The 115,343-nt window shown below is 70.3% G+C and carries 93 protein-coding genes, 3 tRNA genes and 3 pseudogenes (2 of these 99 only partly in view); 48 read left to right on the top strand and 51 right to left on the bottom strand.

Features of this window, described 5'->3' with window-relative positions:
• The 5 genes from clpX to ACFYO0_RS06660 all read right to left on the bottom strand — a co-directional run.
• Nucleotides 1–339 carry the start of an ATP-dependent Clp protease ATP-binding subunit ClpX gene (clpX, locus tag ACFYO0_RS06680; RefSeq protein WP_386353086.1) on the bottom strand. The gene continues 948 nt to the left of window position 1, outside the view, so 339 of the gene's 1,287 nt are visible here — the first part of the coding sequence; it begins with the start codon at nucleotides 337–339; its stop codon lies beyond the left edge, outside the window.
• A gap of 170 nt (nucleotides 340–509) precedes the next feature.
• The gene (locus ACFYO0_RS06675; protein ID WP_033328039.1) at nucleotides 510–1,190 is read right to left on the bottom strand and encodes an ATP-dependent Clp protease proteolytic subunit; all 681 of its coding nucleotides are present in this window, start codon (nucleotides 1,188–1,190) and stop codon (nucleotides 510–512) included.
• Between the two features lie 111 nt (nucleotides 1,191–1,301).
• Nucleotides 1,302–1,910 (bottom strand): ATP-dependent Clp protease proteolytic subunit, encoded by a 609-nt coding sequence (locus ACFYO0_RS06670; protein WP_386353524.1) that lies wholly within the window; start codon nucleotides 1,908–1,910, stop codon nucleotides 1,302–1,304.
• Nucleotides 1,911–2,262: 352 nt separating this feature from the next.
• A complete protein-coding gene (gene tig / locus ACFYO0_RS06665; RefSeq protein ID WP_388671669.1) occupies nucleotides 2,263–3,672 on the bottom strand; it encodes a trigger factor in 1,410 nt (469 codons plus the stop codon).
• A 244-nt stretch (nucleotides 3,673–3,916) separates the two neighbouring features.
• Nucleotides 3,917–3,993: transfer RNA gene (locus ACFYO0_RS06660), tRNA-Pro, on the bottom strand.
• Nucleotides 3,994–4,145: 152 nt separating this feature from the next.
• On the opposite strand from ACFYO0_RS06660, the gene ACFYO0_RS06655 reads away from it, so the two are divergent.
• Nucleotides 4,146–4,219, top strand: a tRNA-Gly gene (locus tag ACFYO0_RS06655).
• A gap of 529 nt (nucleotides 4,220–4,748) precedes the next feature.
• On the opposite strand, the gene ACFYO0_RS06650 is transcribed toward ACFYO0_RS06655, so the two are convergent.
• Nucleotides 4,749–4,943, bottom strand: coding sequence for a hypothetical protein (locus ACFYO0_RS06650; RefSeq protein WP_033328032.1), 195 nt, complete (start codon nucleotides 4,941–4,943; stop codon nucleotides 4,749–4,751).
• Nucleotides 4,944–5,684: 741 nt separating this feature from the next.
• Between ACFYO0_RS06650 and ACFYO0_RS06645 the strand changes: the two genes are divergently transcribed.
• Entirely contained in the window at nucleotides 5,685–6,785 is a 1,101-nt protein-coding gene (locus tag ACFYO0_RS06645) for an acyltransferase family protein (RefSeq protein WP_388671665.1), read from the top strand.
• A 9-nt stretch (nucleotides 6,786–6,794) separates the two neighbouring features.
• On the opposite strand, the gene ACFYO0_RS06640 is transcribed toward ACFYO0_RS06645, so the two are convergent.
• Nucleotides 6,795–7,250 carry an HD domain-containing protein gene (locus ACFYO0_RS06640; protein ID WP_388671662.1) on the bottom strand — a complete coding sequence of 152 codons (456 nt, stop codon included), beginning with the start codon at nucleotides 7,248–7,250 and terminating at the stop codon, nucleotides 6,795–6,797.
• Between the two features lie 104 nt (nucleotides 7,251–7,354).
• Here ACFYO0_RS06640 and ACFYO0_RS06635 point away from each other — a divergent pair.
• A pseudogene (locus ACFYO0_RS06635) lies at nucleotides 7,355–7,627 on the top strand (cation:proton antiporter); the annotation flags it as partial.
• Between the two features lie 39 nt (nucleotides 7,628–7,666).
• Here the strand turns inward: ACFYO0_RS06635 and ACFYO0_RS06630 are convergent.
• Nucleotides 7,667–8,845 (bottom strand): PP2C family protein-serine/threonine phosphatase, encoded by a 1,179-nt coding sequence (locus tag ACFYO0_RS06630; protein WP_388671659.1) that lies wholly within the window; start codon nucleotides 8,843–8,845, stop codon nucleotides 7,667–7,669.
• A 181-nt stretch (nucleotides 8,846–9,026) separates the two neighbouring features.
• Between ACFYO0_RS06630 and ACFYO0_RS06625 the strand changes: the two genes are divergently transcribed.
• A complete protein-coding gene (locus ACFYO0_RS06625) occupies nucleotides 9,027–10,262 on the top strand; it encodes a GNAT family N-acetyltransferase (RefSeq protein WP_388671656.1) in 1,236 nt (411 codons plus the stop codon).
• 17 nt (nucleotides 10,263–10,279) lie between these two features.
• On the opposite strand, the gene ACFYO0_RS06620 is transcribed toward ACFYO0_RS06625, so the two are convergent.
• The 3 genes from ACFYO0_RS06620 to ACFYO0_RS06610 form a co-directional block, all read right to left on the bottom strand.
• Nucleotides 10,280–11,089, bottom strand: coding sequence for an Fpg/Nei family DNA glycosylase (locus ACFYO0_RS06620; RefSeq protein ID WP_388671653.1), 810 nt, complete (start codon nucleotides 11,087–11,089; stop codon nucleotides 10,280–10,282).
• Nucleotides 11,090–11,423: 334 nt separating this feature from the next.
• The gene (locus ACFYO0_RS06615; protein WP_388671650.1) at nucleotides 11,424–11,909 is read right to left on the bottom strand and encodes a ribose-5-phosphate isomerase; all 486 of its coding nucleotides are present in this window, start codon (nucleotides 11,907–11,909) and stop codon (nucleotides 11,424–11,426) included.
• Between the two features lie 203 nt (nucleotides 11,910–12,112).
• Nucleotides 12,113–12,688 (bottom strand): biotin transporter BioY, encoded by a 576-nt coding sequence (locus ACFYO0_RS06610; RefSeq protein ID WP_388671647.1) that lies wholly within the window; start codon nucleotides 12,686–12,688, stop codon nucleotides 12,113–12,115.
• A gap of 653 nt (nucleotides 12,689–13,341) precedes the next feature.
• Between ACFYO0_RS06610 and ACFYO0_RS06605 the strand changes: the two are divergent.
• A pseudogene (locus ACFYO0_RS06605) lies at nucleotides 13,342–13,596 on the top strand (Fe-Mn family superoxide dismutase); the annotation flags it as partial.
• Nucleotides 13,597–13,724: 128 nt separating this feature from the next.
• Here ACFYO0_RS06605 and ACFYO0_RS06600 read toward each other — a convergent pair.
• On the bottom strand, nucleotides 13,725–15,383 hold the full coding sequence (locus ACFYO0_RS06600; RefSeq protein ID WP_388671644.1) for a methyltransferase domain-containing protein: 1,659 nt from the start codon (nucleotides 15,381–15,383) through the stop codon (nucleotides 13,725–13,727).
• Nucleotides 15,384–15,659: 276 nt separating this feature from the next.
• Between ACFYO0_RS06600 and ACFYO0_RS06595 the strand changes: the two genes are divergently transcribed.
• Genes ACFYO0_RS06595 through ACFYO0_RS06585 form a run of 3 tightly spaced genes read left to right on the top strand, consistent with a single transcriptional unit; the run spans nucleotide 15,660 to nucleotide 19,761 of the window.
• Complete coding sequence (locus tag ACFYO0_RS06595) at nucleotides 15,660–17,873, top strand: MMPL family transporter (protein WP_388671641.1); 2,214 nt, start codon at nucleotides 15,660–15,662, stop codon at nucleotides 17,871–17,873.
• 5 nt (nucleotides 17,874–17,878) lie between these two features.
• Nucleotides 17,879–19,120, top strand: coding sequence for a sensor histidine kinase (locus ACFYO0_RS06590; protein WP_388671638.1), 1,242 nt, complete (start codon nucleotides 17,879–17,881; stop codon nucleotides 19,118–19,120).
• Nucleotides 19,117–19,761 carry a response regulator gene (locus ACFYO0_RS06585; RefSeq protein WP_388671635.1) on the top strand — a complete coding sequence of 215 codons (645 nt, stop codon included), beginning with the start codon at nucleotides 19,117–19,119 and terminating at the stop codon, nucleotides 19,759–19,761. Before ACFYO0_RS06590 ends, ACFYO0_RS06585 begins: the two co-directional genes overlap by 4 nt.
• A gap of 217 nt (nucleotides 19,762–19,978) precedes the next feature.
• On the opposite strand, the gene ACFYO0_RS06580 is transcribed toward ACFYO0_RS06585, so the two are convergent.
• Nucleotides 19,979–20,641 carry a DsbA family protein gene (locus ACFYO0_RS06580; RefSeq protein WP_388671632.1) on the bottom strand — a complete coding sequence of 221 codons (663 nt, stop codon included), beginning with the start codon at nucleotides 20,639–20,641 and terminating at the stop codon, nucleotides 19,979–19,981.
• Between the two features lie 160 nt (nucleotides 20,642–20,801).
• Between ACFYO0_RS06580 and pepN (ACFYO0_RS06575) the strand changes: the two genes are divergently transcribed.
• On the top strand, nucleotides 20,802–23,393 hold the full coding sequence (pepN, locus tag ACFYO0_RS06575) for an aminopeptidase N (protein WP_388671629.1): 2,592 nt from the start codon (nucleotides 20,802–20,804) through the stop codon (nucleotides 23,391–23,393).
• A gap of 130 nt (nucleotides 23,394–23,523) precedes the next feature.
• Here pepN (ACFYO0_RS06575) and ACFYO0_RS06570 read toward each other — a convergent pair whose 3' ends face one another.
• A complete protein-coding gene (locus ACFYO0_RS06570; protein ID WP_388671626.1) occupies nucleotides 23,524–26,283 on the bottom strand; it encodes an AAA family ATPase in 2,760 nt (919 codons plus the stop codon).
• Nucleotides 26,284–26,671: 388 nt separating this feature from the next.
• Between ACFYO0_RS06570 and ACFYO0_RS06565 the strand changes: the two genes are divergently transcribed.
• Nucleotides 26,672–27,421, top strand: coding sequence for an SDR family NAD(P)-dependent oxidoreductase (locus ACFYO0_RS06565; protein ID WP_388671623.1), 750 nt, complete (start codon nucleotides 26,672–26,674; stop codon nucleotides 27,419–27,421).
• A gap of 54 nt (nucleotides 27,422–27,475) precedes the next feature.
• On the opposite strand, the gene ACFYO0_RS06560 is transcribed toward ACFYO0_RS06565, so the two are convergent.
• Complete coding sequence (locus tag ACFYO0_RS06560; RefSeq protein WP_388671620.1) at nucleotides 27,476–28,552, bottom strand: hypothetical protein; 1,077 nt, start codon at nucleotides 28,550–28,552, stop codon at nucleotides 27,476–27,478.
• Between the two features lie 387 nt (nucleotides 28,553–28,939).
• Here ACFYO0_RS06560 and ACFYO0_RS06555 point away from each other — a divergent pair, with 387 nt between their 5' ends.
• Nucleotides 28,940–29,998, top strand: coding sequence for a hypothetical protein (locus tag ACFYO0_RS06555; protein WP_388671617.1), 1,059 nt, complete (start codon nucleotides 28,940–28,942; stop codon nucleotides 29,996–29,998).
• A gap of 126 nt (nucleotides 29,999–30,124) precedes the next feature.
• Here ACFYO0_RS06555 and ACFYO0_RS06550 read toward each other — a convergent pair whose 3' ends face one another.
• The 6 genes from ACFYO0_RS06550 to ACFYO0_RS06525 form a co-directional block, all read right to left on the bottom strand.
• A complete protein-coding gene (locus ACFYO0_RS06550; protein WP_388671614.1) occupies nucleotides 30,125–30,667 on the bottom strand; it encodes an MOSC domain-containing protein in 543 nt (180 codons plus the stop codon).
• Nucleotides 30,668–30,713: 46 nt separating this feature from the next.
• Nucleotides 30,714–31,880 (bottom strand): serine hydrolase domain-containing protein, encoded by a 1,167-nt coding sequence (locus tag ACFYO0_RS06545; protein WP_388671611.1) that lies wholly within the window; start codon nucleotides 31,878–31,880, stop codon nucleotides 30,714–30,716.
• Between the two features lie 132 nt (nucleotides 31,881–32,012).
• Nucleotides 32,013–33,773: a TIGR03767 family metallophosphoesterase gene (locus ACFYO0_RS06540; RefSeq protein ID WP_388671608.1), complete on the bottom strand. Its 1,761-nt coding sequence runs from the start codon at nucleotides 33,771–33,773 to the stop codon at nucleotides 32,013–32,015.
• A 232-nt stretch (nucleotides 33,774–34,005) separates the two neighbouring features.
• Nucleotides 34,006–34,473 (bottom strand): NUDIX hydrolase, encoded by a 468-nt coding sequence (locus ACFYO0_RS06535; protein WP_388671605.1) that lies wholly within the window; start codon nucleotides 34,471–34,473, stop codon nucleotides 34,006–34,008.
• A gap of 9 nt (nucleotides 34,474–34,482) precedes the next feature.
• The gene (locus ACFYO0_RS06530; RefSeq protein ID WP_388671602.1) at nucleotides 34,483–35,385 is read right to left on the bottom strand and encodes a pyridoxamine 5'-phosphate oxidase family protein; all 903 of its coding nucleotides are present in this window, start codon (nucleotides 35,383–35,385) and stop codon (nucleotides 34,483–34,485) included.
• Nucleotides 35,386–35,399: 14 nt separating this feature from the next.
• Nucleotides 35,400–35,855 (bottom strand): VOC family protein, encoded by a 456-nt coding sequence (locus ACFYO0_RS06525; protein WP_388671600.1) that lies wholly within the window; start codon nucleotides 35,853–35,855, stop codon nucleotides 35,400–35,402.
• Nucleotides 35,856–35,985: 130 nt separating this feature from the next.
• Here ACFYO0_RS06525 and ACFYO0_RS06520 point away from each other — a divergent pair, with 130 nt between their 5' ends.
• Nucleotides 35,986–36,531 (top strand): CGNR zinc finger domain-containing protein, encoded by a 546-nt coding sequence (locus tag ACFYO0_RS06520; RefSeq protein WP_388671597.1) that lies wholly within the window; start codon nucleotides 35,986–35,988, stop codon nucleotides 36,529–36,531.
• Nucleotides 36,532–36,798: 267 nt separating this feature from the next.
• Nucleotides 36,799–40,125, top strand: coding sequence for a S8 family serine peptidase (locus tag ACFYO0_RS06515; protein ID WP_388671595.1), 3,327 nt, complete (start codon nucleotides 36,799–36,801; stop codon nucleotides 40,123–40,125).
• 84 nt (nucleotides 40,126–40,209) lie between these two features.
• Here ACFYO0_RS06515 and ACFYO0_RS06510 read toward each other — a convergent pair whose 3' ends face one another.
• Both ACFYO0_RS06510 and ACFYO0_RS06505 read right to left on the bottom strand, forming a co-directional pair.
• The gene (locus ACFYO0_RS06510; protein WP_388671593.1) at nucleotides 40,210–41,010 is read right to left on the bottom strand and encodes a hypothetical protein; all 801 of its coding nucleotides are present in this window, start codon (nucleotides 41,008–41,010) and stop codon (nucleotides 40,210–40,212) included.
• Nucleotide 41,011: 1 nt separating this feature from the next.
• Nucleotides 41,012–41,572: an RNA polymerase sigma factor gene (locus ACFYO0_RS06505; protein WP_388671591.1), complete on the bottom strand. Its 561-nt coding sequence runs from the start codon at nucleotides 41,570–41,572 to the stop codon at nucleotides 41,012–41,014.
• Between the two features lie 193 nt (nucleotides 41,573–41,765).
• Between ACFYO0_RS06505 and ACFYO0_RS06500 the strand changes: the two genes are divergently transcribed.
• Complete coding sequence (locus ACFYO0_RS06500; protein ID WP_386353002.1) at nucleotides 41,766–42,782, top strand: aspartate-semialdehyde dehydrogenase; 1,017 nt, start codon at nucleotides 41,766–41,768, stop codon at nucleotides 42,780–42,782.
• Between the two features lie 67 nt (nucleotides 42,783–42,849).
• Here the strand turns inward: ACFYO0_RS06500 and ACFYO0_RS06495 are convergent, their stop codons facing one another.
• Complete coding sequence (locus tag ACFYO0_RS06495; protein ID WP_388671588.1) at nucleotides 42,850–43,071, bottom strand: helix-turn-helix domain-containing protein; 222 nt, start codon at nucleotides 43,069–43,071, stop codon at nucleotides 42,850–42,852.
• Nucleotides 43,072–43,388: 317 nt separating this feature from the next.
• Between ACFYO0_RS06495 and pepN (ACFYO0_RS06490) the strand changes: the two genes are divergently transcribed.
• Nucleotides 43,389–45,986, top strand: coding sequence for an aminopeptidase N (gene pepN, locus ACFYO0_RS06490; RefSeq protein ID WP_388671585.1), 2,598 nt, complete (start codon nucleotides 43,389–43,391; stop codon nucleotides 45,984–45,986).
• A 45-nt stretch (nucleotides 45,987–46,031) separates the two neighbouring features.
• Here the strand turns inward: pepN (ACFYO0_RS06490) and ACFYO0_RS06485 are convergent, their stop codons facing one another.
• Nucleotides 46,032–47,297: a M14 family zinc carboxypeptidase gene (locus tag ACFYO0_RS06485; protein ID WP_388671582.1), complete on the bottom strand. Its 1,266-nt coding sequence runs from the start codon at nucleotides 47,295–47,297 to the stop codon at nucleotides 46,032–46,034.
• A gap of 103 nt (nucleotides 47,298–47,400) precedes the next feature.
• Nucleotides 47,401–48,462 (bottom strand): EamA family transporter, encoded by a 1,062-nt coding sequence (locus tag ACFYO0_RS06480; RefSeq protein WP_388671579.1) that lies wholly within the window; start codon nucleotides 48,460–48,462, stop codon nucleotides 47,401–47,403.
• A 160-nt stretch (nucleotides 48,463–48,622) separates the two neighbouring features.
• Here ACFYO0_RS06480 and ACFYO0_RS06475 point away from each other — a divergent pair, with 160 nt between their 5' ends.
• Nucleotides 48,623–49,141, top strand: coding sequence for a MarR family winged helix-turn-helix transcriptional regulator (locus tag ACFYO0_RS06475; protein WP_388671576.1), 519 nt, complete (start codon nucleotides 48,623–48,625; stop codon nucleotides 49,139–49,141).
• 198 nt (nucleotides 49,142–49,339) lie between these two features.
• Here the strand turns inward: ACFYO0_RS06475 and ACFYO0_RS06470 are convergent, their stop codons facing one another.
• The 3 genes from ACFYO0_RS06470 to ACFYO0_RS06460 all read right to left on the bottom strand — a co-directional run bounded on the left by ACFYO0_RS06470 (nucleotide 49,340) and on the right by ACFYO0_RS06460 (nucleotide 52,406).
• Nucleotides 49,340–49,636, bottom strand: a complete 297-nt coding sequence (locus ACFYO0_RS06470; protein WP_388671573.1) for a hypothetical protein — start codon at nucleotides 49,634–49,636, stop codon at nucleotides 49,340–49,342.
• 350 nt (nucleotides 49,637–49,986) lie between these two features.
• Nucleotides 49,987–52,122: a 4-alpha-glucanotransferase gene (gene malQ / locus ACFYO0_RS06465; protein WP_388671570.1), complete on the bottom strand. Its 2,136-nt coding sequence runs from the start codon at nucleotides 52,120–52,122 to the stop codon at nucleotides 49,987–49,989.
• Nucleotides 52,122–52,406 (bottom strand): hypothetical protein, encoded by a 285-nt coding sequence (locus ACFYO0_RS06460; RefSeq protein ID WP_388671567.1) that lies wholly within the window; start codon nucleotides 52,404–52,406, stop codon nucleotides 52,122–52,124. Before ACFYO0_RS06460 ends, malQ begins: the two co-directional genes overlap by 1 nt.
• 213 nt (nucleotides 52,407–52,619) lie before the next feature.
• Between ACFYO0_RS06460 and ACFYO0_RS06455 the strand changes: the two genes are divergently transcribed.
• Genes ACFYO0_RS06455 through ACFYO0_RS06445 form a run of 3 tightly spaced genes read left to right on the top strand, consistent with a single transcriptional unit; the run spans nucleotide 52,620 to nucleotide 55,212 of the window.
• A complete protein-coding gene (locus ACFYO0_RS06455; protein WP_388671564.1) occupies nucleotides 52,620–53,153 on the top strand; it encodes a PadR family transcriptional regulator in 534 nt (177 codons plus the stop codon).
• Nucleotides 53,150–53,848, top strand: coding sequence for an ABC transporter ATP-binding protein (locus ACFYO0_RS06450; protein WP_388671561.1), 699 nt, complete (start codon nucleotides 53,150–53,152; stop codon nucleotides 53,846–53,848). The genes ACFYO0_RS06455 and ACFYO0_RS06450 overlap by 4 nt, the downstream gene beginning before the upstream one ends.
• A 20-nt stretch (nucleotides 53,849–53,868) precedes the next feature.
• Nucleotides 53,869–55,212, top strand: coding sequence for an FtsX-like permease family protein (locus ACFYO0_RS06445; RefSeq protein ID WP_388671558.1), 1,344 nt, complete (start codon nucleotides 53,869–53,871; stop codon nucleotides 55,210–55,212).
• A gap of 244 nt (nucleotides 55,213–55,456) precedes the next feature.
• Here ACFYO0_RS06445 and ACFYO0_RS06440 read toward each other — a convergent pair whose 3' ends face one another.
• Nucleotides 55,457–55,993 (bottom strand): HNH endonuclease, encoded by a 537-nt coding sequence (locus ACFYO0_RS06440; RefSeq protein ID WP_328771555.1) that lies wholly within the window; start codon nucleotides 55,991–55,993, stop codon nucleotides 55,457–55,459.
• Between the two features lie 274 nt (nucleotides 55,994–56,267).
• Here ACFYO0_RS06440 and ACFYO0_RS06435 point away from each other — a divergent pair, with 274 nt between their 5' ends.
• Nucleotides 56,268–57,371, top strand: a complete 1,104-nt coding sequence (locus ACFYO0_RS06435; RefSeq protein WP_388672744.1) for a mechanosensitive ion channel family protein — start codon at nucleotides 56,268–56,270, stop codon at nucleotides 57,369–57,371.
• 213 nt (nucleotides 57,372–57,584) lie between these two features.
• On the opposite strand, the gene ACFYO0_RS06430 is transcribed toward ACFYO0_RS06435, so the two are convergent.
• Nucleotides 57,585–58,439 carry an NAD(P)H-binding protein gene (locus tag ACFYO0_RS06430; RefSeq protein WP_388671555.1) on the bottom strand — a complete coding sequence of 285 codons (855 nt, stop codon included), beginning with the start codon at nucleotides 58,437–58,439 and terminating at the stop codon, nucleotides 57,585–57,587.
• Between the two features lie 86 nt (nucleotides 58,440–58,525).
• On the opposite strand from ACFYO0_RS06430, the gene ACFYO0_RS06425 reads away from it, so the two are divergent.
• Nucleotides 58,526–58,948, top strand: a complete 423-nt coding sequence (locus ACFYO0_RS06425) for a winged helix-turn-helix transcriptional regulator (RefSeq protein WP_388671552.1) — start codon at nucleotides 58,526–58,528, stop codon at nucleotides 58,946–58,948.
• Nucleotides 58,949–59,254: 306 nt separating this feature from the next.
• On the opposite strand, the gene ACFYO0_RS06420 is transcribed toward ACFYO0_RS06425, so the two are convergent.
• Nucleotides 59,255–59,947, bottom strand: coding sequence for a class I SAM-dependent methyltransferase (locus ACFYO0_RS06420; RefSeq protein WP_388671549.1), 693 nt, complete (start codon nucleotides 59,945–59,947; stop codon nucleotides 59,255–59,257).
• 197 nt (nucleotides 59,948–60,144) lie between these two features.
• Between ACFYO0_RS06420 and ACFYO0_RS06415 the strand changes: the two genes are divergently transcribed.
• From ACFYO0_RS06415 to ACFYO0_RS06355, 13 genes are all read left to right on the top strand, one after another.
• Nucleotides 60,145–61,380, top strand: coding sequence for an ROK family protein (locus ACFYO0_RS06415; RefSeq protein ID WP_388671546.1), 1,236 nt, complete (start codon nucleotides 60,145–60,147; stop codon nucleotides 61,378–61,380).
• Between the two features lie 110 nt (nucleotides 61,381–61,490).
• Complete coding sequence (locus ACFYO0_RS06410) at nucleotides 61,491–62,822, top strand: ABC transporter substrate-binding protein (protein WP_388671543.1); 1,332 nt, start codon at nucleotides 61,491–61,493, stop codon at nucleotides 62,820–62,822.
• Between the two features lie 7 nt (nucleotides 62,823–62,829).
• Nucleotides 62,830–63,789, top strand: a complete 960-nt coding sequence (locus ACFYO0_RS06405) for a carbohydrate ABC transporter permease (protein WP_388671540.1) — start codon at nucleotides 62,830–62,832, stop codon at nucleotides 63,787–63,789.
• 5 nt (nucleotides 63,790–63,794) lie between these two features.
• Nucleotides 63,795–64,715 carry a carbohydrate ABC transporter permease gene (locus tag ACFYO0_RS06400; RefSeq protein WP_388671537.1) on the top strand — a complete coding sequence of 307 codons (921 nt, stop codon included), beginning with the start codon at nucleotides 63,795–63,797 and terminating at the stop codon, nucleotides 64,713–64,715.
• Nucleotides 64,716–64,721: 6 nt separating this feature from the next.
• Nucleotides 64,722–65,987, top strand: coding sequence for a 6-phospho-beta-glucosidase (locus tag ACFYO0_RS06395; protein WP_388671534.1), 1,266 nt, complete (start codon nucleotides 64,722–64,724; stop codon nucleotides 65,985–65,987).
• Entirely contained in the window at nucleotides 65,984–66,949 is a 966-nt protein-coding gene (locus tag ACFYO0_RS06390) for an N-acetylglucosamine kinase (RefSeq protein WP_388672742.1), read from the top strand. The genes ACFYO0_RS06395 and ACFYO0_RS06390 overlap by 4 nt, the downstream gene beginning before the upstream one ends.
• Before the next feature lie 196 nt (nucleotides 66,950–67,145).
• Entirely contained in the window at nucleotides 67,146–68,624 is a 1,479-nt protein-coding gene (locus ACFYO0_RS06385) for a hypothetical protein (RefSeq protein WP_388671531.1), read from the top strand.
• Nucleotides 68,625–68,638: 14 nt separating this feature from the next.
• Entirely contained in the window at nucleotides 68,639–69,646 is a 1,008-nt protein-coding gene (locus tag ACFYO0_RS06380; RefSeq protein WP_388671528.1) for a glutamate ABC transporter substrate-binding protein, read from the top strand.
• Nucleotides 69,647–69,758: 112 nt separating this feature from the next.
• Nucleotides 69,759–71,099, top strand: a complete 1,341-nt coding sequence (locus ACFYO0_RS06375) for a hypothetical protein (protein WP_388671525.1) — start codon at nucleotides 69,759–69,761, stop codon at nucleotides 71,097–71,099.
• A 12-nt stretch (nucleotides 71,100–71,111) separates the two neighbouring features.
• Complete coding sequence (locus tag ACFYO0_RS06370) at nucleotides 71,112–73,784, top strand: tetratricopeptide repeat protein (RefSeq protein ID WP_388671522.1); 2,673 nt, start codon at nucleotides 71,112–71,114, stop codon at nucleotides 73,782–73,784.
• A gap of 3 nt (nucleotides 73,785–73,787) precedes the next feature.
• Nucleotides 73,788–75,089 carry a PP2C family serine/threonine-protein phosphatase gene (locus ACFYO0_RS06365; RefSeq protein WP_388671519.1) on the top strand — a complete coding sequence of 434 codons (1,302 nt, stop codon included), beginning with the start codon at nucleotides 73,788–73,790 and terminating at the stop codon, nucleotides 75,087–75,089.
• A gap of 95 nt (nucleotides 75,090–75,184) precedes the next feature.
• Entirely contained in the window at nucleotides 75,185–76,531 is a 1,347-nt protein-coding gene (locus ACFYO0_RS06360; protein ID WP_388671516.1) for a VWA domain-containing protein, read from the top strand.
• 108 nt (nucleotides 76,532–76,639) lie between these two features.
• Nucleotides 76,640–77,806: an FHA domain-containing protein gene (locus ACFYO0_RS06355; protein WP_388671513.1), complete on the top strand. Its 1,167-nt coding sequence runs from the start codon at nucleotides 76,640–76,642 to the stop codon at nucleotides 77,804–77,806.
• Nucleotides 77,807–77,850: 44 nt separating this feature from the next.
• Here the strand turns inward: ACFYO0_RS06355 and ACFYO0_RS06350 are convergent, their stop codons facing one another.
• Nucleotides 77,851–78,831 (bottom strand): methyltransferase domain-containing protein, encoded by a 981-nt coding sequence (locus ACFYO0_RS06350; RefSeq protein WP_388671510.1) that lies wholly within the window; start codon nucleotides 78,829–78,831, stop codon nucleotides 77,851–77,853.
• 204 nt (nucleotides 78,832–79,035) lie between these two features.
• Here ACFYO0_RS06350 and ACFYO0_RS06345 point away from each other — a divergent pair, with 204 nt between their 5' ends.
• The 4 genes from ACFYO0_RS06345 (at nucleotide 79,036) to ACFYO0_RS06330 (ending at nucleotide 86,807) form a co-directional block, all read left to right on the top strand.
• Nucleotides 79,036–79,440, top strand: a complete 405-nt coding sequence (locus ACFYO0_RS06345; protein WP_328774284.1) for a globin — start codon at nucleotides 79,036–79,038, stop codon at nucleotides 79,438–79,440.
• A gap of 144 nt (nucleotides 79,441–79,584) precedes the next feature.
• Nucleotides 79,585–83,046, top strand: coding sequence for an FtsX-like permease family protein (locus ACFYO0_RS06340; RefSeq protein ID WP_388671507.1), 3,462 nt, complete (start codon nucleotides 79,585–79,587; stop codon nucleotides 83,044–83,046).
• 1 nt (nucleotide 83,047) lies between these two features.
• Complete coding sequence (locus tag ACFYO0_RS06335; RefSeq protein ID WP_388671504.1) at nucleotides 83,048–85,786, top strand: FtsX-like permease family protein; 2,739 nt, start codon at nucleotides 83,048–83,050, stop codon at nucleotides 85,784–85,786.
• A gap of 64 nt (nucleotides 85,787–85,850) precedes the next feature.
• Nucleotides 85,851–86,807 (top strand): ABC transporter ATP-binding protein, encoded by a 957-nt coding sequence (locus tag ACFYO0_RS06330; protein ID WP_388671501.1) that lies wholly within the window; start codon nucleotides 85,851–85,853, stop codon nucleotides 86,805–86,807.
• A 349-nt stretch (nucleotides 86,808–87,156) separates the two neighbouring features.
• On the opposite strand, the gene ACFYO0_RS06325 is transcribed toward ACFYO0_RS06330, so the two are convergent.
• The 9 genes from ACFYO0_RS06325 to ACFYO0_RS06285 form a co-directional block, all read right to left on the bottom strand.
• The gene (locus tag ACFYO0_RS06325; protein ID WP_388671499.1) at nucleotides 87,157–87,855 is read right to left on the bottom strand and encodes a hypothetical protein; all 699 of its coding nucleotides are present in this window, start codon (nucleotides 87,853–87,855) and stop codon (nucleotides 87,157–87,159) included.
• Complete coding sequence (locus ACFYO0_RS06320; protein ID WP_388671496.1) at nucleotides 87,852–88,289, bottom strand: acyl-CoA thioesterase; 438 nt, start codon at nucleotides 88,287–88,289, stop codon at nucleotides 87,852–87,854. Before ACFYO0_RS06320 ends, ACFYO0_RS06325 begins: the two co-directional genes overlap by 4 nt.
• Nucleotides 88,290–88,291: 2 nt before the next feature.
• On the bottom strand, nucleotides 88,292–89,956 hold the full coding sequence (ettA, locus tag ACFYO0_RS06315; RefSeq protein ID WP_388671493.1) for an energy-dependent translational throttle protein EttA: 1,665 nt from the start codon (nucleotides 89,954–89,956) through the stop codon (nucleotides 88,292–88,294).
• Nucleotides 89,957–90,091: 135 nt separating this feature from the next.
• On the bottom strand, nucleotides 90,092–91,636 hold the full coding sequence (locus ACFYO0_RS06310; RefSeq protein ID WP_388671490.1) for a serine/threonine-protein kinase: 1,545 nt from the start codon (nucleotides 91,634–91,636) through the stop codon (nucleotides 90,092–90,094).
• A 111-nt stretch (nucleotides 91,637–91,747) separates the two neighbouring features.
• Nucleotides 91,748–94,063: an ATP-binding protein gene (locus ACFYO0_RS06305; RefSeq protein WP_388672740.1), complete on the bottom strand. Its 2,316-nt coding sequence runs from the start codon at nucleotides 94,061–94,063 to the stop codon at nucleotides 91,748–91,750.
• A 108-nt stretch (nucleotides 94,064–94,171) separates the two neighbouring features.
• Nucleotides 94,172–94,801 (bottom strand): DUF6879 family protein, encoded by a 630-nt coding sequence (locus tag ACFYO0_RS06300; protein WP_388671487.1) that lies wholly within the window; start codon nucleotides 94,799–94,801, stop codon nucleotides 94,172–94,174.
• Nucleotides 94,794–95,063 (bottom strand): hypothetical protein, encoded by a 270-nt coding sequence (locus tag ACFYO0_RS06295; RefSeq protein ID WP_388672738.1) that lies wholly within the window; start codon nucleotides 95,061–95,063, stop codon nucleotides 94,794–94,796. The genes ACFYO0_RS06300 and ACFYO0_RS06295 overlap by 8 nt, the downstream gene beginning before the upstream one ends.
• Before the next feature lie 138 nt (nucleotides 95,064–95,201).
• Nucleotides 95,202–96,851, bottom strand: a complete 1,650-nt coding sequence (locus ACFYO0_RS06290; RefSeq protein ID WP_388672736.1) for an aromatic amino acid ammonia-lyase — start codon at nucleotides 96,849–96,851, stop codon at nucleotides 95,202–95,204.
• Complete coding sequence (locus tag ACFYO0_RS06285; RefSeq protein ID WP_388671484.1) at nucleotides 96,848–97,810, bottom strand: ABC transporter substrate-binding protein; 963 nt, start codon at nucleotides 97,808–97,810, stop codon at nucleotides 96,848–96,850. Before ACFYO0_RS06285 ends, ACFYO0_RS06290 begins: the two co-directional genes overlap by 4 nt.
• 345 nt (nucleotides 97,811–98,155) lie before the next feature.
• Here ACFYO0_RS06285 and ACFYO0_RS06280 point away from each other — a divergent pair, with 345 nt between their 5' ends.
• From ACFYO0_RS06280 to ACFYO0_RS06265, 4 genes are all read left to right on the top strand, one after another.
• Nucleotides 98,156–100,816: an ATP-binding protein gene (locus ACFYO0_RS06280; protein ID WP_388671481.1), complete on the top strand. Its 2,661-nt coding sequence runs from the start codon at nucleotides 98,156–98,158 to the stop codon at nucleotides 100,814–100,816.
• A gap of 7 nt (nucleotides 100,817–100,823) precedes the next feature.
• Entirely contained in the window at nucleotides 100,824–101,300 is a 477-nt protein-coding gene (locus ACFYO0_RS06275) for a roadblock/LC7 domain-containing protein (protein WP_344396919.1), read from the top strand.
• 62 nt (nucleotides 101,301–101,362) lie between these two features.
• Entirely contained in the window at nucleotides 101,363–101,794 is a 432-nt protein-coding gene (locus ACFYO0_RS06270; RefSeq protein WP_388671476.1) for a DUF742 domain-containing protein, read from the top strand.
• Nucleotides 101,745–102,359, top strand: coding sequence for an ATP/GTP-binding protein (locus ACFYO0_RS06265; protein WP_388671473.1), 615 nt, complete (start codon nucleotides 101,745–101,747; stop codon nucleotides 102,357–102,359). Before ACFYO0_RS06270 ends, ACFYO0_RS06265 begins: the two co-directional genes overlap by 50 nt.
• Nucleotides 102,360–102,381: 22 nt before the next feature.
• Here the strand turns inward: ACFYO0_RS06265 and ACFYO0_RS06260 are convergent, their stop codons facing one another.
• From ACFYO0_RS06260 to ACFYO0_RS06245, 4 genes are all read right to left on the bottom strand, one after another.
• Nucleotides 102,382–103,056, bottom strand: coding sequence for an ABC transporter permease (locus ACFYO0_RS06260; RefSeq protein WP_388671470.1), 675 nt, complete (start codon nucleotides 103,054–103,056; stop codon nucleotides 102,382–102,384).
• The gene (locus ACFYO0_RS06255) at nucleotides 103,053–103,796 is read right to left on the bottom strand and encodes an ABC transporter permease (protein ID WP_388671467.1); all 744 of its coding nucleotides are present in this window, start codon (nucleotides 103,794–103,796) and stop codon (nucleotides 103,053–103,055) included. Before ACFYO0_RS06255 ends, ACFYO0_RS06260 begins: the two co-directional genes overlap by 4 nt.
• Complete coding sequence (locus ACFYO0_RS06250) at nucleotides 103,793–104,971, bottom strand: ABC transporter ATP-binding protein (RefSeq protein WP_388671463.1); 1,179 nt, start codon at nucleotides 104,969–104,971, stop codon at nucleotides 103,793–103,795. Before ACFYO0_RS06250 ends, ACFYO0_RS06255 begins: the two co-directional genes overlap by 4 nt.
• A 448-nt stretch (nucleotides 104,972–105,419) precedes the next feature.
• Nucleotides 105,420–105,857, bottom strand: a complete 438-nt coding sequence (locus tag ACFYO0_RS06245; RefSeq protein ID WP_388671460.1) for a hypothetical protein — start codon at nucleotides 105,855–105,857, stop codon at nucleotides 105,420–105,422.
• Nucleotides 105,858–105,866: 9 nt separating this feature from the next.
• Here ACFYO0_RS06245 and ACFYO0_RS06240 point away from each other — a divergent pair, with 9 nt between their 5' ends.
• The 3 genes from ACFYO0_RS06240 to ACFYO0_RS06230 all read left to right on the top strand — a co-directional run bounded on the left by ACFYO0_RS06240 (nucleotide 105,867) and on the right by ACFYO0_RS06230 (nucleotide 108,079).
• Nucleotides 105,867–106,271: a VOC family protein gene (locus ACFYO0_RS06240; RefSeq protein WP_344396708.1), complete on the top strand. Its 405-nt coding sequence runs from the start codon at nucleotides 105,867–105,869 to the stop codon at nucleotides 106,269–106,271.
• A gap of 149 nt (nucleotides 106,272–106,420) precedes the next feature.
• The gene (locus ACFYO0_RS06235) at nucleotides 106,421–107,404 is read left to right on the top strand and encodes a S1C family serine protease (RefSeq protein WP_388671456.1); all 984 of its coding nucleotides are present in this window, start codon (nucleotides 106,421–106,423) and stop codon (nucleotides 107,402–107,404) included.
• 150 nt (nucleotides 107,405–107,554) lie between these two features.
• Nucleotides 107,555–108,079, top strand: a complete 525-nt coding sequence (locus ACFYO0_RS06230; protein ID WP_388671453.1) for a hypothetical protein — start codon at nucleotides 107,555–107,557, stop codon at nucleotides 108,077–108,079.
• 64 nt (nucleotides 108,080–108,143) lie between these two features.
• On the opposite strand, the gene ACFYO0_RS06225 is transcribed toward ACFYO0_RS06230, so the two are convergent.
• From ACFYO0_RS06225 to ACFYO0_RS06210, 4 genes are all read right to left on the bottom strand, one after another.
• Nucleotides 108,144–109,553 (bottom strand): Cys-Gln thioester bond-forming surface protein, encoded by a 1,410-nt coding sequence (locus tag ACFYO0_RS06225; protein ID WP_388671450.1) that lies wholly within the window; start codon nucleotides 109,551–109,553, stop codon nucleotides 108,144–108,146.
• A 255-nt stretch (nucleotides 109,554–109,808) separates the two neighbouring features.
• Nucleotides 109,809–110,279 carry a single-stranded DNA-binding protein gene (locus tag ACFYO0_RS06220; RefSeq protein ID WP_388671447.1) on the bottom strand — a complete coding sequence of 157 codons (471 nt, stop codon included), beginning with the start codon at nucleotides 110,277–110,279 and terminating at the stop codon, nucleotides 109,809–109,811.
• A gap of 156 nt (nucleotides 110,280–110,435) precedes the next feature.
• Nucleotides 110,436–112,349 carry a YfjP family GTPase gene (locus ACFYO0_RS06215; protein WP_388671444.1) on the bottom strand — a complete coding sequence of 638 codons (1,914 nt, stop codon included), beginning with the start codon at nucleotides 112,347–112,349 and terminating at the stop codon, nucleotides 110,436–110,438.
• On the bottom strand, nucleotides 112,346–113,953 hold the full coding sequence (locus tag ACFYO0_RS06210; RefSeq protein ID WP_388671441.1) for a dynamin family protein: 1,608 nt from the start codon (nucleotides 113,951–113,953) through the stop codon (nucleotides 112,346–112,348). The genes ACFYO0_RS06215 and ACFYO0_RS06210 overlap by 4 nt, the downstream gene beginning before the upstream one ends.
• Before the next feature lie 311 nt (nucleotides 113,954–114,264).
• Here ACFYO0_RS06210 and ACFYO0_RS06205 point away from each other — a divergent pair.
• Nucleotides 114,265–114,337 (top strand) — tRNA-Arg (locus ACFYO0_RS06205).
• A 91-nt stretch (nucleotides 114,338–114,428) separates the two neighbouring features.
• Here the strand turns inward: ACFYO0_RS06205 and ACFYO0_RS06200 are convergent.
• A complete protein-coding gene (locus ACFYO0_RS06200) occupies nucleotides 114,429–114,728 on the bottom strand; it encodes a tyrosine-type recombinase/integrase (RefSeq protein WP_388671438.1) in 300 nt (99 codons plus the stop codon).
• Nucleotides 114,729–114,763: 35 nt separating this feature from the next.
• Between ACFYO0_RS06200 and ACFYO0_RS06195 the strand changes: the two are divergent.
• Nucleotides 114,764–114,973: pseudogene (locus tag ACFYO0_RS06195) on the top strand (hypothetical protein); the annotation flags it as partial.
• 100 nt (nucleotides 114,974–115,073) lie between these two features.
• Nucleotides 115,074–115,343 carry the beginning of a methyltransferase domain-containing protein gene (locus ACFYO0_RS06190; RefSeq protein ID WP_388671435.1) on the top strand. It continues 720 nt past the right edge of the window, so the window shows 270 of its 990 coding nt (coding positions 1–270); its start codon is at nucleotides 115,074–115,076; its stop codon lies off the right edge, out of view.

Below are 115,343 nucleotides of genomic sequence, written 5' to 3'. Positions count from 1 at the left end.
CAACTCGATGGCGTCCTCGCGGCTTTGACTCCCGCCGTTCTCACCGGCCTGGACCCGCTTGTAGTGGTTGTACACCGCGACGGAGAGGGCCTTCTTCGCCGACTCCTGGCCGACGACGTACCCCTCGAGGAACTCGTAGATCTCCCGGGGTTTGGGGAGTTCCTCCCAGCGGACCTCGCTCGTTTCCGCGAGCTCTTCCTCGATGATCTCGTTGCAGAGATCGATGCACTCGTCGCAGATGTACACACCGGGGCCTGCGATGAGCTTCTTGACCTGCTTCTGGCTCTTGCCACAGAACGAGCACTTGAGCAGATCGCCGCCGTCACCGATGCGTGCCACGGTGTGCTTCCCCTTCGCCTGGGAGACGCCTAGGTCCAGCGGCTCCTGGTGCTGCCTTATGTCCGACGGTACCTTGCCTAGCCCCCCGTTCGGGCCCCCCTTGGCGCGGTTCACTTTGACGCGTACGGCGCCAAACCGTGCCAAGGGGCGGCTGACGATACAGCGCTACGTCACGCGACCGCTGCGTTGTTCATCTTCCGGGTCGAGATGATCTGGTCGATCAGGCCGTACGAAAGCGCGTCCTCGGCCGTGAGGATCTTGTCGCGCTCGATGTCCTCGCGGATCTTCTCGATCGGCGTGGTGGAGTGCTTGGCCAGCAGTTCTTCCAGCTGGGCACGCATCCGGAGGATCTCGTTCGCCGCGATCTCCAGGTCGGAGACCTGGCCGCGACCCGTCTCGCTGTAGGGCTGGTGGATCAGCACACGGGCGTTGGGAAGTGCCATGCGCTTGCCCGGCGTACCGGCGGCGAGCAGGATCGCGGCGGCGGAGGCCGCCTGGCCCATGCAGACCGTCTGGACGTCCGGCTTCACGAACTGCATCGTGTCGTAGATCGCAGTGAGCGCCGTGAAGGAGCCGCCGGGGCTGTTGATGTAGACCGAGATGTCACGGTCGGGGTCCATCGACTCCAGGCACAGCAGCTGCGCCATGACGTCGTTGGCGGAGGCGTCGTCGATCTGCACGCCGAGGAAGATCACACGCTCCTCGAAGAGCTTCGCGTACGGGTCGTACTCGCGCACGCCCTGCGAGGTGCGCTCGACGAAGCGCGGGATGACGTAGCGGGACTCCGCGCGGGGGCCGGTGTACTCGGCCTCCGTGCGGGCGTAGAGGCCGCTGCCGGGGAAGTCGTTCACTGTGTCTCCTGGGAGCCTGAAAAGAGCTGAGGCGGTCGGCTGGGGGCTCGGAAGGCTTACGTCAGCTGCGCTCGGGCCGCGTGTACGGGCTGCCCGTGAGCGCGAGCGTGACTAGGCCGCTCCGGTGCCGCCGCCGCCCGGCATACCGGCAGCGGTGGGCATGATGTCGTCGATCAGGCCGTACTCCTTGGCCTCGATCGGGTCGAACCAGCGGTCACGGTCCGAGTCGCGGGTGACCTGGTCCACGGTCTGGCCGGTGTGGAAGGCGGTCAGCTCCGCCATCCGCTTCTTGGTGTGCAGCAGCCGCTCGGCGTGGATCTTGATGTCCGACGCGGAACCGGCGAGGCCGGCCGAGGGCTGGTGGATCAGGATCTCGGCATTCGGCAAGGCGAAGCGCTTGCCCGGGGTGCCCGCGCTCAGCAGGAACTGGCCCATGGAGGCCGCCATGCCCATGGCGATGGTCACCACGTCGTTCTGGATGTACTGCATGGTGTCGTAGATCGCCATACCGGCCGTGATCGATCCGCCGGGGCTGTTGATGTACAGAAAGATGTCCTTGTCCGGGTCGGCGGCAAGGAGCAGCAACTGTGCGGTGATCTTGTTCGCGATGTCGTCGTCGACCGGCTGGCCGAGGAAGATGATCCGCTCACCGAGCAGCCGGTTGTAGACCTGGTCGCCGAGGCCACCACCGATGGAGGGCTCGCCGGCGGCTGAAGGCATCAGATTCGTCACGTATCCACCTGCTCGTCTTAACGACGGCGCCGGGGCCGTCTCACGTGTTCTGCCGGGGCGGGGGGCCGTCCGGCGGTGTATCGGGACTCCCCTGCCCTCGTACTCATGGACCCTAACGCGCGGGTCCCTTCGGGGAATCCCGAGGAGGGAACTGTTCGCTGTGAGCGCATGCGCTCCGCTCGTTGCGCAGGGGTTTTGGCGGGGTCCGCCCCGCCAGGGGCGCGGGGCTGTGACATTTCGCGGCGGAGCCGCAAATCGACGTGGCCCGCGCCCCTGAAAGCCTGATGGCCCCCGAGACACACAAGGTCTCGGAGGCCATCGCGGCGTACAAACGAGGCGATCAGGCCTCAGGCTTCTCCTCGGGGGCCTCGGGGGCCTCGGGGGCCGCCTCCGCGGAGCCCTCGGCCGGGGTCTCCTCGGAGGAGGTCTCGTCCTCCTCCTCGTCGTCCAGGTCCACGATCTCGCCGTTCGTGTCCTTGACCGTGGCGGCCTCGACGACGACCGCAAGGGCCTTGCCGCGGGCGACCTCGCCGACCAGCATCGGGACCTGGCCGCCCTCTACGACGGCCTGGGCGAACTGGTCGGGGGACATGCCGGAGGAAGCGGCGCGGCGCATGAGGTGCTCGGTGAGCTCCTCCTGGTTGACGTTCAGCTTCTCCTTGTTGACCAGCTCGTCGAGGACGAACTGGGTCTTGATGCCCTTGACCGCGGCCTCGCGCGTCTCGGTGTCGAACTCCTCGGCCGTCTTGCCCTGGATCTCCAGGTACTGCGGCAGGTCCAGGCCCATCTGACCGAGCTGGTGGTGCTCGAGGTTGTGCTTACGGGTGTTGATCTCGTCCTCGAGGAGCTTCTCGGGGACGGGCACCTCGACCAGCTCCAGCAGCTTCTCCAGGACGCGCTCCTGGGCCTGCGTGGCCTGGTCGTACTGCTTCATGTTCTCGAGGCGCTTACGGCTGTCCGTCCGCAGCTCCTCCAGGGTGTCGAACTCGGAGGCGAGCTGCGCGAAGTCGTCGTCCAGCTCGGGGAGCTCACGCGCGGCGACCTGGGAGACCTTGACGGTGACCTCGGCCTCCTTGCCGGCCGCCGAGCCGCCCTTGAGCTCGGAGGCGAAGGTGGCCTCGCCACCGGCCTCCAGGCCCTTCACGGCGTCGTCGATGCCGTCCAGCAGCTCACCGGAGCCGATGGTGTAGGAGACTCCGTTCGCGACGCCGTCCTCCAGGACCTCGCCGTCGACCTTGGCCTCCAGGTCGATCGTCACGACGTCGCCGTCCTCGGCGGCCCTCTCGACCGGGGAGGTGGACGCGAAGCGCTCACGGAGCTCCTCGACGGCCTTGTCGACGTCCTCCTCGGCGACCTCGACGGCGTCGACCTCGACCTCGATGCCGGAGTAGTCCGGGATCTCGATGGAGGGGCGGACGTCGACCTCGGCGGTGAAGTTCAGCGTCTCGCCGTCCTTCAGCTCCGTGATGTCGACCTCGGGCTGGCCGAGCACGTTCAGCTCGGCGTTGTTGACCGCGTCGGTGTAGAACTTCGGAAGCGCGTCGTTGACCGCCTCCTCCAGAACCGCACCGCGGCCGAACCGCTGGTCGATGACGCGCGCCGGAATCTTGCCCTTCCGGAAGCCCTTCACCGTGACCTGCTGGTTGATCTTCTTGTACGCCGCGTCGAGGCTGTCCTTGAGCTCCTCGAAGGGCACCTCGACAGTGAGCCGAACCCGGGTCGGGTTCAGGGTCTCCACGGCGCTCTTCACGGTTCGGTCTCCTTGATGGCTGACTTCTTGGGGTTCTGCTGTCGACCTCTGCCGGATGCGGCGGGTGCCTCAGCGGATTCGCGGCCCTTGCGAGACGTAACAGTGCAGACATACGGGCGCGCAGTTTGCATAGTAGCCGCAGGCGGTACACGCCCCAAAAGGCGAGCTTCCGGTGCCGCGAGCCCCGGGAGCCCGGTCGGGTTCCGGACCGGGTCCCCGTCGGCGGTCACCGGGCCCCTGCTGATGGTCGGGGTGGCGGGATTTGAACCCACGGCCTTCCGCTCCCAAAGCGGACGCGCTACCAAGCTGCGCCACACCCCGTCGGTGCGACACGTAGGGTACATGCCCGCCGACACCGCGGCTCCCGCATTTCGCGGGCGCCCGAAGGGACGCGGAACGGAATGTGCGGCGAAGGGTGCCACCCGCTACGATGCTCCAGTGCCGCGCGTCCAATGACCTGCGGCGCCTCCTGTGCGGGCGTAGCTCAATGGTAGAGCCCCAGTCTTCCAAACTGGCTACGCGGGTTCGATTCCCGTCGCCCGCTCCATACGGCTCAGGGCCAGGTCAGAGGTCAAATCCTCTGCCTGGCCCTGAGGCGTTTCCGGGCTCGTCAGCCCCTGAGGAACGTGAGCAGTTCGCCGAGGAGCTGGGCCGGGGCGTCCAGGGGGACGAGGCGCCCGCGTCCGGGATCAGGTGAAGGCGGGAGCTTCCGCGATGGCTCGCGGAGCCGACGTACTCGCGGACCTGGGCCTCGTGCGGGGGAACCGGGAGCCGCTCGAAGACCTCGGAGTTTTCGGCGACCAGGCGGAAGTAAGGGGAACCCCAGCTGCCGCAGCGGGGCCTGCCCCGGACGTGGAGCCGGTGGCCCTGCGCGGCGAGCGTCGGAGCGATCCAGTGCCAGACGTTACGAGGAGAACGGGGTGCCGTGCAGCAGCACGGACGGGCCGTCGGCGAGGCGGAAGCGGTCCCGGCGGACGGTTCCGATCGCGCTGGGCCGGCTCTCGCGGAGCTGCCAGGTGTTCGTCGTCCCGGACCTGATCCCGTACCTGACGAAGTGCCGTACCTGCTCAACTCGCTCAGAATTGGATCTCGTTGATGGTCTCCGCTATCGAGTTGAGGAACCGCTGGATGTCATCGGCCATGCCCGTCGAGGCGAGGAAGAAGCCGAACAGTACGGCGACGACCGCCGGACCCGCCTTGATCGTTCCTCCCCGGATCAGCACCACGAGGACGATCCCCAACAGCAGCACCACTGATAGCGAAATGGCCACAACTGATCACACCCTACGGTCGGTCCGCTCTCCCGGCCCGAGGGCGCCACCCCGCACACCCCCGCAGAACCATCGTGCCACCAACAGGCCCGGCCTATGCGGAAGGTGGGGCATCATCGGCCATCGTTCTCGCCGGACATGCACAATCCGTACCGGTGCGGCGCTCCCCGGCGGTCATGAACGGCGGTGCCGCGTACGGCAATTCACGGAGCCTCCCGCGCGCCGAATTCAGGAGGGTCATTGCCGTGCCCACACATCCTGTTCGCAGATAATTCGAATTGTTGCCGCGGGCACAGCGAGGGGCTGGCGAGCGGGCCGGAGAGGGTGCCACAAACGCCAATCAACGGACATTTCACCAGAGTCGCCCGCGAGTGTTATGCACCATTTAGTCAGGATGAAGAGGGACGTAACAGGCGTACGCGTCACATCAGTCGACCTCTGCATCACCAAGTCGGCTTCGTCGCCTGCTTATCTCTCGCTCGTCACCCGCTTCTTCAAATCCCCCATACTCCCCGGGATAAGCGAGGGTTAAGCAGGAATGACGCCCAGGGTTTTACGAAATCGCGTCGGCGACGCTAGGGTGCCTCAGATGTTCACCGCTGCCTCGTCCCCCGCACGCGCAGTGAGGTCCCGGATCGTCTCCCCCAGTTCCTGGTGGGAGGGTCTGTGACGAACTCGCTCCGCCCACACGGCCGACAGAAAACTCCGCTCCCGCCGACGGAAGAGTCGTCGGTGTCCGCGATGCCGAGCCCGCGAACCCGCGACACCCCGCAGGCGAACACCGCTCCCGCCGGGCCTCAGACAAAGCCGGCCAAGCAACGCGACGCGTTCTTCGACAACGCCAAGTACCTGGCCATCGTGCTCGTCGCAACGGCCCACGCCTGGCAACCGCTGACCGACCGCAGCCGCAGCGCCGAGGCGCTCTACATGGTCGTCTACACCTTCCACATGCCGGCGTTCATCCTCATCTCCGGCTATTTCTCGCGTAGTTTCGACATGCGTGCCGACCGGCTCCAGCGGCTGGTGACGGGCATCGCGGTGCCGTACATCCTCTTCGAAGCGGCGTACTCCGTCTTCAAGAAGGTGGCGAACGACGATCCGGGCCATCCGATCAGCCTGCTCGACCCCTGGTACCTCACATGGTTCCTGGTCGCGCTGTTCGTATGGCGGCTGACGACCCCGATGTGGAAGGTCGTGCGCTGGCCGGTGCCGCTCGCGCTCGCCATCGCGGTTCTCGCCTCCGTGTCGCCCGACATCGGTGACGACCTGGATCTGCAACGTGTGCTGCAGTTCCTGCCGTTCTTTGTCATCGGCCTGTGCATGAAGCCCGAGCACTTCCAGCTGATGCGGCGCCGTGAGGTCCGGATCCTGTCGGTGCCGGTGTTCGCGGCGGCGCTGGTCGTGGCGTACTGGGCGGCTCCGCGGATGACCTCGGCCTGGTTCTACCACCGGGACAGCGCGCAGGAGTTGGGCACGCCATGGTGGGCGGGCGTTGTGATGACGCTCGCGCTGTTCGGCTGCTCGATGGTCCTCACAGCCTGCTTCTTCTCCTGGGTGCCGCGCCGCAGGATGTGGTTCACGGTGCTCGGCGCGGGGACGCTGTACGGCTATCTGCTGCACGGTTTCCTGATCAAGGGCGGCCGTTTCTGGGGCTGGTTCGACTACACGTGGCTGCATGAGCCGCTCGGCGAGATCTTCATCACCCTGGTCGCCGCCGCCGTGGTCACCCTGCTGTGCACCCCGCCCGTCCAGCGCATGTTCCGCTTCGCGATGGAGCCGAAGATGGAGTGGGCGTTCAAGCGGGATGCCGCCGAGCTGGCCCGCGGGCGGGCAAAGTCCTAGGGCCGAGTCCTAGGCCAGGCCCAGGAGTTCGCGCATCCTCGCGTACTTCTGGGCCAGTCGCGTCCGCGTGGGCTCGTCGAGGGCCGCGAGCCTCGCCGGATTCGCGTTGTGGGCCAAGTCGGACTCCTTGACCAGCAGGGCCCCCGGCGTCGCCAGGATGCGTTCGGCGTACGACTCCGGGGGCTCGCCGGGGCGCCTGGTGAGGGCCAGGACGATGTCCTTCGTGCGCCGGGTCAGCGCGGCCTTGTCCAGGAGCCAGTCCTCCGAGACGGCATCGTCCTCGACGGCGTCGTGGAGCCAGGCGGCGGCGATCTGTTCGTCGTCGCCGCCACGGGCACGTACCCCCTCGGCCACCGCCTGAAGGTGCTCGGCGTACGGCCGGCCCGCCTTGTCTGTCTGGGCGGCGTGTGCGTTACGGGCGATGGCTTCGACTTCGGTGAGGCTCAGCAGCGCATTGTCGGTCATGCGTCGAGTGTGCCGTGCAGCGCCGGCCGTTGGCGCTACCGCCATGCGTCCGGAGTCCGGTGTCGAAGCGGCGCTGACGTGGCGCGTCAACTCCACGAGATGCGGTCGGCCTGATGCTGGGCAGCACCGTCTCCGCCGCGCGCATACGCACACTGGTCCATCCCCTGCGGGATGCCTTCGGCGCGATCTTCTTCTTCGCCTTCGGGCTCTCCATCAACCCGGGCGACCTTGCCACGGTGCTCTGGCCCGTTCTCGCCGCGGTGGCGCTGACGCTGGTCATGAACGTGCTCGCGGGGCTTGGGGCGGCGCGGGTGTACGGGTTCGTAGCCGGGCCCGCGGCCAACATCTCCACCACGCTCCTGGCTCGGGGCGAGTTCGGTACGGGAGACCGCCGGCGTCGGCCGACCCCGCACAGGTCACACAGTGACGGGCGCCGTCGCACCCTCGCGGCAGATCAGCAGCAGCGCCCGGTCGTCGTTCACGTCCTTCGCCACTGCCTCGATGAGGTGCCAGGCAGCGCCGTGGAAGCCGCCCGCCACGTACCGGTCGGCCTCTCCGGTGAGGCGGTCGATGCCTTCGACGATGTCCCGGTCGGACGTCTCGACCAGGCCGTCCGTGAACAGCATCAGAACGTCGCCCGGGCGCAACGTCCCCTTCACAGGATCGAACTGAGCCCCGTCGTACACGCCGAGCAACGGCCCCTCCGCGGACTTCTCCTCCCAGCGCCCGTTCCCCGCGCTGAGCTGCAGCCCCGGAGGATGCCCGGCCGAGAAGAGTTCGTAGTCACCGGAGTCCAGGTCCAGGACAAGGTGGATCGATGTGGCGAAACCCTCGTCCCAGTCCTGTCGGAGCAGGTAACCGTTCGCCGCGGGCAGGAACGCGTGCGGCGGCAGCGAGCCGAGCAGTCCCCCGAACGCCCCGGACAGAAGCAGCGCACGCGACCCCGCGTCCATGCCCTTGCCGGAGACGTCCGTCAGTACGACCTCGAGCGTGCGCCCCCCGTTCGTACGGGCGGCCACCACGAAGTCCCCCGAGAAGGACTGACCACCGGCCGGCCGCAGGGCCATCTCGCGATGCCAGCCCGTCGGCAGCTTCGGCAACTTGCTCTGGACGCGGATCCGTTCCCGCAGGTCGAAAAGCATGGTGCCGCCGCGTCGCCACGGCACTCCCACCCGGCTGCGGAACTGCGCGATGAGCAGGCCGAAGAAGCCGCAGGCGGCGACCACCAGCACGGTCCCCGGTGTCACCCGGGACGGCCCCTCCGTGTAGGGGCCGAGTTTCACGGACTCGATGATCAGCGCGGTGGCGGCGGCCGCGTACAGGCCGAGCAGGCTCGCCGGCCGCAGCACCAGCCCGCCGGCGACGATCGGGAGGACCAGCGCGGCCGGCGAAAACCACACGGAGTTGACGAGTGTGGCGCACGTGATCACGGGAATGGTCAGCAGCAGACCGACCAGCGCGACCCAGTCCGAGCCGTCCCCGCGGAAGTAGTCGACAGCGGATCTGCGCAGCCCTGTGCGGACCCGGTGCAGTTGTTTCTTCAACCGGGCCGTGAACGTCTCGGCTTCCGCGCGCCGCCCTCGTCCTGCTGCCATTGTTCGGGACCCTATCCATCGGACCTGGTACTTGGCACGGGAGGTCCCACTTGTCCCCCCGTCCGAGAACCGAAGTCACAGAACGTCCGATCCCCGAGGATCGCATGCCGCAGTGGGCGGCCCGCGCCGAGCTGACATAAATCCACTCGCTGATCCCGGATTGCCCTGGTAGGCATGGCATATGACGACTGACGTGCGCGTGCTCCGGCCGGAAGAATGGGATAAGTGGTACGGACAGCTGGTGCTCGCCTTCGGCGGAGTCGACGAGTCGCCCGAGGAGCGAGCCCTGTGGAACGGCCTCACGGAGTTCGACCGCTTCATCGGGGCCTGGGACGGCGACGAGTGCGTGGGCACGGCAGGTGCGTTCAGCTTCCGGATGACCGTGCCCGGCGGCGCCCCGGTGAAGGCGGCCGGCATCACGATGGTGAGCGTCGCCGCGACGCACCGCCGCCGCGGGGTGCTGACGTCCATGAAGCGCAGGCAGCTGGACGACATCCACTCCTGGGGCGAGCCACTGGCCGTACTGACCGCCTCCGAGCCGGCGATATACGGCCGCTTCGGCTACGGCGCCGCGACCCAGCAGCTGCGCGCGGAGATCGACACGTCCCGGGTACGGCTGACGGCGCCGGCCGGCACCGACGACGTACGGCTTCGTCTCGCTGAACCTGATGCGGACGCCGTACGCGATGCGTGCGAGGCCGTCTACGCACTGCGGGTGCCGACCCGCCCCGGGATGATGGCGCGGCTGCCCGGCTGGGAGCGGCTGCCGTTGCTCGACCCGGAGAGCGAGCGGAAGGGCTCGTCGCCGTTGCAGTGCGTGCTCGCCGAGCGGGAAGGTGAAGTGGTCGGCTACGCCCGGTACTTCATCAAGCCGGAGTGGGACGCGGCCGGCCCCAAGGGCACGGTCGATCTGCGCGATCTGGAGGCGCTGGACCCGGCTGCGTACGCGGCGCTGTGGCGGTTCCTTTTCGACATCGACCTGACGTCGACGGTGAAGTGCCACAACCGTCCCGTCGACGACGCCTGGCAGCACCTCGTCTCCGACATCCGGCGGTGCGGGCTCGGCCTGCGCGACTCGCTGTACGTGCGGACCGTCGACGTCGGGGCGGCGCTCGAGGCACGTACGTACCAGGCGCCCGTGGACGTCGTGTTCGAGGTCGAGGACGCCTTCTGCCCCTGGAACGAGGGGCGTTGGCGGCTCTCCGGTGACGCGAAGGGAGCGTCCTGCGAGCGGACCACCGACTCGGCCGATCTCGCCCTGTCCGTACGGGAGTTGGGGTCGGCCTATCTCGGTGGCGTGTCCCTTGCCTCACTCGCCGCGGCGGGGCGGGTGCGGGAGCTGCGCCGGGGCGCGCTCGCGGAGGCCTCGCTCGGCTTCTCCGCTGCCGTCGCACCGTGGCTTCCGCACGGCTTCTGAGCGGCTTCTGAGCGGCTTCAGACCTTCTGGCAGGTGGGGCACCAGAAGAGGTTGCGGGCGGCGAGACCGGCGGTGCGGATCTCGCCGCCACAGATGTGGCAGGGCAGGTTGGCCCTGCGGTACACGTAGACCTCGCCGCCGTGGTCGTCCTTGCGCGGCGGGCGGCCCATCGCGTCCGGCTCGTGTTCCGGGCGGACCGTGTCGATGCGGTTGTTGCGGACGCCTTGGCGCATGAGCGTGACGAGGTCCTTCCACAGCGCGTTCCACTCGGCCGGGGTGATGTCCTTGCCCGGCCGGTACGGGTCGATGCCGTGCCGGAAGAGGACTTCCGCGCGGTAGACGTTTCCTACTCCTGCGATGACCTTCTGGTCCATGAGGAGGGCGGCGATCGTCGTACGACTGCGGGAGATGCGGGCGTACGCCTGTGCCGGGTCGGCGTCCTCGCGCAGGGGGTCCGGGCCCAGGCGGTCGTGTACCGCCTGCTTTTCCGTGTCCGTGATCAGGGTGCAGGTGGTGGGGCCGCGGAGGTCTGCGTACGCGGTGTCGTTGGTGAGGCGTAGGCGGATGGTTTCGGTGGGTGGGGGCGCGGGGGCGTCGCCGAGGGTGACCTTGCCGAAGAGGCCGAGGTGGATGTGGGTCCAGGCCTCGGTTTCGAACTGTAGGAAGAGGTGTTTGCCGTGGGCTTCGGCGGTTGTCAGCGCTGTCCGGTCCAGGAGGGCTGCGGCGTCGGCGAATTTGCCCTGCGGGCTGGTGACGTGGGCCTGGCGGCCGGCGAAGCGGGCGCGGTAGTCGTCGGCCAGCCGGTGGATGGTGTGCCCTTCGGGCACGGGGGCCTCCTGTTCGTGTTCGCGTCGCGGTCCGGGCGGGATTCCTTCCCCAAACCCGCGCCTTCCCGGAACTGGGGGCTGCGCCCCGCCCCAGGCCCCCGCATCGGCCTAGCGGCCTCGTCCTCGAACTCCCCCAGCTACCGCTGGGAGGTGCCCCCAGACGGGCTGAATGGTGCGCGCCCCGTCAGGGGCGCGGGGAACTGCGCGACCAGCCACGACCGACTCGCAGCCGGCGCACTGCGTCTCAAGGGGGCCTGGGGGCGCGCCCGCAGTGGGGTTCCAGGGGCGGAGCCCATGGTTTCGGGAAGGGGCGGGCTTGGGGAAGAAAAACCCTCTACCCCCGTGGGTGGTGCGCCGGAATGTCCGGCATGACCCCGGCCGTCTCGTACGCCGACAGCATGTCAATGCGACGGACGTGACGGTCGTCGCCGGAGAACGGCGTGTTCAGGAACGTCTCGACGAACTTGGTCGCCTCGTCCCGCGAGTGCATACGCGCCCCGACAGCTACAACGTTCGCGTCGTTGTGCTGACGTCCCAACGCCGCGGTCTCCTCGCTCCAAGCGAGCGCAGCACGAACCCCGGCCACCTTGTTCGCCGCGATCTGCTCCCCGTTCCCCGACCCCCCGATCACAATGCCGAGCGACCCGGGATCCCCCGCGGTGCGCGAGGCCGCGCGGAGGCAGAACGGCGGGTAGTCGTCCTGGGCGTCGTAGATGAGGGGCCCGCAGTCGACGGGCTCATGCCCGGCCGCCTTGAGCCACTCGACGAGGTGGTTCTTGAGTTCGAAACCGGCATGATCGGAGCCGAGGTACACGCGCATGGTCCGAGTGTGACACGCGTGTTTCGGCCGGGGCTCCTCGGGTCGGGCCGGTCAAACGCGCCGCTACGTCAGGGCGACGGGTCTGACTCCCGCCAGGTGAGGGCGGTGGGCGCGAGGTGTGGCACGAGAGCGGAAATCAAGCGGCCCCCGCTCCCGTTACGGGCGCGAGGGCTGCGGCTGGGGCTGGGGCTGCGATGTCGCTCTCAGCGCTTCACGAGCTTCCAGGCGGCGGGCAGCAGGCCCATTGCCAGGGCCGCCTTGAAGGCGTCGCCGATGAGGAAGGGCGTGAACCCGGCGGCAACGGCCTCCGTGGGGCTCAACTGCGTGGCGGCGGAGAGGTAGGGGACGCCGATCGCGTAGATGACGGCCTCGCCGAGGAGCATCGTGCCGGCCATGAGCAACACCGAGCGGTCGGCGCCCCGGCGGGCCAGGGCGCCGACGAGCGTGGCCGCCAGCAACATGCCGATGATGTAACCGAAGGTCGGGGAGGCACCGTGGCTGCCGTCCGCGAACCAGGGAACACCGGCCAGGCCGACCAGCGCGTACAGAGCGAGCGAGAGGAAGCCACGCCCGGCGCCGAGCGTGGTGCCGACGAGCAGGGCCGCGAAGGTCTGCCCGGTCACCGGCACCGGCGAGCCCGGCACGGGCACGGCGATCTGGGCGGCGATCCCGGTGAGCGCGGCACCACCGGCCACGAGCGCGACGTCGCGGACGCGGGACGCGGGAAGCAGGTCGGCGAGGACCTTACCCGGCAGGGCGGTGGCGGCAGCGGTGCTCATGGAAACTCCGGCGGTGTGGGAGCGGGCGGTTCGGGACACCGCGACGCTATCCCAGGCCCCTGGACCCGATCACCAGCAGCGCTCGACAAACCACGGATCGTGCGCTTGGTGCGCTCCATACAAAGAGGGGTGGATACACCCTGGGCGGCGTGACCCTGGTCACTGAGCTACGGCGGTCTTACCCACAAGGGGTGGGACCGACAAGAACTGTCGAGTTCCATCAATCTCTCTCGCCATCCCCTCCCCCGCTCCCTCTTGCTGTTAATCTGCACTTGCAACCTTGTTGCAATAACAGCTCGGAGGGGACCCGTTGCGACCACCCGCACATCATCCACCTCGAACATGCGCACGGAAGGGTGCTCGTCCAGGTGAACGGCAGCCCTACACCACGCCATGTCGTCCGCAGGCCCGATACGTTGCTGGAGGCGGGTCGGCGACCTGCCCGGCGGCCGGGAGGGTCGTCGCCGGACGGCCTTCATCGCCGTCAAACTCCTCGGAGCGATCCAGGGGAGAGTCTCAGGCCCTCTGGGCGGGAGAGAGCTCCAATGGCACAACATGACCGGAAACGGTGGCATCGAGCCGGAGTCCCCAGCGGGCCTCGGCTCTTTTGCCGTGTGCTGGGACGCGCCGCCACCGCGCGCACCGCACCGCCCTGGGGCATCCTCGCGCACAAACCTCTGTGCGGGCGCCTCGTCGTCGAGCAGGTCTACGACCACCAGGCCAATGTCGGCCAGGGCTCCACCCCGATCCTGGTCTTCGACGCCTGGGAGCACGCCTTCTACCTCCAGTACAAGAACCAGAAGGTCGACTTCATCGAGGCCATGTGGCAGGTCGTCAACTGGCAGGACGTGGCGCGGCGTTACGCCGCCGCGAAATCCCGTGCGGATGTTTTGCTGCTCGCCCCCTGAGGGCAGTCCGAAGTGTCCTGCCTCGTGATCGTCTTCTCACCTTTCACGCGGGCGGGCGGAAAGAAGAAAACCCCCGCGAGGACGTGACTCGCGGGGGTTTTCCTTGCGGCCCGTGCCCGGCCGGTGGCTCAGTCGTCGGCGCCCAGCCTGAAGTGGAAGACGCCCCAGGTGAGATGCGCCTCGCGGCCGCCGTCGATCCAGTGGCCGAGCCCCTTCTTCATCTGGGCGAGGTAGTCGTGGCTGATCTTTCTGGCCAGCCCTTCGGCCTCTTGGCGCCCGGTCTCTTCGAGGACCCGCGTGTAGTGGTTCACCAACTGTTCGCGGTGCTCTTCGAAGCCACCGTCGACCGGGGTGAATCCGAGCCGGTCCAGCTCACGCATGTAGAAACCCGGCGAACCCATGTCGTCCAGGTGGATCCGGTCGAGAATCGGCTGCAGCACGTCGGCCGAGCCGCCGTCCGCCGTGGCCATCGGGTCGGTGAAGATGAGATGGCCGCCGGGGCGCAGCACCCGCGCGATCTCCTCCAGGACCTTGACGCGGTTCCCGCTGTGCAGGAAGGCGTCCTGGGACCAGACGATGTCGACCTGGTCCTCCGGAAGCGGGATGTCCTCGAAGGACCCGTCCACGACCTCGATCCGGTCGGTGAGCGCGCGTGCCGAGTTCAGCTCCTTGTGGCGCTGGTTCTCCACCTCGCTGAGGTTGAGTGCGACCACCCGGCAGCCGTACGTCCCGGCCAGGTACCGTGCCGAGCCGCCGTACCCCGAGCCGAGGTCGAGCACCACGGAGTCCCGGGTGGGCTCCAGCTTCGACGCCATCCGCTCGACGGTGCGCCGGCTTGCGTCCGCGATGGGCTCCGCGGGGCTTTCGTAGAGGCCGATGTGGATGTCCTCGCCGCCCCACACCGTGGCGTAGAAGGTGTCGGCGTCGGGCGAGTTGTAGTAGCTGCGGGCGGTGCCGACCGCGCCCTTGTACCGGCCCTCCTGCTGGTCATCCATCCGGTACTCCTTCTGCGCCACATGCACGAAGAAGTCCGGCTGCTCACCCCGGTAGGTGTGCTGGAAGTCGCCGTAGGTCTCGACCCGCTGAAAACCCACCTCGGACATCAGGCGACGGGTGTAGTCCTTGCGCAGCGGGAACATGTTGAGGTGGTACACGGAGTCGTCCGGGAAGTGGTACCGCATGCGGCACAGGCCCTCGTCGACGTACTCCGGCTCCACGGTGACGTCCTCACCGCAGTAGTAGTACGTGTGCTTGCTCGTGTAGCCGTCGTCCAGGATCGCGTCGTAATTGCGCTGGTCGAGGACGAGAATTCCGTCGTGTTTGAGCATCGCGTAGAACTCGGCGAGCGCCTTGCGCCGGTCGCGCTCCGAGAAGAGATGCGTGAAGGAATTGCCGAGGCAGACGATGGCGTCGTACTCCCCGTGGACGTCTCTGTTGAGCCACCGCCAGTCCGCCTGTACGACGCGCAGGATGTGCCCGCCCTGCTTGGTGCCGTTCTCGAAGGCCATCGCCAGCATGTCCGCGCTGCCGTCGGCGCTCACGGTGTCGAATCCGGCGGCCAGCAGCCGTACGGAGTGAAATCCTGTGCCCGTCGCGACGTCGAGCACACTCTTCACGCCCCACTTGCGCAGCAGGTCGATGAAGAAATTGCCTTCGCTGTCCGCCCGTTTCTCCCAGTCGATGAGCGAGTCCCACTTCTCGACAAAGCTGGGAACGTACTCCTCCGTGTAGTGACCGGTTTCGCGTACTTCGACAGGGTTGTCGCCGAACTCTTGAGCCGGTTGCACGATGATGGGGAACTCCTTCAGTCATCGGGAGTCATGCTCAGCAGATCGCTAACCGATGTCGGGCACCTCATGCCTCCAAAGTTCGTATACAGCCGCGTAGTTGACGCCGATAGCGGCATTGGCCAGCACCTTTGCCTCTTCAAGATTCTTTGAGACGGAGGGCGGGCCGGTCGGTCCGGGGGCTACCCCCAGTTCTCACGTCCACCGATCAGTGGACGGCAAGTTCCACCAAGCACCTCTGTCTGCCAACTGCCCTGCTCAGCAACGCTTTTGGGCATGAACTCATTCACTGTGCGCATGGCTCGCCGGAGTGCCCTGCACCCATGGCGGGCGATCACCGGATGGCTGGTGTTCGTGGTGTTGTGCCTGGGCATCGGCAGTGCTGTCGGCCTCAACAGTGCGAAGACCGCGGACTACCGGGTCGGCGAGGCCGGCCGGGCCGAGGCGATGGCCGTCGAGGGGCATGTGGAGCGGAGGTCCACCGAGCAGGTGCTGATCTCCGCCCGGTCCGGCGCCGGTCTCGACCGGGGCGCCGCCGAAGCCTCCGCGAAGGCCGCCGCGGCGGATCTCACCGCCCGGATGGAACGGCTGCCCGAGGTCGAGAGCGTGGCCGATCCGCTGCTGTCCGAGGACGGCCGGATCCTCATGGTCGAAGTGGCCGTGAAGGGCGAGGAGCGTGATGCGAAGGACAAGGTCGACGTGCTGGTCGCGCAGACCGAGGCCGTACAGAAGGCGAACCCCGGACTGCTCCTGGAGGAGACCGGAAGTCCCTCCATCAGCAAGGGAGTCGACAAGCAGCGCGCTGACGATCTGGCACTCTCCGAGGCGATCACCCTGCCGGTCACATTGATCACGCTGCTGATCGTGTTCGGTTCGGTGACGATGGCCGGGGTGCCACTGCTGCTCGCGCTGTCGTCGATCGCGGCGGCCGTCGGGCTGTCGATGGTGGTCTCGCACATCTCGCCCGACACCGGCATCGGGACCAACATCATCCTGATGATCGGCCTCGCGGTCGGCGTCGACTACACGCTCTTCTATCTCAAGCGGGAGCGGGAGGAACGGGCCCGCTCCGGCGGACGGCTGAGTTCCGAGGCGCTGGTGGAGCTGGCCGCGGCGACCTCGGGCCGGGCGGTCGTGGTGTCCGGGCTCGCGGTCGTGGTGTCCACGGCGACGCTGTTCCTGGCCTCCGACGTGATCTTCACCTCGCTGGCCACCGGCACCATCGTGGTCGTCCTGGTGGCGGTGCTCAGCTCCCTGACCGTGCTGCCCGCGCTGCTGGTCAAACTGGGCAAGCGGGCCGAGCGCAGGGCGCTCCGCCGTGCCGGGCGGGGCAAGCCCGCGCCGCGGCGGATGCGGGGCGAGGGCGGCGGCCGGGTGTGGTCCGCGCTGCTGCGGCCCGCGACCAGGCATCCGGTGGCCACACTGTGTGTCTCGGTGTTCGCCATGCTCGCGCTCGCCGCACCACTGGCGGGGTTGAAGATCACGGAGATGAGCCGGGACACCCACTCGCGGGAGATCCCCGCCATGCAGGTGTACGACCGGCTCAACGAGGCCTTCCCCGGGCAGCGGGTGACCCACGACGTCGTCGTACGCGCCGATGCCGCACGCTCAGGGGAGGTCACCGCATCCCTGGAGGAGCTGGCTCGACTCGCCGAAGCGGACCCGCTGTTCACCGGCGAGTCCCGGATACGGACCTCCGACGACCGGCGGATCAGCGTGCTGGAGCTGAACGTTCCGCACCTCGGCAACTCGGACGAGGCGTACGACTCCCTCGACCATCTGCGGGACGAGTACGTGCCCGGGACGGTCGACCGGATCCCGGGCGCCGACTGGGGTGTGAGCGGCGACGTCGCCCGCTACGCCGACTATCCCGCGCACCAGAACAGCAAACTGCCCCTGGTCCTCGGCGCGTTGCTCCTGGTGACCTTCGCGATGACCCTGTACGCGTTCCGTTCGGTGGTGCTCGGTCTGCTCGGTGTCGTACTGAACCTGCTGTCCGCGGCGTCGGCGCTCGGGCTGCTCGTCCTTGTCTTCCAGGGCAGTTGGGCCGAGGGGCTGCTGAACTTCGAGTCCACCGGGTCGATCGGGTCGCGGGTGCCGTTGTTCCTGTTCGTGATCCTCTTCGGGCTGTCCATGGACTACCAGGTGTTCGTGGTGAGCCGGATCAGGGAGGCCGTGCTCGCCGGCGTGCCGACACGGCAGGCGGTTCTGGACGGGATCCGCAGCTCGGCGGGGGTCGTGACCAGTGCGGCGGTGGTCATGATGACGGTCTTCGTGAGCTTCGTCTTCCTGCACATCATCGAGATGAAGCAGATCGGCTTCGTCCTCGCGGCGGCCGTGCTGCTCGACGCCTTCGTCATCCGGGTGCTGATCCTGCCGGCGGCGATGCTGCTGCTCGGCGAGGCGAGCTGGTGGCCCTCGCGCGGGGTGCGGCGGCCCGTCCGCGAACGCCGGGAGACCGCCAGGATGCCGGTGGCGGACGTACGTTGATCCGTATGACCACTTCCGTCGGGCAGGCCGGCGACCCCTTCTGGGCCGCCACGATCCGTCGCTGGAACGCGGTGTGCTGGGTGCTGTTCGCCGCGATGGCGGTCGGGCTCGCCTCGATGGACCGGCCCGGCGGGAGCAAGTACTGGGCGCTCGGGATTCTCGGGTTCCTGATGCTCTGCTACGCGGTGGTCGACCGGTTCCCGGACAACCTGGTGCTGCGCCCGCACACGTATCTGCTGGTGCTCGTCACGGTGCTCGGCGTGTTCGCGTACATGCGCAATTCTTTCGGGTCGCTGTTCATGGTGACGCTGCCGCACTTCTGGATGTTCAGCCGTACGCCGCGGGCCTCGCTCCTCTTTCTGGGGCTGGCCACCGGGTCGACGCTGACCGGGAGTTGGCTTCGGCTCGGCAACTCGCCGAAGTTCTTCGGGGAAACGCTGGTCCCGGTCGTGATCGTCGTGGCCGTCGGGATGCTGATCGGCCTGTGGGTGCACTCGGTCGTCGCCCAGAGTCATGAACGGGCACGGCTGATCGTCGAGTTGGAACAGGCACAGGCCAAGCTGTCCGAGGCGCATCAGCGTCAAGGGGCGGCCGACGAGAGGGAACGGATGGCACGCGACATCCATGACACGCTTGCGCAGGGCTTCGCCTCGATCATCGCGCTCGCGGAGGCGGCGCGGGCCGGACTCGACAGCGATCCGGCGCGCAGCGCACAGCAGTTGCGGTCGATCGAGTCGACGGCACGTGAAAACCTGACGGAGGCACGGGAGTTGGTCGGCTCTGCCCAGCAGCAGGGGCAGCCGGCCGCGGGTTCGGTGACGGTGACACTGCGCCGGATCCTGGACCGTTTCGCGGAGGACACCGGGCTCGTGGTCGACGCGGACCTCGAGGACATCGAGTGCGACCAGCCGACCAGGATCGCGCTGCTGCGCTGTACGCAGGAGTCGCTCGCCAATGTGCGCAAGCACGCGCGGGCGTCCACGGTCGGGGTCGTACTGGCCCGGCAGCCGTACGGGGTGGAGCTGGAGATCACGGACGACGGGGCCGGGTTCGTCGTGGGGGAATCGGCGGGGTTCGGGCTCGACGGGATGCGCAAACGGCTCGCAGAGCTGGGCGGGGAGCTCAGGGTGACGAGTTCGGTGGGGGACGGTACGCGCGTACTGGCGACGATCCCGATGGCCGGAGACGCCGTCGAGGACGCTGAGTCTGGGCCCGGTACGGCTGAGCCCGGTGAGGAGTCGACATGACCGGCGGTGAAAAACTGCGGATCATCGTGGTGGACGATCACACGGTGATGCGGGCCGGTGTGGTGGCCCTGCTGGCCGCCGAGCCCAGCATCGAGATCGTCGGCGAGGCGGGCGACGGCCGGGCGGCGCTCGAACTCGTCGCCGCGTACGAGCCCGATGTGGCCCTGATGGATCTGCGGATGCCCGTACTGGACGGTGTCGCGACGACCACGGAGATCGTGGCCGCGCACCCGCGCACCCGGGTCCTGATCCTCACCACCTATGACACCGACGCGGAGATCGAGCGCGGGGTCGAGGCGGGCGCCATCGGCTACCTCCTGAAGGACGCCACCCGCGAGCAGCTGGTCGACGCCATCCACGCGGCGTCGCGCGGCGAAACGGTCCTCGCCCCCCGGGTCGCGGAGAAACTGGTCGCCCGTATGCGCCGCCCCGCCCATCCTCCGCTCACCGCCCGCGAGAGGGACGTCCTCAACGCCGTCGCCGACGGCCTCACCAACGCCGAGATCGGCTCGCGGCTTGTCATAGCCGAGGCCACGGTCAAGACCCATCTCCTGCGCCTCTTCGCGAAGCTGGACGTGAACGACCGGACTCGGGCGGTGGTGGTGGCGATGGAGAGGGGGTTGTTGCGGCGGCCGTCGTAGCGCCGGACAGAAGCCCCCGCGGGGACGTGACCCGCGGGGGCCTTCGGCTCGGTGACCAGAATGCCGCCGGGGAGGGAAGGATTCCGGTCTGACGGCTTCGCCGCCGATGGACTTATGCTCCCGGTTCGGGCCGGATTGCCGACGCCCGGCTGAACCGGGGGGTTCGCACAGAGCGCCGGGTTCGGCCTCCCCGATTCCTTCAGGTGACCGTCCGGAATCAGAGGTTGCTGAAGTCCGGGCCCTTTGTCCGCGTGCGCTTGATCTCGTAGAAGCCGGGGACCGAGGCCACCGCGAGGGTGCCGTCCCAGAGGCGGGCGGCCTCTTCGCCCTTGGGGGCGGGGGTGACAACCGGGCCGAAGAACGCGATCTGCTCACCGTCGGAGCCGGGGACGGCGATGACGGGGGTGCCGACCTCCTGGCCGACCTTGTCGATGCCCTCCTTGTGGGAGGCGCGCAGCTCGGTGTCGAACTCGAAGTCCTCCTGCTCGGCGTAGTCGATGAGGTCGGCGGGCAGGCCGACGTCGGCGAGGGCGCCGGCTATCGCCTCGATGGTCGGTCCCTCACCGTTGTTGTGGATGCGGGTGCCGAGAGCGGTGTAGAGCGGGCCGAGGACGTCCGCGCCGTGCTTCTGCCAGGCCGCGGTCACCACGCGCACCGGCTTCCACGCCTGGGTGGCCAGCATCTCCCGGTACTCCTCGGGCAGCTGGTCGATCTTGTCCTCGTTCAGCACCGCGAGGCTCATGATGTTCCAGCGGACCTCGATGTCGCGGACCTTCTCCACCTCGAGGACCCAGCGCGAGGTCATCCACGCCCAGGGGCACAGGGGGTCGAACCAGAAGTCGACGGGGGTCTTGGCGGAGCTCGTTGCGGCCTCGGACATTGTTCTCCTCTGAAACACGATCAGCACATGCGACGGACGGGTCTGTCCTTGAATGCGCAACCTCTCCCTTCCCGACCCTATTCCCTGCTGCTCGCCACGGGGCCGCATGGCAGGATCGGCCCTGTCCAGATGCTGAACAGCACCCGAGGGAGTACCGCCCGTGCCCGGTGAGAATCTGTCCCGCGACGAGGCCCGGGAGCGGGCCGCGCTGCTGTCCGTCGACGGCTACGACGTGTCTCTCGACCTGCGCTCTGCGGTCGGTGACGGACCCGGGGACGGGGTGCGGACCTTCCGATCCGTGACCACGATCCGTTTCCGTTGCGCCGAACCGGGCGCCACGAGCTTCGCGGACCTGATCGCGCCGAGCGTCACCGCCGTCTCCCTCAACGGCAAGGATCTCGACCCGGGCGCCGTCTTCGACGGCTCCCGCATCCTCCTGGAGGACCTCGGCGACGACAACGAACTCGTGGTCGACGCCCAGTGCGCCTACAGCCGCACCGGCGAGGGCCTGCACCGCTTCGTCGACCCCGAGGACGGCGAGGTCTACCTCTACACGCAGTACGAACCGGCCGACTCCCGCCGCGTCTTCGCGAACTTCGAGCAGCCCGATCTCAAGGCCCCCTTCCGCTTCGAGGTCCGGGCCCCCGAGGGCTGGGTCGCATGGAGCAACGGCGTGGGTGAACTGCACGACGGGGTATGGCAGTTCGCCGAGACGCGGCCCATCTCGACGTACATCACGGCGATCGTCGCGGGCCCGTACCACTATGTGACGGACAGCTACTCCCGCACCTTCGACGACGGTACGACGCTGGAGATCCCCCTGGGCGCGCTGTGCCGCAAGGGCCTCGCCAGGCACTTCGACGCCGACGACGTGTTCCTGGTGACCAAGCAGGGTCTTGACTTCTTCCACGACCACTTCGACTACCCGTACCCGTTCGGGAAGTACGACCAGGCGTTCGTGCCGGAGTACAACCTGGGCGCGATGGAGAACCCGGGCTGTGTGACGTTCCGCGAGGAGTTCATCTTCCGCGGCAAGGTGACACAGGCGTCGTACGAGCGGCGGGCGAACGTCATCCTGCACGAGATGGCGCACATGTGGTTCGGCGACCTCGTCACCATGGAGTGGTGGGACGACCTGTGGCTCAAGGAGTCCTTCGCGGACTTCATGGGGACGTTCTCGGCGGCCGAGGCGACCCGGTTCTCCAACGCCTGGACCACCTTCGCCAACAACCGGAAGGCATGGGCGTACCGCGCCGATCAGCTGCCCTCCACGCACCCGATCACGGCCGACATCCGTGACCTGGAGGACGCGAAGCTGAACTTCGACGGGATCACGTACGCCAAGGGGGCGTCGGTTCTCAAGCAGTTGGTGGCGTATGTCGGGCGGGACGCCTTCCTGGAGGGCGCGCGGCGCTACTTCAAGCGGAACGCGTACGGGAACACTCGGCTCGGGGATCTGTTGTCGGTCCTGGAGGAGACGAGTGGGCGTGACATGGCCTCCTGGTCGCGGGCCTGGCTGCAGACGGCCGGTGTCAACTCCCTCACGCCACAGGTGCTGTTGGGCTCCGAGGGGCGGATCGACGAGCTCGCGGTCCTCCAGGAGGCCGCTGTGACTGCCCCGGCGGACCATCCTGAACTGCGGCCGCACCGGGTGGCGGTGGGCTTGTACCGGCGGTCTTCCGAGGGTGCGCTGGAGCGGTACGCGCGGGCGGAGGTGGACGTCGACGGGCCGCGTACGGTCGTGGCGGAGCTGGCCGGGGCCGAGGCTCCTGAGCTGGTGCTGGTGAACGACGACGACCTGACGTACTGCAAGATCCGTTTCGACGAGGGCTCGCTGGCGACGCTGCGGGAGCGGCTCGGCGAGATCAGCGACCCGCTGGCCCGCGCGCTGTGCTGGTCTTCGCTGTGGAACCTGACGCGGGACGCCCTGATGCCGGCCCGGGACTTCGTCGACCTCGTCCTGCGCTTCGCGGGCCGCGAGTCCGACATCGGCGTGCTTCAGATGCTGCACACGTGGGCGAACTCCGCGCTCACGCACTACGCGGCGCCCGAGTGGCGGGACGTGGGCGGGCAGTTGCTCGCGGAGGGTGCGCTGCGCGAGCTGCGGCAGGCCGAGCCGGGCAGCCAGCATCAGCTGACGTGGGCGCGGTTCTTCGCGGCGGTCGCATCCGGTGAGACCGAACTGGGGCTGTTGCGGGACCTGTTGGAGGGGACGGCCAAGATCGACGGGCTGGAGGTGGACCAGGAGCTGCGCTGGGCGTTCCTGGAGCCGCTCGCCTCGCACGGGGTCGCCGACGAGGCCGCGCTCTCCGCGGAGCTCGCCCGTGATGACACGGCCTCCGGGAAGCGGCACCAGGTTCGGTGCCTTGCCGCGCGGCCGTCCGCGGCGGTCAAGGCGCAGGCCTGGGCAGCGGTCGTCGAGTCGGACGCGTTGTCCAATGCGCTGGTGGAGGCGACCATTGCGGGGTTTGCGCAGCCGTCGCAGCGGGGGCTTGGGGCTCCTTATGTCGCCAAGTACTTCTCGGTGATCGAGCGTGTGTGGGAGGAGCGGTCCATTCAGATCGCGATGGATGTGGTCAAGGGCCTGTTCCCATCCCTTCAGGACTCGCAGGCGACACTGTCCGCGACGGATGCGTGGCTCTCCGAGCATGAGGGGGCGGCTTCTGCGCTGCGGCGGCTTGTGCTGGAGGCTCGGGATGACTTGGCGCGGGCCCTGCGGGGCCAGGCTTGTGACTTGGCTGCCGCCGGGTAGTCGGTTCGCCGCAGGGGCGGGTGCGTTGCTGCGGGATTGCGGGGCGGGTTCGTTGTGGCTTGTCGCGCAGTTCCCCGCGCACCTCAAGGGGCGCGCCTTGCTGGGCCCAGCGCGATCTGGCGGCGCCGCCTCAGTTCTGCCCCGGCAGCGCCGCCTCGTTCCCCGCCGCCAGCAGCACGGCCAGCCGGGTGCGCGAGGCGACGCCGAGCTTGGCGTAGATCCGCCCCAGGTGGAACTCGACGGTCTTGGGACTGATCACCAGTTCCCGCGCCACCTGGCGGTTGGTCAGTCCGGCCGCCACCTTGCGGGCGACCACCAGCTCCTGCGCGGTGAGCGGCGCGGCATCCGCCTTGTGGGGAGCGACGTCCGTCCCGCGCGCGGGGGTGTCGAGGCCGCAGGCCGCCAACTCCCGTTCGCAGCGCTCCAGATCGGGCCGAGCGTCGAGGCCTGCGAGCAGGCTCCGGGCCGTACGCAGCTGTCCCGCGGCCGGGGTCCGCTTGGCCGTCCGGCGCAGGAACTGCCCGTACGCGAGGTGCACCAGCGCACGGCCGAACGGCTCCTGAGCGCGGTGGGCGTGCCGCAGCGCCGAGCGGAAGGCGCTCTCGGCGGCGGCCGGGTCCCCGCGGGCCGCCGCCAGGGCGCCCCGGCTCCGGGCCGCCCGCATCATCGCGGCCGGGTGGTCGCGTCGTACGGCCAAAGCCTCGTACCGGCCGAGGAGTTGTGCGGCCCGCCGGTGGTCCCCGAGCTCGGTCCACGCGTCGGCGAGGAGGTCCGGCCAGGGCACGGCGCCCGGCTCGTCGAAGGTGCCGGAGGTGTCCTGTTCGCTCGGCGGGAGCAGCGAGGCCAGGGCGCTGACGACGTCCTCGGGGCGACCGAGCGTCCGCGCCAGGTGGGCCTCGGCCAGCGCCGTCCACACGAACGGGCCGGCACCGCCCGGGCCGGTGTCCCCGCGCATCCGGCGCACCTGGGCGTGGGCCTCGGCGAAGGAGCCGCGGGCAGCGTGGGTGAGGGCTGCGAGCATCCGGCAGTACGGCGCGTCATGCGGCCGGCCGCTGTCGTCGGCGAGCGAGAGGGCCAGCTCGCAGTGGGCGATCACGTCGTCCCAGTGGCCCGCCAGGTACTCGGCGGCGGCGAGCGCGCCTGCGGCGGTGACACGGAAGAGCGCCGAGTACGTCCGGCCGGCCGCGAGGACCCCGGTCAGGTCCCGCAGGGCACCGGTGAGATCGCCGGTGAACACCCGCAGGGTGCCGCGGCCCATGAGTTCCTGGAGCTGTGCGGGTGACGCCACGGCGGGGTCGGGCAGCGGGCCCAGCTCGCCGAGGGCGCGGGCCGCGCCGCCGCTCGTCGCCATACCGCTGAGCGCCAGATAGCGGATGGTGTCGGTGGCGGTCGCCTCCGGTGCGAGGCGCAGGGCCAGACGCGCCCAGTTGGCGGCTTCCGTGCCGCGCGCGACGCTCCCGTACAGGGCCGCGAACCGGCCCGCGATCCGGGCGGCGAGCACCCGGTCGCCCACGTCGGCATCCGGATCGCAGCGCCGCCAGGCGTCCCGCAACAGAACCTCGGCGCGGTCCGGGTCGGCCGGGCAGAGCCGTCCCAGCAGATAGCTGCGCCAGCCGCTCTCGGCGAACTCTCCGATGTGCTCGGTGACTTCGGCGACATCCGGCACGTCCCCCGCGAGCAGCCGGCACTCGACCGACTCCAGCGTGTACTGCTCGTACGCCGCTCGGTCGGGCGCCAGCCTGGCCGCCGCGGACAGCTGACGCGCGGCCTTCTCCCACTGCTCCTTCGCGGCCGACCGGCGTCCGTGCGCCGCGAGTCCGGCAGCGAGCTGCGGGGCGGGGCCGGTCGCGGCGCAGGCCCGGTGGTGCAGGGCCGTCTCCTCCTCACCGGTGAGCGAGGCCGCCCGGAGGTGCAGGGCGCGGCGGCGTGCGGGGCCGAGCCCGTGGTAGACGGCGGCCTGCACGATCGGGTGCGGGAAGCGGACGACGGGGTCGCCCTGCCGCTCGGTCAACAGCCCGGTACGTACGGCCTGTTCGAGCGCGGGCAGCGGATCGGCGAGGCCGGCGAGGAGGGCGGCTTCGGCGAGGGTGCAGCACCGGCCGAGGGCGCTCGCCGCGGCCACCAGCGCCTCCGCCTGAGCGGTGCAGGAGGCGAGCCGGGCCAGGGCGAGTTCGACGCACGACTTCGGGGCGGGCGGGGTGATGTCGGTACGTTCCAGGGCCTCGACCAGTCCGGGCCCCTCCTGCTCCAGCAGGGCCCGCGCGTACAGCGGGTTGCCGCCGGTGTGCTCGCACAGCCTGCCGGCGGCGCGGACGGTGAGCCGGACGGTGCCCAGGGTGTCGCCGAGAGCGCGGAGCGCGGCGGGTTCCAGCCCTTCGAGCCGGACCCGGACGGCGGCGTCGGCCGTGAAGAGCCGTCGCAGGCCCTCCGGGATCCTGGGGTCGGTGATGTCCCTGGTCACCACGACGACCAGGACACGTACGGCACGCAGTCTGCGCACCGCGAAACCGAGCGCGCGCAGCGAGGCGGAGCCGGCCCACTGGGCATCGTCCACCACGACGGCCACCGCGTCCTCGCCGGCACCTCCGGCCTTCTGGAGCGTCTTCTGGAGCGCCTCCACCAGCGCGGTGCCGGCGGAACCCGGATCCGTCCAGCGCCCAGGCCCGATGAGCTGCTCCAACACACCGAAGGCCAGCCCGGTACCGGCGTCCTCGCCCTCCGCGTACAGCACGTGCGGCACTCCCGCGAGGAAACGCCGTACGAGCGCGGTCTTGCCGATGCCCTCCGGCCCCTCCACCAGTACCCGCTGCGGCTGCCCGGCGCGGGCCCGCCCCTTAGCCCCCTCCAGCACGGCGAGCTCCTCGCCCCGCCCCACGAACACCCGCTTCACGGCGCACCACCCCCGCCCATGCTCCGTCGCCTCCGCATGGTGCCACCGCCCAACGCCGACGTCCCGCCCCGCCGCCGATCCCACGCAACGCGCCCCGCGCTCCCGCCACCCGAGGCTTCCCCTGCTCCGCCCCGACGCCGGCCGGTGGCCGAAAACGGCCTTGCGGCGTCCACGACCTGCGGATGGTTCAGTGCCCCTCACACAAAGGCCCACCACCTCCAGGGGCCGACCAAGTCCTCCCGAGCCCGGTGCGCCGCGAGCGGCATCCTGCCCTGTCGAAATCCGGCGGGCGGCTCCGACGTCCCCGGTGTGGGCTGGAGCTGTCGGCTTCGGTCGACAGCCGGTAGTCGGTAGTCGGTAGTCGATGAGGAGAGGACGGAGTTCGATCATGTTGCTGGAGGAGAAGGTCGCCGTGGTGTACGGGGCCGGCGGGTCCATCGGTGGGGCGGCGGCCCGGGCCTTCGCTCGGGAGGGGGCGCGGGTTTTTCTCGCCGGGCGTACGGCGGCGTCGCTCGAGACGGTCGCCGGGGATCTTCGCGGTGCTGGCGGTGCCGCGGAGACGGCTGTGGTCGATGCCCTGGACGAGGCGGCGGTGGACGGCTTCGTCGACGACGTCGCCGCGCGGGCCGGGCGGATCGACGTCTCCTTCAATGCCATCGGCATCGGGGACGTTCAGCGGCCGCTGATGGAGATCTCGGTCGCGGACTTTCTGCAACCCGTCACGAACGCGATGCGCTCGCAGTTCCTGACGACCAGGGCGGCGGCCCGGCACATGACCGCCCGCGGCTCGGGAGTCATCCTCGCCTTCGGCGGCGGGGGGACGCAGACGCTGCCAGGTCTCGGCGGCTTCAAGATCGCCCTGGACGCGCTCGAGGGGCTGCGTCGTCAGTGGGCCGTCGAGCTGGGCCCGCACGGTATCCGTGTGGTCACCCTGAAGTCGGGTGGTGTGGCGGAGAGCATCCCCGACGGGTTCCCGGGCAAGGAGGCGATCACCGACAGCCTCGTCAAGGAGACCCAGCTCGGCCGCTGCGCGACCCTCGCGGACGTGGGCGACGTGGCCGCCTTCGTCGCCTCCGACCGGGCGCGCACCCTGACCGCGACGGACGTGAACATCTCCTGCGGGGCCATCGTGGACTGAGCGACCGGTCATCAGTGATGTGGGGGCCACCAGTTGTCCGGTGGCCCCCACAGGTCACCGGGGCAGCACCACCACGTACGCCGACGGATCGCGGTCGCACGCCGCCATGAGCGCGGTGCGTACGACGGCTGCCTGCTGCTCCATGGCGTCGCGCAGTTTCCGCGGGGTGACGTGGACGACGGTGATACCGAGCCGTTCGAGGTGGTCGCGTTTGCGGGCGTACTCCGACCACAGCGCGTCGTCGTCCTGGCGGGGAGCCCGGGTGTCCAGTTCGAGGGCCACAGCCTGTTCGGGCCAGTACGCGTCGAGGCCGCCCAGATGAGGGCCGCCGGGCAGGCACAGGTCCACGTTCCACACGGGGTCGGGCAGGCCGTTTTCGCGGACCATGCGGTACAGGTGGTCCTCGGCGATGGCCCGGCCCTCGGCGAGCAGGGTATCGACGGCGTCCACGACATGCGGCCGGTTCAGCAGCCGTGCCTGCGTCAACTCCCTTACGACTGCGGATGGTTCGCAATGGCCGCCGCGTACCGCCTCGGTCAGCAGACGGCGTACGATGCCCGCCTCCGAGAGCTCGGCGACGGCGTCGGCCAGCGCGCGCGGAACGGGAGCCACTGGGAGACCGGTGACCTCCTCGGGCCTCGGCAGCGCGGGCGCCCGGACGATACGCGCGCAGCCCGTCGAGCGGAGCCGGCGCAGGCGCGGGACGAGGACGTCGATCCGGTCCAGGGACAGCAGCGACGGTGCGGACGCGAAGCCGTACAGGGTCAGGGCCGCGAGGCCGGTGATCATCGCGTCGGGGTAACGCTGGGATGAGGGCGGTTCCTGTGCGCCGGGCCCGGTCGCGGCCGGCTGAGCCGGGATGCCCTGTGCTCTCAGGCCCGGTTCGCGCATCGATGAGCGGGCCGCGTACATCAGGACCGCGTGCAGCCGTTCCTCACCGGTGGGTGGGCCGGGGTGCAGCAGGCAGACACCGGGCAGGAACTGCTGCCAGGCTCCGCCCGGCCGGCACTGCTCGTTGATCTCGGCATTGGTCACTCCGTGCGCCCGCAGCTGCGCGTTGGTCAGCACGCGCCGCCGGGCGTCGGACAGGTGGCTCAGGGGGCGGGGGGAGAGAGGGGTGTTGTGGTTCATGCCCCCGAATCTCCCGCACCCGACCGCCCCCCTAACCGCTGTTACATTCCCGTCGAAAAACCCGGACAGCCCAGCCCTAAAGTGCAAGCGTTCGACAGCCGAAAGCCCCTGGTCCGTATGGGGGTTACGGCCCCGGTCACCAACATTCCGTAACTGTTATGCCCGGCAACCGTTGTTGACGGCGCCCCGATGCGCCGGCGCCGATCCACGCTGCACCGGCGGAACCGACGCTTCCGGGGCAGGACTGGGGGTTCTCCCGGGTCCTTCCCCAGGTCCGTTCCCGGCACCGGCGACCTAGCGTCTGGCCTCGTGCCATCACAGGCCATCGCAGGCCGTCACAGGGCCGGACCCCTCGGGGCCGGCCGGCCATATGGGGGAAGGATTCTCATGGCCGACAACAAGGAACTGGTCGTCACCGGCATACCCAGCGCCAAGGTCAAAGCCATCGCCGAACGCGTCGCGCTGGAATTCCAGCTCGCCGCCGACAAGGTCGCCGCACATCACGCGGAGCCCGGCAAGTACCCGATGCCGTCCGACGCCAAGAGCACCGAGCAGATACTCGCCCGCCGTTTCCGTACGCTGCCCGAAGCCCAGCAGAAGCAGGCCGCGGACCGGATCGCGGTGGAGTTGCGGGGCGGTGCCGCGCGGACCAAGCGGCTCGGCGACCTCGCCAAGGTCGACCTCAAGTCGTCGTCCGGTGTCGATGAGCAGGTCCGCAAGACACCGCTCCCGGCGCGGATGAAGTTCCCGGTCGAGGAACTCCAGCGGATGTCCGACGCGCTGGTGGGCCCGATGACCGCCCAAGAGACGGCTGCCGCGGCGGCCTTCCCGGAACTGCGCAACCTGGAGCTGCGGATCCACCGGGTCAAGTGCGTGGACGAGACGAGCGAGATCGGCAAGGACGAGATCGACCTGGGCGGCACGTCCGTGGACGAGGACGGCGACACCAAGAAGATCTCGGCGTTCCGGGTACGCAGCTTCAGCACCGGAACGGTGCAGACATACTCGCCACCGAGGCGATTCACCAACTTCAGCCTCACCGAGCAGAGCAAGGTGACGTTCCCCAAGACGTACTTCGTCACGCTGGTCCTCGCGGAGATCGACTGGGGCGGCCTCGCCGACTTCCTCAACGAACTCCTCGACAAGGTGAAGGCCAAGGTCGCCGCGGCACTCGCGGCCGCCATCGGCGGAGCGATCGGCTCCCCCGGCGGGCCCCTCGGCATCGCCATCGGCGTCGCGGTGGGCTTCGTGGTCGGCCTGGTCTTCGACTACCTCAAGGGCCTGTGGGGCGACGAGGTCTTCAAGCCGATCACGGTCAGCGCCACCATCTCGTCACTGACCAGCCGGTTCCCCGGCGGCCAGGACAACAGCACGGACCGCACCCTCGACTACAAGGGCCACGGCGGCCACTACCAGCTGACCTACGACTGGCGAAAGTACAACTGACCGCCTGAGGACGGGGGCAGATAGAGGGCCGTCACCCGGCTGTCCCGCCCGGGTGACGGCCCTCCGGCGCATCACTGGCTGTGCGGGCCGATGGTGAGCGACATCAGACCCGCTTGGTGAGAATCATCAGACCCGCTCCAGGGGCCGGTGCGGGCCGCTGGGAAGTTCCGCGGCGATCGTGTCGCCCGGGCGCACCACGCCGCCCTCCTTCACGATGCTCATGATTCCGGACTTGCGCACGATGTTCCCGGCTTCATCACGGCCGACGACCTGCTTCAGCAGCCCGTCCTGGAAGTTGTCGATCTGCAGGCAGGGATTGCGCAGGCCGGTCACTTCCAGCACCGCATCGTCGCCGATACGCAGCAGCGTGCCGACCGGCAGGCCGAGCAGGTCAATGCCGCGGGTGGTGATGTTCTCGCCGAGGTCACCGGGCACCACCGTGAATCCCTCCGCACCGACCTCGGCGAAGAGCTCTTCATGGATGAGATGGACCTGGCGCAGGTTCGGCTGAGTGGGGTCCTGCGCGACCCGCGAGCGGTGCCTGACCGTCACGCCGGCATGTACGTCGCCCTCCACACCGAGCCCGGCGAGCAGCGTGATGCTGTCCCGGTTCGGCTTGGTGAACGAGTACTCGCCATTGCTGCTGACCGCCGTCACTGTCCCGCTCATCCTCGGATCCCCCTCCTCGCGACATGATCATCCACGACCCTAGCCCTTACTTCCCGCAGAACTCCGCCTCGATCACCGCCCCGCTGTCCCCCGCCCAGTCCCCGTTGAAGTTGAACGAGAGCGAGTGGCGGCCGTCCTCCGTGGTGACGGCCTCCGAGAGGGAGCCGTGGATGCCGCCGCCGTGGCCCCAGACCGTGATCCCGCAGCTCAGCTTGCTTGCCGACAGGCCGAGGCCGTACGCGAGGTTGGGGGAACCGTCGATCTTGACCGTCTTCTTCATCTCGGCGAGTTGGGCCTTGGGGAGCAATGTGCCGCGCAGGAGGGCGGAGTAGAAGCGGTTCAGGTCGCCGGAGTCGGAGATCATGTCGCCCGATCCGCCGGCGAGCGTGGGGTTCAGTTCCGTGACGTCGTACGTCGGGCCGGTCGCGGTCTCGGCGAGCTTCCCGTACGCCCGGCTGCTGGGCTGTGGCACCTTCGGATACGTACCGGGGACGGACGTGGCGTGCAGGCCGAGCGGTTTGATGATGCGGCGGCTGATCTCGTCCCCGTACGAATGGCCCGTGGCGCTCTCGATGACCATCGCGGCCAGGGAGTAGTTGGTGTTCGAATAGTTCCAGGACGTGCCGGGAGCGAAGTCCGGCTTGTGGGACATCGCGATCTCCACGAGCTGCCCGAGGGTCGCCGTGTCGTAACGGTGCTTGAAGAAGCCGTCCTTGAGGAAGGCCTTCCGTACGAACTCGTCATCCGCCGTGTAGTCGAAGATGCCGCTGGTGTGGTTGAGGAGCCGGCGGAGGGTGACCTTGCTTCCGTCGTGGCCGTTGCCGCGGACCACACCGGGCAGCCACTTGTCGACCTTGTCGTCGAGCGAGAGCCTGCCCTCCGCCTCGAGCTGGAGCAGCACCGTCGACACGAAGGTCTTGGTGATGCTGCCGACGCGGTAGCGGTCGTGGGCGGAACGCGGCTGTTTCGTCTTGAGGTTGCCGACGCCCGAAGTGCCCTTCCAGACCCCGTGCTTGCCCTTCACCTGCCCCGCAACACCGGGGACGCCGTCCTTCACGGCGGCGTCCATCGCTTCCTGGGTCGCGCGGTGGGTTCTGGTGGTCGGGGAGAAGTCGGCCACCGCGGGGGCGGCCATCACGGATGCGGTGAGCGACGCCGCGGTGAGCGCGACAGTGCCCACCAGTGCGATACGCAGGGTGCGTGATGCGGTCATGTGCCGGTTCGTCCCTTCCGTCGGAGGGTGATCGACGGAAGGGACACCGTAGCCGGGCAAGAGGGTTGACTGCCCTGGTGGGGTTGGGCGTTTTTGAGCCCCGTCGGTGGCACACCTCGCCCCGTCGAGGAACTAGCCCTTGTTCAGGACCAGTTCCGTGTTCCGGTCCCCCGGATCCCCTGTGAGGGTCGAGCGGGAGCCCGGGGCGTTGAAGGACAGCTCGCGGTACAGGGCCGCGAGGCCCGTCTGGGTGAGGTCGGCGAAGTCCGTGCGGTGCGGAGCCGCGGATTCGATGAGGGTGGTGAAGAGCGAGATCGTGCCGTCGTGGTTGTCGACGACCTCGATGACGCGGGCCAGTTGGGGGAAGTCGATGTGGGAGGCCGTGGAGATCTCCCAGAAGGAGCGGTTGCCGGGCGCGGGGTGCGGGGTGATGTTGTTCTTGTGGCTGTGGCCGTTCACCCAGGCCAGGGTGGAGCGGTAGCTGCCGAGTAGGGCGAGGACCTCGTCGCCGCCGTGCCGGCGCTCACCGGGGTGGTTCGGGTCCTCGCGGAGGTTGCGCATCGTCTTGCTGGTGTGGTGGCTGAAGACGATGACGTGTTCCTTGTTCCGCTCGGCCGTCTTCAACGTTCGCTCCAGCCAACGCAGTTGGGCGGTGCCGAGTGAGCCCTCGTAATGGCCGCCGGGGTCGGTGCTGTCGAGGCTGACACCGAGCAGGTCGTCCGCGATGCGGAAGGTGTAGTACTGGGTCTTCGCGGCGAGGTTCGCCTGCGAGTAGCCGTGCCCGACGGGGCCGGGACCCGTGTGCGCCGGGTCGAGGTGCGCCTGGAGGTACTCGGCGGCCGTGAAGGGCGCACGCCCCTCGTCCGGGGTGACCGAACGCATCTTCCGCGCCTGCGACTTGAGCATGTCCTTGAGGAGCGTGCCCTTGGGGTCGCCACCCTTCCTGAGGTTCTTCCAGACGGTGGCACCCACCGTCTCGTCCAGCGTCATCAGCTTTTTGCCGCCGACGGCCAACTCGGCGAAGAAGGGGTCGCCGGGCGCGAAGCAGCCGCCTGGCAGGGAATCGTGGTTGCCCACCGTGGAGTACCAGGGCAGGTTGAGGCCGGGGCTCCGCAGTTCGCGTACGGCGGCGGCGAGGAAGCCGTCGATCTTCGGGAAGCCGAGCTGCTTGTCGCCGTCGCGGACGTCCGTGTCGGGCTGCCAGTACAGCTTGAGTCCGCTGTTCTGGACGCCCTCGTAATGCTTCGGGTCACCCGAGTTGGGGGTGATACGGCCGCCGCTCATCACCTTCAGGAACCAGTCCAGCTCCGTCTTGGCGTTGTTGTCGGTGTTGTCGCCGGTGGTCATCACGAAGTGCAGTGGGGAGCCGGTGACGGGGGCTCCTCGCAGTGCGTTGACCCGCTCGACGAGCGAGACCGCGCCGGCCACCGACAGCGACTCCTGCGGACGCCAGGCGTTGGCGGCCTGGGCGCGCAGATACTCGTACCGCAGCGGGTGCTGTACGTCGACCACGTGCAGGTCGGTGAACTGCACGAACGCGGCGAGCGCGGTGCGGCGTTCGCCGCGGCCCGCCTTGGGCGCGGCCAGGTCGCCGCGGACGACGCGCTGCCAGGCGGGGCCGTCGCCGAGCCGCCGGAAGCCGGCGGAGCCCCGCGGCGCCGCGACCGAGCCGAGTGTGGTGCCGCGGGTGTACGGCATGAGTGGTGCGGCGGGTGCCTGACGGGATGACAAGGCGATGGCCGCCCGCCCCTCGTCGGCGGCGGGGACGGTGCTCCCGCCGCTGTCCGGGCGGAGTGCGAAGCCGATACCTGCGGAGAGTGACACCGCCCCGGTGGCGGCCAGGAAGGCGCGGCGGTCACGAACGGATGTGGCGACAGAGCGTATGCGCGACATGGCGCGGTCTCCCCGAGTGCGAACGCGTCAGCAGTGGTCGCGGGCGGTTCACTGACGCGAACTGCCCGCTCACACTGGATCGTTGGCACTGGGAGTGACCTGCGCGTTAACTGAGCGGCAACGGGCAACGCCGATCACCGTACGTGGATCTTGGTCACTCTCCGCGTCCATAGACCCCTCGTCGAACGGAGGGGAGGCGGTCACTCCATGTTCACTTTCCTGGGTAGAGAAGCTATTTCTCGGAGACCGGCAGTCCGGCTGCACGCCCGGTCGCCGGCCGCTCCCGCCAGAGCGTGAGCCCCACGTCGACGAGACCGACCCGCTCCAGATCGGGGACTTCGCCGAATAGATGCCAGGCCGCCATGTCGGTGGAGCCGCCGGTCTCGTGGCGGAGTTCGCCGCCGGTGACGCGGGCCTCGTAGACGATCCGCAGGCCCTGGAAGTCGGCCGTCGTTCCGAGCCTGCGCGGATACTCGCGCCGGATGGAGTCGACTCCGAGCAGCGCGACCGGCTCGACCGCGTACCCGGTCTCCTCCTCGACCTCCCGGATCACGGTGTCGTACGGATCCTCCCCGTGATCCATCCCGCCGCCGGGCAGCGTCCACCGCTTGCTCCCGTCCCTCGCCACCCAGCGCGCGAGCAGCATCCTCCCGTCCCGCACGCATACGGCGTAGGCCGCCACCCTCAACTCCTTGTGCATGCACTGACGTTACGGCAGCGGCGGGTTGGCCGGTGAGTACTCGGGCGCCGACCAGCGCAGCGGGCTCGCTCCGGGCGTCTCGACGGCTTCGGTGACGGTGAAGCGGACCGTGCGCTCACCGTCCGGGGCGAACTCGATGCGTGCCGTGCCGGTGAGCTGGAGCGTGGTGCCGGTGGTCCAGTCGAGGAAGAGCAGTCCCGCGCGCGGGTCGGCCGTGAGGTTGCCGAACGTGAGGAACATCGAGTTGCCGGAGTAGTCCGGCCAGCTCAGTTCGCGCGGCGAATCCGCCCGTACGAAGCCGGGGTTGCCGCCGCGATGGCTGGCGTCGGCACCCCGGCCATGGACGGTGGCGAGGAAGAAGGTGTCGGCTGCTTCGATGAACGCCTGCTGTTCGTCAGTGAGTTGCACACTCCTCCGAACGGCAGCCGAGACCGGGCGCTCCACCTCCTCATAACGCTCCCTCTTCTGCAGGTACTTGGGGCAGTTGGAGAACACCTGGTCGGCCTCGACCGCGAATCCGCGCGGCGTGGGGCGCGCCCGTCCGTTGAGGCGCATACGGCGACGGGTGCGCGGGTCGAGCGCGATGGTGCCGACCGGGGCGCCGGCCGCGAGCGTGTCCGCGAGGCGGTCGCCCTCGTGGAGACCGCCCGCGACCGACATCCGCCGGGGGCCAGTGGCCCTGACGAACCCGGGGGCTCCGGTGAGCAGCGAGGCCCAGACGCGGCCCGCCCCGTCCGCCGCGCCGACCACCAGCATCGGCTGGAGCTCCAGGAAGGCGGCGGCCACCGGCCTGATGCCCTGGCCGACGGACCGGCCGACGTGATCGGCGGACTCGCGCACACCGACACGGTCCTGCACGGCGCGCGAGCCGGAGTGGTAAGGGTCGTACACGGCCTGCTCGTACGCAGCCACGGGATCCACCCCTCTTAGAAGAAACCGCAGGTCGGAACGGCCCCGGAAGGCGCCGGAGCCTCCTCGGCGCCGCTCGGCGCGTAGATCTCCAGGCGGATGCCGTCCGGGTCGTGGAAGAAGATGCCGCCCGAGGCCGCGCCCTCGCCGTGGGCGACGACACCGTCGTACGCGAAGTCGACACCGTACGCGCGCAGCGCCGTCTCGTACTCCCGGACCTGCTCGACCGTGTCGGCCTCGACGGCGAGGTGGTGGAGACCGGCGCGTCCCGCGTCGTACCCGTCGTGGGCCTGCTCCCACAGCGTCAGCGTCGGGCGGCCGTCCTCGCCGAAGAGCACGAAACGGCGGCCCTCCTCCTTGCCCTCGGCAAGTACTCCGAAGCCGAGGACATCCCGGTAGAAGACGAGCGAGCGGTCGAGGTCCGTGACATTGAGGCCTATGTGGCCGGTGCGCAGCGTGCTGGTTGCCGACATGGCACACCCCTTCGTCGACGGCTGCCCGCCTCTTGCGGACTAACCTGTGTAATGGAGATTAACGGTTAGATGTGCGCGAAGCAACCGGTCAAGTACTCTTTGCCGGTTAGTCAGGGAAGGGAGCCCCGAGATGTCCGCCGCCCTCGATCCGCGTCCGCTCACCGGCGAGCCGCTCTCCCTCGACCTGCTCAACACACGCTGGATGCACGAGGGCGCCGTGCAGGACCTGCTCGTGGACACCGACGGGCTGGGCGTGTGGCTGGCCGCGAACGGGCTCGACCGCTTCGCCGCCGACGAGTCGACGCTGCGCCATGTACTGGGGGCCCGGGACGCCCTGCGGGCGGTCGTCGACGGTCCGCTGGACGCGGACAGCGCCGCGCCGGTCGACGCCGTCCTCGCGCACGGCCGGATCCGGGCGACCCTCACCGCCGAAGGACCGGGCGAGCGTGCGGAATTCGGGGACGAGTCCTGGGGGCCCGCGTGGCTCGCGGCGCGCGACTACCTGGAGTTGCTGAGCACGGCTCCCGATCGCGTCCGTGCCTGCGCGCACGAGGCGTGCATCCTGCACTTCTTCGACACCTCGCGGAACGGGACGCGACGCTGGTGTTCGATGGCGGTTTGCGGCAACCGGGCCAAGGCGTCTCGCCATTACGCCCGAACGACGCGCTCCGCGTAGCGCTCCGCGGGAAGAGCGGTGCGGCAGCCGCGGGCCGTCCGCGGCTGGGCCACATTGATACAGCCCGCACCCTTAAAAGGGGCGCCCCCACCGCATCTGGGTTACGTCCGCCTATGACGCCCTATCAACTCCATGGCGCATGGCGGGATTACGCCAGCTTCCCCTCGCGTACCTGTCAACTCTCCCCAAACAGGCATCTCTTGCGTAAAGCTGAGCGGTCATCCGGGTTCACATACCGGACTCATGCTCGTCCTTTACCTAACAGGGATGCTGATGACCCCCACTCCCGAGCCTCAGCGTGCTCCGATCAGAGGCGCGAGACACGTGGCCAGAATTGCCGTGGCCGCGGGCCTGGTGGCCGCACTCTCCGCGGCAGGGCCGATACCCATGGCCTTCTCCGCGGACGACCCGGCCGCCCGTGCGGCAACCGACCCGGCTCTCAAGTCCGCCGACGACAAGCTCGGTTCTGCCGATGCCGACCTGCTCGCCGAGGCCCAGGCCGACGGTGCGAAGAACGTCACGATGATGATCGCCACCGCGCCCGGTGAGACCGAGAAGGTCGCCGACCAGCTGGACGCGGTCAAGGGCGGCTCCGTGGGCCGTACCTACGACAAGCTCGGCTACGTCCGCGCCACCGTGCCCACGGCCAGGGCCGAGGCCGCCGTCGACGCCGCCGTGAAGCTCTCCTCCGTGCACGGCATCGACCTGCGCCACGAGATCGTCCGAGAGGACCCGACCCCGGGCGCCGACGGCGCCAAGGGCGCCAAGGCAGAGGCCGCGGCGAAGAGTTACCCGGCCCCGGACAAGAACACCCCGGCGGAGAACCCGTACAACCCGTCCTTCGAGACGGGCGCCGTCGACTTCGTGAAGAAGAACCCGAAGGCGGACGGCCGCGGCATCACCATCGGCGTCCTCGACTCCGGAGTGGACCTCGCCCACCCGGCGCTGCAGAAGACGACCACCGGTGAGCGGAAGATCGTCGACTGGGTGACCTCGACCGACCCGATCATCGACGGCGACGGCAGCTGGCGCCTGATGGCGAACTCCGTCTCCGGGCCCACCTTCACCTTCAACGGGCAGACGTGGACGGCGCCCTCGGGCTCGTACAAGATCAACCTGTTCCGGGAGTCCGTCACGGCGGGCGGTGACGCCGCCGGTGACGTGAACCGCGACGGCGACAAGACCGACACCTGGGGCGTCCTGTACGACGCGGCCGGCACGGTCACCGTCGACGTGAACGGCAACAACGACTTCACCGACGACACCGCGATGAAGCCGTACAAGGACGGCTATCAGATCGGTTACTTCGGCACCGACGACCCGTCGACCGCCGTCGCCGAGCGGCAGCCGTTCGTCGTCGAGATCCGCAAGGACGTGCCGACCGACCCGCTGGGCGGTGACTGGGTCGGCAAGAAGGCCGACTTCGTCAACATCGGCCTCATATCGAGCGAGCACGGCACGCACGTCGCCGGTATCACCGCGGCGAAGGGCCTGTTCGGCGGCAAGATGAACGGCGCCGCCCCGGGTGCGAAGATCGTCTCGTCCCGTGCCTGCGAGTTCGGGCCCGGCTGCACCAACGTCGCGCTCACCGAGGGCATGATCGACCTCGTGACGAACCGCGGCGTCGACATCGTCAACATGTCGATCGGCGGCCTGCCCGCCCTGAACGACGGCAACAACGCGCGCGCCGAGCTCTACACGCGTCTCATCGACGAGTACGGCGTCCAGCTGGTGATCTCCGCGGGCAACTCCGGCCCCGGCGCCAACACCATCGGCGACCCCGGCCTCGCCGACAAGGTCATCTCGGTCGGTGCGGCCATCTCCAAGGAGACCTGGGCGTCCAACTACGGCTCGGCCGTGGAGAAGAAGTACGCCATGTTCCCCTTCTCCTCGCGCGGCCCGCGTGAGGACGGCGGCTTCACCCCGACCCTGGTCGCGCCCGGCGCCGCGGTCAACACCGCGCAGACCTGGCTGCCCGGCGTCATAGCCCCCGAGGCTGGCTACACGCTGCCGCCCGGCTACCAGATGCTCAACGGCACCTCGATGTCCTCCCCGCAGGCCACAGGCGCGTCCGCGCTGCTGCTGTCCGCCGCGAAGCAGAAGGGCGTCGACCTGACGCCCGCGAAGCTGCGCACCGCGCTGACGTCGACCGCCGACCACATCAAGGGTGTCCAGGCGTACGCCGAGGGCGTGGGCCGGATCAACATCGTCGACGCGTGGAAGTCCATCCGGAAGGGCGCCACGGCGCACGAGTACACGGTCAAGGCCCCCGTCGACACCGCCATCGACGAGGCGCTCGAGACCCCGGGCTTCGGCACCGGCCTCTACGACCGTGAGGGCGGGCTCAAGGCCGGCCAGAAGAAGACGTACGACATCACGATCACCCGTACGTCCGGCCCTGACCGCGCGCTGCGGCACGAGCTGCACCTGGAGAACAACAGCGGCAAGACGTTCCGCATCGAGAGCTCCGACGAGGTGTCGCTGCCGCTGAACAAGCCGGTCACGGTGAAGGTCTCCGCGAAGCCGTCCTCGGCCGGCGTCAAGAGCGCGATCCTCGAGGTCGACGACCCGCGCACCGAGGGCATCGACCACCAGGTCATGTCGACGGTCGTGGTCTCGGCCCCGCTGAAGTACTCCTACTCCGCGTCGGGCTCGGTGCAGCGCAACAGCAACGACTCGTACTTCGTGACCGTCCCCGAGGGCGCGAAGACCCTCGAGGTCCGGATGAGCGGGCTGAAGGACAAGAGCCAGACCCGGTTCCTCTCCATCCACCCGTACGGCGTTCAGATGGAATCGTCGTCCTCGCTCGACTGCTACCACAACTTCACCAGCCCGGACAGCAAGCCCTGCCGCCCCGACCTGCGCTCGTACACCGATCCGCAGCCGGGCGTCTGGGAGATCGAGGTCGAGTCGCGCCGTACGTCGCCGCTGCTCGACAACCCGTACAAGCTGGACGTCGCCGTCCTGGGCGCGACCTTCGACCCGGAGCTCGTGACCATCCCCGAGGCCAAGGTCGGCACCCCGACCGACGTCTCCTGGAAGGTGACGAACACGCTGGAGCCAGTCGAGGGCAAGCTCGCGGGCGGCCCGCTCGGCTCCGCCAAGAACGAGCGGCCGACCATCGCCGAGGGCGCCGCCCAGACCAGCACGGTCGAGGTGCCCGCGGGCGCCGATTCGCTGAACGTGACCATCGGCAACCCGTCGGTCGCGAACGCCGACCTCGACCTGTACGTGTACGACGCCGCCGGCAACCAGGTGGGCATCGCGGCCGACGCCGACTCGGAGGAGTCGGTGACGATCGCCAAGCCCGCCGCCGGTACGTACACCGTGGAGATCCAGGGCTACGCGGTCCCGGGCGGCACCACGGAGTACGACTACCGTGACGTGTTCTTCTCGGCCGCGCTCGGCACGATCGAGGCCGACGACACGCAGGTGTCGCTCGGCACGGGCGACTCGGCGACGTTCTCCGGCTCGATCGTCGCGGCTGCCGCGGCGCCCGAGGGCCGCGAGTTCTTCGGCCAGGTGCAGCTCGTGAACGCGCGCGGTACGGCCGCGGGTACGGGCAGCGTGCTGATCGAGAAGGTCACGCCGTAGTTCTCCGGTTCGGTACGGCTGTGGGCGGGCGTCCGGTGTACACACCGGGCGCCCGCCCCTTTTGCCGCCGTCGGCTTGTCGCCGTCAGTCCCCGTTCTGCTGCGGGGCCGGGCACTTGAGCCCGTTTGCCCCGGGGAGCGCGTCCAGGATGTCCTTGCGGGCGTCGCCGACACCCCAGCCGGTCTCCCAGTCCTGCCGGTCCTGCGGGTTCAGCGGCACCCTGACCAGGGTGTACGTACCGACCTTCAGGTCCTGCTTCGCACTGGCCAGCAGCGTGACGGTGATCGTCGGGTGGTCCGTCACGGACTGCTCCGGCCGGTAGTAGCGCTCCACCTTCAGTACGACCCGTACGTTCCCGTCGGCCGCGGGCGTGACGCTCTGCACGGTCCCTTCGACGAGGACCTTCGAGCAGGCGATGTGCGTCTCGGGTGAATACCTGGCGGCCGTGTCCTCGTCGTTGCCGCTCTCGGCCCGGGTGGCGGAGTCGGCGGAGCTCGCGCCGGCGTCGGCCCCGCCACCGGTTTGGACGGCGAGCCATACGAGCCCGCCGAGCAGCGTGGTGCCCATGGCGACCACGAGGGCGCCCAGAGCGAGGCCGGCGTAGCGCCGGGGCTGCCACGATCGCGCGGCGGGCCTGGGCGGCTTCGCTTCGGCCTTGGCCGGTCTCGGTGACACAGGGGCCACCTGGGACCGCTCACTCTCCGCGGCCAGCGCCTCCCCCATGAACAGCAACTGCTCCCGCAGCGCCGCCACGTCCGCCAGCGCCGCACGGTGCTCCGTCATGAACTCCGGGTCGTCCAGGGCCTCCTGGGGCAGCGATTCGTCGGTGATCGCGGCCAGCAGCGCGGCGGTTCGCGCATCGTCCTCGCCCTCGTACTCAGCCACGTCACACCACCTCGTCCTCGTGCAGGCGGGCGCGCAGCGCGCGGACCGCCGTGTGCAGCCTGCTCTTGACCGTGCCCTCCGGGATGCCGAGCTCCTCGGCGATGCCGCGGACCGGCAGATCGGCGTAGAAGCGCAGGACGAGGATCTGCCGCTGGGCGTCCGGCAGCTCGTCCAGGCCCTGGGCCACGGCGAGCGAGAGCACCTTCGTGTCATCGCCCGAGGCGTCCACGGGCTCCAGTTGGCGCAGCGCGGCGAGACGTTCCCCGATCCGCTCCTGCCGGCGCCTGGCCCGGTGCCAGTCCATCGCCAGGTTCGACGCCACGACCGCCACCCACGCGGACACGTCGCGCGGTGCCTCCGCCCCGCTCGCTGCCCGCTCCAGGAGCCGCAGCCGGACCTGCTGCACCCCGTCCGGCAGGTCCGCCTGCGGCACGCCGCCGAGCGCGAGCACCGCTCGCACCCTGCGCTCCTGGGCCACGTCCAGCGGATCGTCCGCCGGAGTGTCGCTCACCAGGCCATCGCTCCCCTGGCCGCGGCGGCTTTTTCTGCGCAGCACAGCCACCCCTCCCCTCGCCACTGCCTCTACGACGCCGGTGCGGGCCAAAACGTTCGACCGAGACGTACGTCACTTCGTGCGGGCGCACACCGTCCCACTCCTCGGGCAGGAGCACAAAGGATTGGACAGGCAGGCCGGGGTGGGACGCATGATGGAACGCTGCCGCCCAGTGATGCACAGGTAAAGGGAGAGAGTCGCCGTGAAGGTAGGAATCGTCGGAGCCACCGGTCAGGTCGGCACGGTCATGCGCAGGATCCTCGTGGAACGGGACTTCCCGGTGGAGACGCTGCGCCTGTTCGCCTCGGCCCGCTCGGCCGGGTCGGTCATCGACGGTGTGACGGTGGAAGACGCTTCGACGGCGGACTACTCCGGCCTGGACATCGTGCTCTTCTCGGCGGGCGGCGCGACGTCGCGGGCGCTGGCCGAGAAGGTCGCCTCGCAGGGCCCGGTCGTGATCGACAACTCCTCAGCCTGGCGCAAGGACCCGGACGTACCCCTGGTGGTGTCCGAGGTGAACCCGCACGCGATCGTGAACCGCCCCAAGGGGATCATCGCCAACCCGAACTGCACGACGATGGCCGCGATGCCGGTGCTGAAGCCGTTGCACGAGGCGGCGGGGCTGGAGGCGCTGGTCGTCGCGACATACCAGGCGGTGTCCGGCTCGGGCCTCGCGGGCGTGGCCGAGCTGCACGGCCAGGCCCAGAAGGTGATCGCCGACGCGGACAAGCTGACGCACGACGGTTCGGCGGTGGACTTCCCCGAGCCGCAGGTCTACAAGCGCCCCATCGCCTTCAACGTCCTCCCCCTCGCGGGCTCGATCGTCGACGACGGCCTGAACGAGACGGACGAGGAGCAGAAGCTCCGCAACGAGTCCCGCAAGATCCTGGAGATCCCCGGCCTCAAGGTCTCCGGCACCTGCGTACGAGTGCCCGTCTTCTCCGGCCACTCTCTCCAGGTGAACGCCCGCTTCGCGCGTCCGCTGCCGGTGGAGCGCGCGACGGAACTCCTGGCGGGCGCTCCCGGCGTCGCTCTGTCGGACATCCCGACCCCCCTCCAGGCCGCGGGCCAGGACCCGTCCTTCGTAGGCCGCATCCGCGCGGACGAGACGGTGGAAAACGGCCTGGCCCTCTTCATCTCCAACGACAACCTCCGCAAGGGCGCGGCCCTGAACGCGATCCAGATCGCGGAACTGGTGGCGGCGGAGCTGAAGGGCTGACGCCTGCCGGTACGCCGCCGGGGGCGGTCACCGTACGGTGACCGCCCCCTTTCCTCATTCCTCGGGGTCATGCCACCTGCACAGAGACATCGCCCCGGCGGATGACCACAGCCACTTCGCCACCGAGTGCGGCGGCGTAGGCACGGAGGGTGTCCAGGCCGTCCGCCTTGCCGTTCTCGATCTGGGACACGCGTGCCTGACTGACGCCGAGGGCGGTTGCGACCTCCTGCTGGGTCAGCCCCGTATCCCGCCGCTGTGCGACCAATTCGTGTCCACGAATGCGAGCCACGTTCTCGGCTCGCATCCTGGCCCGGTCAAGCCGGGCCTGGGCGGAATCCGGCTCCGGATGGTGCTCGAACGCCTTCTGATCTCGGAGCCGCCGCTGGACCCCGGGCGCAGTTCCTTGACGTTGTGCAGCACACTGCCGTGGATTCGGTCCACCGTCGGCCGACCGAGCGTCGGCCCCTCGAGAGCCAGGTGATCCAGCGCTTCCGTGACGCGGTTCGCGGTGCCTTCCGCGTCCCGCCGCTCCATCGAGTGATGGCCCACGGCATGGAAGGATGGCCGAACCGTCACATACGAGGACCGCACCGAGGAGATGACCGCGTGCCTGGCACAAACCTGACCCGTGAAGAGGCGCAGCAGCGGGCGAAGCTGCTCACCGTTGACTCGTACGAGATCGATCTCGACCTCTCCGGCGCGCAGGAGGGAGGCACCTTCCGGTCCGTGACGACGGTGCGCTTCGACGTCGCCGAGACCGGTACGGAGTCCTTCATCGATCTGGTGGCTCCGACCGTCCACGAGGTCACCCTCAACGGGGACTCACTTGATCCCGACGAGGTGTTCAAGGACTCCAGGATCGCCCTGCCGGGGCTGCTGGCCGGTCGCAACATCCTGCGGATCGTCGCCGACTGCGCGTACACCAACACCGGTGAGGGGCTGCACCGGTTCGTCGACCCCGTCGACGAACAGGCCTACCTCTACACCCAGTTCGAGGTCCCGGACGCCCGCCGCGTGTTCGCGTCCTTCGAGCAGCCCGACCTGAAGGCCACCTTCCAGTTCACCGTGAAGGCCCCCACCGGCTGGACCGTCATCTCCAACTCGCCGACGCCCGAGCCCAAGGACGACACCTGGGTCTTCGAGCCGACGCCGAGGATCTCCACGTACATCACCGCGCTCGTCGTCGGCCCGTACCACAGCGTCCACAGCGTGTACGAGAAGGACGGGCAGACCGTCCCGCTCGGTATCTACTGCCGCCCCTCCCTCGCCGAGTACCTGGACTCGGACGCGATCTTCGAGGTCACGCGGCAGGGCTTCGAGTGGTTCCAGGAGAAGTTCGACTACGCGTACCCGTTCAAGAAGTACGACCAGCTCTTCGTGCCGGAGTTCAACGCGGGCGCGATGGAGAACGCGGGCGCGGTCACCCTCCGCGACCAGTACGTCTTCCGGTCCAAGGTGACGGACGCGGCGTACGAGATGCGCGCCTCGACGATCCTGCACGAGCTGGCGCACATGTGGTTCGGCGACCTCGTGACCATGGAGTGGTGGAACGACCTGTGGTTGAACGAGTCGTTCGCCACCTACGCCGAGGCCGCCTGCCAGGCGTACGCCCCCAACAGCCGGTGGCCGCACTCGTGGACCACCTTCGCGAACCAGATGAAGACCTGGGCGTACCGCCAGGACCAGCTCCCGTCCACGCACCCGATCATGGCCGAGATCCGCGACCTGGACGACGTCCTCGTCAACTTCGACGGCATCACGTACGCGAAGGGCGCGAGCGTACTGAAGCAGCTCGTCGCGTACGTCGGCATGGACGAGTTCTTCCGGGGCGTGCAGGCGTACTTCAAGACGCACGCGTATGGGAACACGCGGCTGTCCGACCTTCTCGGCGCGCTGGAGGAGACCAGCGGGCGTGACCTGAAGAACTGGTCGGAGAAATGGCTCCAGACCGCCGGCATCAACATCCTCCGTCCCGAGATCGAGACCGACGCGAACGGCGTCATCACCTCCTTCGCCATCCGCCAGGAGGCCCCGGCCCTGCCCGCCGGCGCCAAGGGTGAGGCGACGCTGCGCCCGCACCGCATCGCGATCGGCCTCTACGACCTGGACGGTTCAGAAGGCGCCGGCGGCAAGCTGCTGCGCGACCCCGAGGGCGGCCGCATCGAGCTGGACGTCGACGGCGAACTGACCGCCGTACCCGAGCTGGTGGGCAAGCGCCGCCCCGATGTCGTACTCCTCAACGACGACGACCTCTCGTACGCGAAGGTCCGCCTCGACGAGCAGTCGCTGGCCTTCGTCACGGAGCACCTGGGCGACTTCGAGGCGTCCCTCCCCCGCGCCCTGTGCTGGGCCTCGGCCTGGGACATGACACGCGACGCGGAACTCGCCGCCCGCGACTACCTCTCGCTCGTGCTGTCCGGCATCGGCAAGGAGTCCGACATCGGCGTCGTGCAGTCGCTGCACCGCCAGGTGAAGCTGGCCCTCGACCTGTACGCGGACCCGGCCTGGCGCGAGACCGGCCTGACCCGCTGGACCGTGGCCGCGCTGGAGCACCTGCACGCGGCCGAGCCCGGCAGCGACCACCAGCTGGCCTGGGCGCGCGCCTTCGCGGCGACGGCCCGTACCCCGGAACAGCTGGGCCTCCTGGAGGGGCTGCTCAGCGGCAGCGAGACCATCGAGGGGCTGGCCGTGGACACCGAGCTGCGCTGGACGTTCGTGCATCGGCTCGCCGCGACGGGCCGGTTCGACGAGGCGGAGATCACCGCCGAGTACGAGCGGGACAAGACGGCCGCCGGTGAACGCCACGCGGCGACCGCACGGGCCGCCCGTCCGACCGAGGCGGCGAAGGCGGAGGCCTGGGCCTCGGTCGTCGAGTCCGACAAGCTGCCGAACGCCGTACAGGAAGCGGTGATCAGCGGCTTCGTCCAGACCGACCAGCGCGACCTGCTCGCCCCGTACACGGAGAAGTTCTTCGCGGCGGTCAAGGACGTCTGGGAGTCCCGTTCGCACGAGATGGCCCAGCAGATCGCGGTCGGCCTCTACCCGTCCGTACAGGTCTCCCAGGACACCCTGGACAAGACGGACGCGTGGCTCGCCTCCGCCGAGCCCAACGCGGCGCTGCGCCGGCTGGTCTCGGAGTCCCGCTCGGGCGTGGAGCGCGCGCTGAAGGCACAGGCCGCGGACGCGGCCTCCGCACAGGAGTAGTCCGTACGGAAAGGGGGCGCCCGGTGTCCCACCGGGCGCCCCCTTTTACCCGTCCAGGAGCCGCTGGGCCAGCCGGAGCATGGTGCGGGTGTGCAGCGCGGTCTGGCGGTGGACCGGTACCCAGCGGGCGTCGAAGGTGGCGTCCAGCTCGCGGCTCCAGTCGCTCACCAGGGCATCGAGGGCCTCGATGGCGGCCGTACCCGTCGCCGCCTCGCCGAAGGCGCCCCTCATCATCGCCGCCGCGCGCAGCGGGATACGGCGGGCCGCGATGCCGAGGGAGACGGAGTTGCCGACGGTGGTGGCGAGTTCGGCGTCGCCGAGGCCCCGGGCGTCGTGCGTGGTCCAGGTGTCGACCACGCCGGGGCCGATGTCCATGAGCTCGCGGGCGGCTGTGTAGAACGGCAGCCGGGCGGGGTCCCGGGGCGGCCGGTCGGCCAACGGGCCGAGTACTTCCTCCAGTTGCTTGGAACGGCTGAGCAGGATCTCCGAGGCACGGTCGATCTCCCGTCCGGGGTCGGCGACGCGGCTCGGGTCGCTCACGGCCGCCACGCTCCACAGGGGTGCCTCGACGACGGCCGACACGGTGCCGTGCCGCATCGCGTACGTCCAGGTGGAACGGGACGTGTAGCCGGACGGGTCGCGTTCGTCGGCCGGACTGCCGTCGGGCCGGACGAGCACGCCGGGACTGTCGACGAACCAGCCCATGCCGTCGAACGGCCGGTACTCCAGGGGGATTTGGAGCTCCGCCGCCACAGCGCGGAAGGCGTCCGGCGCGCCGGGCAGAGGACGGGTGAGTTGCAGGAACGATCCGCCTGCTTCGACGCCGTGCAGCGAGAACTGCACGACGGGCCGCAGCTCGTCGAGGAGCCGGGTGAGCGCTCGGGACTCCGGCAGGGGCGGACGCGGATCGGCTTTGACGGGCGGGAACTCCGGCTGTCCGGCGAAGGCGGGCCGGTAGAAGCCCCGGTAGTACTCCTCCAGCGTGGGCCGCTCGGCGAACCGGCGCTCGGCGAGGGCGGCGCCGTCGGGATCCAGGCACAGCAGGAAGTGCCAGGTGCAGCCCCATTCTTCGAGGACAGCCGGGTCGCGTACGAACTCCTCGGCCATGGCCAGCGCGGACACCCCGCCGACGGGCTCATTGGCATGCGCTCCGGCCACGGTGAGAACCTGCCGCTCACCCCGCCCGAACGACAGCACCCAGAGCGGCCGTCCGGCCCGCGACTCCCCGGCGCTCCGCAGGCGCACCACCCCGGGACGGGCCACCACCATCGCCCGCGCCGCGCGCGTCAGCTCGTCGACAGTGAGGATCACGACCCCAACTCCTCACTTCCGCACGGATGTCGAGCGTTCATGACGGCCGATGGGGTCCGGTGGACCACCGCCTCGTCAAGGCTCAAGGTGCCGCGTCAGGGAGTCAAGGGCGCGGTCCTGGGGAGCGCAGGGGGCTTTGGGGCGGCTGCGGCGGAAGTGCCGGGGTTCGTGTCGGCACCGAGGCAGGCCGATCCTGCCGTCCGGGCGTCCGCGCCGAGGCAGGCCGCACCGTCCTCCCGCGCGCCGCCACGGCCGGGAAAACTCCGGCCCGCTCGCGAAGCTTCGTACGCGGCCCGAGCTGCCCCACGACCGTCGCCGCGAACGCCAGCGCCATGCCCGCCAGCTGTACGGGGCCGAGCGACTGACCGAGCGCGACCCAGCCGACGACGGCCGCGGTCAGCGGGGAGAGCGGGCCGAGGAAGGTGACCTGGGTGGCGGCGAGGCGGCCGATGCCGCGGAACCAGAGCCAGTACGCCACCGCCGTGTTGGCCAGCGCGAGATAGAGGTAGCCGCCGATCGCCCGGCCGTCGAGCGCGGGCGGCGCCCCTTCGACGAGCAACGCCGGCGGAGCGATCAGGAGGCCGCCCGCGGTCAACTGCCAGCCGGTGAGCGCCAACGGGCCCACGCCCTCCGGCCGCCCCCACCTCTTGGTGAGCACCGTCCCGGCGGACATCGACGCGGTCGCCGCGAGCGCCGCCGCGACCCCGATGACGTCCAGTGCACCCGTCGCCTTGAGCACGACGAGGCTGACGCCGAGGGCCGCCGCGATGCCGGTGAGGAGCGTACGGACGGTCGGGCGCTCGCCGAGCAGCAGCGCCGCGAGGCCCGCGACGAACAGCGGGCCGACGGAGCCGACGACCGCCGCCAGGCCGCCGGGCAGGCGGTACGCGGAGAGGAAGAGCAGCGGGAAGAAGGCGCCGATGTTCAGCGCGCCAAGGGCCGCCGCCTTCCACCACCACACGCCGCTGGGCAGCTTGCGGGCGACGACGAGCAGGACAAGCCCGGCGGGCAGGGCCCGCACCAGGCCGGTGAACAGGGGGCGGTCGGCCGGCAGGAACTCCGTGGTGACGGCGTAGGTGGTGCCCCAGGAGATGGGAGCCAGGGCGGTGAGAGCGATGGTGAGGGGGGCGGCAAGCGTGGTGGGGCGGGCGGTGGGGCGGTTCATGACCGGCTCCAAGGGGCGGCGGGCAGCATGGTTGGCGGGGCGGCAGGGCCGGCTGAGTAGCTTGCCCCTAAGTAGCTTAGCTCTAAGCTACTTCCCGTCAAGCTACTTTCCGTCGAGCTACTTTCTTGCGAGTGACCGACCCACCACGGATACTCGCCCCATGAGCAGCACGCCCAAGCCCCCCCGGGATGCCGTCGACGCGATCATCGACCAGTGGGCCGTCGTACGGCCCGATCTGGACACCGCCGCGATGGAGGTGTTCGGCCGCGTGTTCCGGCTCTCGCGGACCATGGGCGACCGGATGGAGAAGGCGTACGCCCGGTTCGGGGTCTCGCGCGGCGAGTTCGACGTACTCGCCACGCTCCGACGGTCCGGTGCCCCGTACACCCTCTCGCCCCGTCGGCTCTCGGAGACGCTGATGCTGACCACCGGCGGGATGACCGGGCGGCTCGACAAGCTGGAGCGGGCCGGTCTCCTCCGCCGGTCTCCCGACCCCCACGACCGCCGAGCCCTCCAGGTCACGCTCACGAACAAGGGGTTGGCGGTGATCGACGAGGCGGTCGAGGCCGGGCTCGCCCTCCAGACGGAGGCGCTGTCGGCGCTCGACGACGAACAGGCCGGCCAACTGGCCGACCTGTTGCGTCAGTTGCTCGCGGGCACGGTCACCCCACAGCCGTAGCCGGCGCCTCCTCGATCAGCACTCCGCGTCCCCCGACTCCGCCGCCCAGGCCGCGTATCCGTCGGGGCGGACCAACAGCTTCGTACGCCGGTCGCCGGTGAGAACACGTCGAGGGCGCCGTCCTGGCACACGTACCGCGAAACCCGCGTACGTGTGCCAGGACGGCGCCCTCAACAGAAAACTCGGAGAGGACCGAGGTCAGGAGGCCTGCACCTGCTCCTCGCCCTGCATCCTGCCCTGCGCCTTGCCCCCGGGCTTCGGCTTCGGCTGCCGGTCCGTCGACCTGTCCAGGACCATCACCAGGCCGGCGATGACCGCGAACAGCGCGATCGGCGCCACGACGTACAGGCCGAGCGTCTCGATGACGCTCAGGCCCTGGCCGGGGTCGTCACCGTCGTCGGGGATCAGCGCGAGGGCGGGGGACGACGTGAGCAGCATCATCAGCGTCGTGCCGGCGGCCAGGGTGCCGGCTCGCAGAGCGTTCTTCTTGTCCACGGGCCCACGGTAGCCAACGGCTCCCTCGTGCGCTCGCCCGGGGTGCCGTTTACCTGGGCTGCGCCCAGACCCCGGTGTCTCCGCCGGGTGGGGCGCCTGTGGGTGGGCGGGGGTTTTCTTTCCCCAGGCCCGCCCCTTCCCGAAACCGGGGGCCGCGCCCCCAGGCCCCCGCCGGGGGGTGGGGGGTGACACGGCGTGTCGCGGCTGCGGGTGCGTCGTGGCTGGTCGCTCCCACACTCTCGGCTCCGCTCGAGCGGGGGGGACCCTCATGAGCGGGCGGACCCCATCGCGGCGGAGCCTCAAATGGATACAGCCCCGCGCCCCTATGGGGCGCGCCCCGAACCCCAGCGTCACGCAGCACCCGGAGCGCGCCCCCGCACCACATCCAGCAACGCATGCAGCCTGGGCGAAGCCGCCAGTTCCTCCAGCGTCACCGGGCGGCCCTCCGCGTCGGCGATCGGCAGGCGCCAGTTCGGGTACTGGTTCCAGGTGCCGGGGACGTTCTGCGGGCGGCGGTCGCCGACTGTGTCGGGGAGCCAGATGCCGATCATGCGGGCGGGGGTGCGGAGCAGGAAGCGGTGGACGGCCTGGATCTCTGCCTCCTCCGAGACCGCGGCTCCGCCGCCCAGGCCGTCGAGGAGGCCCAGGCGGGCCAGCAGGGTCAGCCACTCCCCCGCATCCGCGGAGGCCTCGGCGCGCTCCTCCTCCAGGGGGCGGGTCAACAGGCCCAGGCGGTCGCGGAGTTCGACGTGGTCACCGGTGAGGCGGGCCGCGGTGGGCGGCAGGTCGTGGGTGGTGGCGGTGGCGAGGCAGTCGGCGCGCCAGCGTTCGGGCGGCAGGGGCTGGCCGTCGCCCTCCCAGTCCCGCTCGAACCACAGTACGGACGTGCCGAGCACGCCGCGCTCGTGCAGCGTGTCGCGGACGCCCGGTTCGACGGTGCCGAGGTCCTCGCCGATCACGAGCGCTCCGGCGCGCCAGGCCTCCAGCACGAGGATCGCGAGCATGGCTTCGGCGTCGTAACGGACGTACGTCCCTTCCGTCGGCGCCTCGCCCTGCGGGATCCACCAGAGCCGGAACAGGCCCATGACGTGGTCGATGCGCAGCGCGCCCGCGTACCTGAACAGGGCGCGCAGGAGACGGCGGTAGGGGGCGTAGCCGGAGTCGGCAAGGCGGTCGGGGCGCCAAGGGGGCAGGCTCCAGTCCTGGCCGCGGGCGTTGAAGGCGTCGGGGGGCGCGCCGACGGTCATGCCCGCCGCGAAGTACTCCTGTTGCGCCCAGGCGTCGGCGCCGCCGGGATGCACGCCGACGGCGAGATCGTGCACCAGTCCGACGGGCATGCCCGCATCGCGCGCGCTGCGCTGCGCGGTGGCGAGCTGGCTGTCGGTGAGCCAGACGAGACGGCTGTGGAAGTCGACACGGTCCATCAACTCGCCGCGGGCGCGGGCGGTTTCGGGCGAGCGGGGGTCGCGCAGGCCGGCCGGCCAGGAGTGCCAGTCGGAGCCGTATCTCTCCGCGAGCGCGAACCAGGTGGCGTGGTCCTCCAGGGCCTCGCCCTCCTCGGCGAGGAAGTCACAGTAGGCGGCGCGCCGTCCGGGCCCGAGCGGCACGTCGTGTACGAGCTCCAGGGCTTCGCGCTTGAGTTCCCATACGGCGTCGCGGTCGATCAACGCGCCTTTGTGGAGCACGGATTCGCGCAGCCGGTCGGCCCGCTCCAGCAGCGTACGAACGCGGTCGCGGTCCTCGACGTACGCGAATTCCGGGATGTCCTCGACCCGCAGATGCACCGGGTCGGGGAAGCGGCGTGAGGAGGGCCGGTACGGGGAGGGGTCGGTGGGCTCGCCGGGCACGGCCACGTGCAGTGGGTTGACCTGCACGAATCCGGCGCCGAGCGCCCGCCCAGCCCAGGCCGTCAGCTCGGCCAGGTCCCCGAGGTCACCCATGCCCCAGGAGCGCCGGGAGAGGAGGGAGTAGAGCTGGACGAGCAGTCCGTACGTCCGTCCCGGAGGCGCCGGCAACCGGGACGGGGCGACCACCAGGTGGGCGCGGGCGGTGCGGCCGTCGGGGGCGGTGGCCGTCAACTCGTGTACGCCGTACGGGAGTTTCTCGGCGGACGAGCGAGTCTCGCCCTGCTCGGTGCGGATCCGCAGGCGGGTGCCCGCGGGCAGTGCGGTGAGAGCGTCGGGCAGCGGACCGCTCGGGCGCCCGGCCCGGGCGGTCGGCGCGGGGTCGTCCGCCGCGGGTTCCCGGTCGCCGCCCGCGGCGGCGGCTCCGCTCCAGCACACCACGGTCGGCGGCAGCAGCCGCTCCCGCAGCTCCGTCTCACGGGCCGCGAGCGACCTCTCGACGGCCTCCGGAGTCCGGGCGTCGACGCCCAGCGCGCCGAGCGCGGCGATCACCGCGGCCTCCGAGGCGGGCACCGTACGGTCCGAAGACGGGCTGTAGGAGGTGGCGACGCCGTGCAGCGCGGCGAGCCGGGACAGCGGCATCAGACCCCCGGGAAGTCCAGGCCGGCGGCGGCGCCCGTGGAGGTGGGCTCGCTCGTCAGGGGGGCGGCGTCGGCGAGGGGCGGTTCGCTGGTGAGGGGTGCGGCATCGGGCAGCGGCGGCTCACTGGTCAGCGGAGCCTCGGCGCATGAGCCCTCGGCGCTGAATACGCAAAGGTGCAGGTCGGGGTCGGCGGGCAGGCCCGCCAGGCGTTTGGAGGGGTCCTCCAGGCGGTCTTCCGAGCGTTTGGAAAGGGCCGAGAGCAGAAGCGGTGCCGATGCGGCCACGAGTGCCTCCTTGGAGAAGTCGATGGTGCGGGGTCAGGGGCCCCATACCCAGCGGGCGCGGACACAGACGTAAACGAGTGGGCAACGTGTTGGTGTTCACATTCTCTCCCGGATCCTGGGTTACTACCGAGGATCTTTTTGTCGGGCCGCGCTTCGGGCGGATTTCCTGCCCACTATTCACTCGGTACATATACGGGGTACATACTGGTCCCCATGAGCACCCGCCACATCCTGCTGGGGCTGCTCGCCGGTGGGCCGAGCCATGGCTACGACCTCAAGCGACGGCACGACGAACGTTTCCCGCAAGCCCGTCCGCTGGCCTACGGGCAGGTCTACACGACCCTGCAACGCCTGGTGCGCGACGGTCTCGCCGAGGTCGACGGCACCGATTCCGCCGGCGGCCCGGAGCGGACGCGGTACCGGTCGACCGGCGAAGGGGAGCGTGAGCTGGCCAAGTGGACGGGCGAGATCACGCCGCCCGCACCCTTCGTGACGAACGAGATCTTCGCCAAGGTCGTCTGCGCGATCCTCGCCTCCACGGACCCGGACGACTATCTGCGCGCCCAGCGCGCCGCGCACATGGAGCGGATGCGGCAGCTCACGGCGGTCAAGACCGACCAGGGCGCCGATCTCGCGACGGTCCTCTCGGCCGACTACGCCCTGTCCCATCTCGACGCCGACCTGCGTTGGATGAACACCACCGCCGCCCGGCTCACCACTCTGACCGTGGAGGTCGACGCAGCATGAGCAACGAAGTGCCGCTCCTGGCGGCCCGTGCCCTCGCCAAGGCGCACGGCAGAACGCAGGCGCTGCGTGGCGCCACGATCGAACTGCACGCGGGCGAGATCCTCGCCGTCACCGGGGCCAGCGGCAGCGGAAAGTCCACGCTTCTGCACTGCCTGGCCGGGATCGTCCGCCCCGACGAGGGCTCGGTGGTCTACGCAGGGCAGCGCCTGGACCAGCTGCCGGACAAGCGGCTCACCGAGCTGCGGCGCACGGAGTTCGGGGTGGTGTTCCAGTTCGGGCAGCTCATCCCGGAGTTGACCGCGATCGACAACGTGGCGCTGCCTCTGCTGCTCGCGGGAGTGCGGCGGGCCGAGGCGCACCAGCGGGCGGGCGAATGGATGGAACGCTTCGGCGTGCGCGGCCAGGAGGAGCTGCGGCCGGGCGAGATGAGCGGCGGCCAGGCCCAACGGGTGTCGATGGCACGGGCGTTGGTGACCGGTCCGAAGGTCGTCTTCGCCGACGAGCCGACCGGCGCGCTCGACTCCCTGGCGAGTGAGCAGGTGATGACGGCGATGGTGCACACCGTCCGGGAGGCGGGCACGACGGTGCTCCTCATCACGCACGACCACCAGGTCGCGGCGTACGCGGACCGTGAGGTGCGGCTGAAGGACGGCGTCGTCCTTGAGGACTCGGTGGACCTGGAGGCGGCCCAGTGAGGGCGCCGGTGAAGGCCTCGGTGACGGAGGACCTCCGGCTCGCCTGGCAGCTGACGCGGGGTTCCGACCGGCGCGAGTGGTGGCGCGTGCTGCTGACGGCGGTGGGGGCCGCGCTCGCCACCGGCTTCGGGCTCGCGGCACTCGGGATCGGCGCGGTGCGCGGGGAAGTGCGCTTCCCGTATCTCAACGGCCTGCTGGATGAGCCGGGGATCCGTCCCGGGGTGGTCGTCGCGCTGCTGCTCCTGCTGGTGCCGGTGCTCGGGTTCCTCGCGCAGTGCGCGCGGATCGGCGCCGTGCACCGGGACCGGCGGCTGGCCTCGCTGCGCCTGGTCGGGGCGACGGCCCCGCAGGTGCGGCGTATCGCGGCCCTGGAGGCGGGCCTCGCCTGCCTGCTGGGCTCGGCTCTCGCCGCGGCGGTCTCCGTGCCCGTTCTGCTGCTCCTGTGGGAGCGGCCTCCGCCGTGGCTCTGGGCCGGCTTCGCCCTGGTGACGCTGGCCGTGCCGGTCGTCGCCGCGCTGGTGAGCGTTCTGGCGCTGCGCCGGGTGGTGGCCTCGCCGCTGGGGTGGGTGCGCCGTGTGCGGCCGGAGCGCGGCGGAAGCGCCCTGCTCACGCTGGGGGCGCCCGCGCTACTGGTGAGCGCGGCGGCCGCACTGGTCCTGAAGGGGGGTCAGCGGTTGAGCGAGGCCGCGTTCCCGCTGGCGGTGTTCGGCGCGGTGACGCTGACCGCGGTGGGCTCGGTCGCCGTCGCCGGCGCCACGGCGAAGATCACCGGCCGGTGGCTCGCCGCGCGGACCGAGAACCCGGCGGTACTGATCGCGGCCGAGCGGCTGCGCACCGACCCCTGGGCCGCCGCGCGCACCCACGCCGCCGTACTCCTGGTCACCATCGTGGGCGTGGGCTTCCTGGGCATACGGCAGATGCTGCTGGACGACCTGAACGGACCGGGTTCCAACCACTCCCCCGAGGACTTGGCCTTCTACAACACCGGCATCAACCTCGCGGGCGCCGCCGTCCTGGTCGCGCTGGCCATCACCCTGAGCGGTCTCGCCGTCGGCGCCGCCGAGTCGCTGGCCACCCGGCGCCGGGGTCTCGCCGCGCAGGCCGCCGCCGGAGTGCCGCGAGCGGTGCTCGGCCGGGCGCTGCTCCTGGAGACGGCGCTGCCGCTGGCCCCGGCGATGCTGCTCGCGGGTCTCGGCGGTACGGCGGTGTATCTCGCGTACGGGATTGCGGCAGGAGTCTCCCTCCCGCTGCTGCTGCCGCTGCTGTTCCCGCTGGCGGTGTACGTGTCCTGCCTGCTCGCCGCGGCCACGGCACTGCCGCTGCTGCGACGCGTGGCCCAGCCCGGCGAGCTCCGCTACGCGTAGCGCCGCGTGACCCGTACGGATCGGCATGGCTCGGCTCTCCGGGAGGCACGAGGGACCTCCCGGAGAGCCGTAACGCCGCGTGATCCGTGCGGCCGAGCGGGTGGCCGCGCCCCTTGGGGGCGGGCTGTATCAATATGCGGCTCCGCCGCGCGGGCGCCGACCAGCCACGGCGGACCCGCAGTCGACGCACCGGCCTTCCCCAGCGGAGCGCTTACGCACCGGGGCAAGACGAAGGCCCGGAGCGTCAGGCAGAAATGCCGTCGATCCGGGCCATCGCGTCATCCGCGCCGTACGGCTGCAAGTACGGCAGCCAGCGCGGGTCCCTATGCCCGGTTCCGATGATGCGCCAGGCCAGGCCCGAGGGCGGGGCGGGTTTGTGGCGCAGCCGCCAGCCGATCTCGAAGAGATGACGGTCGGCCTTCACGTGGTTGCAGCGGCGGCAGGATGCCACCACGTTGTCCCAGACGTGCTGACCCCCGCGGGAGCGCGGGATGACGTGGTCGACGCTGGTTGCGACGCCACCGCAGTACATGCACCGGCCCCCGTCGCGGGCGAACAACGCGCGACGGGTCAGCGGAACGGGCCCCCGGTAAGGGACCCGTACGAACCTCTTCAGCCGGACCACGCTGGGTGCGGGGACAGTAACGGTTGCACTATGCATAAAGGCGCCGGATTCCTCGAGGCAGACAGCCTTGTTCTCGAGAACGAGGACGAGCGCGCGGCGGAGCGGTACGACGCCGAGCGGCTCGTACGACGCGTTGAGGACCAGGACATGCGGCACGGATGCCTCCTTGTACGCCGGCGGCGCGTGGCTCGCGCCGGGACGATCTGTAGTCAGTCTCCCCTCATGCCTGGTGGAAGCGCCACCATGTCCCGGTAACGGGCTGGGAGTGTTTTCGACCACACCGTTTTTACTTCCCCGTGTTCATTCCCAGGTGAGCACAGTCTCCCCCTCGGACATTGCGACGATCCACACATGGTGCCCCGATAGTGTGTTGAGTCTGCCCGTCCGGTGACCGTCTTGTGACCCCCATGCCGCGGGCGGACCGCTACGCCTGGAGGTACCTGCCGTGTTCTTGTCCGTCCTGTCGGCCGCCGATCCCACAGACGAACCGTCGGCTCCCTCGCTTCAGGACGCCCAGGAAAGCGCGACCAACGCCGCGAGCTGGGTGGAGCAGAACTGGTCGACGTGGCTCAGCATCGGGCTTCGTGTCCTGCTGATCCTCGTGATCGCGGGCGTCCTGAGAGTGGTGATCCGGCGGGCCATCACCAAGCTGATAGACCGCATGAACCGCACCGCCCAGGCCGTCGACGGCACGGCGCTGGGCGGTCTCCTCGTCAACGTCGAGCGCCGCCGTCAGCGTTCCCAGGCGATCGGTTCGGTGCTGCGCTCGGTGGCGTCCTTCCTGATCATGGGCACGGCCGGGCTGATGATCCTCGGCACGTTCGAGATCAACCTGGCCCCGCTGCTGGCCTCGGCGGGTGTGGCGGGCGTCGCGATCGGTTTCGGCGCGCGGAACCTGGTGACCGACTTCCTCTCCGGCGTCTTCATGATCCTGGAGGACCAGTACGGCGTGGGCGACACGGTCGACGCGGGCGTCGCCTCCGGCGAGGTCATCGAGGTGGGCCTGCGCGTGACGAAGCTCCGCGGCGACAACGGCGCGATCTGGTACGTCCGCAACGGCGAGGTCAAACGCATCGGCAACCTCTCCCAGGGCTGGGCCACGGCCGGCGTCGACGTCACGGTCCGCCCCGACGAGGACCTGGACAAGGTCCGCCGCACGCTACTGGCCGTCGGCGAGGAGATGAGCAAGGACGAGCCCTGGAACGAGCGCCTCTGGGGCCCCGTCGAGGTGCTGGGCCTGGACAGCGTCCTGCTCGATTCGATGGTGGTCCGAGTCTCGGCGAAGACGATGCCCGGAAAGGCCCTGTCCGTGGAGCGCGAGCTGCGCTGGCGCATCAAGAAGGCCTTCGACGCGGCCGACATCCAGATCGTGGGCGGCCTCCCACTCCAGCCGGAGGGTGAGGCCACTGGCGACCCGACGGCGGGCATGGCCCCTCCGTCGGCGTACTCGAACACGTCGTCGCCACAGGCCCAGGCGGCCACGCCGCTCACGCCCGCACCGGCGGCTTCCGCTGCGCCGAACGTCGCGAAGTAGCGCGGCCGCACTTGTACGAGGATGGCGGCGCCCTGAGGGTTCTGGGCGCCGCTTCGTTGTGTGCGTGGTGGCCGCGGTAAACGGTCCGGCACGCTCGTTCGAGTGAACGCTCACGGAATTCCAGGTCGCAGCCGACCGAGCTCGACGAGTCGTACCGCAAGGCCCACAAGGGCTGGGACGACCCCATCGACATGATCGCCTTGGCCGGCGAGGTCACCCCGACCCCGAGGGCCCGCTCGTCCGCGCCGAAGCGCTTGCTTCTGGTCTCGTGGCGGTCGCGACTGCAACGGCCATGGCCACTGCGTCGCGGGCTGGGCGGTCGAGGAGATCCGTGAGGTCGGGGGCGGTGCCGTCCAGGAACCCGTGCCGGATGCCCGTGGCGATCGAGGCGAGCATGGGCGGCTGGAACGGCAGCAGCCCCGGCGTCTCGTGGAGGAGCCTGCGCCGGTACTCGGCCAGGCTGATGGTGTGGTGCTGGACCCCGAGCCGGTCGGCCACCCGTCGCGCCGTGATCGGGGTGCCGACGAGGTCGTAGACGCGTCCGCTGTGCCGTGTCGGTTTCGCCGCAACGATCGCCGCCGCATCGGCGAGATCCTCTCGCGCGACCGCGGCCAGGGCACCATCCCCGAACGCGGACTCCACGCCACTGTCGGCCCATATCAGGAGACCGCCGAAGAGTTCGGCGTAGAGGCCGTTGCGCAGGATCGTCCACGGCAATCCGCTGGCCCGGACAAGGCGTTCGGTCGCACGGTGCGCGAGCGCGAAACCGAGATGGTCGCCGGCACCGGTCAGGCTTGTGTAGACGACGTGGTGGACGCCATCGCGGACGGCGGCGTCAAGGACCGCCGCGTGCCGCCCGACGACCTGGTCGTCCTCGGCATAACCGGCGGAGATCAGCACCAGGGTCGACACACCGGCGAGATCGAGGCCCCCGTGGTCGTCGAAGTCGAGACGCCGCATCCCCTCGCCCGGCGTGCGGCTGCCGCCCGTCGCGACGGCGCCGCGAGCATGCAGCGCCGCAAGAGTGGCCGAGCCGAGGTTCCCGTTCGCTCCGGTCACCAAGATCATGTCAATCGTAGTCTTCCGTCGTGGTTCTCATCGGTAACTACGCTGATCCTTGACCGCACGCCCACGGGCTACAAGAAGGCAGTTTGATGTCACTCACGCACACCGGGGTAACCACCACCCCCGCCGAGCTCGATCCCTGCGGACGCGAGGACCACCCCGACTGCGGTATCCGCGACGTCCTGGACCGCATCGGGGACAAGTGGTCGGTGCTCGTGATCGTCGAACTCGCGGGCGGGCCGCGCCGGTTCCGCGAACTGCAGCGCGCCATCGACGGCATCTCCCAGAGGATGCTCACCCTCACCGTGCGCAGGCTCGAACGCGACGGCCTCGTGCTGCGCACCGTGTACCCGACCGTCCCGGCCCAGGTCGACTACCGCCTGACCGAGACCGGGGCCGGCCTGACCCACCTGGTCAAGGCCCTCGCCGACTGGTCCCTCGCCCACCGGGCCGTCATCGCCGACGCACGGAGCGCGTACGACCAGACCCACCCCGACCACGATATTCGCTGACGAGAACCGGCAACGCTCCCACCGGACGCACGTCAAGAATGCGCTGCCCCTGTGAGGTCGTCTCCTCCGGCCTTCAAGAGCCTCTATCTCGACCCCGGCGAAGGCAAGGGCAAGCTCACCGCTCGTAGCCCCATGTGGCCTGCCGCAGGCTGACCGCAGCAGTCAAGAACGCCCTGTGCCGCAGAAGGCGACGATCATCGCCAGGAGCGCGAGCAGGAGCGCCCCGAGGGTCTTGCCCCAGGGAGCACTCCTCTCTCGCTTCAGGCCGGCGCTCCAAGTCGCCGAAGCGGTCGCCGCCCGCCCCCGTCACCCCCGCTCCCCCACCGCCTCCGCCACACCCACAATGAAGCTCCCGCCCACCACCCGGACATCGGCCGACCACCCCAGCGCGGCGAGATCACCCGTGAGCGTCTCCGGGTCATGGAAGACCTTCACGACCCGGTGCCGGCTGCCGTCGTCGAGTTGGCGCACCACCGCGGAAGCGGACTTCGGAGCGAGGAATTCCTCGCGCCAGGCCTCTGACGGGCCCTCGTCGATGAAGATCGCCTTGCCCTGTGGGGCGAGGGCCTCGCGGACCGTGTCCCAGAAAGCGGGCAGTCGTGATGGCGGGACGTGGGAGAGCCAGAAGGCGAAGAAGACTGTGTCGTAGCGGCGTGACGGGTGCCAGGTGAAGACGTCGGCCTGGGTGAACAGGACGTTGGGGGACGTGACGCGGGCGCACGCGATGTCCAGTGTCTCCGCTGCCGCGTCGAGCGCGGTCACCGAGCGGGCGCGTTCGGCGAGTGCGGCGGTCCACTGGCCCGTTCCGCAGGCCAGCTCCAACACGTCGCCGGTGATGGGGAGTTCGTCGGTGGCGGCCAGCAGGTTCCGCAGGTCCTCGCGCTCGGCGTAGACCCGGTCGTACTCGGGCGCTCTGGCCTGGTAGTAGGCCATCTGCTCCGCCAGAAGGGCGTCGTCCGGAAGGCCATGGTCCACAAGCGCTTCGTCCTCGCCAGCCATGGGCCGACCCTAGCCGTACAGCCCCACGTAACGACTTTGTTGCCTGGCAGTGGCTGGTATTGACGCTTCCGTGGCCGACGGCCTACCTTCCTCAACCAATAGGAAAGTTTCCTAACAGTGATCCGGCAAGGTCGGGCATGGACGCCTGCACGAGATCGCTGAGAAGCTGGCCAACGGAAGGGCAGGTGACGACAGCGATGGCAGGATCCGCCGGTACCCCGGGCACCCCGCGCGTCCTGCGCGCCATGAACGACCGGGCCGCTCTCGATCTGCTGCTGGAGCACGGGACGCTGTCGCGGACCAGGATCGGCAACCTCACCGGCCTGTCCAAGCCGACCGCCTCGCAGCTCCTCGCCCGGCTGGAAGCCGCCGGTCTCGTCGTCGTGACCGGCACCAGTGAGGGGCGGCCCGGGCCCAACGCCCAGTTGTACGCGGTGAACCCCGCCGCCGCCCGGGTCGCGGGCCTCGACGTCACCCCCACCGGAATCCGTGCCGCGATCGCCGACATCACCGGCGAGACCGTCGGACGGTTCGAACTGCCGACCCCCGGCCGCAGCGCACAGGGCGCCATCGACCGCGTACTGCTCGCCCTGGACGGCGCGGTCAAGGACGCCGGGCTGCACCGGGCCGACGTGCACCGGATCGTGATCGGTACGCAGGGCGCCTTCGACCCCAGCACAGGCAACCTGCGTTATGCCAGCCATCTGCACGGCTGGCACTCGCCCCGACTGCTGGAGGACATGGCCGCCGCGCTCGGCCCCATCCCCTTCGAAGTGGAGAACGACGTCAATCTCGCCGCCATCGCCGAACAGCGCATCGGCGAAGCGCGCGGCTGCCAGAACTTCACCCTGCTCTGGGGAGAACGGGGCTTCGGCGCCGCGGTCGTGATCGGCGGCCGACTGCACCGGGGCGCCACCGGAGGCGCCGGCGAAGTCGCCTTCCTCCCGTTGCCGGGAGCCCCGCTCGTACGCAATGTCGCCCGCAGCAACTCCGGCGGTTTCGAGGAACTGGCCGGTCGCCGGACCGTGTTGCGCCTGGCCCGCGAACACGGACTGACGGCACCACCGGGCAGCGGTGGCGGCACTCTCACCCAGAAGGCCGCCGCGGTGGTCGCCGAAGCGGCTCGTACGGCCGAGAGCCCCGGACCGGGGCAGGCCGTGCTCGCCGAGTTCGCCACCCGGCTCGCCACCGGACTCGCCGCGGTCGTCGCGGTGATCGACCCCGAACTGATCATCCTGGCCGGCGGGGTGATCACGGCCGGCGGCGAAGCCCTGCGCTCCCTCGTCCAGTCCGAGCTCGCCGAGCTGGCCGTCCCCCGCCCCGCCATCCGCCTCAGTACGACACCCGACAGCCCCGTACTGACCGGCGCCCTGCAGTCCGCCCTCGCGGCCACCCGCGACGAGGTCTTCGACACCACGGGTCGCACCCCCTGACCCGTACCGCCTGATCCGCGGACCCCGGCCCGCCCCGTTCCCTCCCCACGCACGCCCGATTCCCTTCGCACGCCCAAAAGTTCCCCGCGCACGCCCCAAGGAGTTCCGTCATGCCCAGAATCAGTCCCGTACGTCTGGCCGTCGCGGCCACCGCGCTCGCCCTGACCGCCACGGCCTGCACCGGTTCCAGCACGTCCGGCGCGACCGACGACGCGAGCAAGCCGTCCACCATCACCTTCTGGCACCCGTGGAGCGCGCCCAACGAGGTCAAGGCGATCGAGGCGAACGTCGCGGCCTTCGAGAAGGCGCACCCCAACATCGACGTCAAGGTCGTCGGGAACGTCGACGCCGACAAGGTGAACCAGGCGCTGCGCGCGGGCGGTTCGAACGCCCCGGACGTGGTGGCGTCCCCGGAGACCAGCAACGTCGGCAAGTTCTGTTCGTCGGGTGTCTTCGCCGACCTCGATCCCTTCCTGGAGAAGTCGAAGATCGACACCGCGAAGACCTTCCCCAAGCCGATGCTCGACTACACCCAGTTCGAGGGGACGCGCTGCGCACTGCCGCTGCTGGGCGATGCGTACGGGCTCTACTACAACAAGACGATGTTCGAGGAGGCGGGCATCACGTCCCCGCCCAAGACGCTCTCCGAGTTCAAGGCCGCCGCGATCAAGCTGACCAAGGGCAAGGGCGACAGCTACTCGCAACTCGGCTTCATGCCGAACTTCCACGGCTACGAGGTCACCGTCCCGCACCTCGCGGCGCAGTGGAGCGCGGAGTACTTCACCGCCGACGGGAAGTCGAACGTCGCCAAGGACCCGGCCTTCAAGGAGCTGCTGACCTGGCAGCAGGACATGGTCAAGTCGCTCGGCGGCTTCAAGAAGCTGGAGAAGTACCGCTCCACCTTCGGTGACGAATGGTCCGCCCAGAACCCGCTGCACACCGGGCAGATCGCCATGAACATCGACGGTGAGTGGCGCGGCGGCATGATGAAGGACGCGGGCGTGGACTTCGAGGTGGGGGTCGCGCCGTTCCCGGTCCCGGACGACCAGGCGGACACGTACGGCAAGGGCTTCCTGACCGGCACGATCATCGGCCTCGCCAGCACCAGCAGCAAGCAGAACGCCGCCTGGGAGCTGGTGAAGTACATGACCACCGACACCGACGCGGTGGTCTCCTTCGCCAACGCCATCAACAACGTCCCCTCCACCTTCGCGGCACTTGAGTCCCCGAAGCTCGAGAACGACGCGACGATGCAGGCCTTCGTGAAGATCGCCCAGAACCCGAACAGCAACACCGCGCCCGCCGCCGTCAACGGCAGCGCGTACCAGGAGACCCTGCAGAACCTCGCGTACGACTACGAGTCCGGCAAGGTGAAGGACCTGGACGCGGGTCTGGCGAAGGTCGCCGGGCAGATCGACACCGACATCGCCAAGGCGAAGTAACAGCCCCATGACCATCCTTCACGGCCACTCGGCGGCGCTGCGTACCAAGCGCCGCCGGGAGGGGCTGCGTACGCTGGCGTTCCTCTCCCCCTGGCTCATCGGTTTCAGCGTCTTCTTCGTCTATCCGCTGCTGTCGACCGTCTACTTCTCCTTCATGAAGTACGACGGCTTCAAGCCGCCCACCTTCAACGGGCTCACCAACTGGACATACGTCTTCAGCCAGTACCCGTTCTTCTGGGCCGCGATGCGGAACACCCTGTGGCTCGTGGTGATCATGGTGGCGGCCCGGGTGGTGTTCGGTCTCGGTGTCGGGCTGCTGATCACGAAGATCAAGACGGGTGCGGGGCTGTTCCGTACCTTCTTCTATCTCCCGTATCTCGCCCCGCCCGTCGCCGCGACCCTGGCCTTCGCCTTTCTGCTCAACCCCGGCACCGGCCCGGTCAACCAGGTGCTCGGCGATCTGGGCCTGCCACAGCCGGGCTGGTTCAACGACCCGACCTGGTCGAAGCCGGCGCTGACGCTGCTCGCGCTGTGGGGCATCGGCGACCTCATGGTCATCTTCATGGCGTCGCTGCTGGATGTGCCCAAGGAGCAGTACGAAGCGGCCGAGCTGGACGGCGCGGGCTCCTGGAAGCGCTTCCGGTACGTCACCCTGCCGAACATCTCGCCCATCGTGCTGTTCGCCGTGGTCACCGGCGTGATCCAGACGATGCAGTACTACACGCAGCCGCTCATCGCCGGTAAGACGGCCAGCGGTGTCATCGGCGCCGGGGCCGGCCAGATCTACGAGCCCGGCTACCCGGGGAAGTCCACGCTGACCCTCCCCCAGCTCATCTACAGCCTGGGCTTCCAGCGCTTCGACACCGGCTCCGCCTGCGTGGTCGCACTGGTGCTGTTCGCTCTGTCCATGGCGTTCACCGCGCTGCTGATGCGCCGCCGCGGCGGCCTGATCACGGTGGAGGACTGATCCCCATGACCCACACCGTCACCACCCGCCCGCCGTCCCCCACCAAAGCCGCCGGTCCGCCCGGCAGAGCCGACCGTAGCCCGGCAGCCCGTACCGCCCGCCGCAGGGCGCTGCTGCACTGGATCGCCGTGCACTGCCTGGGCATCACCGCCGCGCTGTTCTTCATCATGCCGTTCGTGTTCATCCTGCTCACGTCCCTGATGGACGATCGGCAGGCGCTGACCAGCGCTCTGTGGCCGAGGTCCTGGAACTGGGACAACTACGCGAACGTCTGGAACGCCCCCGGCTTTCTGACCTGGTGGCGCAACACCCTGATGTACGCGGGCCTGGGCACCCTCTTCACCGTCATCTCCAGCCTCCCGGTGGCGTACGCCCTGGCCAAGTTCCGCTTCCGCGGGCGCCGGATCGCGACGATGCTCGTGATCTCCGCGATGATGCTGCCGCCGCAGGTGATCATCGTGCCGATGTACCTGTTCTGGGCCAAGCAGATGCACATGAGCGGCACGCTGTGGCCGCTGATCATCCCGATGGCCTTCGGCGACGCCTTCAGCATCTTCCTGCTGCGGCAGTTCCTGCTGACCATTCCGGGCGAGTACCTGGACGCGGCGAAGGTCGACGGCTGCGGCGAGCTGCGCACTCTGCTGCGGATCGTGGTCCCGCTGGCCAAGCCGGGGATCGCGGCCGTCGCGCTGTTCCAGTTCTTCTACTGCTGGAACGACTACTTCGGCCCGCAGATCTACGCGAGTGACAATCCAGCGGCCTGGACGCTCAGTTACGGCCTTGAGTCGTTCAAGGACAACCACCATACGAACTGGAATCTGACCATGGCCGCGACTCTGCTGGTCATGGCCCCCGTGATCATCGTGTTCTTCTTCGCGCAGAAGGCGTTCATCGAGGGTGTCACGCTGACCGGAGTGAAGGGCTGACTGACCGTGAAACTGGCAGTAGTGGGCGGGGGTTCGACCTACACCCCCGAACTCGTCGACGGCTTCGCCCGGCTGAGGGACACCCTGCCCGTCGAGGAGCTGGTGCTCGTCGACCCGGCGGCCGAACGGCTCGAGCTGGTCGGCGGCTTGGCGCGGCGCATCTTCGCCCGGCAGGGGCACGGCGGGCGCGTCGTCACGACCTCCGACCTGGACGCGGGCATCGAGGGCGCCGACGCGGTCCTGCTGCAACTGCGCGTCGGCGGACAGGCCGCGCGCGAGCAGGACGAGACCTGGCCCCTGGAGTGCGGCTGCGTCGGGCAGGAGACAACCGGTGCGGGCGGGCTCGCGAAGGCCCTGCGTACGGTGCCGGTGGTGCTGGACATCGCGGAGCGCGTACGGCGGACGAATCCGGGCGCCTGGATCATCGACTTCACCAATCCCGTCGGCATCGTGACCCGCGCCCTGCTCGAAGCCGGCCACAAGGCGGTCGGGCTGTGCAATGTGGCGATCGGTTTCCAGCGGAAGTTCGCCGGGATGCTCGGCGTCGCGCCCGTCGACGTGCACCTCGATCACGTCGGGCTCAACCACCTCACCTGGGAGACGGGTGTACGACTCGGGGGTCCCGAGGACGAAAACGTCTTGCCGAAGCTGCTCGCCGAGCACGGTGACGCCGTCGCCGCCGACCTGCGCATGCCCCGCGACGTCCTCGACCGCCTCGGTGTCGTCCCCTCCTACTACCTGCGCTACTACTACGCGCACGACGAGGTCGTACGGGAGCAGGGCACCAAGCCGTCGCGGGCCGCCGAAGTGGCCGAAATGGAGCGCGAGTTGCTGAAGATGTACAGCGACCCGAAGCTTGCCGAGAAGCCGGCGCTGCTCGGCAAGCGGGGCGGGGCGTACTACTCGGAGGCGGCCGTGGACCTCGCGGCCTCGCTGCTGGGTGCGGGAGGAAGCCCGTACCAGGTCGTCAACACGTACAACAAGGGGACGCTGCCCTTCCTGCCCGACGACGCCGTCATCGAAGTGCAGGCGGCCGTCGGGAAGTCGGGGGCCCTTCCGCTGCCGGTGCCGTCGGTGGATCCGCTGTACGCGGGCCTCATGGCGAACGTCACCGCGTACGAGGACCTGGCGCTTCAGGCCGCGCTGCACGGTGGCCGCGACCGGGTCTTCCGCGCGCTGCTCGCGCATCCGCTCGTCGGCCAGTACGCGTACGCCGACGCCCTCACCGATCTGCTGATCGCGCACAACCGGGAGCACCTCGCGTGGGCGTGAGACCGGGTGTTCTCGCCATCGACGCGGGGAACAGCAAGACCGATGTCGCCGTCGTCGCGCGGGACGGGCGGGTGCTCGCCGAGGCGCGCGCGGGCGGTTTCCGGCCGCCCGTGGTCGGGGTGCGGCAGGCCGTGGAAACCCTGGCGGAGGCCGTCGACCGGGCCTTTACCGAGGCCGGCGTCAGCTCCGTGGACCATGTCTCCGCGTGTCTCGCCAACGCCGATCTCCCCGTCGAGGAGGAGGAGTTGGCCGCCGCGCTGCACGCGCGCGCGTGGGGCACGAGTACCGAGGTACGCAATGACACCTTCGCGATCCTGCGCGCCGGGATCGCCGAGCCGCGCGGAGTGGCGGTGGTGTGCGGCGCGGGCATCAACTGCGTCGGCATGCGGCCCGACGGACGCATCGCCCGCTTCCCCGCCATCGGCCGCCTCTCCGGCGACTGGGGCGGCGGCGGGGGCCTCGCCGAGGAGGCCATCTGGCATGCGGCGCGCGCCGAGGACGGCCGGGGCGGCCCGACCGTGCTGGCCCGCGCCCTGCCCGCCCACTTCGGCCTCGACTCCATGTACGCGCTGATCGAGGCCTTCCACCTCAAGCACCTGAGGCACGAACGGCGCCACGAGCTGACGCCGGTCCTGTTCGCCACGGCGGCGGCCGGCGACCCGGTGGCCCGCGCGCTGGTCGACCGGCTCGCGGAGGAGGTGGCGGTCATGGCGAGCGTCGCCCTGTCCCGTCTGGAACTGCTCGACGAGGAGGCCCCCGTACTTCTCGGCGGCAGCATCCTGGCGGCCCGGCACCCCCAACTCGACGACCGGACAAGGGAACTGCTGGCCGAACGCGCCCCCAAGGCCGTACCCCGAGTGGTCACCGCGAGCCCGGTTCTGGGCGCCGCGCTGCTCGGCCTCGACCACGTAGCGGCGCCCGACGAGGTGCACGCGCGCGTGCGGGCCCATTACGAGGGCTGACGCAGGGAACCGTTGGGTTCTGGATGGCGTATTCATGGTTGCGCTGCGGTACGAATTGCACTGCGATACGAACAAGATCCAGTCAGGGCCTGTGCGGATGTCGGTCCCGGCGGGGATACTTGCGGCCGTGCACTTCTTCCCGTGCGTCCTGACGTGCGGGCGGACGTGACGGAGGGATGACCATGGGGGAGGTCAAGTGACATACACGCCGAACGGCGGCTCGGCGCCACCTGGCGCGGGACCGCCCACGATGCCCGCCATGCCGCCGCAGCCAGGGCCACCGGTCGCGGTGCCACCGGCAGCGCCCGCCACGCAGCCCGGCCCTGCCGCGCCCGGCGGGCCCGACCCGACGCCCCCGCGCCGTACGGCCTGGGCGGAGGGCGTCGACCAGTTGCGCGCCGCGGCGACGACGGAGCCGGGGCGGCTGCGCATCATCGGTGCCGTGCTGGCCTTCCTCGTCGTGGCTTTCGGCGCGATGACGGCCTGGCAGATGACGGAGCGTTCGGCCGCCGCCGACGGCGTGCTGAACAGCAGTCAGCCGCTGAGCGCCGACGCCGCGCTCATCTACCGCTCGCTCGCCACCGCCAACACCGCGGCCTCCAGCGGCTTCCTCGCGGGCGGCCAGGAGACCGCCGAGTCCCGCAAGGAGTACGAGCGGGGCATCAGCACCGCCGCGGACAGGCTGGTCAACGCGGCGGCCAACTCCGAGCCGGGCTCCAAGTCGGCGGAGACCATCACACGGCTGAACACGCGGCTGCCCGAGTACAAGGGCCTCATCGAGCGCGCCCGGTCCAACAACCGGCAGGGCTACCCGCTCGGCGGCGCCTACCTGCGGTACGCCAACGCGAAGATGCAGGTCATGCTCAAGGACGCCGAGGATCTCTACAAGATGGAGAACCAGCGGCTGCGTTCCGACTACGACGCCGCGACGCCGTACCCCTGGATAGCGATCGGTGTCGGCGTCGTCGCGATCGGCGGCCTGGTCTGGGCCCAGCGACGCAACTACCACCGTACTAACCGGGTGCTGAACCACGGCATGGTCGCCGCGACCGCCGCCTCCACGGTGGTGCTGCTCTGGCTGGTGGTCGGTCACAGTTTCGCCAGGGCAGGACTGAACGATTCGTACGACCACGGAGTACGTTCGCTGAACGTGCTGAACGACGCCCGCATCGCCTCCCTCAAGGCCCGCGGCAACGAGACCCTGACGCTGGTCAGCCGGGGCGCCGAGACCAAGGAGGTCGACGGCGAGATCGTGGACGCGTACGACAACGACTACAAGACGCAGATGAAGGACCTCTCCGCCAAGCTGGCCGCCGCCGAGGACCTCGCCGACGACAGTGCGGGCGAGTCCCCGGTGAAGGGTGCGACGGCCAATATGCAGGTCTGGCAGGACCGGCACGAGGAAGCCCGCGCCGAGGACGACTCGGGCAATTACCAGGGTGCGCTCGACAGGGTGATCGGTTCCAAGGAGGACAAGCCGACGGGCGAGTGCTTCGTCAACGTGGACTCCGATCTGGAGAAGGCGCTCACCCATGAGCAGGGCGAGTTCGAGCTGGCGGCCGCCGACGGCAAGGGTGCGATGACGGGGCTTCCGGTGGGCGCCGCGGTGCTCGCGGTGCTGGGCGCCTCGGGTGCGGTGCTCGGTGTCGGGCGCCGGCTGTCGGAGTACCGGTGAGAGGGGGCATGACGATGAAGGCACGACGTGTGCGGGCCGCTCTGAAGGGCTGGGGCGGCGTCGGCGCGATGGCGGTCGTCCTGGCCCTGACGGCGGTCTTCGCGCTGGTGCTGCCGCTGTCACAGTCCCGCGGGGACGGCAGCACGGGCACCGGCGGCCAGGGCGTGGCCAGGAGCACGCAGACCAAGGCCGAGGAGTGCACGAACCCGCAGGACCAGAGCCTGGCGCCGTCCGGCGACCAGAACGGCGCGACGGTCCAGGCCATCCGCGACCGCGACTACCTGCTGGTGGGCGTCGACCAGAACAGCTACCGCTGGGGCTACCGCGATCCGAACAGCGAATTGAAGACCAGTGAGCTGGAGGGCTTCGACATCGATCTCGCGCACGCGATAGCGGCCGAGATTCTCGGCGACCGGGACAAGATCCGCTTCCAAGCCATCCCCACCAACGAGCGGATCCCGGCCATCCAGGACGGCCGCGTCGACATGGTGGTCCGCACTATGACGATCACCTGCGACCGGCTCGAGCAAGTCGCTTTCTCCTCGCCGTACTTCCAGACCGGCCAGCAGCTCCTGGCCCCGAAGGCCTCGGACATCAAGGATTACGACGCGTCCTTGGCGAACAAGAAGATCTGCACGGCGGCGAGTTCCACCGCCCTGGACACCCTGACCGCGGACAAGAAGACCGGCAAGCTGGTCGCCTCCGCAGACATCAAGACCACCGTGCCCAACCAGCTCGACTGCCTGGTGAGGCTGCAGCTCGGTGAGGTCGACGCTGTGGTGACCGATGGCGCGCTCGCCGCGAGCCAGGCCGCGCAGGACCCTACGGTCGAGCTCAAGGGGGAGCCGTTCACGACCGAGTACTACGGAGTGGCGATGAAGAAGGGCGCCGACGACCTGGTGCGCCGGGTCAACCAAGTACTGGTGGACTACCGCGACAACGGCTGGCAGCAGTCGTACGACAAGTGGCTCAAGCCGACCATCAAGAAATCGGCGGTACCACCGCCCGTCAAGTACCAGTAGCCGGAGCCGGATTCCGGCGGCCAACCTGATACCACCGACCTGATACCACTGGAGAGTTGCCCGGGGCGCGGGGGAACGCGCACAGGGAACGAATGAGAGCGAGAGGTGATCGATGGGCGTCGCGGGACCCTCCGGGCCGGTAATGGACCGGGACGAGGTGGACCGTGCGCTGGCGCGGCTCGGCGCGGAGCACGAGGCCATCGAGACCTCGCTCCTCGCCCTGCAGGACCACGCGGGCCGCAGACTCCTCGAAGGCGCCGAGCTCACGGGCACGACCCGGGAGCGCTGGACGGCCACCGAGGCGTCGATCTCGCTCCTGTGGACGTACTTCGACGCGTACGCGGACGCGTTGCGCTCCGCCCGTGACGTGCGCTCCCGACGACGCTGGCCGAACCGCGACGACCTGGTGGAGCTGACGGAGCTACTGCGCGGCGAGAGCGTCACGGTGGCGGGCAGCGCCGCCGCGACGGCCTCCGCGCCCACCATGGCCGGCACGGGAAAGCTCAGCGAGCGCTTCACCCTCGTCGAACTCGTGGAGCGCATGAACGAGTTGTACGCGCAGTCGCTCGACATGGTCGTGGCGGCCGACGCCGTGTGGTCGGCGCTGCCCGCACGGATCGACCTGCTGGCCGCGGAGCTGCAGCGCACCCGCCAGCTCGCGCACTCCGTGGGCGTACGCCCAGGGGAGCACCCGGCGGGCGACGACCTGGAGCGGATCACACGCACGCTGACGTCCCTGCGTGAGCAGGTGGTGTCCGATCCGCTGGCGTTCTGGCTGTCCGCGCAGGGCAGTTCGGCGCCGGGCGGCGGTCGGCCCGACACCACGCGCTACGACCGGGAGGCGCGCGCCCTGGACGATGTGCGCCGTGAGATCGACGCGGTGCTGAGCGTGAGGCAGGACGCGGAGACACGTCTGGTGAAGCTACGGGACGTGCTCTCGCGCGCGGACCGCACGCTTGCCGAGGCGCGCTCGGCGCGCGGTGAGGTGCTGGCGAAGATCGCCGCGTCGGAGGTGCCCGCGGTCAGCGGCCCGCCGACCGCGCTGCAGGAGCAGCTGGCGACGGCCGCCGAGTACCGCAGACACGCGCAGTGGCATCGCCTCTCGCCGCTGCTGGAGTCCCTGGAGCAGCGGGCCGAGGACGAACTCCTCAGGGCCCGCGAGTCGTTGACGGCCGTCACCGCGCCGCTCGCGGTCCGCGCGGAGCTGCGCGGCCGGCTCGACGCGTACAAGGCGAAGGTCGCCCGGCACGGCCTCGCCGAAGACCCGATGCTCGTGGAGCGCTACGACGCGGCGCGCCGCATGCTGTGGAGCGCGCCCTGCGATCTGCGCGTGGCGGAACAGGCGGTGCTGCGCTACCAGCACGCGGCCGCCGACTTGCTGGTGCCCAAGGTCCCCGGCCAAGCCGGTCAAGGGGGACCACAGGACCGGAGGGGGCCCTCGCGTGAGCGATAGAGGTGATGCAGTGTGAGCGAAGAGAACGCCGGCGAGCGGAAGCAGTGCCAGCGCCCAGGTTGCACGGGGGCGTACGAGGACGTGGGCGGCGGCGAGTTGTACTGCGACACATGCGGTCTGGCGCCGGTCGTCGCCGCGAGCGGCATGGTCGGCTCGCCGCCGACCGGGATCACGGCGGGCGGCAAGAACTCGCGCGGCTCCGGCCGCGGCAGTGCGAGCTCGCGCTCCAGCTCCCGGTCGTCGTCACGCTCGGCACGCTCCTCGCAGTCCCGGCGCTCGGTGTCCGGGCGTCTGTCGCGCTCCTTGTCGGGGCGCACCTCGAGCCGTTCCGTGTCGGTGCGCAGCTCCGGTTCGACGGCCGGATCCTCCGGCCGCGGCCGGCTGGGCGTCGGCCTCGTCCAGGTCCCGGACGTGCCGCGCCCCGATCCACGCGAGATGGTCCAGGACAACCCCGAGGTGCCCGAGCGCAAGCGGTTCTGCTCGCGCTCCGACTGCGGGGCGCCGGTGGGACGTTCGCGGGGTGACCGGCCGGGGCGTACGGAGGGTTTCTGCACCAAGTGCGGCCACCCGTACTCGTTCGTGCCGAAGCTGCGTGCGGGCGATGTGGTGCACGGCCAGTACGAGGTCGCCGGCTGCCTCGCGCACGGCGGCCTCGGCTGGGTCTACCTCGCCGTGGACCGCGCGGTGTCCGACCGCTGGGTGGTGCTCAAGGGCCTGCTCGACACGGGCGACCAGGACGCGATGGCCGCCGCCATATCCGAGCGCCGGTTCCTCGCCGAGATCGAGCACTCCAACATCGTGCGGATCTACAACTTCGTCGAGCATCTCGACCAGCGCACGGGCTCCCTCGACGGCTACATCGTCATGGAGTACGTCGGCGGCAAGTCCCTCAAGGAGATCGCCAACGAGCGTCGTACGCCCGCCGGGAAGCGGGACCCGCTGCCGGTCGAGCAGGCCTGCGCGTACGGCATCGAGGCGCTCGAGGCGCTCGGTCATCTGCACAGCCGCAACCTGCTGTACTGCGACTTCAAGGTCGACAACGCGATCCAGACCGAGGACCAGCTCAAGCTGATCGACATGGGCGCGGTGCGCAGGATGGACGACGACGAGTCGGCCATCTACGGCACGGTCGGCTACCAGGCGCCGGAGGTCGCCGAGCTCGGCCCGTCGGTCGCCTCCGACCTCTACACCGTCGCCCGTACGCTCGCCGTGCTGACCTTCGACTTCCAGGGCTACACGAACGTCTTCGTGGACTCCCTGCCCGACCCCGACAACATCGAGGTGTTCCGCCAGTACGAGTCGTTCTACCGGCTGCTCGTCCGCGCCACCGACCCGGACCCGGCCCGCCGGTTCGCCTCCGCCCAGGAGATGGCGGAGCAGCTGACGGGCGTACTGCGCGAGGTCGTGGCGCTGCAGACGGGCCGCCCCCGCCCCTTCCTCTCCACACTCTTCGGGCCCGAACTGAAGGTCACGGACACGGAGTTGTTCGGAGAGCTGGACGGGGATGTGTCGCGGCTCGGGGCGCGGGCGGTACCGGTGGGACGGCGACGCCGGGCGCTCGTCGGGGCCAACGGCGGCGGTACGGGACTTTCTTCGGGCAACGGAGGTGCCGCACTGGCCGGCGTCGGAACCGCCCATGCTCCTGGCGCCGGAGGTACCGCACTGTCCGGCGGCGGAGCCGCCAATGCCGCACCCGTCCACAGCGCGGCCGGCGCCCTCGCGCCGCCGCCGACCGCGCTGGTCAAGGCGGTCGACGCGGCGGCCGCCGCGCTCGCGCTGCCGGTCCCCCGGGTCGACCCCGGCGACCCGAACGCCGGTTTCCTCGCGGGCCTCATGGCGTCCGCGCCCGCGGAGCTGATCGCCGCACTGCACGCGGCGCCCACCGGCTCCCTGGAGCTGCGGCTGCGCGAACTGCGGGCCCGCCTCGAGATGCGCGAACTCGACAGCGCCACCGGGACACTCGCGACCCTGGAGGCGGACCACCCCGACGACTGGCGGGTGGTCTGGTACCGCGGCATCGCCGCGCTCGCGAGCGGCGACCACGAGGTGGCGGCGCTGTCCTTCGACGCGATCTACGACGCGTTCCCCGGCGAGCCCGCCCCCAAGTTGGCCCTCGGCCTGTGCGCGGAGGTCCTCGGGCAACTGGACAACGCCGCGGAGTACTACCGCCTGGTGTGGACGACCGACCCGAGCTATGTGAGCGCGGCGTTCGCACTGGCCCGCGTACAGCTTGCGGCAGGTGACCGGCAGGGAGCCGTGCGGACCCTGGAGTCGGTGCCGGAGGCGTCGATCCACTACACGGCGGCCCGTGTCGCCGCCGTACGGGCGCGGCTGCGGCACCGGATGAACGAGGGGCCCAGCGCGCCGTTCCTGGACGACCTGACCGCGGCGGCCGGACAGATCGATGCCCTGCGCGGATACGGCCTGGACGCAGTCCGCCGCGAGCAGTTGTCCACAGAGGTCCTCGGCTGCGCCCTGGACTGGGTACTCTCCGGTAGCCAGGGTTCCGCGCCACCGAGCACGGGAGCGCGGACCGTACTGCTCGGCAGTGACCTGGACGAGCGAGGCCTCCGCTTCGGTCTGGAGCGCTCGTACCGGACACTGGCCCGGCTCGCCCAAGGTGGCGAGGAGAGGATCGATCTGGTGGAGCGCGCCAATCGCTACCGCCCCCGGACGTGGGTGTAATTCATGTCGCAGATGCCCCCGGCGTTGTCGAAGTGCCCCAGCTGTGAAGAGCCGCTGGAGTCAGGCGACCGCTTCTGCGGTGCCTGCGGGTACGACCTGTCGGCCGTGCCCGCACCGCCGGACGACAACCCCACGATGACCATGAACGGCACGGCGCCGCACCCCCCGTCGGCCGCCGCGCCGGTGGACTGGCCCGTCGCCCCCGAGGTGGACAGCTCCCACAGGCCTGCCCCCGTCCATGTGCCGTCGGAGATCCAGGGCACCGACTCGGCGGGCCACGAACTCCCGGCCCACGCGTCGGGCGTACGGTTCGACGGGCCCCCGGAACCGGACGAGTACGCCTTGCAGGCGCCCGACCCGCGTACCGCCGAGTTCGCGGGGACACCGTCCGCGGGCGCCAAGGTGTGCGTGGCCTGCCGTGCGGGCCAGGTCGACCAGGACGGCTACTGCGAGAACTGCGGCCACGCACAGCCGCGTGAACGGGACCACATGGAGCAGGAGTTGAGCGCCGTCTCAGCGGTCAGCGACCGAGGGCTGCGCCACCATCGCAACGAGGACGCGTTCGCGATCTCCTCGACCGCGCTGCCCGACGGCTCCTCCGCGGTCGTGGCGATCGTCTGCGACGGGGTGTCCTCGGCGACCCGCCCGGACGAGGCCTCCCTCGCCGCGTCCCGCGCCGCCAACGAGTCGCTCCTGGAGGCCCTGCCTCGGGGCACGCACCCCCAGCAGGCCATGCACGACGCCATCGTCGCCGCCTCCCGGGCGGTCAACTCCCTCGCGGGAGCCGCGCCGTCCGAGCACTCCCCTCATCAGAACGCGCCCGCCTGCACCCTGGTGGGCGCGGTGGTCACCCCCACCCTCCTGATCGTCGGCTGGGTCGGCGACAGCCGCGCCTACTGGATCCCCGTGGACCGCACCTCCCCCGCGGCCCGGCTCACCGAGGACGATTCCTGGGCCGCGCAGATGGTCGCCGCGGGCCTGATGAACGAGGCGGAGGCGTACGCCGACGAGCGCGCCCACGCGATCACCGGCTGGCTCGGCGCGGATGCGTACGAACTGGAGCCGCACACCGCTTCCTTCAAGCCGGACCGGCCGGGTGTAGTGGTGGTGTGCACCGACGGGCTGTGGAACTACGCGGAGGCGGCCGAGGAGATGGCGCAGGTCATCCCGCACGACGCCGCGCTCCGTCCGCTGCACAGCGCGCAGGTTCTGGTCGGCCACGCTCTGGACGGCGGGGGCCACGACAACGTAACAGTGGCCGTCCTGCCGTTCCCGGCCCCGCCGATGGGGGCAGGATCGGCCTGAGGCCGGGCAGGGAACGGCCGCGGACCGGAGGGGACCGGTCCGCTCACCGACATCACCCACGGCTAGTGGGGGTCCTGAGGGGGAGCTAAGAAGGCATGGCCAATTTCTCTAAGTCGAACGTGCCGCAGTTCTCGGTGGAGGTGTACCAGAACGAGTACCTGCCGGAAGGCGGTCGCGAGGTCAACGCGATCGTGACGGTGACCTCGACCGGAGGCGGCACCGTCGGAAGTGCGGTCGCCGCGCCGCACCTCTACACACCGGGCCAGGGCCCGGACGCGGCCGTGGCGATCATGGTCGACTGTTCGGGCTCGATGGACTACCCGCCCACCAAGATGCGCGGTGCCCGGGACGCCACGGCCGCCGCCATCGACGCCGTACGCGACGGAGTGCACTTCGCGGTGATCGGCGGCACGCATGTGGCCAAGGAGGTCTACCCCGGCGGCGGGCAGCTCGCGGTGGCCGACGCGGGGACCCGCGAGCAGGCCAAGCAGGCGCTGCGCAAGCTGAGTGCGGGCGGCGGCACCGCGATCGGCACCTGGCTGCGGCTCGCCGACCGGCTGCTGGCCTCGGCGGACGTCGCGATCCGGCACGGCATCGTGCTCACCGACGGACGGAACGAACACGAGTCGGCGGAAGACCTCAAGGCCGCGCTGGACGCCTGCGCGGGGCGCTTCACCTGTGACGCGCGGGGCGTCGGCACCGACTGGGAGGTCAAGGAGGTCACCGGGATCGCCTCCGCGCTGCTCGGCACCGCCGACATCGTCGCCGACCCCGCGGGCCTGTCCGCGGACTTCACGCAGATGATGGAGACGGCGATGGGCAAGGAGGTCGCGGACGTCGCGCTGCGGCTGTGGACGCCGGTGGGCACCTCCATCAAGTTCGTCAAGCAAGTGGCCCCCACAGTAGAGGAGTTGACCGACCGCCGCACGGAGGCGGGCCCGCGCGCCGGGGACTACCCGACCGGCTCGTGGGGAGACGAGTCCCGGGACTACCACGTGTGCGTGGAAGTGCCGACGGCCGACATCGGTCAGGAGATGCTCGCGGCCCGGGTCTCTCTTGTGATCCCGCAACCCGAGGGCCCCGCCCAGACGCTGGGCGCCCAGGGTCTCGTACGGGCCGTGTGGACCGACGACATGGCGGCGTCCACGTCGATCAACCCGCAGGTCGCGCACTACACGGGGCAGGCCGAACTGGCACAAGTCATCCAACAGGGGCTGGATGCCCGTAAAGCGGGAGATATCGACGGGGCAACGGCCAAGCTGGGCCGCGCGGTTCAGCTCGCCAGCGTCTCCGGAAACGCGGATACGGCGAAACTGCTTGCGAAGGTGGTGGACGTGGTCGACGCCCCGGCAGGTACTGTGCGACTGAAGGCGAAGGTCGAAGAGGCCGACGAGATGACACTCGAAACACGGTCGACAAAGACAGTTCGTGTAAAGAAATAGGTGGTCCGGCCCCTCCCCGGGGCCGGAGTGACGAACCCGGACCCTGTACCGAGGGGGACGGAGAACTTCGGTCCCCCGGGGCCGGAACAGAAAGGGGGAAGCGCCGACATGCCGACCTGCCCGAACGGACACCAGTCGGGTTCCGACGACTGGTGCGAGGTCTGCGGTCACCGCATGGCCGGTGCCGTACCCCCGCCTCCGCCTCCCCCCGCCGCCGCCGGCTACGGCTATCCACAGCCCGGTTCGCCGCCGCCCGGCCAGGGCGGACGCCCGCACCTGTCCGCCGTACCGGACCCGTCGCCCGAGCCCGAGTTCTGCCCGCAGTGCCATACGCCGCGCGAGGGCGCGGCCCCGTTCTGCGAAGAGTGCCGGTGGAACTTCCTGACGAACACGGCGACCTCGTACACCCCTGCCGCACCTCCTCCGCAGCCCGGTGCCGGTCCCGGCGGTCCGAACCCGGCACTGCGGTTCCAGCAGCAGCCGCCCGGACAGCACGGTTCCGGCCATGACGCGTACGACTACCAGAGCTCGCGTCCCTCACAGATGAACCGTCCCGCCGAGCCGCTCTCGCCGTACGGCGACCCCTCGGGCCAGGGTGGGTACCCCCGTAATCCCGGGGACTTCGGGGGTCAGGGTGGTCAGGGTCAGGGCGGGCACGGCGGCCCTGGTGCGGCGCAGGCATACCAGCAGCACGCTCCGCCCGGATATCCGCAGGGGACCCCGCAGGGTCCGGGCGGGCAGCCCTACGGGGGCGGGGACGACTGGGTTCTCCCTCCGCCGGGCGGCGATCCCGGCGGCCAGGGCCAGGGCGGCTACGGCTACCCGCAGCCCGGTGCGACGCAGGCCCCGCCCGGGTACCAGCAGCAGCCGATGGCCTGGAGCATCACGATCGGGCCCGACCGCGAGTACTTCATGGCGATGATGCAGCGCTCCGGTCCGGAGGCCGCGGGCCTGAACCTGCCCGCGTACTCCCCCGAGCAGCAGCGCCCGCTCATCGGCAACCAGATCACGATCGGCCGCCGTCGCCACTCCACGGGCGAGTCCCCGGACATCGATCTGTCGGTGCCGCCGGAGGACCCGGGCGTCTCGCACCAGCACGCGGTCCTCGTCCAGCAGCCGGACGGCAGCTGGGCGGTCGTCGACCAGAACTCCACGAACGGCACCACCGTCAACGGCGGCGAGGAGCCCATCCAGCCCTTCGTCCCCGTACCGCTGCAGGACGGCGACCGGGTGCACGTGGGGGCGTGGACGACGATCACGATTCGCCGAGGCTGAGCAGCCGCGTTCTCTGATCTGCGGTATGCGGTATGTGATCTGCGTTACGCGAGCGGCCAGGCGTAGGGCCCTTCCGGGTCGTCCAGCCAGGCCCACTCGCGTTCGCCGCTGACCGTGATCCCGTACCGCGCGCGTTCCGGCTGTTCCTCGCGCTCCCACAGGGCCAGGGCCTCGTGCGGGTCGAGGGCGCCCGCGGTGAGGGCCAGCAGGAAGCGGAAGAGTTCGTTCTGGATCGCCCGGCGCGGCAGGCCGCCGTCGGCGGTGGGCCGCGGTTCGGGGCGCTCGGTGCCGCGCAGAGGCACGAAGTAGGCGGGCGTGCGCAGGAAGTGGCCCTCGGCGTGCTCGGCGTCGCGTACGCGCAGGTCGATCACGCCGGTCGCGATCGGCGCGAGGATATGAGCGCCGGGGTTGCACTGGGCGAGCCAGGGGCGCGGGATCGAGGTCACCGCGCAGGTCACGATGACGCGGTCGTACGGGGCGCGCTCGGGACAGCCGCGGGCGCCGTCGCCTGTGACGACTCTCGGGTGGTACCCGGCGGCGGCCAGATGCCGCCGGGCCGACTCGGTGATCTCCGGATCCAGGTCGATGGTGGTGATCAGTTCGTCGCCGAGGCGGTGGGCCAGCAGGGCCGCGTTGTAGCCGGTGCCCGCGCCGATCTCCAGGACCGCGTTGCCGTCCCGTACCTCCAGCTCCGCCAGCATCTTCGCCATCAGGGACGGCTGGCTGCTGGACGAGAGCAGTTGGCCGTCGCGCACCCGGGTGGCCAGCGGGGAGTCTGCGTACGCGCCGCGCAGCCAGCGCTCACGCCTGCGCGGGTCGGGGTCCTCGCCCCACAGTCGCTCGTAGCCGTCCTCGGCACCGACGTAGTAGTACGGCACGAACAGGTGGCGCGGGACACTCTCGAAGGCCTCCCGCCAGACCGGGTCACTGTCCCAGGCCCCGCTCGCCTCGATCTCGCGTACCAGCGCCGCCCGCGCCGTGGCGGCGAGGTCGTCCAGGCCGTGGTCGATGACGTGCGCGCTCATACCTCCACTGTGCGGCGCGTGGCTCCCGGAGGCGAGTGCGTGAACGCGCCGTTCCGCGAGCCTCGCGCATGGTCCTAAGCCTTGAGTCCTCGGTCTCCGCGTCTGAGACCATGGAGCAGTGGCTGCAATTTCCGGGGGACAACCCCCGGACCCCCGGCCGAGAGCCAGGGGCTGACCAGAGCGATTTATGTGAGGCCAACCAACGTGGTCGAGATTCGACGCGGCACGCTTCAGGAGCAGACCTTCTACGAGCAGGTCGGCGGGGAAGAGACCTTCCGCCGCCTCGTCCACCGTTTCTACGAGGGTGTCGCCGAGGACCCGCTGCTGCGGCCCATGTATCCCGAGGAGGACCTCGGCCCGGCCGAGGAGCGCCTCACGCTGTTCCTGATCCAGTACTGGGGCGGCCCCACCACGTACAGCGAGAACCGCGGCCACCCCCGGCTGCGGATGCGCCACGCCCCCTTCGCCGTCGACCGCGCGGCGCACGACGCCTGGCTGAAGCACATGCGGGTCGCCGTCGACGAGCTCGGCCTCTCCGAGGAGCACGAGCACACGCTGTGGAACTACCTGACGTACGCGGCGGCGTCGATGGTGAACACGGCGGGCTGATCCAGATCGTGGCCTGAAGCGCCCGACGGGCTACGCCACCTTTCGATCACAATCCGGTCAAGCCCGGACGACAAGCGCTTACCCGTCACCCGTCCCCTCTGACAACATCGCCCGGAGGTCCGGGGCAGTGGCGGGGGGAGCCGGGTGACGGAGTTCGTCTTATCGCGTGCGCGGGCACACCGCCTGCTGCTGACCGCCGCGCTGCTCACCGTCCTCCTGACGACCGCCGTCCTGGCGACCCTCACCGCCTACTCCGGTGCGATCGGCGACGCGGCCCTGCGTCACTCGCTCCTCGAACCGGTCCGCGCCTCGGACACGTCGAGCGCGTCAGGCGCCTCTGACACCTCTGACACCTCTGACTCGTCGGACACGTCGGACACGTCGGACACGTCGAGCGCCTCTGACACCTCTGGCTCGTCGGGCTCGTCGGACACGGAGAGCGCCGCGGCCACGACCCTGATCGTCGAGGCCGACGTACCGGCAGGCGAGCGCGAGGCCGCCGACAAGGCCGTACGCGACGGGGCCCGGCGTACCTTCGACGGGCTCCCGGTGACGCTGCGGACGCTGGTGCGGTCGGGACCGTACGCGCTGCCGCGGTCCCTCCAGCCGCCCTCCGCACGGTCCGGCGACCCGGATCTCACGCACTTCGCGGCGCTGGACCGCTCACAGGTCCGCCTCGTGGAAGGGCGGCTGCCCCGCGATACGGCAGGCCACGAGATCGAGGTGGCCCTCCCCCAGGCGGCGGCACGGGCGCTGTCACTGAAGCCGGGCGCGCGACTCACGCTCGTCGACCGGCTCGACGGACCGGAGGCGCGCATCCGGGTCAGCGGTGTGTACCGGCCCGCCCAAGTCGCCTCGTCCTACTGGCAGTTGGACGAGCTCGGCGGCCGTGGCATCAAGAAGGTCGACTTCACCACGTACGGGCCGCTCCTCGCCGATCCGGCGGTACTGCGCGCGAACGGGCGCGTGAGCGAGGGGCCTTCGGCCTGGCTGGCGTCCGCCGACTTCTCGACGCTGACGACCGGCCGGATCGACGCCCTGCGGGACGCCGCGCGCGCCGGCCCCAAGACGCTGGTCGAGTCACCCGCGATGCACGGCACCACGGCCGTCACGACATCGTTGCCGGAGGAGCTGGACCGGGTCGAACGTTCGCTGCTGGTGTCCCGTTCGACGCTGCTGATCGTCGCGCTCCAGCTCGCACTGCTCGCCGGCTACGCGCTGCTGCTCGTGGCCCGGCTGCTGAGTACCGAACGGGCGGGTGAGACGCGGCTGTTGCGGGCGCGCGGTGGTTCGCGGGGCCGGGTCGCGGGCTTCGCCGCGCTCGAGGCGCTGCTGCTCGCCGTGCCCGCGGCGGCCTGCGCACCGCTGCTCGCCGGGCCGTTGACGCGGTTGCTGGCCGGTCAGGGGGCGCTGTCCCGGATCGGGCTGCGGCTCGACACCTCGGCGGCGGGCGGCGCGGTGTGGGTGGTGGCGGCGGGGGTGGCGCTGGGGTGTGCGCTGGCGGTGACCGTGCCCGCGCTGACCGAGGGGACGGAACGCGGACGTGCCCGGGCGCTGCCCGCGCCGGTGCGGGCAGGCGCGGACGTGGGGCTGCTGGTGATCGCGGCGGTCGCGTACTGGCAGTTGAACCGGCAGACCTCCGGAGCCGTCACCCACGACACCTCCGGCACCCTCGGCATCGACCCTCTCCTCGTCTCGGCACCCGCGCTCGCCCTGCTCGCCGGAACCGTCCTCACCCTGCGGCTGCTTCCGCCCGTCGCCCGCCTCGCCGAACGCCGCGCGGCGGGCGGGCGCGGACTGCCGACGGCGCTCGCGGGATGGCAGTTCAGCCGCCGTCCGATGCGCGGCGCCGGCCCCGTACTGCTGCTCGTCCTCGCCATCGCCCTGGGCATGCTCGCCATCGGCCAGGGTGCCTCCTGGGACCGCTCGCAGGACGACCAGGCGGACTTCCAGGCCGGTACGTCGGTGCGCGTACTCGGTGCCGGCGAGGGCGGGTTGGGTGCGGCCGGGGTCTACTCCGAGGTCGAGGGCGTACGCGAGGCCGCACCCGCCGTGCGTACGACGCTGCCGTTGTCCGGTGACCGGACGGCCACGGTGCTGGCCCTGAACACGGCGGACACGGGGGACGCGAGAGACGCGGGAGACCCGAGAGACGCGAGCGACACGGAGGGCTCCGGGGGTGGCGGGTTCCTGATGCGGCGGGATCTGGCGGACCAGCCGATGGGGCGGTTGCTGGCGGGGCTCGGGCCGGGACAGGTGACTGCCGAGGGCACAAGGCTGCCGAAGGGAACCACTCGTCTTGGCCTGGGCCTTGAACTCCGTGACGCTTCCGGCGCCGGTCCTTCAGAGGTGACCGCGGACATCGCGGTGACCCTGGAGGACCGGTACGGGGTGCCGTATCGGGTGACCGTCGGAGAACTCCCCGCCGACGGCCGGGCGCACACCCTCACCCTGGACCTCGCGCGGGCCGCCGCGGCCCCGGCCGAGCCGCTGACGCTCACCGGGATACAGCTGGACATGACCCAGCCGGTCGGCAGGGCCGAGCAACACCGGTTTTCCGTCGAGAAGTTGACGGCCACGGGAGCCGACGGCCGGCGGCAGGCGCTGCCGCAGCCCGCCCCCTGGAAGGCGAAGTCCCGTACCGACAGCACCATGGTGGACCCCGAGGGCGACGCGGCCCCGAAACGTCCGCGCGTGGAGTCCGCCCAACCGCTGACGGTCAGCTACGGCACCGGCTATCTGCCCCGCGAGTACGCCTGGCAGCCCTCGCCGTTGACGATCCGGATGCAGGTCGGTCAGCCCGCAGCAAAGGAGGTCGCGGCGCTGGCGACCGACCGCTTCCTGGAGTCGGCGGGCGCGCGCACCGGGCAACGGGTGGACGTGCCGTTCGGCGGCTCGACCGTGCCGGTGCGGATCGTGGGGAACGTACGGGCGCTGCCGACGACCGAGGACGCGGGGTCGACCAGTGGTGGCTCACTGCTGGTCGACCTGCGGTCCGTGAACCGGGTGCTGGAGGCACGGTACGGCGAGAGCGTGACGCCCACCGAGTGGTGGCTGCGGGCCGCACCGGGCAGTGCGGCGCGGGTGGCGGCTCAGTTGCGGGAGCGGCCCGATGTCGAGCCGTCGCAGGTGGTCGTCCGTGACGAACTCGCCGAAGGCCTGCGCGACGATCCCTTCGGGGCGGGGCCACAGGCGGCGTTCGCGGCGGCGGCCTTGGTGGCCGCCGCGCTGGCCGCCGTCGGTTTCGCGGTGAGCACGGCGGGGTCGCTGCGGGAGAGGGGCGCCGAGTTCGCGATCCTCCGCGCCCTGGGCGCCCCGCGCCGCCAGCTGGCCCGGCTGATCGCCGCCGAGCAGGGCGTCCTGGTCGCCCTGGCGCTGGTGGTGGGCGTCGCCCTCGGGGCGGTGCTGACCCGGGCGGTGATCCCGCTGATCGTCCTGACCCCACGGGCCACGCAACCGGTGCCGAAGGTGCTGGTGGAGCTCCCGCCGGGTCAAGTGGCCGCCCTGCTGACGGCCGTCGTCATCATGCCGCTGCTCGTCACGGCGGTATTGGCGCTGCGCCGCCAGGACCCGGCGAGTTCGCTGCGCAGCCAAGGGGGTGAGTGAGATGGCCGCACCTCGTGACACGGTCGCCCCCTGGACCCGTACCCGCCTGCGCGCCGCCCCTGGTGCCGCCGTTGCCCTCGCCCTGCTCGTCGCGCTGACCGCGTCGCTGGCCGCCGTCTTCCCGCGTGCCGTCGACCGTTACGAGGACGCCGGCCTGCGCCGTGCCGTCGAGGAGGCGACCGCCCAGTGGACCTCCGTACAGCTCTCCGCCCCACAGCCCGCGGCCGAACTCCCGCAGGAGGAACGGGAGTGGGCCCTGCTCCCGGACACGCTGGGCAAGCAGTACGCGAGGCTGCTGGACGTGGTCCGGCGCCCCCTCGTCGCCGACCGCGAGCAGTCCACGTACGGCGTCCGCAATGCCGAACCCCTCGAGGCGCCCGAGACCTGGCTGCCGAGGCCGAGCGGGTTGCCCGCGCAGATGTCGCTGGCCGCGCCGAACGGCCTCGCCGACCACGCCCGCCTGCGCGAGGGTCGCCTCCCGCGCACCCACGGCACGGTGACCGCCGCGACGGCCGAGGTGGAGGCGGCGGTCACCACGGAGACCGCCGAGAAGCTGCGGATCAAGGCGGGTTCGGTGATCCACGTACCCGGAGTGGAGCGCGCCCCGCTGGCCGTCCGTGTCACCGGCATCGTCGCCCCCCGCGATCCCGAGGGCGCGTACTGGACGACTCAGCCACTGCTGCGCCGCCCCTCCCTCGCCAGGATCCCCGGCTCGATCGGCAACGAGGAGACGTACTGGCTGGGCGCCCTGCTGTTGCCGCCGGACGCGGCCCCGGCCCTCCTCGGCACGCCCGGAAACCCGCTGCGTTACTGGCAGCTCGCCCCCGACCCCGCAGTCCTGACCGCGCGCGATCTGTCCCGGCTGCACAGCGCCGTCGCCGCGCTCGAATCCGGCCCGGACCTGCTGAAGGTACGTGACTTCACCGACCCGCTGACCGAAGCGACCACCGACCTCGACGAGGTTCTCACCTCGTACGCCGGACTCCGCTCCGGCATCTCCCCGCTCGTCGCCGTCGCCGCCTTCGGCACCGGCACGGTCGCCGCGATCGTCCTGCTCATGGCCGGTGGTCTCGCCGCCGACCGCCGCCGCACCGAACTCGCCCTGCTGCGCGCCCGCGGCGGCTCCCTGCGCGGCGTCATGGGGCGGCTGCTCACCGAGACGGCCGTGGTGGCGGTTCCGGCGGGCGCGCTCGGCCTGACGGCCGCCCTGCTCGCCGTCCCGTACGGCCGCCTGTCGTACGCCGTGACGGCCGCCGCCGCCGTCACCCTCCTCGCCTGCGCCGTGCTCCCCCTCCGCGCCGCGACGGCCCATCGGGTCGTACGCGTCCACGGCGCCCGCGAGGACCTGACGTCCGTACGCCCCTCGCGCCGCCGTACGGTCGCCGAGCTCACCCTGCTCGTCCTGGCATCGGCCGCGGTGTTCGCCCTGCGGCGGCGCGGGGCGGCGTCCGGCGACCAACTGGTGTCGCTGGCCCCGGTGTTGATCGGCGTCATCGCCGCACTCGTGCTGGTCCGGGTCTACCCGCTGCCCCTGCGCCGCCTTGCCCGCCCCGCGGGCCGGTTGCGCGGTGCCGTCGGCCATCTCTCCCTGGCCCGCGCCGGCCGCACCTCCGTCTCCACGGTGCTGCCCCTGCTCGCGCTGTTGACCGCGCTGACGACCGCCGCGTTCGGGGGTTCCGTGCTGGCGGGCGTCGCGGACGCGCGGGACCGGGCGGCGCTCCTCACCCTCGGCGCGGACGCCCGGATCGAAGCCACCGGTCCGCTTCCCGCCGGTCTGCCCGAGAAGGTCCGTTCGACGTCCGGCGCAGGCGAGGTGACGGCGCTGAGCATCACATACCTGGCAAAGCCGGAGGTCGGGCCGGTGACGGTGCCGCTCGCGGGGGTGGAGCCGGAGGAGTACGCGAGGCTGGCGGGCCGGACTGGTCTTGGGACGTTCCCCGCGGGCGAGTTGAGCCGCCCGGACACTGCCGCGAAGCGGGTGCTCCCCGCTCTTGCCTCCCCCTCCGTCGCCGAGCGTTACGGCACCCGTCCCCTCCTCGTACGCCTGGAGGACGGCAGCGAGATCACCGTCCGTATCGTCCTCGTACGTGACCTGACGCCGGCCGTGTCAGGCACCGATTTCCTGGTCGTGGACCGCTCCGGTCTCGGCACCGAAGCCGCGCGCCCGACCGCCCTGCTGGTGACCGGCGACCACCTCGACGCGGGCGCGCTGCACAATGCCGCGGGCGCCGGCACGGACGTACGGCTGCGGTCCGAGGAACGGGCCCGGTACGTGGACTCCCCTCTCCAGTCCGGCGCCGAGCGCGTCTACACGGCGGCGGTCGCGGCGGGCGCCGGATACGCCGTACTCGCGCTGCTGCTCGCCCTGGTCCGGGCCGCTCCGGAGCGCGCCGCCCTGCTGGCCCGCCTGCGCACCATGGGCCTGACCCGGAGTCAGGGCCGCCGCCTGCTCGTACTGGAAGCGCTGCCGGGGGCCCTCCTCGCGGCGGCGGGCGGCGCCCTGACCGGCTGGGCAGCCGTCCGCCTCCTGGCGCCCGGCATCGACCTGACCACGATCGCCCTCGCCACCCCCGGCGGCGAGCCCCCACCGGGCACCGCCCCGCTGCACACCGACCCGGCGTCCCTGCTGCTCCCCGCCGTGGCCGTGCTCCTCCTCTCGACGGGCATCGCGGCGGCCCAGGCGTGGTGGACGGGAAGGAAGGGCTCGGTCACGGAACTACGGGCGGGGGATGCCCGATGACACCGGACGGCACGGAGCCCCGTACGGGAGACAGCCGGCTGACCACTACCGGAGGAGTCGCCCGATGACGGCCACGAACCCGACCTTCGCCGACCTGGCACACCGCGCCGCCGCCCGCCGTGATCGTCCCGCCTACGGCCACGACGCGCTGATCACCTGTGACCGTCTGGTCCGTGTCTTCTCCACGGACGGTGTGGAGGTGCAGGCACTCCAGGGCCTCGATCTCCTGGTCCGCGAGGGCGAGTTGATGGCCCTGGTGGGCGCGTCCGGCAGCGGCAAGTCGACCCTGATGAACATCCTGGCCGGCCTCGACACCCCCACGGCGGGCGCCGCCCGGGTCGCCGGCCGCGATCTGCTGACCATGAACGCGAAGGACCGCCTCCGCTACCGCCGCGAGACCGTCGGCTTCGTCTGGCAGCAGACCGCCCGCAACCTCCTCCCCTACCTCACCGCCGCCCAGAACGTCGCCCTCCCCATGCAGCTGCGCGGCACCCGAAGCCGCCGGGCGAAGGCCGAACGCGCATCGGAACTCCTGGAGTTGCTCGGCATCGCCGACTGCCGGGCCCGCCACCCGCACCAGTTGTCCGGCGGCCAGCAACAGCGCGTCGCCATCGCGGTGGCCCTGGCCAACTCCCCCGCCGTGCTCCTCGCCGACGAACCCACCGGCGAACTCGACTCCCACACCGCCGAGCAGATCTTCGCCGCCTTCCGTACGGCGAACGAGCACCTCGGCACCACCATCGTCATCGTCACCCACGACCAGGCGGTCGCCGGCGAGGTCCGTCGCACGGTCGCCATCCGCGACGGCCGCACCTCCACGGAGGTGCTGCGCCGCACCGAGGTCGACGCCACGACGGGCCACGAGCGGGTGGTGGCCCGCGAGTACGCGATGCTCGACCGCGCGGGGCGGCTCCAGCTTCCCTCCGAGTACACCGAGGCCCTCGGTATGCGCGACCGCGTCGCCCTGGAACTGGAGCCCGACCACATCGCCGTCCGGCCCGACGACAGCGAAGACGAGTGATCCAGAGTGGCCCCAGGGCGAACCAGAGGGATCCGGTGCCGTAACCGAACAGCAATCGGCGCGCGCTCTGGCCGCTCGTTTGACTTGCACCTCGGGCTGAAGCCCGAGGATTCTGGCCTTCTCGATCGTTGCTGTGCCGCTAAGCGGCACGGGGTTCGGTCGGGAATCCGTGGCTTCCTGTTTCTTCGCGCTGTGCCAGAACGAGTTCTGGTCTTACCGGCTCTCCGCAGGCCGATACCGCCAGTCCGGCGGCCGTCTTCGCGTTGATCGCGGCGTTGATGTCCCGGTCGTGGACGGTGCCGCAGCCGGCGCAGCCCGGTAGCGGGTCGGCACACGCTGACGCGAAGGGTCAGCGCACGCTGACATCCAGCGCGCCGAGCCCCGCCCTGCGTACGGCGATCGAGCCGTACGGTGTGCGCAGCCTGAGCCACGCGCCCGAGGAGAGCAGCGCCAGGGCGGGCTCGTCGGGCAGGGACGGGCGTGCGGGCCGCAGGAAGCCCAGCGACTGTGCCGCGTGCGCGGCCCGCACCGGGAGTTCGGTGTCGCCGATCGGCCGGGACCAGATCTCCCGCCCGATCCGGTCCAGTTCTGCGCGCGTACGCCGCTCGGGCACCAACTCACCGATTTGGGAACGGAACTCGGCGACCGCCGAGGCGACCATCGCCCGCACCGTGTCCAGCGCGGGCAGCCCCGGCTCCTGGCGCCAGCCTCCGCGCGGCGGCAGCACCCCGGCCCACGGCGGACCGGTGACGGCGGTGGGCACGAGCGCCGTGGCCGCCGACTCGTCGATGGACTCCAGGAGTTCACCGGCCGAGACGGTCACATCGAGCGATCCATCGACGAGCCCGAGCCCGTTCTCGTACGGCTTGGCCAGCCGCGCCGTACGGATCGCCAGCACCTCGAACGACGGGGGCCGGCCGAACACGGCGAGCGCCGTCCCGGACCCCTGCAACCGCACGGCTGCCGCGCGGTCGTAGTGGATCAGCCGGGCGAGGAAGGCGGCGAGGTCCGCCGCCTCCCCAGCGTCGGCGAGGTGCAGGGCCGTCATGCGGCGACGGCCTCCGAGGGGTCTTCGTCGCCTTCGGTGGCCTCCGTGGACTCCGTGTACTCCTCGAGGAAGGCGCGCTCCTCGGCGGTGATACGGCGCGGTCGCTGCGCCTCGAAGTCGAACGGCACGATCACCGTCGACGCACGGACATACACCTGGTCCGGGTCCTTGACCTCGTACGAGATCGTGAACGACGCAGCCCTGATCTGGGTGACCCACAGCTCGATGTCCACCGGTGTGTGCCGGTGGACCAGCTGCTGCTTGTAGTCGATCTCATGGCGTGCCACCACGGATCCCTGCTGGAAATCCTTGTCCGGGCGGAACAGGAAGTCGATACGGGCTTCCTCCAGATACCGGAGGAAGACCACGTTGTTGATGTGGCCGTACGCGTCCATGTCCGCCCAGCGCAGCGGGCAGCGGTAGATGTGCCGCAAGATCAGCCCCGGGTCAGCTTCTTGTAGGTGGCGCGGTGCGGACGAGCGGCGTCCGGGCCGAGCCGCTCGACCTTGTTCTTCTCGTACGACTCGAAGTTGCCCTCGAACCAGAACCACTTGGAGTCACCCTCGTACGCGAGGATGTGCGTCGCCACCCGGTCCAGGAACCACCGGTCGTGGGAGACGACCACGGCGCAGCCCGGGAACTCCAGCAGCGCGTTCTCCAGCGACGACAGCGTCTCGACGTCCAGGTCGTTGGTCGGCTCGTCGAGGAGCAGCAGGTTGCCGCCCAGCTTGAGGGTGAGCGCGAGGTTGAGGCGGTTGCGCTCACCGCCGGAGAGGACGCCGGCCGGCTTCTGCTGGTCGGGGCCCTTGAAGCCGAAGGCCGAGACGTACGCGCGGGACGGCATCTCGACCTGGCCGACGTTGATGTAGTCCAGTTCGTCCGAGACGACGGCCCACAGCGTCTTCTTGGGGTCGATGTTCGCGCGGGTCTGGTCGACGTAGCTGATCTTGACGGTGTCGCCGACCTTGATGGCACCGGAGTCCGGCTCCTCCAGGCCCTGGATCATCTTGAACAGCGTGGTCTTGCCGGCGCCGTTCGGGCCGATGACGCCCACGATGCCGTTGCGCGGCAGCGTGAAGGACAGGTCGTCGATGAGGAGCTTCTCGCCGAAGCCCTTGCTCAGGTTCTCGACCTCGACGACGACATTGCCCAGGCGGGGGCCCGGCGGGATCTGGATCTCCTCGAAGTCCAGCTTCCGCATCTTGTCCGCCTCGGCGGCCATCTCCTCGTAACGGGCAAGGCGCGCCTTGGACTTGGCCTGCCGCCCCTTGGCGTTGGAGCGGACCCACTCGAGCTCTTCCTTCAGACGCTTCGCACGCTTGGCGTCCTTCTGGCCCTCGACCTTGAGACGGGTCTGCTTGGTCTCCAGGTACTGCGAGTAGTTGCCCTCGTAGCCGTGCAGACGGCCACGGTCGACCTCGCAGATCCACCCGGCGACGTTGTCCAGGAAGTACCGGTCGTGGGTGACGGCGACGACGGTGCCGGCGTACTTGGCGAGGTGCTGCTCCAGCCAGTTCACGGACTCGGCGTCGAGGTGGTTGGTGGGCTCGTCGAGGAGCAGCAGGTCGGGCTGCTCGAGCAGCAGCTTGCAGAGCGCGACGCGGCGCTTCTCACCACCGGAGAGGTTGGTGACCGGCCAGTCGCCGGGCGGGCAGCCGAGCGCGTCCATGGCCTGCTCGAGCTGGGCGTCGAGGTCCCACGCGTTGGCGTGGTCGAGCTCCTCCTGGAGCTTGCCCATCTCGTCGAGGAGCGCGTCGGAGTAGTCGGTCGCCATCTGCTCGGCGATCTCGTTGAACCGGTCGAGCTTGCCCTTGATCGAGGCGACACCCTCCTGGACGTTCTCCAGGACGGTCTTCTCCTCGTTCAGCGGGGGCTCCTGCAGCAGGATGCCGACGGTGTAACCGGGCGACAGGAACGCGTCACCGTTGGACGGCTGCTCAAGGCCGGCCATGATCTTGAGGACGGTCGACTTACCGGCACCGTTCGGGCCGAGGACACCGATCTTCGCTCCGGGCAGGAAGCTCAGGGTGACGTCGTCGAGAATCACCTTGTCGCCGTGCGCCTTGCGCGCCTTGCGCATGGTGTAAATGTACTCAGCCAAGAGAAACCGTCCGGACGCTTGAAATCGGCAGTGGGCAGATACACCCCATACTGCCCGACGGCTACCCCTGGGGGGAAACTCATATGACCGAGGGGCTCTGACCTGCGGTTTCACTGCTTGCCGGGAAGGCCCTGTTCACGGTCGGGTACAGCGGCCCGTCGGATTCGTGGCCGGTGGACGGCATTGGAAGTCGAAGTCGGAGGCCTTCTTGCTCAGGTAGCGGCCCAGGCAGGTGTTCACGGTGGTGCGGCCTCGTTCGCGGCAGAAGGTCAGGGCGGCTCGGCCGTTGGGGAAGGGGCCGGGGGCGTAGATGACCCAGAAGCCGGGGCGCAGTGAGGCGAAGTTGTCGCTGCGGACGTAGATCGCCTCGGGCACGGACTGGCGGATCCGGGCGAGCCTCTGGTCTCTGGCGGCCGTGCCCGCGCTGACGGGCTCGGAGTAGAGCTGGGCGATCCAGCGGCCGCCTTTGGGAGCGGCGGGTGGCGCGGCCGAGCCGGCGGTCTGCTTCGGCGGAGTCGGCGTCGGGGTCTGTACGGGGGTCGGCTGCCGGTTCGGCTCCGGACTCCGGCTCGGCTGCTGCGCAGCCGGAGTGGAGGACGTACCGCCGCGGGCCTCGGTGCCGTTCCGATCGCCGAGCATGAGGGCGAGGGCCGTGGTGGCGGTGACCGCGAGGACGACCGCGATGACCGCGATGACGATCGGCGTACGGCTGCGCGCGCGGCCGGGCGGGTGGTCGGGCGCGTGGTCGGGGCGATGGTGCGGCGTCGTCGGGCGGGGCGTGTCCAGCTGGGTGAGCGGGTGCGGCACCGGGTCCGGGGCCGGGGCCGGGGCCGGCGGTCCCGTCGTCGTCAGCGTCGGCGGCGCCCAGTGCGGAGTCGCGCCGTGCTCCACCTGCGCGAGCATCGCGTCCAGCCGTGCCTGGTCGGGGCGGGCCGCCGGGTCCCGTACCAGCAGCGCCTGGAGTACGGGCGCGAGGGGGCCGGAGCGCACCGGCGGCGGTACCGGATCGTCGAGCACCGCGGCCAGGGTGGCGAGCGTGGTCCCGCGGCGCAGCGGGCTGACGCCCTCGACGCAGACGTACAGCACGAGGCCCAGGGACCAGAGGTCGGACGCCGGGTCGTCGTTGTTGCCGCGGATCCGCTCGGGGGCGATGTACTCGGGGGAGCCGATGAGTTCGCCGGTGGCCGTCAGGGAGGTCGAGCCCTGGAGGGCCGCGATGCCGAAGTCGGTGAGCACGGCGGCGCCGTCGGGGCGCAGGAGGATGTTGGCGGGCTTGACGTCGCGGTGCTGGATGCCGGCCGCGTCCGCGGCCCGCAGGGCGGCGAGCACCTGACGGCCGATGCGTGCGGCCTCCGCGGGAAGCAACGGGCCGTCGTCCAGCCGCTCGTGGAGGGAGACACCGCTCACCAGCTCCATCACGAGCCAGGGGTGCGGGTCATGGTCCACGATGTGATGGATGGTCACCACGTTCGGATGGCTGATCCGGGCCAGGGCCCGCGCCTCCCGCAACACCCGCTCCCGCAGGGCGTCCGACGTCGCCGCGTCCGCCCGTACGGCCTTGAGCGCGACCTCCCGGTGCAGCACGCTGTCGCGCGCCCGCCACACCGTCCCCATCCCGCCGCTCCCGAGCCGGTCGATCAACTCGAAGCGGCCGTCGATCATGTCCCCCGGTGCGTTCATGGGCGACAGGCTAGAGGAGCGAGGGGACGGTTCGCCGGGTGGGCCGTTCCCCGTTCCCCGGCCGCCGCGGAATTGGCGTACAGACCGGGCTGAAGTGACGTATCCGCTCGGTCAGCCGGATTCGGCCAGCCGGTGTTCGAGGCTGTCGCGCGTTGCCGTGGCCCGTGGATCGTCGAAGTCGGCGAGGAGCCTCAGTGCCTCCGTCCGGTGCCGGCGAGCCGCGTCCGGGGATTTGTCCAACAGGGCCGAGGCGAGGCCGTCGAGGGCCAGGGCCTCGTGCCAGACGTCGCCGATGTCGTGGTGGGTGGCGGCGGCCTGGCGGTGGAAGTCGGCCGCCTCCGGGTGGCGGTCGAGCCGGCGGTAGACCTCGCCCACGCCGTGCCAGGCGCACGCCTGCCTGGTGCGGTCGCCGAGACGCTGATGCAGCGTGGCAGACCGCTGGTATGAGGTCAGCGCGTCCGCGAATTGCCCGGCCGCCTGCTGGGCATCGCCGAGCGTGAGCAGCCAGTAGCCCTCCATGCGGAGGTTGCGGAGTGCCAGGGCGATGTCCACCGCGGACTGAGCTGCGGCCAGGGCCGCCTCGGTATCGCCCTGTTCACGTTTCAGGCCGCTCAACAGGCTCAGGATGTTGCCCTCGCCGCGCTGGTTGCCGAGGTCCCGGTGTGCTGTGAGGGCCCGCTCGATGACGGTCGCGGTGTCCTGGAGGCGTCCCGCCCGGTAGTGGGCGGTCGCGAGGTTGGACAGCGCGGTGGCGGCCCAGAGTGCGGAGTCCTGCTCCTGGAAGACCGCGATGGCCTGATCGAAGCGGCGGGCAGCGCTGTCGAGCCGCCGGCGGCGCAGATGGTTCAGCCCGATCAGGTTGAGCGAGTGAGCCTCGTTGAGACGGTCGCCCGACTCGGTCCAGATTTCCAGTGCGCTCCGGTGGCATTCGAGGCTTCGGTCCAGATCGTTGACCCGCGCGTACGCCATGCCCAGGTCCGTGCACAGCAGGCCCTCGGCGGCCCGGTCGCCGGACCGGCGTGCCGCTTCCAGGCCGGTACGGCCCACGCCCAGCCAGTCGGCCCCCGCCGCGGAAGGGAACTGCGCGTTCCACAGGACGGCGCACAGCTGCCAGGCGAGCCGGTCCGCTCCGGCGGCTGCCGCGGTGCGCACCGCCCGCAGGAGGTTGGTGTGCTCACGCTCGGAGAAGTCCACGGCCGCGTCGTAGTCGGCGAAGGACAGGGGACGTACGCCCTCCGGTGGCGCTGCGAGGTCCAGGTGGTCCTCGGCGGGAGCGATCCAGCTCTGTGCGGCGTCGGCGGAATGGAGGTACCACTCCAGAATGCGGTGCAGCGCCGCGCCCCGTTCCTCGGGGGGCTCCTCGTGCTGGGCCTGGTCGATGGAGTAGGCGTGCAGCAGGTCGTGGAACTGATAGCGGTCCGGGGCGGTCTGCTCCAGCAGATGGGCGCCGACCAGGGAGTCCAGCAGCTGACGGGTCCGGCTCGTGGTCGCGCCGGTCAGGGCCGCCGCGGCGTTCAGGCCGAACTCGGGGCCGGGGTGCAGGCCGAGCAGCCGGAAGAGACGGGCGGCCTGGTCGGGCAGGGCGCGATAGGACCAGGCGAATACGGTGCGGACGGCTTCGGCTTCTTCGTCGTCGCCGGTGCTCAGGGCGTCCCACAGGGCGGATTCGTCGCGCAGGTCGGCCGTCAGATCGGCCAGCCGCATATGGGGGTCGCTGGCGGCGCGTTCGGCGGCGATACGCAGCGCGAGGGGCAGTCGCGCACAGAGCCGGGCCAGTTCGGCGAGTTGCTGTTCGTCGTCCTGGGGCCGGTACCCGGCGGTGACGGTGCGCAGCAGGGCGATGGCCTCGCGCTCCGGCAGTGTGCCCAGGGTGAGCCGGCGTGCCCCGTCCCGGACCGCGAGTCCGGAGAGCCGACTGCGGCTGGTGACGACGACCAGGCTGCTCGCGCTGCCGGGCAGCAGGGGACGGACCTGGCCCACCGTGGCCGCGTTGTCCAGGACCACCAGTACCCGGCGGTCGGCCAGCAGCGAGCGGTACAGCGCCGCGGCGGCGTCCAGATCCCGCGGTACGGAGGGGGCGCCCACCCCGAGGGCGGCGAGGAAGCGGTGCAGGGCCTCCTGGGCGGTGACCGGCTGACCGGGGTCGTAGCCGCGCAGATTGACGTAGAGCTGGCCGTCCGGGAAGCGGTCGCGGACCTGGTGGGCCCAGCGCAGCGCGAGGGAGGTCTTCCCGGCGCCGGCGGTGCCGGCGATCACGTACACCGAGACGACGAGCGGGTCGTGCCCCTCACCGGTCAGGACCGCGTTCAGCTGGTCGAGTTCGTCGGTGCGGTTGACGAAACCGCGTACGTTCGCCGGGAGTTGCCGGGGGGTGGGGTTCGCCGATCCGCTGCCGTGGTCCGCCTTCGACTGTTCGTGGAAGTGGATTCCTCCGGTGACGTCCCTGGCCTGTACGACGTCATGGGAGGACGACCCCGACAGCTCGGAGTGCGTACTGCCGGGGTGCTTGTCATCGGGGCGAGGCTCTGTGATCGGTTACTCCGTCCTGATCTGGGGCGGGGGGAGGTGTGCCACCTCGCGCTCGAAGTACTCCCGTACGTCGTCCCCGGCCGTGTAGAGCTTGCGGATGTAGCTCTCCCAGCTGTCGATCAGTTCGCGGTCGGTGTAGCGGACGGCGCCGACGGTGGCTCCGGACGGGGAGTAGAGGACCTGGAAGAGCGTGTCGTGGCCGAGGACGACGACTTCCGGCAGCAGGTGCTCGCGCTCGGCGGCGGCGACCTGTTCGGCGCTGACGACGCGGATCCGCTCTCCGTACTCCGCGCGCTGCCGATGGGAGTGGAGCTCCCACTGCACGTACGGCGTGAGCGGCTGCTCGACCACCCGTACCCGGTGGAAGTGATGTCCCTTGCGGGCGTCGTCCCGAGCGGTGGCGAGCAAGTCGTCACGCCGGTCTCCGAGGAGCCGCAGGGCCTCCTGCCACTCTCCGCGGCGCAGCGCGTCCCGGCTGGGACTGCCCTGCTCCTCGAAGTGCTGGCGGCGCTCCAGCTTCCAGGAGTCCGCGTTCAGGATCCTCGCGTCACGTTCACGGAAGTCCCGTTTGTAGGCGTCGCGCGTGAGTCGTTCGCCCTGGTCGGGCCGGAGGAGGGGGGCGAGTAGGTCAAGCATCGGGGATGTCCGCCTTTGCCGCGCTGAGCATGCTGCCGGGAATGATCACCAACCGCTCGTCGGGGGCAAGCGTCACGCCGTCGGGGAGGCGGGGGCGGTAGACGGCCGTGAGGTCCCGGCCGATGACCGCGATATCGCCGTTGTCGAGCTGCCAGATGTCCGGGCAGTCGTCACGGCCGTCCCTCTTGCCGAGCTCTTTGGCCGACTTTCCCAGCCGTCGCTTGAATAACGCGGACGGGTCTGCTTCCCAGGCGCGGGTCAATTCCGTCTCCCCCTTGAGATGGTTGCGCATTCATTCACTACGGATTGTATCGGCGTGAATACGCAACACAACTGGGGAATTGGGCTGAACGGGGCGCTTTTCGGTCGTTGTCGCGCCCGGGCGTGCGGCTGACGGGACTCAAGTGAGCTGGGTGAACTCCGTCAGAAGTGCTGCCGCCGCCGTCACGTCGCCGGTGAGCGGGCGGTCCTCCATGGCCGGGTTCAGGACCTCCGCCGCGCGGGTGTAGGCCCGGGCCGCCGGAGTTCCTGGCGGGGGCGGCGTGCCGCGTCGGCGCAGGGCGCGGACAGCGGTTACCAGTTCGCAGGCGAAGACCTGACGGTAGGCGTCGGTCAGGCGCAGGGTCTTGCGGGCCGCCTGGGTGGCGAAGCTCGCGGCCTCCTCCACTCCCTGGGAGAGCACGACGTGGGCGAGGGCGGCGGGGGTGGCGTACGTCTGGATCTCGGCGGTCGCGGCAGCTGCGCTGTACTCGAGGATCATCATTCCCGAGCCCGCGGACGCCTCGTCGGACAGGTAGGAGCGCAGGCCGGTCAGTTCGGGGCGGCCGAGGGCGGAAAGGCGGACGGTCGAGAGGCGGGCCGTGCCGAGGACGGCGAGGCACAGGTGGTCCAGTGCGAGGGCGAGCGGGGTGGCGAAGAAGCCGCCGTGGTGGTGTGCGACCGGGGTGCCGGTGGACTCGTCCCAGCCGATCAGAGGGTTCTCGGTCGCCGAGTTGAGGTCGATGGACAGCACTCGCTCCAGGTTCGCCCATGCCTCCATCGCGGGGCCGTGCACCTGAGGGAAGCAGCGGAAGCCGTAAGGATCCTGCACGCGGGGCGGCGGGGGCGACGGCAGCTGTCGTACGGGCGATGACGGCAGGTCTCGTACGGCCCGTATCGACTCGCCCGGTGCCGACTGGACCGGTGTCGACTGGACCGGTGTCGACTGCACCGTTACGCCCAGGAGTTGCCGTACCTCAGCCGCGGCGCGAACGGTCGCCGGATGCGGGTGCGCGCGGTGGACCTCGGGTGCGTACGCCTCCAGGGGCCCGTCCACCGCGTACAGCGAGAGCGCCGCCACCACGTGCGCCGCGCGCAGCAGGGCGCCGAGGTCGTGGCAGGCGAGGGCCGACTGGCCGAGGGTGAGGGCGTTGCTGCTCAACAGCGCGAGCGCGTCGCCACGTTGGATGCTCAGGGGCTCCGGTTCCTCGTCGGCGGTCGCGTCGGACTCCCAGGAGGAGTGACCGAACAGCGCAAGGCCCAATTCGGCCAGGGCCGTCAGATCGCCGGTGCCCACCGAGCCGTACTCGTGAACCGGTGCATGCACCCCCGCCCGGAGCGCGCCCAGCAGAGCCGTGGCGATCTCGGGGCGCAACCCCGAGCCCCCGGCGAGGAGCTGGCCGGCCCGGACCAGCATCATCGCGCGCACCTGGCGTACCGGCAGCAGCTCGCCGATGCCGTCCGCATGGCTGAGCAGCAGCCGCAGATCGTGGCCGTAGCCGTCCCGCTCCTCGACAGCGGCGCCGCGATGCGCTCCAACTCCGGTGCTGCGCCCATAGACCCGGCCGCCCTCCGCCGCCAGAGCACACGCGGCCTGCCGGGAGCGCTCCATCGCCTCCAGCGCGGCCGGGTCCACGGCGGGAGGCAACGCTCCGTCGGCGATCCCGGCGACGGTGGCGGCATCGAGGCCCCGGCCGTCGAGCGGTGCCGCGGCTGCCGGGCCCTCGGCCGCCGGGCCCTCCCCCGAAGCAGCCGGGCGGGCCGAGGTCCGCCCCGGCCCCGTACCCGTCAGGTCAGTCCGTTCGAGGACAGCCAGGCTTTGGCCACCTCCAGCGGGTCCTTGTTCTCGTTCTGCACCTCACCGTTGAGGCTGATCAGAGCTTCCGTGTCGAGCTTCTCCGATACGGCGTTGAGTGCGGAAACTCCCTCTGCGGGGAGATCACTCTTGAATGCCAACGGAGTTACGTTCTCGAAGCCGAACAGATTCTTCGGGTCCTGCATGATGAGGAACTTGTTCTTTTCGATACCGGGGTCGGTCGTGAAGATGTTCCCGGCCTGAATGTTGTTGCCCTTGAGCGCCGCCACCGTCAGCGGACCGCCCGCGTCCAGCGCCTTGAAGGACTTGAACTCGAGCCCGTAGTCCTCCTTGAGGCCCGGCAGCCCGTGGTGACGGGTCTGGAACTCCGGAGAACCGCCGACGACCAGCTCAGGAGCCGCTTCGGCGAGGTCGGCGAGCGTCGACTTCTCCGTCAGGCTGTACTTCTTGGCCGTGGCTTCGTTGACCGCGACGGCGTCCTTGTCCTGGGCCTCCGAGGACTCCAAAAGGGTCAGTTTTGGATCGAGTTCGGAGGCAATGGCCTTGTTGGTCTCCTCGGGCGTCGTCGCGTGCGCGTCCTTGTTCAGATACGCCAGCAGCGCCCCGTTGTACTCGGGCAGTACCGTGATCGTGCCGTTCTTGATCAGACCGTAGGTCGTTTCCCGGCTGCCGATGTTCAGCTTGTAACTGACTTTGATGCCCTTGGACTTGAGGGCTTCGCCGTATATGTCGGCGAGCAGGATGCTCTCGGGGAAGTTGTTGGAACCGACCACGACGGTCCCGCCCTTGGATGCATCCTCCTGCAAGGGGTCGGAACTGTCGGAGGAGTCGTCGGAGGATCCACATCCCGCCAGCGCGGCCGTGGCCACAACCAGCAGGGAAACGGCGTACGTTGCGGATTTTCTGGTGCTTCGTGCGATGGTCACGTTCGTCATCCAGACTTGCCGAAGGTGTGGGCGGTGCGGCCGTGGTTGCGGCGTCGCGACGATCCAAGCGAGCCCGGTCACGGACCGTCAAGACACGAATAGATCACCGAAGGGCACCGGACGGCTTCGTCCCGTGTGCACAACGGGGTCAATATACGAATGAATCCGGCGTATCTCCGTGCCAGTTTTTGGTTGATCATGGCCGTACTGTTGCGCCAGCCGCTAATGTTGGCCGCGTCGGGGGTCCTGTTCCACCTGGTTCCACTTGTCGGTCGAAGCGCGCTGTCGCGACCCTGCAACCCATGAGTTTCGGACAGCGGACTTCCCATGTGATGCAAGCAGCAAGGAGGTTCGGTGCCCGCGCACAGAAAGGCTGCCCGGGAACAATCCCCCGCGGCTCCCCGCACCGGCCCGACGCCGCCCCTCCTGGACCGCTGGCCCTTCCGACGCAAACTGAACGTTCTGGTGATCGTTCCGCTTGCGGTGGTCTCGGCGATCCTCGCCTACGTCGTCTACGCCCAGGTCGACCAGGCCCGTTCCGCCGCCTCCACCGCTGAACTCGTGCGCGACAGCTCGCAGGTGACCCGGCTGATCGACACTGTCCAGACCGAGCACCGGCAGGCCCTGCTCATCTCCCTGCGCCATGAGGCGGCCGGCCCCGAGGAAGGGCCGCCCGACACCTCCGCTTATCTCCAGGCGCAGCAGAAGGTCAACTCCCAGATAGAGACGGTCCGGAGGACCTACGGGGACCGGCTGCCGGAAGGCGAAGCCCAGGCGCTGAAGGAGCTGGAGGGCCTGGACAGCCTGCGGCAGACCGTGGAGCAGGGGCCCATCCCCGCCGACAACATCGACCCCGCGTACGGATCGGTGATCGAGGGCCTGATCAGCGGACTCGAGCTCGGTGAGACGGGTGCCGAGTCCTCCTCGTCCGCGGGCAATCTGCTCGACGCGCTGCTGCGAGCCGACACGGCCCACGCGTCCTTCGAGACCAGCGTGTTCGCCGCCAGAACCCGTGACCCGAACGCGCTCATTCAGTTCACCGCCGCCGTCGGCGACCTCGAGCAGTACACCCACCAGGCTGAGCGGTTCACCCGGTTCGCCAGCCAGGAGCAGGGCGCGGAACTGGCCGGGATCGAGCAGAGCCCGTACCAGAGCGTCATCGCCCAGCACTATGTCGCGCTCCAGGTCGACCCCGGCGCGCTGGTCGCCGAGAACGCGACCCAGCTGCGTAGGGCCCTCGGCGGGGCGTTGCAGGCCGAGCCCACCTACGAGCGGCAGGCACAGAACCGGCTGAAGATCACCCAGTCGCTCATCGACCAGATCGCCGCCGACACCCAGTCCGCGTCGAACACCGCCTGGTGGCAGGTGGCCTGGCTGGTTGCCGGCACGCTGCTCGCCTTCGGTGCCTGGCTGCTGTTCTCGGTGCTGGTGCGCCGCTCCGTGGTGCGGACCGTGCGGACCCTCACCGGTGCGGCCAAGCACGTGGCCTCCGCGGCCGAGACGGAGCTGGCCCGGGTCGCCGACGACGACGCCGACGATGCGAGCCCGCCACGCCTGGAAGCCGTACCCGTGCCCGTACGCGACGAGATCGGTGAACTCGCCGAAGCCTTCAACCAGGTTCAGGTCACCGCGACCGCCCTGCTGGAGCGCCAGGTCGTCAGCCGTCGCAACATCGCCGAGATGTTCGGCAACGTCGGCCGCCGCGTCAGCAACCTCACCGCACGTCAACTCGCCCTGATCGACTCGGTGGAGCGCGGCGAGACCGATCCGCAGGTGCTGGAACGGCTCTACCGCATCGACCACATCGCCGTACGTCTCCAGCGCAACGCCGACAGCCTGATGCTGCTCGCGGGGATCCGCGAGACGGGCCTGAACACCGGGCCCATGCGGCTCAGCAACATCGTCCGGGCCGCGCTCGGCCAGATCGAGGGTTATCAGCGCGTCACTCCGCACGCCGAGGGCGATGTCACCGTCGCCCCCGACATCGTCGGCGATCTGACGCTGATGCTCGCCGAACTGCTGGAGAACGCGGTGACGTTCTCGCCGGCGCACACCAGCGTCGAGGTGGTCCTGCGGCCCCGGTTCGGCTCCGGCGGTGCCGTGGTCGAGATCATCGACCACGGGCTGGGGATGAGCGCCGAGCGACTGGACGAGGAGAACGCCCGGCTGATCCGCCGTGAACGGCTCGACCTGGCGCCGACGGAGGTCCTCGGCCTGTTCGTGGTCGGCGGTCTGTCCCGGCGCTGGGGCATCGAGGTCGTGCTCTCCCGCACCCCGGGCGGCGGCGTCACCGCCACCGTCGCGGTCCCCCCGGCCCATCTGCTGTCCACCGACCCGACGGCGCCCGCGGCACGCCCCGCGCAGATCCTGCCGCCCGCCCGCCGCTCGGGCCCGACCGAGCCGCGTCCCGCGATGGTGGAGGCGGCGCCCGGCCGCTCGTCCCTGCCCCGCCGGATCCCCGCGCGGAGCCAACCGGAGCAGCCCCCGGCCCAATCCCCGACCGTGTCCCCGGTTCAGCCCCGGTCGCCCGGCCACGCGCGCCGTCTGGAAGCCACGGCGGAGAGCGGGCGCGGGCGCGAGGAAACCATGGGCCACACTCCGTACGGCCCCGGCACTCCCCCGCTGCCCCGGCGGGGCGTCCCCTCGCCAAGGCCCGCAGCCGGTACGGGAGTCGGCGCTCACGAGGCCGCAGGGCGCGGTGCCGGTGGCGGCAACAACGGATCCTCCGGTACGGCCCCGGCGCGGCCCGACGCTCCCGGCCCCCTGCGGCGCCGGGTGCGCGGTGCGACCCTGGGCGCCACCACGGCCTCCAGCCGCCAGCCCAAGCGAGCGCCGACGAACCAGCGGCCGTCCGCCTGGCAGCCCGTGGACCCGGAGGCGGCGCGGTCCGAGCTCGACGAGTTCGAGGCCGCCGTCCAGCGGGCCCACCGCGAGGCCGCGGCCGAGACCCGGCCGAGTACAGCATCAAGACCCATAGACCCGCGACCTATAGATCCCCATTCCCGGAAGGCATGAGCAAGTGATGATGTGGACAGGTGGACCGCAATCCGGGGCCGTCGAGCCGGTGACGGATGTGAAGACCGCCGCTGCCGACTTCAACTGGCTGCTGAACCGCTTCGCCACCGAGACCGCCGGGGTTGTCGACGTGATCGGTGTCTCCTCCGACGGGCTGTTGATCGCGGTGTCCCAACTGCGTGGCCAGGCGGACTCCGAACGGCTCGCGGCGATCGTCTCCGGTATCACCAGCCTCGCCATGGGGGCGTCAGGCAACTACGGACTCGGCGGCCTGAACAAGGTCATCATCGACCTCGAGGAAGGACACGTCCTGGTGTCGGCGCTCGGCGCGGGCGCGGTGCTCGGCGTGGTCGCGTCCAAGGAGGCGAAGCTCGGCAACATCGCGTACGAGATGACTCTCTTCGCCAATCGCGCCGGTGCCGCGCTGAGCCCGCAGCTGGTCATGGAGCTGAAGAACACCGTGGGGATCGCGCCGGCCGGGTGACGGACGGCCGAGAACCGGGGCGTTGCCCGACCATGACGCCCTTAAGGTGAGGGGGGAACGTGATGACGGCCGGTGAGTCACCAGCCGCCGACGACGCCGCGTGGGGGCCGGAGCCTCCCGCGCCGCTCGTCAGGCCGTTCCTGCTGACGGCGGGGCGGATCGCCGGCGGCGACAGTCTCGTACCGCCGATTCCGATCGAGACACAGGTGATCGCGACCGACGTGGGTCTGGCCACGCTGGACGCCTTCGCCTTCGACCAGCACCGCGACATCATCATGATCTGCCGTCAGCCGCAGTCGCTGGCGGAGATCGCGGCGAAACTGCGGATGCACCTCAATGTGATCCGGGTGCTCGCCGACGATCTGCGCGCGGACGGTCAACTGGCCTTGTACGTACCGCAGGACGGTTCCGCCCGCGACGCCACTGTATTGCGAAGGGTTATCGATGGTCTTCGAGACATCCCCGACTCCAGGGGTCGGGTCCGTGAGCGATGAGGCCCAGGGGACGCGACCGCCGCTGCCGGTGAAGATGGTCATCGCGGGCGGCTTCGGCGTGGGCAAGACGACCACGGTGGGCGCCATCTCCGAGATCGAGCCGCTGACCACCGAGGCGTCCATAACCTCGGTCGCGGCCGGCGTCGACGACCTCTCGCACACCCCGGAGAAGATGACGACCACCGTCGCCATGGACTTCGGCTGCGTCACGCTCGACCCGACGCTGAAGCTCTATCTGTTCGGGACGCCCGGCCAGGAACGGTTCGGCTTCATGTGGGACGACCTGGTGGACGGCGCACTGGGCGGGCTCGTCATCGTCGACACCCGCCGCCTCGACGACTGCTACGCGGCCGTCGACTACTTCGAGCACCGGCAGATCCCCTTCGCGGTGGCCGTCAACGCCTTCGACGGCAAGGTCGAGCACGACCTGAACGACGTACGGTGGGCCCTCGACGTCGGCGACCACGTGCCGCTCACCGTGTTCGACGCCCGCGAACGCGGCTCGGTCCGGGACGCGCTGCTCGTGGTCCTCGAACACGCCCTGGCCACCGCCGAACGGCGGTGATCCGGCGGGGGGAGGCCCGCGGTCAGGCCGCCCCGCGCCTGCGCACCCCCGGGGACACCGCAGTGCGGCCCGCGGCCCAGAACACCACGAGGACGAGCAGGGCGAGGGCGGCGGTGAGAGTGGCGCCGCCGACCACCTTCTCGTAGTCCCGCTGGTAGAGGCCGTCCACGATGTACCGGCCGACGCCGCCCAGAGAGACGTACGCCGCGATCGTCGCCGTGGAGACGATCTGGATCGCCGCCGAACGCAGCCCGCTGAAGATCAGCGGCAGCGCGGCCGGCACCTCCACCTGGAACAGGATCTGCGACTGCGACATGCCCATTCCGCGGGCGGCGTCGACGGGCGAGGGGTCCACGGTGCGCACCGCCTCGTAAGTGGTGATGAGGATCGGCGGGATCGCCAGCACCACCAGCGGGATCATCACGGGCAGCACGCTCAGCCCGAGCCACACGAACATCAGCACCAGCAGCCCGAACGTCGGCAGGGCGCGGGCCGCCGCCGCCACGAACGCCATCGCGTTGCCGCCGCGGCCGGTGTGCCCGGTGACCAGACCGATCGGCAGGCCGATCGCCGCGGCGATCGCGAGCGCCGCGGCGGAGTACTGAAGGTGCTCCCACACGCGCTGCGGGATGCCGTCGTACCCGCTCCAGTGGGCGCTGTCGTTGAAGAAGGACTCGATGAAGTTCAGTACGTTCACGAGACGCGCTCCGGTGCGCGGGCGGCGCCCGCCGTTGTGGACGAGTCCCCCGCCGAGGGGCCCGCGGCGGTACGCAGGGCAGTGCGCCTGGCCTTGCTGTCGGACGGCGGCTGCCAGGGGGTGAGCAGCCGGCGCGCGAGGACGAGCAGGGCGTCGACGAGCACGGCGAGTACGGCGGTGGTGACCACCGAGTTCAGGGCCAGCGCGGGGCGCTGGTAGAGCAGCGCGGTGGTCAGCAGGTTGCCCAGCGCGCCCTGGTTGCCGATCAGCGCGCCCACGCTGACCAGGCTGATGCTGGAAGCGGCGGCCACCCGAAGTCCGGCGATGATCGCGGGTACGGCGATGGGCAGTTGGACCTGGCGATAGCGGCGTACGAGGCCGATACCCATGGCTTGGGCGGCGGCGTTCGTCTCCTCGGGAACCGACCGGATGCCGTCGACGACCGACGGGACGAGGACGACCAGGCTGTACAGGCACAGCGGGATCATCACCGTGAGCTTGCTCAGCCCGGTGTAGTCGATGAGCACCACGAAGAAGGCCAGCGACGGGATCGCGTAGATCACCGTGGTGGTCCACAGCACGGGCGGGTAGAGCCAGCGGACCCGGACGCACAGCAGGCCGATCGGCAGCGACAGCAGGAAGCCGACCAGCACCGGGATCAGGGCCTCTTGCAGGTGCGTGGAGATCAGGCCGAAATAGCTGCTCTGGAGGTCACTCGGGATGTCGAAGAAACCGTTCATCGCGTGGCCTTCACCGAAGGCGGGTCCTGCGGAGAGTCCGTGCCCTGCGCGGAGCCCGAGGGGCTGGCGGCGCGCTGCCGGCGGGCGGCGCGGATCGCCGCGGCGATCGTCTCCTGACCGGCGATACCCAGCACTCGTCCCGACCGGTCCACAGCGACCGCGTGACCGGTGGGCGAGAGCACCGCCCGGTCCAGGGCGACCCGCAGGGAGTCCCGGCCGATCTCGAAGCTCTGCCCGTACGGCGTCAGAGTCACGGCGTCGCCGTCCCAGGCCGCGGGGTCGGTCCAGCCGAGGGGCTTGCCTTCGGCGTCGGTGACCAGAACCGGCTGGGCATAGGCGGGTTGGGAGTCGGCGGCCTCGGCGATCCGCTGCCGGTCGGTGCTGATCGGGAAGACCCGGGAGCGGTCGAGTTCGAGGTCGCGCGTGGAAAGGAACGACAGTCCGCGGATGCCCCGGTCGCCGCCCAGGAATTCCTCCACGAACTCATCGGCGGGCGACGACAACAGTTCGTCCGGCGCGGCGAACTGGGCGAGCCGGCCGCCGGTGCGCAGCACGGCGATACGGTCGCCGATCGTGATGGCCTCGTCCATGTCGTGCGTGACGAACACGATCGCCTTGCCGAGCTCGCCCTGAATGCGCAGCAACTCCTCCTGCAGACCCCGGCGGACGACCGGGTCGACCGCCGAGAACGGCTCGTCCATCAGCAGGATCGGCGGGTCCGCGGCCAGCGCACGGGCCACGCCGACACGCTGCTGCTGACCGCCGGAAAGCTGGTACGGGTAGCGGCGGGCCATGTCCTTGTCGAGGCCGACCCGTTCCATGAGCTCGGCCGCCCGTGCCCGGGCGCGCTGCTTGGACCAGCCCAGCAGCCGCGGCACGGTGGCGATGTTGTCGATGATGGTGCGGTGCTGGAAGAGGCCGGCATTCTGGATGACGTAACCCATGGAACGGCGCAGGGCGTTGACCGGCTGCCGCTGGACGTCCTCGCCGTTAACCCGGATTGTGCCGCTGCTGGGCTCGACCATGCGGTTGATCATGCGTAGCGTGGTGGTTTTGCCGCACCCCGAAGGCCCGACCAGCACGGTGATGGAGTGGTTCGGAATCTCAAGGGACAGGCGATCGACGGCCACCGTGCCGTCGGCATATCGCTTGCTGACCTCTTCGATGGCTATCAAGCGTCGAAACCCTTCGGGAACGGCATGGCCCGTGCGTGGCGCGATCACGTGTGCACGGGGGTGCGAGTCTAGCCAGTCTGTGGCTGACTGCGACCGAGCCGGGGCCTGTTCGTACCACTCTCCACTCGGGTGTGATCACCACGGTTACCGTTCGGTTTCGTGCGGCGCTGTCGCACGGGGCGTCCTGCTGGTCCGCGCTGGTGGTGGTCAACGCGGTGAGGGGTTGCCGCTGGCGGCGCCGAGTTCGCGGGCGGCCACGAGGGCGCGCCACAGGGCGAGGACGGAACCGCCACTTCGGGGGCGCCGAAGACGGTGGCGGTGTGGCCGTGGATCTCGACGCGCGCCTTGCGGTCGGTCAGGCAGCCTCCAGAGCCGGTGAGTTGGCGGGCACCGGTGGGGGTGAGCCGTCGCCCTCGGCGAACAGGCCCTCGTTGAAGGCGACTTCCACCTAGCTGCCGCGCAGGGCGGGGCGCAGGCCCGGGGCTCGCAGCGCTCGGGCCAGGGCGTCGGCGGCCTCGGTCTTGCGGGCCTGCTCGCGTGCTCGCTGCCGTGCCAGTTCCGCTTCGCGATCGGCTGCGATCCGCTGGGCGACCCGTTCATCCTTGGCCTGTTTGGCTTGTTTGGCCTGTTGGGCTGGTGCGGCGCTGTGCCCTGCCGGCTGAGGGTCGTTGGCGTCGGTGAGCGCGAACGTTCCCGCCGTGACGGCGGCCACCACGCACACCGCGGCGGCCGGTGCCGTACGGGTACGGTGCCGGGCGCGTGCCGCCGGGCTCGATGCGGCGAGTTGGAATCCGGATGGACACAGGACGGTTGTACCGCCGAGGCTCCGGGCCCCCTCCCGGAGCGGCAGGCTGGGTCGACCCTGGCCCGCATTCGAGATCTCCAAGGAGCCGATATGCCCGACGAACCCGCCGTACGCGAACTCCGCCTGGTGGTCACGGCAGCCGACTACGACGCGGCGCTGCACTTCTACCGCGACGTCCTCGGTCTGACCGAGCGCGGCGCGTTCTCCTCCCCCGGCGGACGAGTCACCATCCTCGACGCCGGCCGGGCCACGCTGGAACTGACGGATCCGAACCACGCCGCCTTCATCGACGAAGTCGAGGTCGGGCAGCGGGTCGCCGGCCACATCCGGGTCGCCTTCCAGGTCGACGATTCCGCCACCACCACGTCGCAGCTGGCCGCCGCCGGAGCCCAGGTGCTCGCCGAGCCGACCCGCACCCCCTGGAACTCCCTGAACTCCCGGCTCGAGGCCCCGGCCGCCCTCCAGCTGACCCTCTTCACCGAACTCGACGATTAGGCGGTGGGACGGCTGCGGCTGGGCGGTTTCAGGCTCACGTCAGCGACCACACCATCGTCCGCTCCGCCCACAGCGAAGTCCGGCCCACTGAGCCGCGCCAGGTTGTAATCATGTAATACAAACCTTGGGTAAGCCGAAAGGGTCGACTCGTGGCCGAGACAGTCTCCGAGCCCGACCGCTCCCGCGGGGAGCAGGCGGCGCTCGACACGTACTCCCAGGTCGTCGTCTCGGTCGCCGCCGAGCTCACTCCGAAGGTGGCGGCCCTGAACGTCGCGCACCGGCGCTACAGAGGGCGGTTCGTGATGGGCACCGGCTCCGCGGTGGTGTTCACGGACGACGGTTTCCTGCTCACCAACGCCCATGTCGTCGGGCACTCCGACGCCGGTACGGCCTCCTTCGCGGACGGTACGACCACCCCCTTCCATGTCATCGGCGCCGACCCGCTGTCCGACCTCGCGGTGGTCCGCGCCGACGGGCCGACCCCGCCGCCGGCCCGGCTCGGCGAGGCCAACGCACTGCGCGTGGGCCAGCTGGTGGTCGCGGTCGGCAACCCACTCGGGCTGGCCGGCAGCGTCACAGCGGGCGTGGTCAGCGCCCTGGGACGGTCGCTGCCGGCGAGCACCGGCTCCACGACGCGCGTCATCGACGATGTCCTCCAGACCGATGCCGCCCTTTATCCCGGCAGTTCGGGCGGAGCCCTCGCCACGGCCGACGGCAAGGTGGTCGGCATCAACACCGCCATCGCAGAGATCGGCCTCGGCCTGGCGATCCCGGTGAACGACACCAGCCGGCGGATCGTCGCCGCCCTGCTCGCCGACGGCCGAGTCCGCCGCGCCTACCTCGGCATCGCCGGTACGCCCGCACCGATCCCGCCGCCGCTTCGGGCACGGCTTGGCCAACGCAACGGCCTGCGCATCGTCGAGGTCGTACCCGCTTCACCCGCCGCCCGCGCCGGGCTGCGCGCCGACGACCTGCTGCTCACCGCCCACGACGAGCCGGTCACCAGCGCACAGACCTTGCAGCGGCTGATGCTCGAGGACGCCATCGGACGGCCACTGGCGCTGACCGCGCTACGCGGCGACGCCCTCGTGGACGTCATCGCCACACCGGCGGAGCTGGCAGCGGACGACTGAGACACCTGATACGCCCAGAAAATCCGGGGCTCAGAGATCCGGGAGCAGAAAACCCGGCGAATCGCATCACAAGCGATGCAACCGTATGACTCTGTCGGATGTCACACATAATGAAATCGCTGCCCCTCACCAGGAGAAATCGGGGGCGTCATGCAACATCATCCACGCCGCGCGGCCATCGCCGCAGGCATCCTTCTCACCGCCGCAGTCGGCACCACGATTCCCGCCTCTGCCTCCGCCTCCGCACAGGCCGAGGCCTCCCGGCAGACTCCCGCAACCCCCCTCGTGGTCAACGCCCGCTGGGGCGGGCACTGTTCGTACGACCGGATCGTCATCGACGTCCGGGGCACCATGCCCCCTGTCACCGTGAAACCGGTCAGGGAGCTGCGCTACGACGGCACCGGAGCGAAGGTCCCGCTCGCCGGCAAGCACTTCCTGGAGATCAGGCTCTCCCCCGCCGCCGCGCACAACGAAGCGGGCCGGTCGGTCTACCAGGGTCCCAAGCTGCTGAAGATCCACCTGCCCAAACTCAAGGGCCTCGCCCTGACCGGCGACTTCGAGGGCACGGTCACGTTCGGAGCCGCCTTCCACACGAAGCCCACATACAAGACCTTCAAGCTGCACTCCCCGGAGCGCTTCGTCGTCGACATCAGCCACACCAACCGGTGCCGCTGACGCGCGCGATCGCTCACTGTGCAGTTGTCAAGGTGCGGTCATTCGTCGCTCAGTCCCGAGGCATTCAGTCCTGAGTCGGCTTCTTCTTGTGGACGAGGAGCAGCGCGGTGCCGCCGATCACGAGCAGGGCGATCGCGATTTCGACCATCACCGGGGTGACGCTGGAGCTGCCGGTCTCGGCGAGGTCGGTGCCGCCGGTGGAGGTGCCGCCGACTGTGGCCGGGCTCGGTTCGCTCAGCGTCTGTGTGGCCTCACCGCCCGCGCTGCTCTGCGTCTGGCAGTCGAGAACGCCCTTGAACCGCTTCTCGTAGCCGTTCGGCCCTCTGATCGTGAAGTCGTACGCCTGGTCCTCCTGGAGCGGAATCGTCACGGTCTGCGACGTGCCCGCCTCTACGGTGTGCTGGGCCCCCATCAGCTCGAACGTGAACGGCTCGTCCCCCGCGTTGGCCGCCGTGATGTCCACGGCTCCCTTGGCGCAGTTCTTCTCGGCCGACAGCGCGGGTATCGCGCCCTCCTCGGCCCAGTTCGCGGTCGCCGTCGCGGAGACCGTCGACTCGCTGGAGCCCGCGAGGATCTGCGTCTGGCTTCTGTTCTCGGAGGCGAAGGCCCGGCCGACCGGCACTGTGGTCGAGGCCTGCACCGTCAGCGCGGCCGAGCCGTCCGCGGCACCCTCAGGCACGTCGAAGAACAGCTGACTGCCGTCGACCGCGGAGGTGATGGCCCGGCCGTCCTTGTCGACGACCTTCACCCCGCTCGTCGCGTCGGCGGGCGGTGTCACCCGCGCACTGTCCGCGTTGGTGTGGACCGTGACGGGGCCGAGTACGTCACCGGCGCGCCCGGAGACCGCCGACGGCCCCAGGGTCAGCGAGGCCTCGGGCTCCGCGACGTCGCGCGCGCTCTTGTGCAGGTAGTCGGCGAGCTTTTCCGCCTTCGGGTTCACCGCGTCCACGTCGGCACCGTCCGAGTACCGCCAGATCGCCACCTGCGTCCCGACCGCCGCGTCCTCCTCGGTCAGACCACTCGCGCCGGCTCTTTTGGCCAGCGCCGAGAGGTCGTTCACCTGCGGGTAGGAGTTCTGCAGGATCCAACGGATCTTGCCCGCGTCCGGGTTGCCGCTGAGCGACGTACCACTCCAGGGCGTCTCCTGGTACTTGGCGGACATCTGCGTCGGGTGGTCCATGTCGACGCAGTAGGTCTGCAGAGTGCCGCCGTTGTCGACGGACATCTCGAACAGCCCCGCAGGCACCTGCCTGTCCTCGCCGTTGTCGTGTATGACGGCGAACCCGGACGTCTTGAGCCCACCGATGGTGGCGGTCGCGCCACCCCGGCTCTGCGGGATCTCGTCGTCGGCGGCAGCCGCCGTACCCGCCGTGGCCATCGCGCTCACCACGACGAACCCGGACACCAGCGTCGCCGCCGCGAGGCGGGCGACGCCTCGCCCGCGTACGGACAACGCAGAGAACGAAGAAAGCACAGAATTCCCCTTCGAGCAGGACCCGTTGACGTGGGGGGTTGCGGTCCCACCAGCAGAATCAGAAGCCCCGAGAGCTATGCCCGGCATCCTAGGTACGAGGCGGACCACGCTCCCCAGGCATCCCATCGGATAACCGATCCGACTCGGAATTGTTATCGCCAAGATCGCATCCGAGTTGGAGGTGTCGACAAATCTACGGTGGACCGTCCGGGACACATTCGCCGATAAGCCGCACTTCGACCGACGCACCTGACATCACGTCATCAGAGCTGGCTCCGCCTGCTGTTGCGCAGTCACGGTCGGCCGGCCTCCCGGCTCCGTTTCCCAGCTGGGCTCCGGCAGGGGTGGCGCGGCCGATGCCATCTCACCCCTGTTCGCCCGCCGGAACATCGCGGAGCCGCGCGACAGATCGTGGCCGACCGCGGACGCCTCGATGTCGGCATACGTCCATGTCTTGCCGTCGCGTTGATCGGTGCGGACCTTCAACCTGCCCTGGACGACAACCGGATCGCCCAGCGTCACAGAAGCCTGAACATTGCTCGCGAGCGACCGCTTGGCCCATACCGTGAAGAAATTGGTGTGGCCGTCCGTCCACGCGTTCTTCTCGCGGTCCCAGTACCTCTGCGTCACCGCCAGCCGGAACCTCGCCGACGCCCCTGCCGCGGTCTCCCGGTACACCGGCTGCGTAGCGACGTTCCCCACCGCACACACCGTCATCTCGTTCATGGCCGGATTCCTCCCATGTCCACATGCGTACGGACTCGTCCCGTACGGCTGCGTCTGTCGCGACGATCGCGCTGTGATCGCCGCGGTCCCAGACTGCCTCCGCCGGCCCGAGCCCGCTGAGCGCTGTGGGCTACCGCCCGGTTGTGGACAACTCGGTCACCCGATCGGGGTTCCGACACCCGTGACCCGCACGTACTGCTCCCGTACCTCCCGATATCGCAGCAGCTCCGCCGCCACCGGATCCAGCACCCGCGCCCGGCCGCATGCTGCGGCTGCCTCCCGCAATCGCCGTTCCGCCTCGTCCCCGTACCGTCGCGCCGGCCCGCGTACCGCCAGCTTGCAGGCCCACTCGATGGCCGGACCGCCGACGATGCCGATCGCCATCAGCAGCACGGGCACCCCGAGATTCGGTGACATGAAGCCGATGACCTGCCCCAACAGCCAGATTCCGCCGATGACTTGGAGGATGGTCATGGAGGCCTGCGCCAGCACGGCCAGCGGCCACCAGCCGGGCCGCGGCGGTCGCCCGGCCGGAGACCCGGCTCCTGCCGCCAGCTCGTCCAGCGCCTCGGGCAGCCCCTGCGATCCTCGTACGGCCGCCTCGCGCACCGCCTGCGCCCAGGGCGCCGGCAGTCCGCCGGACGCCTGCTCGGCCACCGTACGCACCGCCTGCTCCACGCGCTGGCGCGCCGTTGCCTCCTCCTCGGCGTGCGCCCGCACGGCCTGGCGCCCGGTCGGAGGTTCACGCACGTCCTGGTACCAGCGCCACAGCCGCAGCCAGGGCGTGCCGCAGGCGCGGTTGGCGTGGCGGCGCCAGGCGCGCTCGGCGGCCTCTCCGGCGGCCGTGGCGCCCACCGCGTCCGCGAGCCGGTCGGCGAACTCGTCGCGCGCCTCCTCGCTGAGCCCGGCCCACTGTCCGTTGGCGTAGACGGGCCACAGCCGCGCCGCCGCCGAGTCCAGGTCGGCGGAGATCCGGCGTGCCGCGGCGCCCCGCTCTGCCACGAAGTGCCCGAGCGCCTCTCGGAGTTCGCCGATGCCCTTGCCGGTGAGGGCGGACACCGCGAGCACGTTTGCGCCCGGTTCACCGTATTCGCCGAGCGCGATCCCGTCCTCGTCGAGCAGTCGTCTGAGGTCGTCGAGGACGAGGTCGGCGGCCTCTCCCGGCAGCCGGTCGATCTGATTGAGCACTACGAAGGTGACCTCCGCGTGGCCCGCCATGGGCCGCAGATAGCGCTCGTGCAGCACGGCGTCGGCGTACTTCTCCGGGTCGACGACCCAGATGATCGCGTCGACGAGCCCCAGGATGCGGTCCACCTGCTCGCGGTGCTGGACGGCCGCGGAGTCGTGGTCGGGCAGGTCGACGAGGACGAGCCCGCGCAGTTGCGCCTCGGCCTCCGGGCTCTGCAATGGGCGCCGCCGCAGCCGCCCCGGGATGCCGAGCCGGTCGATGAGCGTCGCGGCGCCGTCACTCCAGCTGCACGCGATGGGCGCGGCGGTGGTCGGCCTGCGTACTCCGGTCTCCGAAATGGCCACTCCGGCGAGCGCGTTGAAGAGCTGTGACTTGCCGCTGCCGGTGGCTCCGGCGATGGCGACGACGGTGTGCTGCCCGGAGAGACGGCGCCGTGCCGCAGCCGCGTCGAGGACCCGCCCCGCCTCGGCGAGCGTCCTGCTGTCGAGCCGGGTCCGGGACAGGCCCACCAGCTCTCGCAGTGCGTCGAGACGCGACCGTAGCGTCCTGTCGTACGCGAGAGGAGGCACAGGCGGCGACCAGGCCTCCCCGACCGGCTCCCGTACGACCTGTCCGTACCCCTGCGCCTCGTCTGTCGCGGACACGCGGCGTGCGATCAGCCCGTCGTCCCAGAAGTCTTCGGAGTCCTGGTCCGCGTCCGCGTCCGTGTCGGTGGAATCCGCGGACTCCATGGAATTCACGGCCTCCAAAGGGGCGGTGTCCTCGGCATCATCCACGCGCGCGTGCTCACCCTTCCCGTCTCCCTCGTTCCCGTGTCCCTTGTCGTCTCCGGAGTGGTCGAAGTGATCCCTGTGATCCGTGGCGGCGGTCACCTCGGTCACCTCTCCTTCTGCAGTACGGACAGCGCGGCGATGAGTTCGGCCTGGGGTTCCGGGCGTACGTCGAGGGCGTCGAGCGGGGCGAGCCTCCGCTCTCGTTCGGTGTGCAGCGTCTTTTCGAGGTAGTCCGTGAGCAGTCGCCCGGCCCGGTCGCGCAACCGCAGAGCGCCGTGCGCACCGATCCGCTCCGCGAGGCTCTCGCCCGCGGACCGCGCCCGGCGACCACCCAGGAGCGAGGTGGCGACCAGCGCGGCCACCACCTCGACGTCGGGCGCGATGCTCCTGTCGAGCTTGCGTACCTCGTCCTCGGCGTACTCCTCGATGACCCGCCGCCAGCGCCGTACGGCCAGCCCGATCCGGTGCTCGGCGTCTTCGGCATCCGGATCACGGTTCGTCAGGCCGGGGGCATTCGCGGCGGGTTCGCGGCGCCAGGCCTCGTCGATGCGTTCGTCGGCTGCGGCGACGGCGCACAGCAGCAGTGCGGCCAGACTCTCGACGAGCGCGTCGAGCAGTTCGCCGGCGGTGCAGTCCAGCGGGTAACTGCGCCACCGCTTCAACGCGTCCCCGGCGAGCACCGCTCCTGCCTGCAGACGACCCCGCACGCGCGCGTGCTCGCTGTTGTACGCCCCGTCGACGGCCGCGGTGAGCCGCAGCGCGGCGGCGTACTGCGCAGCCGCGGCACTGGCCAGTTCGGGCATCCGCGCCTTCAGCGAGTCGAGCACTCCGTACGCCGTACGCGCCATCACCTCTTCCCGGGCCCCGGCATCCTGCACCTGGTGGGTGAGCCAGGTGCGCAGCGGCGCCACGGCGGTGGCAGGAAGCAGCCCACCGCCCCACGCGGACTCGGGCAGCTCGGGCACGGTGAAGCGGGGCACGTCGCCGAGTCCTGCCTTGGTGAGCAGAGCGCCGTACTGCCGCGACACCTCGGAGACCACCTGGTGCGGGACGCGGTCGAGGACGGTGACAAGGGTGGCGTCATGCTCCTTGGCGGTACGCAGCAGATGCCAGGGCACGGCGTCGGCGTACCGCGCGGCCGTGGTGACCATGATCCAGACGTCAGCAGCGCAGATCAGCTCCGCGGCGAGGACGCGGTTGTCGGCCAGCAAGGAGTCGACGTCGGGCGCGTCGAGGAGTGCGAGCCCGCGCGGGAGGGTGTCGGCGGTTTCGATACGCAGCACGCGCGCGCGTGGACCGTCCGGCTGTAGCACGTCGCCCTTGGGGTCCGGTTGTGGCCTCCATACGCGTGTGAGGTCGGGTAGTACGCGCATCCCGCTGTACCAGTGGTGGTCCTCCGGGTGGCACACCAGCACCGGAGTGCGCGTCGTGGGCCGCAGCACTCCCGCCTCGCTGACGCGACGCCCCACAAGGGAGTTGACGAGTGTCGACTTTCCGGCGCCGGTGGAACCCCCCACCACGGCGAGCAATGGCGCTTCGGGTTCCCTCAACCGGGGCACCAAATAGTCGTCGAGCTGTGCGAGCAGTTCGTCGCGGTTGGCACGCGCGCGTGGGGCCCCCGCCAGGGGCAGCGGGAAGCGTGCGGCGGCGACACGGTCGCGCAGGGCGGAAAGTGCGTCGAGCAGCTGAGGCCGTACGTCCAAGGTCACCACATGTGAAGAATGCCCAATTTTGGATGCTTTCTGAAGCATATGACTACATCTGCGCGCCGATCGGACACAGGGGGCGGAAGGGACGACTGGGGCGCAGGCATAACGAGTGCACAACACCAGGGGCGCCAGACGCCAAAAGCGATGCACGATTCGCACCTGCCTGCGATTATCAGGACCGCTTCACCGAACCTCCACATTGAGCCACGGAGGCGAAGCACCGGGGACCAGGGCAAGGGAGCCCTATCCTTGTCCCCGGCAAGGTCACGGATCCGCCCACACCCGGGCATCAGTGCCACAGGCCACCACACCTGGCCCCCGTAGCTCAGTGGATAGAGCAGGCGCCTTCTAAGCGCTTGGCCGCAGGTTCGAGTCCTGCCGGGGGCGCCCACTCCTACCAGCAAAAACGCCCCAGAGGGGTCAGACCCCTCCAGGGCGTTTCGCGTCTCTGACGGCAGCGCTGACGGCAACGGCCACGTCATTCGACAGTCAGCAGGCCCCCCAGCTTGTCGAGAGCGGCCCGCTTCTCCGTCATGTCGGCGTGCGCGTAGATGTTCATGGTCACGTCCAGCGCGCTGTGCCCGACGATGTCGCAGACGATGCGCGGCGGGATGCCGAGGCCGAGCAGCAGGGTCACACAGGTGTGCCGGAGGTCGTGAAAGCGGATCTCCAGGCCCAGCCGTTCGCGGATCGGGTAGAAGCGCCGGTTCAGGTTCCGGGGCTCGATCGGAGTCCCCCCGCCTGGTGGTGAAGACGAGGCCCGTTTCCTGCCAGTCATCCCCGGCGGCCTTCCACTCCTGGATTCGTAAGTCGATGGCGTCCCAAGGTCAAACAAGGGCTGTCGCCTTCGACTTACAAGATCACAGGGTGTCGCCGTCAGGCGGCCGGATTACTCCGTCTCGCCTCGTTGCCGCATCTGCGCGGGCCCGGTCGAGGCTCGACCTCGGGCGACAGCCGGTCTCTGATGCACTCCGCGCCCCGGACGCCACGGAGGCGGAGTTCTTCTTCCGCCTCGCGGTGGGTCACTGCACCAAATGCGCCGTGGTCCGGCTGATGGAGGAGGTACTGCGGGAGAAGATGTTCCACGCCGACCACCCGTACCACTCCTCGGGGTTCCTCGGTGATGCGCGAACACTTCGCCCGTACGGCACAGCACTTCCTGACCCGGGAACTCACAGGCGACGACCCGCTCATCGTCGAACTCGGCTGCGACGACGGGGTGATGCTGCGCACCGTACGGGAGGCCGTGATACGGCACCTGGGCGTGGAGCCCTCGGCGGGCGTCGGCGAGGTCGCGCGGGCCAAGGGGATCCGGGTCCGCACCGCCTTCTTCGAGGAGTCGACGGCACGGGAGATCACCGCCGAGGACGGCCGTGCGGACGTGGTCTACGCA

It is taken from the genome of Streptomyces sp. NPDC006365, from assembly GCF_042870755.1.
Lineage (GTDB): Bacteria > Actinomycetota > Actinomycetes > Streptomycetales > Streptomycetaceae > Streptomyces > Streptomyces xiangluensis.
The sequence above is the reverse complement of the archived record's forward strand: the minus strand, read 5'-3'. Positions and strand labels throughout refer to the sequence as shown.

Coding starts and splice junctions, on each gene's coding strand:
- ACFYO0_RS06670 (WP_386353524.1), bottom strand. CDS start 1,910: ATGCCTTCAGCCGCCGGCGAGCCCTCCATCGGTGGTGGCCTCGGCGAC.
- ACFYO0_RS06525 (WP_388671600.1), bottom strand. CDS start 35,855: ATGTCGGCAACCAGCACGCTGCGCACCGGCCACATAGGCCTCAATGTC.
- ACFYO0_RS06300 (WP_388671487.1), bottom strand. CDS start 94,801: ATGCTTGACCTACTCGCCCCCCTCCTCCGGCCCGACCAGGGCGAACGA.
- ACFYO0_RS06540 (WP_388671608.1), bottom strand. CDS start 33,773: ATGTCGCGCATACGCTCTGTCGCCACATCCGTTCGTGACCGCCGCGCC.
- ACFYO0_RS06420 (WP_388671549.1), bottom strand. CDS start 59,947: ATGGCTGGCGAGGACGAAGCGCTTGTGGACCATGGCCTTCCGGACGAC.
- ACFYO0_RS06565 (WP_388671623.1), top strand. CDS start 26,672: ATGTTGCTGGAGGAGAAGGTCGCCGTGGTGTACGGGGCCGGCGGGTCC.
- ACFYO0_RS06330 (WP_388671501.1), top strand. CDS start 85,851: ATGACGGCCACGAACCCGACCTTCGCCGACCTGGCACACCGCGCCGCC.
- ACFYO0_RS06555 (WP_388671617.1), top strand. CDS start 28,940: ATGGCCGACAACAAGGAACTGGTCGTCACCGGCATACCCAGCGCCAAG.
- ACFYO0_RS06270 (WP_388671476.1), top strand. CDS start 101,363: ATGACGGCCGGTGAGTCACCAGCCGCCGACGACGCCGCGTGGGGGCCG.
- ACFYO0_RS06535 (WP_388671605.1), bottom strand. CDS start 34,473: ATGCACAAGGAGTTGAGGGTGGCGGCCTACGCCGTATGCGTGCGGGAC.
- ACFYO0_RS06335 (WP_388671504.1), top strand. CDS start 83,048: ATGGCCGCACCTCGTGACACGGTCGCCCCCTGGACCCGTACCCGCCTG.
- ACFYO0_RS06375 (WP_388671525.1), top strand. CDS start 69,759: ATGGGCGTCGCGGGACCCTCCGGGCCGGTAATGGACCGGGACGAGGTG.
- ACFYO0_RS06425 (WP_388671552.1), top strand. CDS start 58,526: ATGTCACTCACGCACACCGGGGTAACCACCACCCCCGCCGAGCTCGAT.
- ACFYO0_RS06360 (WP_388671516.1), top strand. CDS start 75,185: ATGGCCAATTTCTCTAAGTCGAACGTGCCGCAGTTCTCGGTGGAGGTG.
- ACFYO0_RS06365 (WP_388671519.1), top strand. CDS start 73,788: ATGTCGCAGATGCCCCCGGCGTTGTCGAAGTGCCCCAGCTGTGAAGAG.
- ACFYO0_RS06545 (WP_388671611.1), bottom strand. CDS start 31,880: ATGACCGCATCACGCACCCTGCGTATCGCACTGGTGGGCACTGTCGCG.
- ACFYO0_RS06410 (WP_388671543.1), top strand. CDS start 61,491: ATGCCCAGAATCAGTCCCGTACGTCTGGCCGTCGCGGCCACCGCGCTC.
- ACFYO0_RS06255 (WP_388671467.1), bottom strand. CDS start 103,796: ATGAACGGTTTCTTCGACATCCCGAGTGACCTCCAGAGCAGCTATTTC.
- ACFYO0_RS06230 (WP_388671453.1), top strand. CDS start 107,555: ATGCAACATCATCCACGCCGCGCGGCCATCGCCGCAGGCATCCTTCTC.
- ACFYO0_RS06580 (WP_388671632.1), bottom strand. CDS start 20,641: ATGTCCGAGGCCGCAACGAGCTCCGCCAAGACCCCCGTCGACTTCTGG.
- ACFYO0_RS06450 (WP_388671561.1), top strand. CDS start 53,150: ATGAGCAACGAAGTGCCGCTCCTGGCGGCCCGTGCCCTCGCCAAGGCG.
- ACFYO0_RS06640 (WP_388671662.1), bottom strand. CDS start 7,250: ATGACCGACAATGCGCTGCTGAGCCTCACCGAAGTCGAAGCCATCGCC.
- ACFYO0_RS06520 (WP_388671597.1), top strand. CDS start 35,986: ATGTCCGCCGCCCTCGATCCGCGTCCGCTCACCGGCGAGCCGCTCTCC.
- ACFYO0_RS06645 (WP_388671665.1), top strand. CDS start 5,685: ATGCCGAGCCCGCGAACCCGCGACACCCCGCAGGCGAACACCGCTCCC.
- ACFYO0_RS06475 (WP_388671576.1), top strand. CDS start 48,623: ATGAGCAGCACGCCCAAGCCCCCCCGGGATGCCGTCGACGCGATCATC.
- malQ (WP_388671570.1), bottom strand. CDS start 52,122: ATGCCGCTGTCCCGGCTCGCCGCGCTGCACGGCGTCGCCACCTCCTAC.
- ACFYO0_RS06275 (WP_344396919.1), top strand. CDS start 100,824: ATGATGTGGACAGGTGGACCGCAATCCGGGGCCGTCGAGCCGGTGACG.
- ACFYO0_RS06590 (WP_388671638.1), top strand. CDS start 17,879: ATGACCACTTCCGTCGGGCAGGCCGGCGACCCCTTCTGGGCCGCCACG.
- ACFYO0_RS06615 (WP_388671650.1), bottom strand. CDS start 11,909: ATGCGCGTGTACCTCGGCTCCGATCATGCCGGTTTCGAACTCAAGAAC.
- ACFYO0_RS06285 (WP_388671484.1), bottom strand. CDS start 97,810: ATGACGAACGTGACCATCGCACGAAGCACCAGAAAATCCGCAACGTAC.
- ACFYO0_RS06400 (WP_388671537.1), top strand. CDS start 63,795: ATGACCCACACCGTCACCACCCGCCCGCCGTCCCCCACCAAAGCCGCC.
- ACFYO0_RS06430 (WP_388671555.1), bottom strand. CDS start 58,439: ATGATCTTGGTGACCGGAGCGAACGGGAACCTCGGCTCGGCCACTCTT.
- ACFYO0_RS06325 (WP_388671499.1), bottom strand. CDS start 87,855: ATGACGGCCCTGCACCTCGCCGACGCTGGGGAGGCGGCGGACCTCGCC.
- ACFYO0_RS06265 (WP_388671473.1), top strand. CDS start 101,745: ATGGTCTTCGAGACATCCCCGACTCCAGGGGTCGGGTCCGTGAGCGAT.
- ACFYO0_RS06515 (WP_388671595.1), top strand. CDS start 36,799: ATGCTGATGACCCCCACTCCCGAGCCTCAGCGTGCTCCGATCAGAGGC.
- ACFYO0_RS06455 (WP_388671564.1), top strand. CDS start 52,620: ATGAGCACCCGCCACATCCTGCTGGGGCTGCTCGCCGGTGGGCCGAGC.
- ACFYO0_RS06625 (WP_388671656.1), top strand. CDS start 9,027: ATGACGACTGACGTGCGCGTGCTCCGGCCGGAAGAATGGGATAAGTGG.
- ACFYO0_RS06415 (WP_388671546.1), top strand. CDS start 60,145: ATGGCAGGATCCGCCGGTACCCCGGGCACCCCGCGCGTCCTGCGCGCC.
- ACFYO0_RS06380 (WP_388671528.1), top strand. CDS start 68,639: ATGAAGGCACGACGTGTGCGGGCCGCTCTGAAGGGCTGGGGCGGCGTC.
- ACFYO0_RS06550 (WP_388671614.1), bottom strand. CDS start 30,667: ATGAGCGGGACAGTGACGGCGGTCAGCAGCAATGGCGAGTACTCGTTC.
- ACFYO0_RS06355 (WP_388671513.1), top strand. CDS start 76,640: ATGCCGACCTGCCCGAACGGACACCAGTCGGGTTCCGACGACTGGTGC.
- ACFYO0_RS06200 (WP_388671438.1), bottom strand. CDS start 114,728: ATGACTGGCAGGAAACGGGCCTCGTCTTCACCACCAGGCGGGGGGACT.
- ACFYO0_RS06310 (WP_388671490.1), bottom strand. CDS start 91,636: ATGAACGCACCGGGGGACATGATCGACGGCCGCTTCGAGTTGATCGAC.
- ACFYO0_RS06405 (WP_388671540.1), top strand. CDS start 62,830: ATGACCATCCTTCACGGCCACTCGGCGGCGCTGCGTACCAAGCGCCGC.
- ACFYO0_RS06350 (WP_388671510.1), bottom strand. CDS start 78,831: ATGAGCGCGCACGTCATCGACCACGGCCTGGACGACCTCGCCGCCACG.
- ACFYO0_RS06595 (WP_388671641.1), top strand. CDS start 15,660: ATGAACTCATTCACTGTGCGCATGGCTCGCCGGAGTGCCCTGCACCCA.
- ACFYO0_RS06585 (WP_388671635.1), top strand. CDS start 19,117: ATGACCGGCGGTGAAAAACTGCGGATCATCGTGGTGGACGATCACACG.
- ACFYO0_RS06630 (WP_388671659.1), bottom strand. CDS start 8,845: ATGGCAGCAGGACGAGGGCGGCGCGCGGAAGCCGAGACGTTCACGGCC.
- ACFYO0_RS06610 (WP_388671647.1), bottom strand. CDS start 12,688: ATGAGCACCGCTGCCGCCACCGCCCTGCCGGGTAAGGTCCTCGCCGAC.
- ACFYO0_RS06560 (WP_388671620.1), bottom strand. CDS start 28,552: ATGAACCACAACACCCCTCTCTCCCCCCGCCCCCTGAGCCACCTGTCC.
- ACFYO0_RS06480 (WP_388671579.1), bottom strand. CDS start 48,462: ATGAACCGCCCCACCGCCCGCCCCACCACGCTTGCCGCCCCCCTCACC.
- ACFYO0_RS06240 (WP_344396708.1), top strand. CDS start 105,867: ATGCCCGACGAACCCGCCGTACGCGAACTCCGCCTGGTGGTCACGGCA.
- ACFYO0_RS06220 (WP_388671447.1), bottom strand. CDS start 110,279: ATGAACGAGATGACGGTGTGTGCGGTGGGGAACGTCGCTACGCAGCCG.